Consider the following 111,498-nt stretch of genomic DNA (forward strand, 5'->3'; position numbering starts at 1 on the left):
TTCCACCCGTTGGCTGCAGACGAGGGAGCCAGTGACTTGCATGATTTCCATCAGGCTGCTCCAGAACGTGGCTGCGGAGCAGGTTGGCCAGCATCCGGTTCCCAGTGGTCGATGATCCCCACGATCGTGAGGTCGCTGGGATAGGACTTACTCCCGGCAGCTTCACGGGCGGCGGAACTGCCCACACAGATCACCCAGTCGCCAGGGATGCAGCCCACGGCGTCGACGGCCACCTTCTGGGAACTGCCATCCAGCACCACCTGGAGATGCTTGTGCTCGAATTCAGGGATTCGGTTGGTGGACACCAGGGGCTTGAGCACTTTGCAGATCAGCATCTCAATGGCCTCCGGCTGGTTCCAGCTTGATCGACGACCCGACCGTTTCGGCAGGAACGTGACGATCGCGGTCGCGCACGCTCAGCAACGTGTGCAGAAGACCGCTGCCCACCAGATCGGGATAGCGGTTGCGAATCGCGTCATCTGTCCGCTGGCAGTAGAGCACGGCCCGTTCACGCGCCCCCGGCACACTGCCGTGGTAATCGAAACGAATCACCACCGGGATCGGCAGTCCGCGGGACACGTTCAGTCCCTTGAAGATCTTCACTCCCACGTCAAGATCGGCAGCCCCTTCCTCGACGGTGTCCATGTGGGCGAAGTAAGTGAGATTGCGCAGATGAATCTCCTTGAAACCGATGCCAACACCGATGAAGCGCTCGGCATGGCCCGCATCGGCGTAAGCGCCATCGTGATATGTACGCACAAAATCGATCTGGGAGATGTTGTGCTCGATCAGGCGGGCGATCAGGCGCCCCATCCCCGGATCAACGGCCCCGTCGGGAACCCCGTCGCCGTTGCCTGAGCGGGCGGCCAGCACAAGGGCAAGCACCCGGTCCCGGGCGGCCTCGGCGGAGAGATCCTGGGTGGCGTTGTACACCTCAAGGGCATCCAGCCAGCGCTCCTGATCGGTGTGGCCGTTCACATCGGGCACGTGGACTCGGATGGCGTCTGTGTCGGTGTCCAACCCGATCAGGAGCAGGTCGACGGAGGCCCCGCAGCAGAAGCTGTTCTCCACTGCCTGCTGGAACTCCTGCAGGCGGAGCAGTCCCCCGGCGGCGGCGGCGGCATCGTTGGAGCCATGGGCAGCACACCCCTCGTGCCTGGGATCCCTCGAGCTGAAGTGATACACCACCACCTTCAGGTATCGGGTGGGCTCATGGGCGCCATTAGGCCGGGCTTCCCGGTAGCGCAGATGCTCGGTGCGCACCCAACGGTCGACGGTGTTCTCCACATCGAACATCGCGCCGGCGTGGGGACGGCGGCGGACGGATCCGAAGGGGAGACGGAGGGCATAGGCGATGGCATGGGCCAGACGACCATCCGCGCAGGGGCTCACATCCAGCAGATGAAAGCCGCAGGAGAGCAGAAAGGCATTGAAGGACTCGGCGCTCTCGCTTCCCTCTTGAGCATGGAGTGGATCGTCGCGGAAGAAGCTGGCACTGACCTGCTCATAGGCCTCGTACAGGCACCACGCGAACAGGCTGCGCATGTCGAGTTGGTTGACCCAGGCCGACTCCAGAATCGTGGCGGGCAATGGATGGCCGAGTTCACAGAGGGCATGGCGCTGGGCCTGCTCCACAAAGTCGTCGTCGTGTTGGAGGGCCGAGAGCCTTTTGAGCACCGGCACAATCCGGTCAAACGACTGCTTCACCTCGCTGTCGTAGGCCTGAAGGCGTTCGTTGGCCGCTGCATCGCTGAGCGGATGATGCTTCAGGACCGCAGTGAAGCGGCCTGCTCCCCCCAGCGCTGAGCCGGAAAGCGTGGAGCGGGGAGCGGAACGGCGGGCAGGGGCCGTGGGAGCCAGGGGCCTCTCGGCGGAGCCGTAGCGGCGGGGGCGGGGCAAGGTTCAGTGCTGCGACAGGGAGGAACGTGGAGAGAGACTCAACCTCGGGCACCGCCTGAAACGGTGATCAGTGAGCCCTTGTCGGTGTTGCCGCTGGAGCCGGTGACGCGGCTGACCGGTTGCACCACCTCTTCATTGCGCTTGAGGGGGATGGTGGCCATCGCCGTCATCGGCCCGGTGCGGGTGGGGTTGCGGCGGCGGGCAGATGCTCCCTCGGTGCCGGTGACGCGCTTGCCCCGATCCCAGTCGTCACCGGTGATGTTCAGGCCGGCGGAAATACCTTCCCCTGTGACTCGGCTGGTGGGCCGCAAGTCTTCATCAAGGCTGACTGGCGCACTGGGAACAGGTACCGCAGGCTGGGGGCGGGGTGGCAGCACGGAGGTCTGACGCCGCATCGGGGGCAGCGGCTGCGGCTCGGGGCCGCGCTGGTCGAAACGTGCCTGCTCGGTGCCGGTGACCTTGCCACCGGCCAGATCAAAAGGGCCGGTGATCCTGGCGCTGGTTTCGTAGCGGGTGCCGGTGACGGCGGAGCCGCGCTCCCGCTGTTGATGGGCAGCCCTTGCTGGGGATTGCACGCTGAACTCCTGCCACGGCTGGGGGTCTAGTGGTTGGGGGAAATCGGCTTCGTGACCCTGGGCGGCGCTGCAGGCTTCGTTGTACTGATCAACTCCGACGTACGGGGTGCCGGAGATCGGTTCACAGGCACCCTTGGAGGCCCCGGTCATCACCCCGCCGATGCCCGGCTGCAGGCCGCTCATCCGCGGTCCGGGGGTACCGGCGCGGGCTGGAGTCCGCTGGCGGATGCCGCGCACAGCCGAGGAATCGCACCAGGCGCTGGCTTGCTCAAGACCGGCGTAGGGCGTGCCGGTGACGGCCTTACAGGTTCCGGGCTCATCACCGGTGACCATGGATGAGCGGCCGGTGCTGGTGCCTGAGACGATCAGCTGCTTGTTGGTGAGGCTGAACCCGACCTTGGCCGCTTCGGGCTCAGGGCGAGCGCCGCAAAAATTCTGGTACTGCTGGCTGCCGATGTACTCATCGCCGGTGACACGGCGGCAGCTGCCAGGTTCATCACCGGTGACCTTGTCGCTACGACCCACCAGGGTGCCTGTGATGCCGGTGCCTCTAAGGGTCTGGACACTGGCCACCTTGGGGGGTGCCTGGCCGGGGGTGCTGATCGAATCAGAGCCCACGTACTGAGTGCCGGTGGGCTGGATGCCGGCACCGTGCTCATCACCGGTGACCCGTTCAGAGCGTCCCACCATCACACCGGAGACTGGCCGCCCGGCAACGGTCTGGCTGAGACCCACCTTGCGGGGACTGACGGAGGTGGTGCCGCAGTAGGCCGCCGCCTGATTCGCTGAGATGTACTCGGTGCCGGTGACGGATTTACAGGTGCCGGGTTCATCTCCGGTGACCTTTTCGGAGCGACCCACCTCATTGCCGGTGACCCGGTTGCCGTGGCTGGTGGCCGTGACGCCCACCTTGGCGGGTTGAAGGGGGGAAGGCTCGTTCTGACAGAAGCTGCGGAAGATCTCCGCTCCCATGTATTCGGTCCCGGTGATGGGACGGCAGGTGCTGGCCTCGTTACCGGTCGTCTTCTCTGACCGGTTGGCCTGGGTGCCGGTGACCACCTGACCGCGCAGGGTTTCACTGGCGCTCACCTTCCAGCTTGCGTCCTGGGCACCTTCCAGCTTGTTGGGCCCGCGGCGGGGACCCGTGGGCCTGGTGACTCCTGTGCCGCGGCTGACAGCGCCCGCACCGTTCTTGCTCTTGAGATCGCGGATGCGGTGGGCCAGTTCCCGGCTGCTGATGTCGGGGTTCGACTGACGCACAATGGCGGCGGTGCCGCTGGAGCTGTTGGTTGAGGCCGACTTGCCGCGCTTGGAGAGAGCTTCCCGGCGCGCCATCACAATGGCGCGGCTGGGATTGAACTGGGCGGAGCGCTTCGAAGTCGGCCTGGTGCCGTTGCTGCGGCGATCGCTGAGGGAACTGGCGGGGGTGACGCTCAGGGAGAGGGTTGGCCGAGTGGCTGCGGGAGGCGCGGAGCTCACTGGGGCGGGGGCTGGGGTGGCGACGGCACGCGCGGAGCTGCCATCACGGCTGCGGTCCTTGCTGGTGTCGGCCCGCTTGCCGCGCTTGCTCAAGGCTTCACGCCGTGCCAGCACAAGATCCCTGCTGGGGTTGCTGATGGCGGCACGGTTGAGCTGGCGGGGAGGGCTTGTGGGCCCATGGCTGCTGCTGCTGAAGAGCGGCGGGGTGGGCGCATCAGCTTCGCGGCTGACCGCAGGGGCCACCGGGGTGATCGAGCGGGTGGGACGGACCTCAGCGGCGCTGCGGGTGCGGTTAGCACTGTTGGAATACCGCTTCTCCGCCGTTTTCCCGGCTGTGGAGAGCGCCATCCGGCGCGCAAGGGCCGCTTCGCGACTGGATTGAGATGCCATGTCCGCCCTGTGAAGAAACAACCTGGAAGGAGACAGCTGGACAGAACTTGTGAAGGGAGGACCCAATGCCTGCCGTTCACAAGCCCCTCGCGAGCTGTCGGAAGAATGAATATTGAGGGCAGCAGGTTCCGGGTTTAGGCCGGAACCTGCTGCAGTTGATCAGCGTGCTTCGAAGACCACGAAGCAGGACCCCTGACTCTGGGTGTAGGCGTCGTAGCCGACCAGACGGACGTGATGGTCGGGGTAGGCGCGGTGGCAGGCCTCGAGCTCACTGACGATCACGCCCAGGTCCTTCTCACCGAAGAAAGGCAGTTTCCAGTACGACCAATAGGTCGCCATCGAACGGCTGGGGTGAACGTGCTCGACAAGCGGGCTCCATCCCTGGGCAATGATGTAAGCAATCTGATCGTAGATCTCGTCCTGGGACATCGGCGGGAGGAAGCCGAAGGTCTCCAGGGTGGCGACTGTTTGGTAGTCACCCACGGTGCTCTTGAAGGGCATGGGGATCCTTGTGGGGAATCAGGTGAATGCAGGCAAACCGGATGTGACCGCAGGGAGGGAAAAACTCCCTCCCCGCAGGTCAACAGCCCCGATCAGTTGACGTCAAGTTTGTCGACGGTGTCGAACTCGAACTTGATTTCCTTCCAGGTCTCGAGCGCGATGGCGAGCTCGGGGCTGTGTTTCGCGGCTTCCATGAGGATGTCGCGGCTCTCCTTCTCGATCTCACGACCGGCGTTACGGGCCTTGACGCAGGCTTCGAGGGCCACACGGTTGGCGGCGGCGCCAGCGGCGGAACCCCAGGGGTGACCGTGTGTGCCACCACCGAATTGCAGCACGGAGTCGTCACCGAAGATCGCCACCAGCGCGGGCATGTGCCACACGTGGATGCCGCCGGAGGCCACAGCGAAGACGCCGGGCATGGAGCCCCAATCCTGGTCGAAGAAGTTGCCGCGGCTGCGGTCTTCGGGGACGAAGGATTCACGCAGTTGGTCGATGAAGCCGAGGGTGGTCTGGCGATCACCTTCGAGTTTGCCCACCACGGTGCCGGTGTGCAGCTGGTCGCCACCGGAGAGGCGCAGACACTTGGCCAACACTCGGAAGTGGATGCCGTGCTTGGGGTGACGGTCGATCACCGCGTGCATGGCACGGTGAATGTGCAGCAGCATGCCGTTCTTGCGGCACCACTTCGACAGACCGGTATTGGCCGTGAAGCCACCGGTGATGTAGTCGTGCATGATGATGGGCTGGCCCAGTTCTTTGGCGAACTCGGCACGCTCATACATCTCCTCGGGAGTGGCGGCGGTGCAGTTGAGGTAGTGCCCCTTCTTCTCGCCGGTTTCTTCCTGGGCCAGCTGTACGGCTTCGGCCACGAACTCGAAGCGGTTCTGCCAGCGCTGAAAGGGCTGGGAGTTGATGTTTTCGTCGTCCTTGGTGAAATCGAGACCACCACGGAGGCATTCGTACACCACCCGGCCGTAGTTCTTGCCGGAGAGGCCGAGCTTCGGCTTGATCGTGCAACCCAGCAGCGGACGGCCGTACTTGTTCATCCGGTCGCGCTCGACACAGATTCCGTTCGGCGGGCCGGGGCAGGTCTTGATGAAGGCCATCGGGAAGCGGATGTCTTCCAGACGGAGGTGACGCAGGGCCTTGAAGCCGAATACGTTGCCCACCAGGGAGGTGAGCACGTTGGTGATCGAGCCTTCCTCGAACAGATCGAGCGGGTAGGCGATGAAGGCGTAGAACGACTCCTTGTCACCAGGAACGTCTTCAATTCGATAGCAACGGCCCTTGTAGAAGTCGAGGTCGGTGAGGAGCTCGGACCACACTGTGGACCAGGTGCCGGTTGAGGATTCGGCAGCCACGGCAGCGGCCACTTCTTCCTTGGGAACGCCTTCCTGACCAGTGACCTTGAAACAGGCCAGCAGGTCAGTGTCGAGGGGAACGTAGTCGGGAGTCCAGTATGTGTCCCTGTACTCCTTTACCCCAGCGTCGTACTTCTTGCTCATGGGGAAAATCTCCTTGTAGGTCGGGTGGGAAAGATGAGAGTGCTGCGCTCCATCAGGGGCGCGTCAGACCTCAGTCCTTGGAACCCAGACCGAAGTTGCTGTTCAGGGCCGGCTCGACTTCACGATGGGGGCGGGCGATGATGTGGGCAGCAACGAGGCCGTCACCCACGCGCTCACAGGCATCGGCACCGGCACGCACAGCCGCATTCACGGCCCCGGTCTCACCGCGGACGAGAACGGTCACGTAGCCGCCACCCACGAACTCACGGCCGATCAGACGCACTTCGGCGGCCTTGGTCATGGCGTCGGCCGCTTCGATTGCCGGCACGAGGCCGCGCGTCTCGATCATGCCGAGGGCGATGCCCATGGTTTCATTCGCCATTGCCTACTCCGGAAAAGGGGGGGAGGTTCGCTTAGGACCATGCTCGGCTGCATACCCCCCCGTCAAGCGATTCGGGTGCTTTGAACGATCACGGTGCCTGGGGCGGTTGATAAGCCCTGCTCATGCTCGGACGCTGGCCATTAAGACGTGTAACGAGGAGCCGTTGGCGGACTGCCGGGGACTTGATTTGCTGCTGATCCCGAAGACTTGTCAACAGCTGACGTTTTCAGCGGCCAGGGTGGCTAGTCCGTAATGGATCACCGGTTCTTGCCCATGGCCCTGACGTCCAGCCTCCCACCCGTGCTGCGCGAAAGCGGACAGCGGGAGGTGTTCTGCGGCCTCACCTCGATCGTGTGGCTTCACAGGCGCATGCCCGATGCCTTCTTTCTGGTGGTGGGCTCGCGCACCTGTGCCCACCTGATCCAGTCGGCTGCAGGGGTGATGATCTTTGCGGAACCCCGTTTCGGCACCGCGATCCTTGGAGAGCGCGACCTGGCAGGCCTGGCGGACGCCAATGAGGAACTCGACAGGCTGGTGGGCGATCTGCTGGCCAGGCGGCCCGAGATCCGCACCCTCTTCCTGGTGGGTTCCTGCCCCTCGGAGGTGATCAAGCTTGACCTGGCCAAGGCTGCCGAACGCATCAACACCCGCATGCAGGGGCGGGTGCGGGTGGTGAATTATTCCGGCAGCGGCATCGAAACCACGTTCACCCAGGGGGAGGACGGTGCCCTGACCTCCCTTGTCCCCCTCCTGCCCAGCAGTCCTGAGCCCCAGCTGCTGATTGTCGGCACCCTTGCCGACGGGGTGGAGGAGCGTTTCCTCTCCCTGTTTGCGCGCATGGGCCTCGAGGCGGTTCGCACACTGCCCCCCCGCCAGTCGACCGACCTGCCGCCGGTGGGCCCCGGCACACGCCTGCTGCTGGCCCAGCCCTTTGTGGCCGACACTGTGCGCGCCCTGGAGCGCCGCGGTGCCCAGCGGATCGCTGCCCCCTACCCTCTCGGTGTTGAGGGGAGTTGCGCCTGGATGGCGGCGGCGGCGGCGGCCTTCGGCATCGATCCCGAACGGGTGGCTGCGGTGCTCGACCCCCTGGCCGAGCGGGGTCGGCGTGCCCTGGAACCACTGCGACGCAAACTCGAAGGCAAACGCCTCTTCCTGTTGCCAGATTCCCAGCTGGAAATCCCCCTGGCCCGTTTCCTGCATCGGGAGTGCGGTATGGAGCTGGTGGAGGTGGGCACCCCCTACCTCGACCGCCAGCTGATGGCCGAGGAACTGCCCCTGCTGCCCGAGGGTACCCAGCTCAGTGAAGGCCAGGATGTGGAGAAGCAGCTGGAACGAGTACGTGCCAGCCGCCCCGATCTGGTGGTCTGCGGCATGGGTCTGGCCAATCCACTAGAAGCGGAAGGCTTCGCAACCAAGTGGTCGATCGAGCTGGTCTTCAGCCCGATTCACGGCTGTGACCAGGCCGCTGATCTGGCTGAACTGTTCGCCCGTCCCCTCAATCGCCGGGAGTTGCTGCAATGGAACTGACCCTCTGGACCTACGAAGGCCCCCCCCATGTGGGAGCCATGCGCATCGCCGCCTCGATGGAGGGGGTGCACTACGTGCTGCATGCCCCCCAGGGCGACACCTACGCCGATCTGCTGTTCACGATGATCGAGCGGCGTGATCGCCGACCTCCTGTCACCTACACCACCTTCCAGGCCAGGGATCTGGGCGGTGATACGGCCGAGCTGGTGAAGCGCTCGATCCAGCAGGCGGTGGACCGGTTCAAGCCGGAGGCGCTGCTGGTGGGGGAAAGCTGCACGGCCGAGCTGATCCAGGACCAGCCTGGCTCCCTCGCCTGTGGCATGGATCTGGGGGTGCCGGTGGTAAGCCTGGAGTTGCCCGCGTACTCGAAGAAAGAGAACTGGGGGGCGGCTGAAACCCTTTACCAGCTCTGCCGCGGACTGCTCAAAAGCCAGGTTCCTGCTCCCGGGACGGCCAGGCCCGGGTCCGGGCGCTGGAAGGACGAGAATCGCCGACCTCGGGTCAATCTGCTGGGTCCGAGCCTGCTGGGCTTCCGCTGCCGCGACGATGTGCGTGAACTGCGCGGCCTTCTGGCTGATCACGGCATCGATGTGAATGTGGTGGCTCCCCTGGGAGCCAGGCCGGCCGACCTGATTCGCCTGCCCCAGGCTGACGCCAACCTCTGCCTCTATCCAGAGGTGGCCGGTCCACTGTGCAGCTGGCTGGAGCGCAACTTCGGCACCCCGGTGGTGCGCACCGTTCCGATTGGGATCGGTGCCACGGCCCAGTTCCTTCGCGAGCTATGCACTCTGCTGGAACTGGAGCCGCCGGAACTGCGGGAGGCTGACCAGCGCTCCAGATTGCCCTGGTATTCGAAATCGGTGGATTCCACCTATCTCACCGGCAAGCGGGTGTTCATTTTCGCCGATGCCACCCATGCGATCGCAGCCGCCCGGATTGCCTCGCGGGAGCTGGGCTTCACGGTGGTGGGGCTGGGCAGCTACAGCCGCGAACAGGCCCGTGAGGTGCGGGCCGCCGCCAAGGAACTGGGCCTGGAGGCCCTGATTTCCGACGACTATCTGGAAGTGGAGCAGGCGATGGCTCATGCGGCTCCTGAGCTGGTGCTCGGTACCCAGATGGAGCGCCACAGCGCCAAGCGTCTGGGGATTCCCTGCGCCGTGATCAGTGCCCCGCTGCACGTGCAGGATGTGCCCGCCCGTTATGCCCCCCAGATGGGATGGGAGGGGGCCAATGTCATTTTTGATTCCTGGGTGCACCCCCTGATGATGGGCCTTGAGGAACATCTGATCGGCATGTTCCGCCACGATTTCGAATTTGTTGATGGTCATCTCAGCCATCTCGGGGGTGCTTCCGCCCCCGCTGCCCAGACTATGGCCGCCCCTGTCGACGAGGTTGCTGAAGTGACACCTCTATCAGCCACTCCTGAGGGAGGAGCCCTGCGCTGGACAGCCTCCGGTGAAGCAGAACTCTCCCGTATTCCCTTTTTCGTGCGGGGCAAAGTGCGACGCAACACCGAGGCCTATGCCAACGAACGTGGCGTGGCGGAGATCACGGAGGAAACGCTCTATGAAGCCAAGGCCCATTTCAGCCGCTGAGAGCAGCAACCGTTGATCGCTGAAGCCAGTGCAATCTCCCCACGAATGAGACAGCCTGGCCATCGGTCAAAGATCTAGGTCTTTATACCTATACCGCTCGGCGCAACCTGGGCTGTCCGAGTCTTTGCCGAGAGCCAGGTAGCAGGGATTCACACTGCTTGAGTGAGGATTCCAAGATCCTGATCATCATGATGTTTCGGTTTGAGCCAGACCCGGCATCTGCCTACCTGGCTGCTCTTTGATAAGGGCACTGCCGATGTCGACTCGGCCAAGGAAGTGTTATGACCACCACTCTGCCACCCAAGCAGACAACAGCTCCGGCCAAGGCTGCCGCCAAGAGCCATGAAGACGGCGAGGGCAGCCTCCAGGTCCATCAGGATGCCTCCATGCACATTGAGGAAGGCGCCTTGGTGATTGCCGTCTATGGCAAGGGGGGGATTGGCAAGTCCACTACCTCATCCAACCTTTCGGCGGCGTTCTCCAAGCTGGGCAAGCGGGTGCTTCAGATCGGTTGCGATCCCAAGCACGACAGCACCTTCACCCTGACCAAGAAGATGGTGCCCACGGTGATCGATATCCTCGAGACTGTTGATTTCCACACCGAGGAACTCCGACCCGAAGACTTCGTGTTCGAGGGCTTCAATGGCGTGATGTGCGTGGAATCCGGCGGTCCGCCCGCGGGCACTGGATGCGGTGGCTATGTCACCGGCCAGACAGTGAAGCTGCTCAAGGAGCACCATCTACTCGAGGACACTGATGTGGTGATCTTCGATGTGCTGGGCGATGTGGTCTGCGGGGGGTTTGCCGCGCCGCTGCAGCATGCCGACTACTGCCTGATCGTTACCGCCAATGATTTTGATTCAATCTTTGCGATGAATCGGATCATGCAGGCGATCAATGCCAAGGCCAAGAATTACAAGGTGCGGTTGGGCGGTGTCATCGCCAACCGTTCGGAAGACACCGATCAGATCGACAAGTTCAACGAGCGCACCGGCCTGCGCACCATGGCCCACTTCAAAACCGTGGATGCGATCCGCCGCTCCCGCCTGAAGAAGTGCACAATCTTCGAGATGGAGCCGAGCCCCGAGGTTGAAGCTGTTCAGCAGGAGTATCTCAGCCTGGCGCAGAAGATGCTCAGCGATGTGGAGCCACTTGAGGCCGAATCCCTCAAGGATCGTGATATTTTCGATCTTCTCGGGTTCGACTGATCCTCTGAAAAGCGCCTGAGCCTGGTTCAGATCTCGGCGGCGGCCCGCTCCACCAGGCGGCGGGCCACAGCCTGGACCCCAGTGTGGGCATATGTATCGGTGAAGGCATCCAGGAAGACCGCCAGCTGATCCATACGTCCCTGCCAGGGACCCAAGGTGGTTTCCAGAGCCTGGACGGCTCGCTGACCACTGAGCCCCAGTTGGGAGACGAGTCCGTCAGCCCAGCCGACCCATTGCTCAACGCCCCGTCGCAGGAAGCCCAGGTGGGCCTGATCGTTGCGCCCGGGCATCAAGCCTGCCATCCGCCGGTAGGCGGGGAGCTGACGCAACTGGATTGCACTCGCTTGCCCGAGCAGTCCATCAAGCCGCTGCAGCGCCTGATCTCCCAGCGGCAGCAGACCGTCGAAGGTGACAAGGGCCGCCATGCGCAGTCGTGCCTCCGATCCGTAGTCGGCCAGGGCGGCAGCAAAGTCAGCGAAACTGTCGCCGGGAAGGCCATTCACCTGGGTGAAGGCCAGCAGTTCGGCCGACACCTTCAGTCCCAGGTCCACCGCCTGCAGTGTGTCCCCCGGTGGCGTGAGGTCCGCAATGCGTTTGAGCAGGGGCACGCCGGCGCTCACACCAGCAAGCACGCGTAAGCCAGCCGTGGCGTGCTGGGAGCGGTTCACAGCGTCGTAGACGCTCAGGGCCCGGCCATACCCTTCATGCCGCGCCCGGCTGAGTTGATCAGCCCGGGCTCGCACCTGGGCGATCAAGGCAGCATCGTTGCTGCCGATCACCGACTCGATCAAGGCTTCAGCACTGGTGATGTTGCTCCAGCCACCAGGCACAAGCAGGCTCAGGCCCTGGAGCGAGAGCACAGTGAGACCCCGGCGCGGCAGGCGCTCCAGACGGGAGAGAACAGGGGTGCCCATGACCTCAGGAGCGGGGGAGGGGTGAGGATCCGAGGGCGGCAAGTCCCTGGAGATCAAAGTTTTCAAGGACACCGTGGCGATGGGCGGCATCAAGGGAGCTTCCATGCTCGATCACCTTCACCTGAAAGCGATCTGCCACCAACAGCGCACTTGCATGAGGCCCCTGTTCGACCAACGGCCACCCCTTCAGTCTTTCCTCTGCTTGCTCGAACTTTGCTCGGGCTTCTGGTGCGGTGATCGTGTCGGAGATGGCCAGAAGGGCAATCACCTGGTCGCCCTGTTTAAGACGCGCTTCGCTGAACCCCCGCTTTTCCTGCGACATCGTCACCCGCAATTCGGGATTCGATCGGGGAAAGAGCCGGTTGAAGCGGGAGCCGTTCACCACCTGCTGCAACGGCACATCGGCGACCGTTCCACCGGGCAACCAGTCGGCGAAAGGCAGAAGCAGCACCCCGCCCACCAGCAAGCCAGCGGCCAGCAGCAGAGCGACAACCCAGCGAAGCGGACGGGGCATCACCATCACATTCACCTCAGAGGAGACCGACGAGTTTCATGGACAGATCCCACGTCTTAGCAGCGGTTTCGGGATCGCTGGCCTTCTCCGACAGTTCCTGGATGAACTGTTGACCATTGGCCTTCTGGCGATTGCCCCAGCTCCAGTGCGCACCCGACACGGCGAAGGCCGGATCGGCCACCACCTGAGCCACCCGTTCACCGGCCAGTTCCTGACTCACATAACCGCCGGTGATGTTCTTCTGGAACCAGGGGAAGATGGTTTGGAAGGCCTTCGGGGTGTTTCGAAACAGGGGCGTATCGGCGACGCAGCCGGGGTAGAGCGAGCTGAAGATGATGCCGGTGGAGTCGTGCAGTCGGCGGTGCAGCTCCTGGGTGGTGATCATGTTGCAGAGCTTGCTGTCCTTGTAGGCCTTGCCAGGTTTGAAGACCTTGCCATTGGCCATGCTGATGGGCGCCATGAAGCCCGCCTCGAAGCCCGAAAGGTCGCCCAGGTCGGCGGGGGCCGGGATCGGAATCTTGCCGCCCAGCTCCTTGGAGTTGGCCGTGACGGTTCCCAGAATCACCAGTCGCCGCGAAGGATGGCTTGACTTCTTCAGGTCGTCGAGCAGGGCGTGGATCAGCAGGAAATGCCCGAAATGGTTGGTGGCCATCGAGATCTCGTAGCCCTGGGGCGAACGCTCGGGTTGCTTCAGCCGTGGCTTGTACACGGCGGCGTTGCATACCAGCGCGTCGAGGCTGCGACCGGTGGCGTGGAACGCATCCACGAGACGACGCACACTCTCGAGATCACCCAGATCCACCTGCAGGTGGGTGAGTGAGCTCTCGGGGATCTCCAGGGAATGGGCCGCCGCTCTGGCCTTGGCAAGATCCCGGCAGGCCATCACCACGTGCCAGCCACGCTGGGCCATGGCTTTGGCGGCGTATAGGCCCACCCCGGAGGAAGCTCCGGTGATCATCACAGTTCCGCTCTGGCCACCGCTGCCCGTGCCAGGGCTGGAGGAGGTGGACGGGGTGGGTGAACTGAAAGCAGACGCCATCGGGGCGCGTCGGTTCGGGGGGCCTCAACCTACGGACAAGGCCAGCTGCCAGCGCCGAGTGCGGGGCGAAGTTCAACACAAGGTCACGTTCAACCCAGGAAGCCACGATGCCCCCCGTCGTGATGCTTGCTGCAGAACCTCAAGTTGCTTGAAGTCTGGTTGCCTCAAGCCATGGGGTATCAAGACATGCAGTTTGAACAGGCGCGCAGTCAGAAGCGGTGCAGTTTGCTGATGGGCTGCTTTTGGTCGCTATAGCTCAGCCGAACATCACTGGAACCACGGCCTGGAGAGGCTGTCTCCGCAGAGGATTGAGTCTCAACATCATCAGCACTGGCTTCAACAACTTGGTATGAACAGCTGAATTCAGGGCTGAACCTGGGCCGGCAGTGGCTGGGTGCTGATCAAGGGTCTGCCTGATGGAGCCATGCCAGGCCTGGCTTCGGCTGGTTCATTCCAGACAACCCGCAGTCGGTTGGGAGCGATCCACTGATCCTGTTCGCGGATCAACTGTTGCTCACCAGTGGTGACGAAGAGTTGATCGAAACGCTTCTGAGCCTTCTGTAATTTGGCTTTCTCGATCTGAAGGATTGCACTCAGTTCATCGTGCTGGTTTAACCGCTGCTGGTAGGCAGCAGCTAAATGGACCAGGCTGAGGCCCGCCAAGAGAGTCACACCCAGCTTGACGCTGAGGCCAATGACGCTGCAAAGCAATTCCTGCCGATCGGTCGATCCCTGATGAATTGCAACCACAGTCGCTGCACTGACGGGTTGTGCGGCGGCGGGCCGGGATGCTGGCCGTCGCCCGGATGCCCTCTGACGCCTCGGGGTGGATACGGGCCTGAGCTGCTGCGCGGCGGACAAGGGGGGGAAGGAGAAGATCTTGCCCGCTTCTAGCAGTTCAGGCCAGACCTGCCAAGGGCGAGCCCTCGATTCAGGCCCGGTAAAGGCTGACGCAGAGACGAATCGCCAGAACGCCGGCGTGTGCGGCGACCACCAGAGCGACCAGAACCTCTGCCTGGGTGAGTGTTGTGACCATGGACGACGAAGGGGTACAGGTGTCGCCACCATTGTTCGGCTCCCTTCTGCCCGGTGTCACAGGATGGCATCGTGCTGTCACAGCTCTTGATGGCCCAACCTCCTTCCAGCCTTTCTGTTGCCGCCGAGAGCGTCCGCTCTCTTGATCTTTCGCCGCTGCAACCCTGGGGCGCGTGTGCTCCAGCTGATCTACTCGCCTGTGCTGGAGCTTTGGGCCTCGACTTTGACTGGCCCCTTCAGCCAGGCGATCCACGCGAGCTCTCAGAACTGCCTGAACTGCGCCTGTGGAGCCTGAGGGCCGATGCGCTTCACCCCTGGCTACCGCTTGTTCTCGACCGCAGCAGCGGCCAGCTTTGCCGCCATGTGGCCATGCTTCTGCCCCATCGCTTCAGCCGCCATGAGGGGATCCGTTTTGCACCGGAGAGCCTCGAGCTCTGGATCACCCACCGTTTCTTCCTGCTGGATCACTGGAGCAATGAGCGTGGCCTGAATTGCCGTCAGGGGCTCGCTCAGATGGCTGCGGTGCTGGGTTTCGAGCTCGATCCCAGCTTCTGGGAGTCGATCAGCCGATCAGCAGGCTGAAGGCCCGCCGGCCGCTGTCGAGAGCCAACAGGCCAGTGAGCCCTCGCAGCAGCTGAACCAGGAGGGTCTCTGGAACTCTCTCCAGTCGTGCCGCAGACCAACTTGCCGCCACTGATGCCGATCCCCCCAGGATGAAGGCGATGGCCCCCTGGGCCTTCGCACCGATCAGGAAGGTCACCGACGCCGCCGACGCGGAGCACAACACGGCCAGGGTGCTCAGGCGGATGGATTCACGCACGGGCAATCGCAGGCACCTGATCATGAGGGGAACCATCAGCAGGCCGCCACCCACCCCCAGCAGCCCTCCGGCAAGGCCGGCGACGCTGCCCACCAGTGCCAGAGCCGGCAGCGGCGTCGGTCCTGGAGATGGTTCCGTCTCATAGTCCTGGCGAGGGGAGATCGTCAGAGTCAGGGTCAAGTACATCAGGGTCTGCAGGCCCAGCAGTTGCCAGCCGCTGAGCAGTCCCCCCAGTCGGCTGAACAGCAGCCCGCTCAGGGCGGCACTCAGGCCGATGGTCAGGCCCATCGCAGGCATCACCCGACCCTGGCGCAGATGCACCCAGGTTCCCCCCAGGGTGGTGGGGACGATCGCCAGGGTGCTGGTGGCCAGGGCCTGATGGGGCGCTAGGCCCACCATCAGCAGCATCGGTGAGAACACCAGACCGCCACCGATGCCCAGCAGACCCGAGAGCAGCCCAGCCACCACACCGAGGGGCACCAGCACCAGCAGATCGCTGTGCATGATCGGGATTGATTGGCGGCCGTACGGTGGCACCAGCATCCTCTGCTGATACCCCTTTCCCGTCAAGCTGGCGCTGGATCCCCCCCCTCTGCCTGCGCGGCGACTGGCAGATGGCCATCGACGACTGGTTGCTGGATCAGCTGCCGCTCAAGCCAGGGCAGGGAGTCGTGCGCCTCTACACCTGGAGCACGCCGACTCTGTCGCTCGGCCACCACCAGAAGGCCATCGACCCTGCCTGGAGAACCGCGACACGACAAGGCCGCCTAGCCCTGGTGCGCCGGCCCAGCGGCGGTGGAGCCGTGCTCCATGCCGGCTGCCTCACCTATGCCCTGCTCTGGCCCAATCCTCCCCGCCAGCGCAAGCAGGCTTACGGCCTGGTAGCCGTCTGGCTGGCGCAGGCTTTGGCTCGCCTGGGGCTGGACCTCAGCCCAGGCCAGGACGAGACCACGGCGCCGGCCTCCAACTGTTTCGCCAGCAGCACCGCCGCTGATCTGGTGGGCATCGATCGCCAGAAGCGGGTGGGCAGTGCCCAGCTCTGGCGCAAGCGCCAGTTGCTGCAGCACGGCAGCGTGCTGGTCGACCCTCCGGTTGCCCTGTGGCAGGAGTTGTTCGGGTCGCCCCTTGAGGCTCCAGCCACAGCTCCAGGGCTGTCTGAGGCTGCTTTGGAGCGTGAGCTGCGGCTTGCGGCGATCAGGAATCTGGGGGGAGGACCGCTGCTGGTTGAGCCACTGAGGCCAGCGGAATGGGCGGCAGTCGATCGCCGCCGCCACAGGTTTCGCCTGTCCTGAGGAACGGCCAGAGCATGAGGGTCAACCATCGCCGCTCTCGGCGATCCCCCGCGCCACCTGGGCCAGGGCAAGCCCAAGTGGGTAGGTGCCCTGGCGCCTGGCGGCCTCCAGCAATGGCGGCGGCAGCCGCAGCCCCAGGCGGGCCAGCACCACTTCAGAGAGTTCCGGACGCTCCAGGGTGCCGGATGGCAGGCCAGCCGAACCCAGCACCAGCAGTCGATCGACACCTGGCTCGTCCAGCTGCAGGGCGGCCTGCCAGAGCGGCGCATCGTGCTGGATGCTCGGGAGGGTGTTGAGGGGTTGAATGTGGTCCAGCACCCGCTCCTGATCCCAACGCTGAACAGGCAGATTCTGCAGGGGGTCATCGCCGATCACGCCTTTCCAGCGCCCCCGCTCACAGACGAGAACCCAGTCGGGATTGCCATCGCTGTCATCCCGCCGCATCCGAGAAAGCTCGCGTAGCGGCGCATCGCCCTCCAGGACCCGAAACCGGCGGCGGGAGGCCTCACTGACCTTGAGATCCTTCAGGGCCTTCTGCAGGGCCAGCAGCTGGATCTGGTTTCTGGAAGCGCCCAGCCCGAACCACCCGAGCATGATCAGCCAGAAGGCCCCAAGCCCGCCACCCCGCAGCAGCAGGAGCGTGCCCATGCCCACTGCCATCAGCGAGAGGAAGCGGCCCATGGCGGCAGCCACCTGCACGCCGCGCCGTTGACTGCCAGTCCACTGCCAGACCAGCGCCTTGACGATCAATCCTCCGTCCAGTGGCAAGCCGGGGAGCAGGTTGAACAGGGCCAGTACCAGGTTGAGGGTGCCGAGCTGGCTGACCATTTCACCCAGCAACGGTGAGACATGGGCCACGGCATGGCTGCCACCGAGGAAAAGACCGGCCAGCAGCAGGCTGACCAGGGGGCCGGCTGCAGCCACCTGCAGGGCTGCCATCGCTGTGCTGCATTCCTTCTCGACACTGGCCACCCCGCCTAGCAGGAACAGGGTGATGCTGCGCACTTTCACCCCATGGGCGATCGCCACCAGGGAGTGGCCCAGCTCATGCAGCAGCACAGAAACAAACAACAGCAGCGCTGTTCCCAGTGCCAGCAGCCAGAGGCTGGCACTGGAGGCCTGTCCCGCCAGCTGAATGCCGTATTGCTGCTCAAAGCCCAGGGTGGCTAGCAGCAGGATCACGAACCAACTGGGGTGGACGCGCAGCGGGATGCCGCCGATCTTGAGGAGCTGCCAACCTTCACCCACCTGGTTCCGTCCTGCCGATGCCCAGGCAGATCCTGGGCGGTGTTGATCCGATCCTAGAAAGAGTGCCTCCGACCTTCCTGTGCTGACTCCCCCCCTGTTGAAGATCTGCGGCCTGCGCCAACCGGCCCAGGCCCAGGCGGTGGCCGAGCTGGGGGTGGATGCCGTGGGGGTGATTGCGGTGCCCTCTTCCCCGCGCTGGCTGGCTCCGGATCAGCGACTGTTGCTGTTCCAGGCGATGGCCGCCGGCCGCCCAGACTGCCGAGGGGTGCTGGTGCTGGCGGATCCAGGTGACGAGCTGATCGTGCAGATGGATTCCGCCCATGGCCACCAGGTGCTGCAACTGCATGGGCAGGAGTCCCCCGCTCGCTGCCGGGAATTGGCCGCAAAAACTGGCTGCACGATCTGGAAAGCCCTGCGAGTTCGTAGGCCAGAGGATCTCGATCGGGTGGAGGAGTATCGAGACGCGGTGGAAGCGGTACTGCTGGACGCCTGGGTTCCGGATCAACTGGGAGGCAGCGGCCAGCAGATCCCTACTGCTTGGCTCAAGGGCTTCCAACCATGCCTGCCCTGGTGGTTGGCCGGTGGTGTGGGACCAGCCAACGCGGCTGATTTAATGGCAAATTTCAACCCCTGCGGACTCGATGTATCCAGTGCTGTCGAACGCTCTCCCGGCGAGAAAGATCTCGATCTGGTGCGCGCTTTGGTGCAGCTGGTGAAAGGCGAAGCCTCGGGGAAGAAATGAACTCAGGTGCTGAGCAACGCTTGCTGTTGCTTCACCAGTTCAAAGAATTCCTGTTTGAGACTGGGGTCGTGGCGGAAATCACCCCGTACCACTGAATTGACCATGCTGGTCTGAGGTTCTTTGACCCCACGCCACTTCATGCAGTAGTGCTGGGCTTTGACCAGGATTGCCAAACCCTGGGGCTTGCACAGACGTTCGATTTCATCCGCGAGGATCATCACAGCTTCCTCCTGGATGTGTGGACGGGAAAAGACCCAATCCGCCACCCTGGTGAACTTGGAAAGGCCGATGACCCTATCGCCAGGCTTGATCCCGATCCAGCAGTTGCCCAGGATCGGCACCAGATGGTGGGAGCAGGCCGAGCGGACACTGATCGGCCCAACAGTATAGATCTCGTCAAGATGTTTGACGTTGGGAAAGCTGGCGATCTTCGGTTGTTTGTGGTAACGACCCTTGAAGACCTCGTGGAGGTACATCCTGGCGACGCGCTCGGCAGTTTCCTCAGTGTTGTGATCGTTGTCGATGTCGATAACGAGGCTACGCAGCATCTCCCTGACCTTTCCGGCCACCTCGATCTCGAGCTGGTCGAGTTCGCCCTCGAGCAGATGATCAGAAATGTTGTCGTTGGCGAAGTAGGGGACGCCAGCCTGGTTCAGGCGCTCGCGAATGCGCGCGCTGATAGGTCCTGGTGCCACGTCGGGGGTGATCGAGTTGGAGCGAGTGGTGGAGGGGATGGTGGATGTCATGAAAGACTCAGAAAGCGCCGGAGGCGGGCATGAGGGTCAGGTCCTCCACCACCTGGGACGGAGGCTGCTGGGCAAGGAACAGCAAGGCTTCCGCGGCTTGATCGACATCAAGCATGGCACGGCGATCGAAGGAGCTGTGGACGGTTTTCGTCACCCAAAGAGGGGTGTCAACCGCGCCGAGAGTGAGGGTGGACACGCGAATGCCATGGCTGCGCTCCTCGGCGGCGAGGCAGCGACTGAAAGATTCCAACGCCGCTTTGGTAGTGCAATAGGCCCCCCATTCGGGGAACGCATTCCTGGCAGCATGGCTGCTCACGTTGATGATCAGGCTGGATTCTTGCTGACGTAATCCAGGCAGGACCGCCTGACAGACCTGGAAGACACTGGTGAGGTTGAGTTGAAGCAACCATTGCCATGCGCCCAGGTCCATCGTGGCCAGTTCACCGGTGTATGCGGCTCCGGCATTGTTGATCACCACCGTGGGCAGCAGTCCGCGGCCCAGCAGATCACCCAGGTGGACTGGAAGATTCTCGGAATCGGTGAGATCCGCCGACACCCATTCCACTCGTCGGCCGATGGCCCGTAGCGGGGCTGCGACGCTTTCGAGATCACCGCCGGAGCGTGCCAGGAGCAGAAGATCCCAGCCAGCAGCCGCGAAGCGGCTGGCAGCTGCAGCTCCGATGCCCCTGGAGGCACCGGTGATCAATACGGAAGCCAAGCTGGTCGTGTGTCGAATCGAACCTTAAGGGGTTGCGCCGGATTCCGTGGCCTCTGGATCCAGGATCCGGCCCATGCGCCGGAACTTGGCATAACGCTGCTCCAGCAGGTCGGCTTCGCTGAGCTGACCCAGCTCGTGCAGGCCCTGCACCAGGGCAACACGCAGGGTCTCGGCAGCCTGGAGCGGTGCCCAGTGGTTACCACCGGAGGGTTCGCTCAGCACTGTGTCGACAACCCCCAACTGCAGCAGATCGTCAGCGGTGATGCGCAGGGCGGCGGCGGCGGCCGGGGCCTGGGCCGCATCCCGCCAGAGGATCGAGGCGCAGGCTTCAGGACTGGCCACGGTGTAGACGCTGTGCTCAAACATCAGCAGACGGTCGGCCACACCAATGCCAAGGGCGCCGCCGGAGCCACCTTCACCGATCACTGTGGCGATCACCGGAACCCGGAGGCGGAACATCTCGCGCAGATTCACAGCGATCGCCTCGCCCTGCCCCTGCTCTTCGGCGAGCACGCCGGCATAGGCGCCAGGGGTGTCAATGAAGCAGAGGATCGGCAAGCGGAAGCGATCGGCATGCTCCATCAGGCGCAGAGCCTTGCGGTAACCACCCGGGGAGGCCATGCCGAAGTTTCTGGCCACATTTTCCTTGGTGTCGCGGCCTTTCTGGTGGCCGATCAGGACCACCCCCTGCTCACCGATGCGGCCGATGCCGCCCACCAGGGCCTGGTCATCGGAGCCTCGGCGATCTCCGTGCAGCTCAAACCATTCATCGGTGATCACCTGGATGTAATCCAGGGTGCTCGGCCTCTGGGGGTGGCGAGCCACCTGGATCTTCTGAGCGGGTGTGAGGGACTGAAAGATCTCCACCCGGCGGCGGGCCGCCAGGGTTTCCAGCTGCAGCAGTTGCTGACTGACATCCACTTCCGAATCCCTGGCAAGCTGGCGGATCTGATCAATCTGATCCTCCAGTTCCACCAATGGTTTTTCGAAGTCGAGCAATGGGCGTCGGGCCATGGCGTGGGAAGGGGAATGGCTCTGGTGGAATCAGTGCTGGCTTATGGGGAGCATCGCCAGCTGATGTGTGATGACCGTTCAGACAGCCGCGAGCTGTGGGAGCTGAACCTGATTCAGGCCGATCGAACGGAAACCATGACGAAGGGACGCTGCCCCGATCAGCTCCATGTTCGCCAGGGTGATGTTGTTGCGGCCCCAGCTGAAATTAGTGTGAATACCCTCGAACTCCAGCAGCATGGCTTCTGCGAAACAGGCAAATAGCTGACGCCTGGGGTTTTCCATCTCCGCCATCTCCATCATCTGCCAGCCGATGTCCTGCCAGAACTCAACGATGCCCCCCTTGATGACGTGCACGTTGGCTCCAGCCACCTTGCTGTCGAGATTCTTGGGATAGCCGCCATCGATCATCAGGCAGGGTGACTTGAGGCTGGCCGGATCGATGCTCAGGCTCTGCGGCAGGCTGGCCACCCAAACCACCACATCCGCTTCTGGCAGGGCCTCTTCAAGGCTGAGGATGCGGCCGCCGCCAAGTTCGGTCTGCAGATCAAGCAAAGGCTGGGGTTGGCGTGCCACCAGCAGCAGCTCACCGACACCCGTTTTCTGACTGAGCCAGCGGCAAACGGCACTGCCAATGTCGCCTGTAGCCCCTACCACGACCACCTTGGCGAGGCTCAGGTCGATGCCTAGAGCCGGTGCGTTCGTTTCCACCTGCTGGGCAATAACCCAGGCGGTATGGGTGTTGCCGGTGGTGAAGCGCTCCCACTCCAGAGCGGTGCTTCGGATCTGCTGGTTCTTGAGCAGGTTGAAGTTCTCGAAGATGATCGAGGTGAATCCACCCAGGGCAGTGATGTCAATCCCACTCTTCTGGGCCAGTTCCATCGCGCTGAGCACTTTGCGCCGGGCTGTCTTGAACCGGCTGAGCATCTCAGGCACGAACACCGAATCGATGTAGGCACCCTCGATGGTTTTGCCAGTGAGGCTGGTAACGCTGAAAGTCTCCACAAGCTGAGGTGGAGCAACACACCACAGGTCGAGGTCACCGTCGGCGTATTCGGGAAATCCCAACTCCAGGGCCTTGCTCCGAGCCTGCTCAAGGCTGGTTGAGTGGCCGATCAGACCGAACATGCAGCTGTTGAGGGGGGCGGATGGATGCGGCTGTGGCCGACAACACATCCTGCCATGGCTGAAGTGGCTGGAAGAGCTCCTCGAGAGGCTTCAGCCCAGCAGCGCGGCGGTGGCCATGCGGGCGATCTCCCTTGTGGTGAAGCCGATATCGGTGAGAGCTTCCTGGTAAGAGGTCATGAAGTCGGCCATCAGATCCTCCTGGTCCATCTGCAGCACCGCGGCGTCGCCGGCCACCTGCTCCAGCATCTTGCGCACCAGTGGCAGGTTGACCCTGTTGGCCTGCTCGAGTTCTTCCCGGGAGGACTCGAGGTTGGCCTTCAGCCATTCCTGACCGTAGTTGAGATGAGTGTATTCGTCCTTGACCACACCTTCGGTGATCTTGCGGGCGAAGGGATCTGCAACGGGGATGTAGATGTGGTAGGCCGAGATGGCAAACGCTTCGATCAGGATTGCCTGGATCAGAAGACAGGTGACCACCTTGCCTTCGGCCAGGGCCGCCTGGAAGTTGCCATGCAGGGGTGAGAAGAACTCCTTGGCGAAGTCCATATCGGCAATGACCGACAGATTATTCGCGCAGGCCGTGAATCCCTTCTTGTGCTTGAGCTCCATGCGGGCCAGCCGCCCGAGCTCTTCAGCATGGTCGGGGATCAGGCTGCCGAGCGAAATGTAATTGTCGTGGGCTTCCTGCTCACCTTCGATCACAATTGCGTTGATTCGGCTGTAAGCGTCCTTGTAGATGCTGCTGCTGAAATCAGGCAATCCGAGAGCCTGCTCAGCGCTGGCGCAGAGAGCCGTGGCGGCGGCGGCTGTGGTGGGAGCGGTTGCAGCGATGGTGCTCTCGAGGCTGGACATGGCGTCGCCGGCAAGGGGATCAGTGTCAGCGACTGTAACCAGGCCTGACGGAATCGGTTCAAGGGTGCGGTGGCCAGTCACTGGTGAGCAGATCCTTGAGCAGCGTGACCCAGCCCTCCACAAGGGCTCTGTACAGCGCTTCGCCCAAGGCTGCATCAGCGCCACGGGCATCTCCCACTACCCCGCTGGCAGAGAGATCGGCGGTCAGCCAAGCGGTGGGTACAGCGCCCTCAAGGCTCCAGCCCGCTGGCGGGGCCGGATCGGGTTGACCCTCCCGGGGCCGTTCATGCCCCACCAGTTCCGGGGCCAGATGCAGCATCAGGCTTGTTTCGGCCAGGGCTGCATGCAATCCCTCGCTGCGTTCCGGCTCGGGCAGCAGTGCCGCCACCCCTGGCGGACCGCTCCAGAGGAAGCAAGGCATCACCGCCAGGCGGGGATGGGCAGCCCGCAGCTGCCGCGCCGCCACCTGCAACAGGGCGATCTGGCCGCCATGTGCGTTGAAGAGCACGAGGCGCTGAAACCCCGCCCGGGCCAGGTCGCCCCCGACGGCCATCACCACCTGGAGCATCACCTCCGCTGGCAGGCTGAGAGTGCCGGGGAAGGCTCCATGTTCGGGGGAAAAGCCCAGCTGGAACAGAGGCAGCCGCCAGATCGGCAGCTCAGCCGGCAATTTTTCGAGGACGGCCTGCAGCACCCGTTCGGCAAAGATCGCGTCGGTGCCCAGAGGCAGGTGCGGGCCGTGCTGCTCCACAGCTCCGAACGGCCAGATCACGGTGCTGCCCTGGCGGGCGGCCGCCTCCTGGGCCGCCATCCAACTGAGACCTTCCAGGGCGTGCTTGGCAGGTGCTCCCATCCTCTCCACGGGTCGATCCTTACAGTGTGGTGCTGTCAGATCACCCTGGGCCATGGCTGGATCGCAGCGTCCCGTTCCTCCCGCAGGCCCCCGCGTCAAGCCGGCGCCTTCCTCCCAGGTGGAGCCGCCGTTGCGCAAGCCTCCCCAGCTGATGTACCTCAGCCGCAAGGATGAGGAGGAGGACAAGACACCGCCGGCATCCAGCGAAGAGCAGGCTGGAGTGAAAGCGCCGCAGGGTGCCCCGTCTGCGGCCGCACCCCGGCCGGCTTCAGCTCCCCAGGTCGGAGCAGAGCGCGCCAGCGATGACGACCGCTTCGAGACTGCGAGCCTTGAAGGAATGACCATGGCCGACCTGATGGGGGCGGCTGATGGGCCTTCACGTCAGGCCCGGTCCAACCGCTCTGCCGGAGGTGCCCCCTCAGGCACCACCACCTCCCGGCCGACCCGCACCGTTGATGATTTCGACTTCGATGAGGACGCCTTTCTCGCTGCACTCGACGAGAACGAGCCGGTAGGCGCTACTGGTGATGTGGTCACCGGCACGGTGATCAGCGCTGAAAGCGACGGCGTTTACATCGACATCGGTGGCAAAGCACCGGGCTTCATGCCCAAGGCCGAAGCCGGCCTTGGGGTGATCGGCAATCTCAAGGAACGCTTTCCAAAGGGTCAGCCTGTGGAGGTGCTGGTCACCCGCGAGCAGAACGCCGATGGCATGGTCACGATCAGCGCCCGGGCCCTGGCCCTGCGCCAGAGCTGGGAGAAGTTGAAGCAACTGGAGGCCGCCGGCAAGGTGGTGCAGGTGAAGGTGACCGGCTTCAACCGAGGCGGCGTCACCTGCGACCTGGAGGGACTGAGGGGGTTCATTCCCCGCTCCCAGCTCCAGAACGGCGAGAACCACGAGCAGCTGGTCGGCACCTCTTTTGCCGTGGCCTTCCTGGAGGTGAATGCCGACACCCGCAAGTTGGTGCTCTCGGAGAAGCGGGCTGCCAGTGCCTCATTGCTGGCGGAGCTGGAAGTGGGTCAACTGGTGGACGGTCAGGTGGTGTCGGTCAAGCCGTATGGCATCTTCGTGGATCTCGGTGGGGTCAGTGGTCTGCTGCACCAGTCGTCCATCACTGGCGTTCATCTGCGCGACATCCGGGAGGTCTTCAGCCAGGGGGAGCGGCTCAAGGCACTGGTCACCCAGATCGATCCGTCCCGGGGCCGGATCGCCCTCAACACTGCCTTGCTCGAGACCCAACCCGGCGAGCTGCTCACGGCCAAGGAAACAGTAATGGCCGAGGCTGAGGACCGGGCCAACCGGGCGCGGCTGTTGATGCGTCAACAGGAGCAGGAGGCGGGATGAGTCAGGCCGCCCCTGCAGTGCCCGATGTCCAGCACACCCCCGACTGGGAAGTGGATTTCTTCTCCCGTCCGGTGCTTGATCCTGGCGGTAAGAAGCGCTGGGATCTGCTGATCACGGCCACCCCTGCCAGTGAGGGCAACCAGCCCCGCTTTCGCTGGGTGAAGAACTGTCCGGCCAATACGGTCAACTCGGTGTGGCTCCAGGGCGCGCTCAACGAGGCGCTGGCGGCGGCAGCTGAGCAGGGACTGGGGACCCCGCGGCGGCTGCGCTGCTGGCGGGCCACGATGCGCACCATGGTGCAGCGGGCCGCCGAGTCGATTGGCCTTGAGGTCATTCCAAGTCGGCGCTGTTACGCCCTGTCCGAATGGCTCAGTGAACGGGAACGGGACGTTTATCCCGCCGAGGAGGGGTACATGGCAGGCCCCCTGGCACCGCCGCCCCAGCCGATGCGTTCGCCCCCCCTGCCCCTGCCGGAGGCGGCCAGGGGGGATTCGTGGGCCTGGGCTTCCCTGCCCCTCGGTGCCCTGCGCGAAGCCTCCGAGTGGGAGATCGGCTTCGGAGGGTTGTTTCCCATACCCGCCGATCTTCCCGATGAACTGGTGGTCCCGGGCCTGCGCCTGTTCAGCCGCAGCCGCTCCCTGGCCATCGCCGGCTGGTTCGCAGGCCTTGAGCCTGCCCGTTTAGAGATGGAAGCAAACAACCTGGTGCTCGAAGCGGGCCTGGAAGACCGCTGGAGGCTGGCAGTCCTGGCTGAGCAGGAGGCGAAGGAGGTGGTCGAAGCTTTCACAGCGGCTCGCGAGGCCGCAGCTGGCCTGCAGTTCATCGCCGTGCAGAGCGATGTGGACTCAGGGCGTTTCGATGGTTTCTGGCTCCTGCGCGACATGCCCGACTTCTGAGACCCAACTCCCGTGGCTGAAGCCGTCGACCCCCCTTTCGATCGCCCCGATCGGGGCTTCAACGCTCTGGACGGCTGGACCTGGGTGGGCACCTATGGCGGCTACTTTCTCCAGTGCGACCTGCTGCAGGAGTTCGAGCACGGCTTCTTCACACGCCAGTGGAGCGGGCGCGGCCCCCAGGAGCTGGCGGCCGCCATCAGTGCCGGTGTTTCGGTTCACCGCACCCGCCAGATCCACAGTTCCCGGGTGCTGGCCGCCAGCCAAGCGGCCGCTGAACCCTGGCCGGAAGGCGATGGGCTGGTCAGCGATGGTGGTGGCCAGTCGCTCTGGGCCTGCGGCGCCGACTGCACCCCCGTGCTGATTGCCGATCGGGCCAGGGGCTCGGTGGCGGCCTGTCATGCCGGCTGGCGCGGGGTGGCCACCGGCATCCTGCCAGCAGCGATCGAAACCCTGGAGCGCTCGGGCAGCCAGCGCAGCGATCTGCTGGTGGCCCTGGGGCCTGCCGTGAGTGGTGAGGCCTACCAGGTGGAGTTGGATGTGGCCATGCAGGTGGGCAGCGCCTGCTGCGCCCCTGGTGAGGATCCCGCAGAGGTCCTGGTGGAAGCCGGGGCCCTCAAGCCCGATCCTGCGCCCGGCTCCCCTGGTGATCGCTACCGTCTCGACATCCGCCTGGCCGCCAGGGCCCAGTTGCTCAACGCCGGACTTGGCCCTGAGCAGCTGCGGCTCTGCCCCCTGTGCACGGTGGCGGAGCCGCAGCTGTTTCACTCCTGGCGCCGCGATCAGGTCAAAGCTGTGCAGTGGAGCGGCATCGTCGCCCAGGCCTGAAGCTCGCCTCGATTCGAGTCATGTCTGGTTTGAGCCCTGCACACCCAGCAGGCTGCAGGCCACCGCCTCCGCCACCCGAATGCCATCGATGCCGGCGGAGAGGATGCCACCGGCATAACCGGCACCTTCCCCGGCTGGGTAGAGGCCGCGGGTGTTCAGGCTCTGCAGATCAGGCCCCCTCGGGATCCGCACCGGCGAGGAGGTCCGCGTTTCGACCCCGGTCAGCAGTGCTTCGGCCATGGCGTAGCCGGGAATGCTGCGCTCGAAGGCTGGGATTGCCTCCCGCAGAGCAACGACGGCGAACTCCGGCAGGCAGGCGCTCAGATCAGCGGGGGTGGTGCCCGGGGCGTAGGAGGGCTGGATCGAGCCCGGCGGGCGGCTGACCCCACGGCCTGCCAGAAAATCGTCGAGCCGCTGGACGGGTGCCCGATAGCTGCTGCCGCCGAGGGCAAAAGCCTTCGCTTCCCAGTGACGCTGGAAGGCCACTCCGGCCAGGGGGTCGGCTGGTCCCTCGCCGTAGGGGAGCAGATCTTCCAGCTCCAGTCCGACCACGATGCCGCTGTTGGCATTGCGCTCGTTGCGGGAGTGTTGGCTCATGCCGTTGGTGACCAGGTGGCCCGGCTCAGACGCGGCTGCCACCACCAGCCCGCCGGGGCACATGCAGAAGCTGTAAACGCTGCGGCCATCGCCGAGATGATGGACGAGCTTGTACTCGGCTGCGCCCAGTCGCGGGTGGCCCGCGCAGGGCCCCCAACGGGCCGCATTGATCAGCGCCTGGGGATGCTCGAGGCGCACGCCGATCGAGAAGGGCTTGGGCTCCAGTCGCACCCCGCCTCTGTGCAGGCTGGCAAAGGTGTCGCGGGCGCTGTGGCCCACCGCCAATACCACATGACGGGCCGCGTGACAGGAGCCATCGGCGAGCACAACGCCACAGACCCGTTGTCCGCCTGGGACCGCTTCGGTCTCGAGGCACACCACCTCGCTCTGGAAGCGGATTTCCCCTCCAAGGGCCTCGATGCGGCTGCGCAGTCCGCGTACCACCGTGGCCAGCTTGAAGGTGCCGATGTGGGGGTGGTGCAGCGTGAGAATCTCGGGATTGGCACCGCAGGCCACAAGCTCCAGCAGCACTTTTCGCCCCAGGTGACGGGGGTCGCGCACCTGGCTGTAGAGCTTGCCGTCAGAGAAGGTGCCGGCTCCACCCTCGCCGAATTGCACATTTGAATCAGGGTCGAAGGGCCGCTGGCCCCGCCAGAAGCCGAAGGTGTCGGCCGTGCGTTCCTTGATCGACTTGCCCCGCTCCAGCAGCAGGGGCCGCAGCCCCATCTGGGCAAGCACAAGCGCGGCGAAATAGCCACAGGGTCCTGCCCCGATCACGATCGGGCGCTCGGGCCGCTCTGAGGCCCCTGGCTCCAGGCGAGCCGGGAACCGGTAGGTGGTGTCGGGGGCCGGGCGCAGATGGGGGTCCTTCCGCCAGCGCTGCAGCAGGGCCTTGGGATCGGCCACTTCTAGATCGAGGCTGTAGCTGAAGCGGATGGCGTCCTTGTTGCGGGCATCAACGCTGCGCCTGACCAGCTTCAAAGCCCGAAGGCTCTGGGCTGGGAGCCCAAGCCGCTTCAGCACTGCCTGGCGCAGGTCGTCGTCGGTGTGATCAAGGGGAAGCTTGAGTTCGCTCAGCCGCAGCACGTGCCTGCCTGGTCCCGGGTAGAAATGTTGCTTGACCCTCTATTCCAGCAGCCCGCCCCCACCGGCGCATCAGGGCTGTCAGGCTGGGGCCACGAATCCGTTGGCATCGCGACTGTTGTTTATGGGTCTTGCCCACTGCCCGCTATGTGTTGCCCTGGCCGTGATCAGCCTGGTGCGTGGCGGCGCCCTGGGGGTGCTGCTCTTTCGGCTGTGCGTTGGCGAAAGCCAGTCGCGTTGGCGCCTCAGCGCTGCCTAGGGTCAAGCGCCACATAAGTTCAAGAGTTCTGGCGCCATGGCATTCCAGGCCACCTACTTTGGCGCCAACGGCTGGCTGCTTGATTTCGACGGCTTCCGCATCCTGCTGGATCCCTGGTTGACGGGACCCCTGGAATTTCCTCCCGGCCCTTGGTTCTTCCGGGCCGAGCTCAATCAGGCCTTGCCGGTCCCCGACGGGCTGGATCTGCTGTTGCTGACCCAGGGGCTCCCCGACCACTGCCATCCAGCGACCCTGGCACTGCTGGATCCCAGCCTGCAGGTCGTGGGCTCTGCCGGCGCTGCCACCAAAGCGTCCCAACTGGGCTTCCAGGCGGTCAAGGCCCTCGTTCCCGGGGAAAGGTTTCAGTACGGCGAGCTGACGATCACCGCCAGCTCCGGGGCCCCTGTGCCTCAGGTGGAGAACGGATACCTTCTGCAGCATCCCGCCGGCAGCCTCTATGTGGAACCCCATGGCTTTCTCTCGGCTGACCTCCCGTCCCAGAAGATTGATGCGGTGATCACCCCGGTGCTCGATCTGGGCCTGCCCCTGGTGGGAGCCTTCGTCAAGGGGATGCAGGTGCTGCCCCAGCTTCTTGAGCGCTTCCAGCCCAGGGTCGTCCTGGCCAGCACCAGTGGCGGTGACGTGCGTTACGAGGGCGTCCTGACCCGGATCCTCTGGCAGAAGGGGAGCATGGAGGAAGCAGCCGGGGGATTGGCGGCAGGCTCCCGCTTGATCGATCCAGTGCCTGGTGTGATCTACGACCTGCAGACCGCTCAGGGAAGCATCAGCAGTTCATGCTCCACCATGAAAATGTTGCCGTAGAGATTGGCGAGGATATCTTTGCCGGCCTGAGTCAGCTCTAGATATGGAATGGCATTCTTGATGTAGGGGAACACCTGGCCCCAGTAGAAGGTTGGATAGGCCTTGAGCAGCTGCCCGGGGTTCTCGCAGCCCAGAGCCTTGTTAACTCCCGTTTCCTCGAACTCCCAGAACAGGGCCGGAATCTTGTTGAGGTAACGGGGATCGCTCAGCTGGCCAATCAAATCAGAAGCCCGCACCAGGCCGGGCATGTGGGTGGTGCACTGGTGATCGGTGGAGGCGGGAACCGGAAAGCGGGTGAGTTCGATGTTGCTCTTGATCGTCTCGGCATCGATCAGACTGTGGCCGCCGAAGCGCTCGTCGATGAACAGCTTGCCGCGATCGATGTGATGGGGCGTCAGTGCTGCACAGGTGGCGCCTTCCTTGAGCCTCACCGATTCACCGTTGACGCCTGTGGCGTAGTGGCCATCCTTGTCGTCACGACAGACACCCTTGATGTAACCAATGTCGTGGCAGAGGTGTGAAATTGTGAAATGCAGCCAGTCGTCCGGCGTGATGCCACCTTCTCTCAGATGCTTGCCATAGAGGATATGCTGGCCCACCAGGGTGACCAGGATTGTGTGCTCGACATCGTGGTAGAGGGCATCGCCGGTAGCGATGTTTTCCAGGGCCATCGAAGCCGCCCAGGAAATGATCTCCTCGTATTCACGCTTGAGCGTGCCGTAGGAGGATCGGTAAGTTGCGACCAGACGTTGCTGCACGTCGGCGATCATCAACCGTGTGGCGTTGAACATCGCGGATGGTGACGGACTGCCCGCCTGATTCTTCGCTACAAGCTTGCCACCTTCTCAGCGGCTGTGAAGACTGGATGGCAACCGATCGACCATTCTGGCAGCAGTGCACCAGCTCCCACTGTGACGACCATCCCAGATCCGGCGGCCAGCCCAGAAGCCAGTTCGGTCGCTGCTCACGACCGCTTCGACCTGGTGGTGATCGGGGCCGGATCCGGGGGGCTGGCAGCCGCCAAACGCGCCGCCAGCCATGGGGCCAGAGTTGCCGTGGTCGAGGGTGACCGGGTCGGCGGTACCTGCGTGATCCGCGGTTGCGTGCCCAAGAAGCTGCTGGTCTATGGATCGGCATATCAGCACCTGCTGGCCGATGCGCCCAGCTATGGCTGGAGCGTGGGACCGGCCCAATGCGCTCCCTCCAAACTGCTGGCGGCGGTGCGTGCAGAGGTGGATCGCCTCAATGGTTTGCACATCGGCTTTCTCGAGCGCGCTGGGGTTGAGCTGGTGACGGGCTGGGGGCGCTTTCTCGATGCCCATCACCTTGAAGTGGTTGGCCGCGATGGCAGCTCGGATGGAAGCCGGCGCATCCTCTGCGGAGAACGCCTGCTGATCGCCACGGGGGGGCGCCCGCACCGCCCCTCGATTCCTGGGGCCGAGCTGGGCTGGGTGAGTGATGACATGTTTCTGCTGGAGGGTCTGCCCCAGCGGGTGCTGATCGTGGGCGGCGGCTTCATCGCCTGCGAATTCGCCTGCATCCTGCGCGGTCTTGGGGTGGAGGTGGATCAGTTCGTGCGCGGTGATCACCTGCTGCGGGGCTTCGACCGGGAACTGAGTGCCGCCGTGCACGAGGGCATGGAAGCCGACGGCATCACCATCCATTTCGCCCAGACCCTGACCGCCATCACCGGCAAGCCCGGTGAGCTGATCGCAACCACCTGCCAGGGACGAGCGGAGCCCTGTGGCGGTGTACTGCTGGCCACGGGCCGCCAACCCTTCCTGTCCGGCCTCAATCTGGCGGCGGCGGGAGTGGGGGTGGATGGCGGTCGTATCCCGGTGGATGCGGCTCAATGCACCAATGTACCTCACATCTTCGCGGTTGGGGATGTCACCGACCGCATCAACCTGACTCCGGTGGCGGTGGACGAAGGCCGTGCGTTTGCCGACAGCATCTACGGCGGACGAGCCCGGCAGGTAGACCACGACCTGGTGGCCAGTGCCGTGTTCAGCCAACCGGAGCTGGCCACGGTGGGCTTGAGTGAGGAAGAGGCCATAGCCCGCTTCGGTTCGGATGGGATTCGCCTCTATCGGACCCGCTTTCGCTCCATGGCCCAGGCCCTGCCTCAGCGCGGTCCTCGTTGCCTGCTGAAGCTGGTGGTGGAGGTGGCCTCAGATCGGGTGCTGGGCTGCCACATGGTGGGCGAACACGCGGCAGAGATCATCCAGATGGCGGCGATCGCAATCGGCATGGGGGCTACAAAGGCCGATTTCGATCGCACCATGGCCCTCCATCCCACCGTGGCCGAGGAGTTCGTGACGATGCCCCAGTGAGCAAGGGAGGATGAGAGCGGCCAGAGGGAAATGATCACAAAGCTGTCAGCGGATGGAGACAGCGGCAACATTGATCACATTCTGTGGGTTATTTAGATCGAGAGTCATGCGCTTCGATGGCCTCTCTCGTCCTGCTCATCGACCATGAACGGATCGGCCGTGAAAGCCTGGCCACTCAATTGCTGGAGGCAGGCTTCCTGGTGGCGGAGGCCGAGGATGGTCATCGAGGCCAGGCCATTGCTTTGCAGGCCAACCCGCAGTTGATCGTGATGGATCTGTTGCTGCCGGGAATCGACGGTCTCACGGTTCTACAGCGCCTGCGGCGGGATCAACGCACCAGTCGGACCCCGATCCTGGTGCTCACGGCACTGAGCAGCATTGATGACAAGGTGCGGGGCTTTACTTCCGGTGCTGACGACTACCTGGTCAAGCCCTACGCCCCTGAGGAACTGCTGGCCCGGGTCAAGGCACTGCTTCGGGGGCGAGCCACCACACCCCAGCTGGTGCGGGCACCGGACCTGCTCAGTTACGGCCCGCTCACCCTGGTGCCGGAACGGTACGAAGCCCTCTGGCATCAAACGCCGGTGCGCCTGACTCGCACGGAATTCGAACTGCTGCACTGCCTGCTGCAGCGTCATGGTCAGGTGGTGCCCTGGGCGGTGCTCCTGCGGGAGATCTGGGGCTACGGACCCGAGAACGACGTGGAATGCATCCGCACCCACATCCGCCATCTGCGCGGGAAGCTGGAACGCGACAGCCACAGGCCCACCCACATCAAAACGATCTACGGGATTGGCTACTGCCTGGACCTGCCCCTCGATACGGCCGCGGAGGCGTACGTCGGCATAGGACCCCTGGGACTGGTGGAGGAATCACCCGATCAGCACGGTTTGACCAGCGCGCCAAGCTCCTTGGGCTGGGACCGAGGAAAACGCCGACTGGAGGCCTGAGTAACATTAATCACATCGATCGGTCGTTCTTGGACATCCAGCCTTGGCCAGTGGCGCTTGGATGGATCCAGGATTTTTCCCTTCTCCCTGAATCCTGTGAACGACACTTGCCCCTGGATCGACCCCTGCCTTGAGCGTGTGGCCTGCCCGGTGATGAGCACGGCCAAATCGAGCGGAAAAGGCTGCAAAGCCAAAAAGTGCTCTAACTGGAAAGGCGGTCGCTGCCGCTGTGGCCGCGACTGAACTCCAGCCGTCATTCTCCAGAGGACCTGATCCTCTGGAGAATGACGATTCCTCAGGCAGAAGACGGCTCAGATAGACGATCGATCAGGCTGCGGTGGGTCCAGCAGCTCCGCTCAGGGATTGGTCCAGGATCATCAGTGCGCCGAAGTCGGTGCCGCAGTGACGGACCTGGGCGAGCAGATGGGCAACTTCACTCTCGGCATCCACCTGAGCCTTGATCATGGGGTCAAGAAAGATGGAGCTGCGGTAGTCGCCGCAGCGCTCAGCCAAGCTGTAAAGCTGTTGCAACGATGTCGTGACTTCTGCCTCCATTTCAAAGGCGGATAGCAGCACATCTTCAACATTTGTCCACGTCTGCCTCGGTTGGGAAAGATCAGAGAGCTCAACCGGCTGGGATCTGGCGACCAGGTAATCAACGAACAGACCGGCGTGGGCCCGCTCACCGTCGGATTCAGCCCTGGCATAGGCGGCAAACCCATTCAGTTCTCTTTGGGTAAACCACACGGCTATTGAGAAGTAGGTGTAGCTGGCCATCAATTCCATCTGCAGATGGTTGCACAGCCCCTGGTGCAATTCAGCCTCCATCTCCTGGGCCACCGGACGTCGCGGCAGCAAGGGAACCGTATTCAGGCTCGTGACGCTGGCCGGATTGCTGATCAGCATGGGTTCATTCCAATTGGCCTAGTCTACAAAGGATCCCGAGCTTGCTGCCATCGTCTGCTCGCCTGCAGCCAGAACCAGTAGCCGAACCCTTGAACTCAAGCTCACATAAAGCGTGAATCTGTTCCATTGCATGTCTGAGGACTGGCGCACCCCAGGCAGCATGCCAACAGAACTGGCCTCCCTGACCCGATTGTGCTGGTGCCTTGGGGTGCGGAGTCGTCAGGCCCTCCAGGCCGCCCGAAGTCGCACCAACCCGCAGTTGCGCGCCAGGTTGGAGCACGATTTATTGCATTTCCGTCTGCAGAGCAACACCATCGCTCGCCATGCCGAGACGTTGGTGGAGTTGCTGGATTCACTCCACTGGGAGGTTGCCCTGCTCCGTGAAGTGCTGCTCCGGAATCAGCGTCACTTCGGTGTTTCCACCACCGGCTGATCCCTTGCTGACCCCCCGCTCCGTTGTCTCAAGGATTGACGCAGAGGCTCTCGAGAGGCCGTGAGAGGACTCCCACAGCCATTGTCGTGTGGTCCCGGCGCGCCCTAGACAGGAGAGGTGAGATCAGATGTCATGAGCCCATCCAGCCCGTCGCAGCAGCACCACCAGATCCTGATCGTCGGCGGCGGAGCGGCGGGGATCACGGTGGCCAGCCAGTTGCTTCTCGCCAGGAGAGGTCTTGACGTGGCCATTATTGAGCCCAGCAGCGATCACTACTACCAACCGGGCTGGACCCTGGTCGGCGGAGGGGTGATGACCCAGGAGCAGACCCGCCGTGATGAGGCCGACCTGATTCCCGCTGGTTGCAGCTGGATCCGCGCCGCCGCCGCCAGCTTCGAGCCGGAGGCCAATCAGGTGACCACCACCGATGGGGACACCATCAGCTACGACGCCCTGGTGGTGGCCACCGGCCTGCAGCTGCGCTGGGAGCGGATCAAGGGATTGGAGGAAGCGCTTGGTCGCCAGGGTGTCACCAGCAACTACTCCCGGGAACACCTTCCCTACACCTGGGAGACCATCCGCAACTTTCCGGGCGGTACCGCGATCTTCACCTTTCCGGACACCCCGATCAAATGTGCTGGGGCGCCCCAGAAGATCATGTACATGGCCGATGACATCTTCAAGGCCACCAGTGGCGTGGGGGTCAACACCAAGGTGGTGTTCGCCACCGCCGGACCCGGTATCTTCGGTGTTCCGGTCTATGCCCGGGTGCTGAAGAAGGTGGTGGAGGAGCGGGGTATTCAGGTGCTTCTGCGCCACAACCTCAAGGAGATCAGGGCCGATGAGCAGGTAGCGGTCTTCGAGGTCAGCGATGCTGAGGGGGCCATCTCCAGAGAGGAGATTCCGTTCACGATGATCCACGCGGTGCCGCCGATGTCAGCCCCCGATGTCATCGCCAAGAGCCCGTTGGCCACCAGCGCCCCCGGTGGCTGGGTGGATGTCGACAAATTCAGCACCCAGCACGTCCGTTATCCCAATGTCTTCTCCCTGGGGGATGTGTCGTCGTTGCCCACCTCCAAGACCGCCGGGGCGGTGCGTGGCGAGGCACCGGTGCTCGTGGCCAATCTGCTGGCCCAGCTCGACGCTAAGCCTGTGCAGGCCCGCTACGACGGTTACAGCGTCTGCCCGCTGATCACCGGTTACGACAAGGTCGTGATGGCCGAATTCGACTACGACCTGCAGCCTGTGAGCTCCTTTCTGATCGACCCCACCCGCGAGCGCTGGAGCATGTGGCTGATGAAAACCAAAGGTCTGCCCTGGATTTACTGGAACAGAATGCTCAAGGGTCAGCCGCATGAGAGCCGCTACCTCAAGCCGCTCAAACCACTGATGCAGGCCCTTGGTCTGTCCTACAAGGGCGAACCGTCCGCCAGCTGAGTCAGCTGTTGCGGGCCAGTTCATCGAGCTGGTCCTGCATCTCTGCCACCACCCGCCTGTAGCAGGCCTGCACGTAGGCCCTGTCGCGGCTGGCGGCATGGCCGCTGCGCTCGAACCGGATCGGCCGGCAGACCCGGGTGTGGATCTTGGCCGGCAGTGGCAGGTTGGGCAGTGGCCCTACGGCCAGGCCCCAGGGCAGGCCGAGGTAGAGGGGAAAAACCTCGGGGTCGATGCCGAACAGCCAGGGCAGGCCGCGTTCATGCCAGCGCTGCATCGGTTCGTAGCAGTCCTCCAGGACGATCAGAGTGTCGTGGCTGCCCCAGGAGATCAGCGGCACGATCGGCACGCCGTGACAGAGGGCAAGTCGGATGAAGCCAGTCCGCCCCCTGAACTGAATGGTCTGGCGCAGACGGTGCGGCCGGAAGGCGTCCTGGCCACCACCGGGGAACACCAGCAGGCTGTCGCCTCGTTCCAGCACGGCCATGGCCCCCCGCGGGTAGTAAGGAATCGCCCCGGTGCGGGCCGCCAGTTGCGCCGCCTGGGGAAACACCTGCCACACCTTGGGATGGGCCAGGCCGTAGACCCTCCGCTCCAGACCGATGCGCCGGAACCAGTCGAACATCAGCATCGGCAGGTCAGGGCTGGCCAGCCCGCCGTTGTGGGATCCCACCAGCAGCAATGGTCCTTCGCCAGGTATGTGCTCCCAGCCGCTGGTGCTCACTCGGAAGTAGTGGCGGTAAAGCCATTCCCAGAGCGGCATCAGGCGCTGGATCACCTCTGGATCGCGCTCGGCACCAGGTTCAGGGCCCGCCGTTCGGCCTTCAGTCATGGGTTTGGGTGAGGCCGACGCGTGAGTTGTTTGCCATGAGAGCGTCCATTGATCGTTCTCTGCGCCTGCGCAGCCTGGTTGCCGAGATCCTGGTGCTGACGCTGATCCTGCTGCAGGTGGCGCGACTACCGCTCGACCAGAGCCAGTCCGGCGGCATCAAACACTCCTTCGAACAGCACCGAACTCAGGTACCGCTCCCCTGAGTCAGGCAACACCACAACGATCGTTTTGCCGGCGAAGACATCCTCAGCGGCCAGGCGCAGGGCAGCCACGGTGGCGGCTCCGCAGGAGATGCCCGCCAGGATGCCTTCCTCGCGCATCAGCCGCCTGGCCATGGCCACGGCCTCCTGGTCGCTGACAGCCTCCACTCGATCCACCAGATCCAGATCGAGGTTGTCGGGCACGAAGCCGGCGCCGATCCCCTGGATCTTGTGGGGCCCGGGCTGGGGTGGTTCGCCAGCTTTCGCCTGGGCGATCACCGGGCTGTTCACGGGCTCCACCGCCACCGAGAGCAGCGACTGCCCTCGTGTGGTCTTGAAGTAGCGGCTCACCCCGGTGATGGTGCCTCCCGTACCGACCCCCGCCACCAGCACATCCACCTGGCCGTCGGTGTCGTTCCAGATTTCCGGTCCGGTGGTGTCGTGGTGGATCTGGGGATTGGCAGGGTTGGAAAACTGCTGAAGCAGTACGTATCGCTCGGGATCGGAAGAGGCGATCTCATGGGCCCTTCCCACCGCGCCGGTCATGCCGAGCTTGCCCTCGGTGAGCTCGAGCCTGGCGCCGTAGGCGGTGAGAAGCTTGCGGCGCTCCAGGCTCATTGTTTCCGGCATCGTCAGCGTGAGCGGTATCCCCCGGGAGGCGGCCACGAAGGCCAAAGCGATGCCGGTGTTGCCGCTGGTGGGCTCGATCAGCTCTTTGCCGGGACCGAGCCGTCCTTCCTTTTCGGCCTGCCAGATCATCGCGGCACCGATCCGGCATTTGACCGAATAGGCGGGATTGCGTCCCTCGATCTTGGCGAGCACCGTGGCCCGGCTGTCACCGACCACCCGGTTCAGCTTCACCAGTGGGGTGCGGCCGATGCTCAGGCTGCTGTCAGCGAAAATCGACGCCATCAAGGACACCGGAACTTTGGGAACCCTCGCACCCTCGGGCCGTCAAGATCAATTGCCGGTCTCGGCCTGAACGCTTGAGCGGCGCGAATGCTGCCAGACCTGAAAGGCCAGCAGCAGCACCAGCACCGGAACGATGACCCAGAGGGTGAAGCTGCGCAGCGGTGAGGCCAGGGCCGGAACGGTGAGAGGAAGGATCTGCTCCACCAGATAAAGACCGTAAAGGCCCACCAGTAGAACGCCTTCTCGCCGGGAAATCACCCCCCCGGTCCAGAAGATGGGCAGCAGCGCCAAGGTGGTGGCCACCATGATCGGAAGATCCCGCTGGACCATCGCAGGATCCACGTTCAAACCTCGTGATCCAGAGAGGAAGGCGCACCCCCCCAGGATCACCAGCTGGTTCAGCAGGTTGCTGCCCACCACATTGCCAATAGCGAGATCGGCCTTGCCCTTGAGGGCCGCCATGATCGATGTGACCAGTTCCGGCATCGACGTGCCTGCCGCCACGATCGTGAGGCCGATCAGGGTTTCACTGACTCCAAGGCTGAGCGCAATGGCCGTTGCTCCTTTCACCAGAATCTGGGATCCCCAGACCAGCAGGCCGAGCCCGACAGCCAGCTTCACCAACGCCTGCAGGTAGCCGCCCTCCGCTTCCGAGGAATCGATGTCACCGTCACCGCCGCTGGGACCTTCTTCCCGGGCCGTGCGCATCTCCCAGATGGTGTTGATCACGACCCCGGTCAGCAGAGCCAGGCCTGCCTGCCAGGTGACCCTGCCTGTGGAGGCCATGCCCCACACCGCCATCGACACCGCCAGCAGCACCGGCACGTCGCGGCGGATCAGGCGACTGTGCACCCTCAGCGGCAGGATCACGGCACTGATGCCCAGCACCACCAGCACATTGAAGATATTGCTGCCCACCACGTTGCCCACCGCAATATCGTCTGCGCCCTGCAGCGTGGAGAGAAGGCTCACGAACAGTTCCGGGGCGCTTGTCCCCATCGCCACCACGGTGAGGCCGATCACCAGCTGAGGCACGCCGAGCAGCAGGGCCAGGGCCACCGAGCCCTGGACGAACAGCTCCCCCCCACCGAAGAGCAGGAGGATGCCCACGACCACTTCGATCACACTCAGCAAACCGGGCTCCAGCGGGACCCCGATTCTGCCTTGCGATTGAAAGGGCGCAGCATCAATCTGGGCCTCCTGGCAAGGACGACCTTGAGCTGAACCTCTGAGGGTCGCTGTGGTGTGCGTTGTCACCAAGCTGACGGATTGTCACAACCTGGGCCGATCGCCCCCCTCGCCCAGATCTGGGACGTGGCTCTCTCTTAGTGTCCGACCCAACCATTCCAGAGACTTTGTGGCCATAGCCCGCCCGATGAGCTGGTTGAACCAGATCAGTTCACAACACATCAAAGGGGATGTGTTCGGCGGTCTCACGGCAGCGGTGGTGGCCCTGCCGATGGCCCTGGCCTTCGGTGTGGCCTCCGGTGCCGGGGCGGTGTCGGGCTTATGGGGCGCGGTGCTTGTGGGTCTGTTCGCCGCCCTCTTCGGCGGCACCCCCACCCTGATCTCGGAACCCACCGGTCCGATGACGGTGGTGATGACAGCGGTGATCGCCAGCCTGACCGCGAAGGCGTCCAGTCCCGAACAGGGACTGGCCATGGCCTTCACGGTGGTGATGATGGCCGGGGCGCTCCAGATTCTGTTCGGCTTCCTGAAGCTGGGCCGCTACATCACGATGATGCCCTACACGGTGATTTCGGGCTTCATGTCCGGCATCGGTTTCATCCTGATCATTCTTCAGTTCGGTCCCTTCCTGGGTCAGCCCATCCCCAAGGGGGGCGTGATGGGCACGCTCACAGCTTTGCCCCAGCTCATCAGCGGGGCAAGGCTGCCGGAGGTGATCCTGGCGCTGGTCACGGTGGCCATTATCTGGTTGACACCGGCCCAGGTGAAGCGGTTTGCCCCTCCCCAGCTGGTGGCTCTGGTGGTGGGAACGCTGTTGTCACTCACACTGCTAAATGGCGGCAGCGGCCCTGAGGTGGAAGGGATCCGCCGAATCGGCGAAATTCCGAGTGGATTCCCCCAGCTTGTTGTGCCCCACTTCGAGCCAGAACTTTTGCAGTTGATGGTGGTTGATGCCTTTGTGCTCGGTCTGCTGGGATGCATCGATGCATTGCTCACCGCCGTGGTGGCAGACAGCATCACCCGCACCGAGCACAACTCCGACAAAGAGCTGATCGGCCAGGGTCTGGGCAACATCGTTTCCGGTCTGTTCGGTGGCATTGCCGGTGCCGGCGCCACCATGGGCACCGTGGTGAACATTCAGACGGGAGCAAGATCCGCTCTCTCGGGCATCACCCGTGCCCTGATTCTGATGGTGGTGATTCTGGGGGCATCAGGGCTGGCTGCTTCTATCCCGATGGCTGTGCTGGCTGGCATTGCCTTCAAGGTGGGCATCGACATCATCGACTGGAGTTTCCTGGGCCGCGCCCACCACGTCTCGATGAAGGGGGCTGTGATCATGTACGGAGTGATCCTGCTCACCGTGCTGGTGGATCTGATTGCAGCGGTCGGTGTGGGCATCTTCGTGGCCAACATCCTCACGATTGAGAAGATGAGTACCCTGGAAACCAAGTCAGTGAAGGCGATCAGCACCGCCGACGACGATCTCAACCTGCCCGAGAACGAGAAGGCTCTGCTGGATCAGGGAGGCGGCAAGGTGCTGCTGTTCCAATTGATCGGTCCAATGATCTTCGGTCTGGCCAAGACCATCTCCCGCGAGCACAATGCAATCCAGGACTGTGATTCGATCGTATTTGACCTCAGCGAGGTTTCGCACATGGGGGTCACAGCCTCACTTGCCTTGGAGAATGCCGTCAAGGAGGCTATTGAGAAGAAGCGCAATGTCTATCTGGTGGGGGCTGAAGGTAGCACCCTCAAGCGCCTCAAGAGCATGAAGGTGTATGGCCTGCTGCCACCCGATCATGTGGAGCTGAGCCGGGTAGAAGCCTTGGCCGATGCTGTCAACTCCCTACCCAAGGTCGGTATCGCCTGAAACGCTGTAAGGCCTGACCCCTCACTGGAGTGGGAAGTTGAGGGCTTGAACTTAATGGTCCCATTGAGGGCCTTTACTCAAGGGGAACGGGGAAGGAGGAGTTCGCCGGGCCCCACCCAAACCACTGAATGGATCAGATCTGCGTTTAATGCCAGATCACCCGCAGCAGGACATAGCCATCGCTGATCAACAAAGTTGTTCCAGTCGGTAACACCTAGTTGGGCTTGAGTTGAAAAAATGGACATTGTCCAGAGTTGAGTGGAGGCATCACTGGACATCAGCGTTATGGAGGGACTCATCCAAGGAACCAAAAGACAGCCTGGTTTGCAGAGAGCCAGCCTGTAACAGCTTCTCGTGTGATTGGCAATTGGCGATCGGTGGTTGGCGATCGGTGGTTCGCGGTTAGTGGTTGGGCAAACTTAGAACCGCCTCAATACCTTGGGGAGGCTGATTCAGACAGGATCGACAATTCCCGGGATCAACCCGGATAATCAATCAGTCGATGTTCTGCTGCAATTTCAGATACAAAAAAACCACCGGTGGCACTGGACACCGGTGGCAGGGTGGAGGGACAGCGGATTGGGCCCCTCGGGTGGGACCGTGAATTACGCGCTCAGTGCCCTCGGGATCTGGAGACCCGAACCGGGACCAGCACGGGTTGCATCATGCCTCCACCGCCGTTGTCGTCGTCGGAATTGGTGGTGAGCCAGAAGGCCAGGCCGAACAACGCGAGAACGCTGGAGGCAAGCAGCAGTTCGGCCATCGATCGGGCTCAGAGTCCCCATAACCTAGCCAGAATCCATGGTCTTGCTGTGACCGATGCTGCGATTGGGTCGGTACAACCCGATTGCCCGCCCACAGGGGTGTGTTACTTTGAGTGGTTGCGCTCCATCAGGGCCACTGCCCGCACCAGGGGAGCATCAGAACTGAAGAAGGGCTGGGTGACATTGTTGGTCATCCCTTTGATCCAGGCCCGGGTGGAGGCTTCACCACGCTGGATCATCTGGTCGGCCACCAGTGACTGATTGTAGGGACTCTGGCGATTTCGCAAGCAGAGTTGTCCTTTCAACGCAAGTTTGGCCAGTTCAGCATAGGTGCGGATTGTTGCCGGATTGACCCGTTCTGGGTTCACCACCACCCTCCCCACCCATCAGCAGCAGGGTGCCCCGGATCTGGGCAATGCCGTCGTGACCAAGTCCGATCGCATCCGCTGGAGGGCTCGTGACGGCGTCTCGAACCAGAGCCAGCAGCGGCAACAGGGCAAGGAAACAGATGGGCAGGACGGCAGCAACGAGAAAGAGACAGGTGCTCTTGCCTGGCGTCCTGGCCACGAATGAATGGCTGTGGAAGGCGAGTGCGTACCTACTTCCAGTTGGCCTGTTGCATCAGCTGCACGGCTTCGCGGTTGCGCTGACCGAGCTGCTGGATCGTCACCGGAGTGGACCTGAACGTGCCGAAGCTTCGCAGCGTGGGGTTGTTGCCCCATCCCTTCACGGGATACTCGTTGTTCGCCCTGGCGTATCCCTCGCCCGCGGTGGGGGAGGAGAGGAACTCAAGCAGCTTGCGGGCCCCTTCCGGATTGCGGGACGATCTGGTCACCCCGCCGCCGGTGATATTCACGTGTGTGGGATCGACCCACACCACCTTCACCTTCCGGGCGTTCGCCTTGTCGGTGGCGTTGTCGGAGTTGAGCAAGCGGGCGAGGTAGTAGGTATTGGCCACGGCGGCGCCGCACTCACCCTGGCCCACGGCACGCACCATGGTGGTGTCGGAGGTGAAGAATGGCTGCTTGACGTTGGCGACCATACCCTTCAGCCAGCGCTCGGTGGTGGCTTTGCCCGCCCGCTGCAGTACATCGGCTGTAAGGGACTGGCTGTAGACACTGGCGCGGTCGCGCATGCAGAGCTTGCCCTTCAGCTCCGACCGGGCGAGATCGCCGTAGGTGCGGATCAGATTGGGATTCACCTGCGCGGGATTGACCATCACCGGCCGTGCCCGGCGGGTGAGAGCGAACCAGTGGCCGTTGGGGTCGCGCAGATTGGCCGGCACGTCTCTCCTGAGTGCAGCCGAGTTGATCGGGCGGAACAGATTCAGCTCCTGGGCTCTGACGAGGCGAGCTGCATCCACAGTCACAAGAACGTCGGCGGGGCTGTTGGCACCTTCTCGGCGCAGACGCTCAATCATTTCATCGTCCTTGCCTTCGATGAGATTCACCCGAATACCAGTTTCACGGGTGAACTGCGCGTAAAGCTCCTTGTCGGTGTTGTAGTGGCGGCCCGAGTACACACCGATTTCAGAACCTTTGGAGGCCTGGGCCAATTCTCCGCCAATCTCTATGGCAGCTGCCTGTGGAATGGAATCAGCGGCCGTGATGGAGGCGGTGAGAACGAGCAGACCGGTTACAACCTGCTGGATTGAACGGGAACAGAGGGGCTTTGTCAAGATTGACGGCGGGATGGAACGCCTGGACGACGCCTCAACCGTAGAAATGACCGAGGCTCTGGCCTCGCTTCAATGGAACAAGACTTGGTGATCATTGTGACCTGATCAGATGTGATTTAGGCAAATCCCCGGCCCGGGTCCTTGGCCACGCAGGCCTGAAGCTGGCGGCGCAGGCGCTGGTGATCCAGATTCTTACCGATCAGGACCAGCTGGTTCTTGCGCTCACCATTCCAGTCAGAGTCGTCAATCGAGAAGCGTTTGCCAGCCAGGTGGAACACATGACGTCGCTCGCTTTCGTTGAACCAGAGGATGCCCTTGGCCCTGAACACCTCCGTGGGGAGCTGATTGTCCAGGAAGTTCTGGAATTTGCGCAGAGCGAAGGGTCCGTCGCTGGAAAATGAGAGCGAGGTGAACCCCTCGATGGCGAGATGGTCTGCCGGATGCTCGGAGGAACCCTCTTGATGCTCATGGCCATGATCGTGGCCATGAGCATGGCCGTCATCGTGGTTGCAATGACCATGATCGTGGTCACAGTCGCCGTGGTCGAGATGATCGCCTACCTGGGCTCCAGCGACTGCAGATACGGTCGCGTCGCTACTGGCCACCGCCCGGTCGGACTCGAACAGGCCCACGCTCAGCAGTAATGGCAGGGCCACGTCTCCCTTGACTGAGCGCAGGATGCGGGCATCTGGTTTGAGGTTGCGCAGCAGAGCTTCCAGCTGCTGCAGTTTCGTCTCCGGCACCAGATCACACTTATTGAGCATCAGTATGTCGCCGTAGATAACCTGGGCACGGCCCACTTCGCTTTCAAAACTGCTCGCTTCGAAATTCTCGGCATCGATCAGGGTGATGATCGAATCGAGGCGGGTGCTGTCACGCAGCTCGCTGCCCAGGAAGGTCATCGCCACCGGTAGAGGGTCGGCCAGGCCGGTGGTTTCCACCACAAGATAATCAACGGGCTCGGGGCGCTCGAGAATCCGCTCCACTGCCTCCAGCAGCTCTCCGTTGATCGAGCAGCAAATGCAGCCGTTGCTGAGCTCCACCATGTCTTCACCGGTGGCGATGATCAGGTCGTTGTCGATGCCGATCTCACCGAACTCATTGACCAGAACGGCGGTCTTGAGGCCGCTCTGGTTGCTGAGGATGTGGTTGAGCAGGGTGGTTTTGCCGGCCCCGAGGAAGCCCGTCAGGATCGTCACCGGCAGACTGGTGGGGCTCTGATCCTCCACCACCCCCTTGGTGGGAGAGGACGCGGGACGAGCAGGGGCAGTGCGGGCCATCACGGGCAAGCGGGGGCGACATTCGCCTGATCCGGGCAGTCTGGCGCCAAGGCCGTCGATGGGGCAGGGAATCCAAGGGGCAAAGCACGAGCGTGCCGCGTAACTGGCAAGTCAATAGAGCGAGTTTGGCGCTCCAGTTCCCGGCCAGGCCAGCGGGCACCAGGCTTGGAGTCTTGTCTCCACCGCACTTGCCTCATCGCTGTTACGGAGGCCGGTGTCGGCTCGGTTGCGAAAACCAGAGCCCTGCCTGGCGAACCAAGGCAGCTGTCCCAGCCGGTGACAGCACCATCAGCAAGCAGCATTGCCCGCTGGGCCAGGACCAACGGTTGGGCTCAGAACGAGAAGCTGGTCTTGACCAACCCGCCCAATTGGCTGAATGAGCTGTCGCTGGGGGTGTCCTGGCCGAGGGGACGGCTCAGATAGAACAACGCCGGGGTGATCGAGATGTTGTCGGTGACCTGAAGCTTGTACCACCATTCCCAGACGAAATTGCCGTCATCGGGGCTGTCGCCTCCGGTCAGAGCCGTGGCAAACACCGGCTGACCCACCGCCATGCCCAACGTATTGCCCTTGAGCAGCACATCGGCCCACTCCAGACCCACCATCCACGACTGGCTGGCGCTCAGTGCCCCGCTTCCGGGATCTGAGCCATAGGAGGTGGTGCCATATCCCCAGCCGGCACTGATCGAGGGGATCCAGCCCGATGTTTCAGGCTGCCAGTAGCCGCTGAGTCCGAAGGCATTTGTGCGGCTGGAGGAAGGAGCTTCGAATCCAGCTGTGGCGAACGGTGTGGCCCCTGGGATGGCCACGCCGTTCTGGATGTAGTTGTAGATGGCCGCCACAGCCCATCGATCGCCGGCGTAGGCCAGCTGAGCGGTGCCGGTGCTCTGACTGTTGCCGTTGCCGAGTCCACCACGGCTGGAATCACCCAGGAAGCCGGTGGCGGCCACATAAGCGGCGCTGATACTCCAGCCGTTGCTTTGCCACCACAGGCCTGCGCCGGGTCCGGCGTTCTTGCTGTAGTTGACCGGACTTCCGTTGAGGAAAAAGAGATTCAGAATCGGTTCAGTGACATAGGCACTCGGCCAGATCGCCAGCATGTCCTCCTGCCCGAGCCTGCCGCCGATTGTGGCGGTGAAATTAGTGCTGATCGGGAACTGGTAATAGAGTTTGTCGATCCCGAGGGAGTCGGGGCCCGATGCTTCCTCGAAGGCAATCTCCAGGGTGGAGAGGTTGCCGGTTGGCCCCGCGCCACCGAAGGCACTGGTGCCGAAATTGCCGGCCCGGAGTACCGTCCGCAGAAGATCTTTGCCGGTGAAGCTGGTATCGAGCACCAGCTGCAGGTCGTAGCTGAAGGTGGTGGCGCCAACTTCCCGGCTGGCCTCATCCCGCAGATCGGTGGCACTGCCGCTGAAGGCATTGGCACCCAGCACGAACGTGGCATACCCCGAAAGCTTGGTGGTGGTGGAGAACTGGTTGGCCTCCAGCTCACCGACCTTGGCCTCGAGGTTGTCGACGCGGCCGCGCAGGATGGCGAGCTCCTTCTCGAACTCCTTGAGCAGACGGCGCAGCTCATCGGTCACCTCGTTGATCCGATCGAGGCAGGCGTTGAGCAGAGCGGCTGCTTCCCAGCGGCTCAGCGGCTTCTTGCCGCGGAAGGTGCCATCGGGGTAACCGGCGACGCAGCCGTAGCGCTCGATCAGGTTGGAGAGTGCCTGGTAGGCCCATTCGGTGGGCTGCACGTCGGAGAACTGGGTGATGCTGGTGACCTGGTCCAGGCTGTTCTGACCTGGGCCGGCGGCGTACTGGTTGATGCCGTCCAGGTTCATGGCGATTGCGGAGGCACCGAACGGGGCCACTGGCGCCAGCACGGCAATGGCCGCAGGGGCGATCCGGCGAAGCAGGGAGGGCATCATCGACTTGAAAGCTCTGAAGAAAGAACTGGAAGAAATGGCCTGACAGACAAGCCCCATCTCCAATTAATCTGAGAATGATAATGGCTCTCAGTGTGGTGTGCGGCTGACAAGACCGGTTAGCGCTCTGGCCAGGGCTCTGCTGCGGTGCCCATCTCTTCCCGGCTGGGTCTCAGCTGATCCGCGACCAGGCCCACACCAGGGCCTCGCCGCCCTTGCGGTCACAGGTGCCGCCCCAGCCCTCCACGATCGTGCAGGTGTTGCGCACCAGGGTGGCCATCAGGCTGAGGGGGCCATCAGGCCCTATCGCCAGACCATCGGCGGCCAGGGGCACTGAGGCGATCGGCACGCCGCTGAGCTCGCTGATGCGCTGGAGAGTCTTGGCAGGAGGGCTCTGCTCCGCGAACAAGCGAGGGGTGGAGCCGGCCTGGAGAACGCTGATCACCTGGCGGAATCCCTCCGGCCGCAGGGCATCGCTGGTGCTGGTGGCATCCACCAGGGGCAGCTCCTTCAAGCCGTAGGCCTGAGCCAGGCTGGCAAAGGCGCGGTGGCTGCTGGCCAGAGCGGGCCAGGGCCTGGGGATTGCATCGAACTGCGCCCGGTTCCAGGCATCGAGGCTTTCGAGCTGCACGGCCATGGCCTTTGAACGCCGCTGCATGGCCTCGGAGGCGGTGGGATCGAGGCGGCCGAGCTGGTCGGCGATCACTGCAGCCATGGCCGCCGCCTGGCGTGGGTTGTGCCACACATGGGGGTCGTAGTCACCGTGGTCGTGACCAGCGCCATGGTGGTCTTCAGCGCTGTGGTCGTGGTGGTCTGTGGATTCGCCGCCGCTGACTGGCGTGAGCCTGAGGGGCTGGGGGACGGCCTGCTCGGAAACCGCCACCGCCCCCGGTAGAGCTGAGAGGGCTGGGGTGAGGTCGAAGCCGCTGATCAACAGCAAATCTGCGTCGGTGATCTGGGCCTTCTGGTCGGGTCTGAGCCGGAAGTCGTGAGGATCATCGGTCGATTGCAGCAGACAGCTCACGGCCAGTTCGCCACCGGCCAGCCGCTGGGTGAGATCGCAGAGCACCCCATCGGCGGCCACCACCCGGGGCTGACCTGTGGGCGGGGTCTTGCTGGCTGAGGTTGAGGTGTCCGGGCCCCGGCTGCAGGCCAGCAGGGAGAGTCCAAGGCCGGCGAAGACCAGCAAAAACGCCGGGTTGAGCGGGTGGCGCTGATCGGCGAGCCGGGAACCAGGGAACGGGGCCAAGACTCACCGATGCCAATATTCGACGATAACAGTTCTCATTTCTGATGCGTTCAGCGTTTGCCTTGCGCCGGCCTGATGGCTCCTTCGCGCTCCGGTCATCGGTAGGTTGCGCCAACCCATCCCCCGTGCCAGTGCCGATGGCCCTCGAAGTCCGCCATCTCAGCGTGCGCCGCGGCGAAGGGCTGGCCCTGGAGGACATCAGCTTTCGCCTTGAGCCCGGCACTCTCACGGCTCTGGTGGGACCCAACGGCGCGGGCAAGAGCACCCTGCTTCAAGCGATCGAGGGCCAGATCCCCCTGCTCTCCGGTGAACTGCTGCTTGACGGCGCACCGCTCACCCCCCGACTGGCTCGGCGCCAGCTGGCCCTGATGCCCCAGCGTGGTGAGATTGCCTGGCAGTTCCCGATCAGCGTGCGTGAGCTGGTGGGTCTTGGCCGGCTGGTGGCCGCCCGACCCGGCTGCTGTGCCGTGGAGGCGGCCCTGCAGCGTGTAGGCATCGATGGCCTGGCCTCACGCCGCCTTGATCAGCTCTCCGGCGGTCAGCAGCAACGCGCCCTGCTGGCCCGCCTGCTCGTGCAGCCCGCCTCGGTGTTGCTGCTGGACGAACCCTGCGCCGCAATAGATCCTCCCTCGCGCACCCAGCTGCTGCAGGTGATGGGCCAGTTGCGGGATGCCGGCTTCATCCTGCTGGTGAGCAGTCACGACTGGGGCCACGATCTCGACGCCTACGACCGCGTGCTGGTGATCGACCGCCGGCTTCTGGCCGATGGACCCCCGGCCTCGGTGCGCCATTCCCTTGGCGATTTGCGCCTGGGAAACCATCGCTGCGGCTGAATGGGAGCTTATTCAGTTGTCCTCAGGGGCGGATTGGCGACAACGGGAGCAGCGGCCGAAATACTCCAGGGTGTGGAACAGCAGCTCAAAGCCATGGGCTGCCTCGGGTTGCGGCTGGATGCCATGCATCGGACAGTGATCGAGCGGCAGCGTCAGGCCGCAGGAAACGCAGGTGAGGTGGTGGGTGTCCCGCTCCCTGGGGGCATAGAGGGCCTCACCGCTGGGGAGGTGGCGACAGCGGGCCAGGCCCAGGCGCTGAAGCTGGCGCAGGTGCCGATAGACCGTGGCGAGCCCGATCGGCTGTCCGTTGAGGCGCAGGCGCTGATGCAGGTCCTGGCCGGAGAGCTCTTCGGAGCTCTCTCGCAACATCGCCAGCACGCTTACCTGCTTGGCGTTCAGCTGCTGAGCGGCTGCCTCGGATTCCATCGGTGTCTGCTCGGGCCCCTGGTCGGGATCCTATGCAGACCGGTTCATTCGCTTCGCCCCGCAGCCGCCCGATGAGCCCGACCTGGTGGATGCTTCCCCTGACCCTGGCCCTGCTCAGCGGCCTGCTCTGCCCCCTGGCGGGCACGCTGCTGCTCGTGCAGGGGCGCCTGTTCCAGGCCAATCTGATCTCCCATGCGGTGCTGCCTGGCCTGGCGGTGGCCATGGCGCTGGGCATCGACCCAGGGCTGGGTGGTGTGGTGAGCGGGGTGGCCGGCGCCCTGCTGGCGGAGCGGTTCAGCCGGCCCGGCAGCTCCGGTGGACGCGGCGATGAGGCGGTGCTGAACACCGTGCTGGCCGGATTCCTGGGTCTGGGGGTCCTGTTGATCCCCTTGCTGCGGATCCGGGTGAACCTGGAAGCCGTGCTCTTCGGAGATCTGCTCGCGGCCGGACTGCCGGATCTGCTGCGCACCGGCCTGTCACTGCTGGCGGTGCTGTCATTGCTCAGCTTCCGCTACCGCCAGCTGGTGTTTCTCGGCGTGGACCCCCTGGGCGCAGCCAGTGCCGGGCTGGCGGTGGGGCGCCTGCGCCTGCTGCTCACCCTTGTGACTGCCCTGACAGTGGTCAGCGCCATGACGGCCGTGGGGGTGGTGCTGGTGATCGCCCTGATGGGGGCTCCGGCACTGCTGGCCCTGCAGGGGGCGATCAGCCTGCGCCAGGCCCTGCTGCGGGCGGCGTTGATCGGCGCGCTGCTGGCTGGCGGCGGCTTTCTGCTGTCGATCCAGCCCGCCATCAACCTGCCTCCTGGGCCCCTGATCGGAGTGCTGAGCCTGCTGCTGCTTCCCCTGGTCCTGAGACTGCGGCGCTGAGCAATGTCAAGGCGACTCAACCTGGAGGCAGCCAGCTCACCTGACGCACCGGACCCTTGAGCATGGTCAGCTCAAGGCTGGTGGCATCGATCAGGGCAGCCTGGGGTTCAGCTCGGGAGCTGCCCGGCGCAGGTCCTGGGAGTTGCAGGGGGCGCAGGGCCAGCAACAGCCGATCGGTGGTGGGGTCGTAGCTCAGCCCCGTGCCCGGCTCCAGTTCCCAGCCCACCAGACTCTGCCGTCGTTCGCCCCCATCGCGGCTGAGGGCCAGCACGGTGAGCACGGGCTGCTCGATTCCATCCAGCAGCAGGGCCCAGACCCGATCTCCACCCCTTGAGCAGGCGCTGGCGAGCAGTGCTTCCTGGCCCAGCCAAAGGGTTTTCGGGGCCTGGGCCGGCTCCACCAGCTCCAGGGAGCGGCGGAAGTCGGGCCAGTGGCGGGTGAGCAGAGCCCGGCCCGCCACCGGGCAGAAGCTGCTGAGATCGCGGCTGCCGGGCAGGAGCTGGCGGCGGGCCGGTCGCGGCGGCAGGGTTCTCAGAGCCAGGCCATCGGCCTCGGGCACGATCATGGCTCCTCCCTGGGGCACCAGGGCGATCGGTCCACGGGGGTCCAGCTCCAGACTCCGGCGGCTACCGCCGCGCTCCCACAGCACCACCTCCTCCTGAGGGGGCTCAGGCCCCAGGGCCTGGGCTGCTGCCTGAACCAGCAGATCGCCACTGGCATTGCTGCTCAGGTTGGCAAATACATAAGTGTGGGTACTGAATGGCTGCAACCGCCCCGCCCGGGCTGAGCCAAGGTCGCTGGAGCGCCTGGCCAGGTGGTTTCGCTTCAGCTCGAGTCTCCAGACCTGGTGTTCCCCCTGCTGGTCCCGGCTGACCAGGCCAAGACCCGAACCATCTCCCAGGGCCACGGTCTGAGTGATTGCCGGCCACACGGGCGTCAGCGGTGTCCAGGCCCCAGCGGCTGTGCGCAGACGGACCTGCTCGCCCCCATCCACCGGGACCACGGCCAGAAGGTCGGGGCGGGGATCCCAGAACCAGCGCTGGACGGGAAGGGACAACCCTCGCTGGTCGAGGCCAGCCAGCCGAAGCTCAAGAGGTTGTTCGATGCGAGCCCCAACAGCCGGCAACAGCAGCAGGGGGTTGCCCTCCCCCTGGATCGTGAAGGGAAGCGGCGGTTGCAGCTGGCTGCTTTTGGTGAAGCTGGAAGCCCGCATCGGCCGGCTGAAGCGCAGGCTCAGAGCCGCCGGCCCGGAGCTGGCGCTTGCCTGGCGCAGTTCCAGAAGGCGCGGCGGACGATGCCAGAGAAACTGCTGCTGCAGCAGCGCCACGGCGGCGGCGGCGATCAGCAGCAACCTCAGGCGCTTCTGCCGACGCCACCAGCTCAGGGGCGTCGGCTTCATGGCTCAAGCGGCTGGCGGGGCCGGGGGATCGGCACCACACGGCTGGCCTTGACCGCACTGCGCTGCCGGCCGCCGATGGTTTCGCTCACCATCACCCCCTCCAGCCGCAGCCACTCGTCAGGGCGGGGTCGGGGCTGATCGGGGGGCCAGCGCACCGGCAGCCCAACAGGCACGGCATCCACCAGGCAGCAGCGCACCAGCAGGCGCGCCAGGTGGGGCTCCTCACCTTCGATGGGAAGGACGAAACCGCTGATGCGTACGGGATCACCTGCGTAGAGACGCGGATCCGGCTCGCTGCGCAGCAGGCGCACCCAGTCGGTGAGGCTGCGTTGGGCCGGAGGGAGCACAAAGCTGAGGCCCGGTTCCTCCAGCAGGTTGGCCTGGCGATTGGCGGCCAGATCGGCAAAGGAGGGACGGGGGGGCAGGGCCAGCACGGCCAGGGCAGCGCCGATGCTCAGCAGGGAGGTCCAGCGCCCGCTCGTGCGGCTGGCATCCCGCCAACGGCCGCTCAACTCCACAGCGGCCAGCAGCAGCAGCAGGAGTCCACTGGCCCAGACGAGCGGATGGAACACGGCCCGAAGGAGCAGATCGAGTCGTCCGCTCAGGTAGCTCTGCAGCAGCGCGACGCCCCACAGGCCCAGGGCCAGAGCCTTCAGGGGGCCCGGGGCCAGGCGCCGGAGCGTCAGGGAACGCTGGGGCCTGGATCTCAAAGCAGGATCAGGTTGACCCATTGGCCGATCAGCAACACCACAAGGGACGCCGCCCCCGCTGTGAGCAGGATGGCGCGGGGCCGCAACAGGATGCTGAACAGCCCAACCAGCTTGAGATCCATCACCGGCCCCAGCAGCAGGAAGGCCAGCACAGCACCCGGGGTGACCTGGGCGGCAAATCCCAGGGCAAGAAAGGCATCCACGCTGGAGCACACCGACACCACCAGGCTGAGCAGCATCAGGCTCAGAATCGAAAGAGTGGGAGCACCGCCCACCGCGATCAGCCACTGGCGAGGCACCAGGGTCTGAACCAGGGCGGCGATGGCACAACCCATCACCAACAGCAGGGCCAGCTCCAGAAACTCGGCGCCGCCGTGGGAGAGCACCTGGCCGAGGGGGGGGCGACGGCTCGATCCCGCCACAACTGACGTGGCGCCGCCGGCCGGAGCACCGATCAGGCCACTGCGGCGCTCCAGCAGGGTCACCTCTGCCAAGGGTTGGCTCAGACGCCGTTCCTCCAGCAGAGCCGGCTGCAACAGCTGGCTGTCGGGAAGGAGCCGCAACAGTGTGGCCAGAGCCACGGCGATCAGCACGGCCCCCAGGGGCCGTGCTGCCAGCAGCCAGGGCTGATCAGGAAAGGCGGCCCAGGTGCTGGCCAGGACGATCGGATTGAGCACAGGAGCCGCGAACAGAAACCCGAGGGCGGTGGCGATCGGCGCCCCTTTCACCAGCAGATGACGGGCCATGGGCACGTTGCCGCACTCACAGGCGGGCAGGGCGAAGCCCAGTGCCGCCCCGCTCAGGGGGCCCAGCAGCGGGTGGGCAGGCAGGGCCCGCACCCACTTCCCCCCGGGGCTGATCCAGCGGGCCAGGCTGGAGAGAGCCACCCCGATCAGCAGAAAGGGCATCGCCTCCACCAGTAACGCCTGAAACAGAGCCCAGGTGGTGGCCAGCCGCTCCACACCCATCACGCGAAGGTCGAGGAATCTGTGATCAAGGAGCGAGCGCCACCGCTCCAGCAGCATGTCATCAGCATTCACCAAAAAGTTTGAACTGCCCGGCCTGGAACCAGCTGGTGAAGCTAAGGCTGCGGCTTACTCGCACTCAAAGGGTCTGTGGCCCCACTCGAGAATGCAGAGATCAGTTGCATCAAGGCCCAGCTCAGCGGGAGGGCAGAGCCTTGAGGGCTTCGCCAGATCCCATCACAACAAGTAATTCGCCCTCTTTCAGGACATGGGACGCCGGTGGGTTCACAGTCAGCTGGTTCTCTGGACCGACAGCCAGGACGGTGACGTTGTGATTCTTGCGCAAATTCAGTTCACGCAGAGACTGATTGACAAAGGCCTTTGGCACACGAATTTCCTCGATGCTGTTGCGGTCATCGAGCCGTAGCCGTTCGAGCATGTTCGGACGAACGAGCTCCAGGCCAAGCCGGTGGCCCTGCATTTTTGATGGATAGACCACTCGATCAGCTCCGACGCGCTGGAGCATCTTCATGTGAAGATCACTGGTGGCACGGGAAATCACCTGCTTCACCTTCGTGCCATCGCTATGTTTCGCGATCAAAGTGGCGGTGATGCTCGCTTCGATGGGTTCGCTGATCGCCACAACAACAGTGTCAACCTCCAAGGCCCCTGCTTCACGTAGAGCCTCCTCATCCGTGCAGTCCACAACCCTGGCTTCAATCGATGGGTCGATCAGGCGCATGGAATCGATGGCTCTCTGATTGGCATCGATCGCCAACACCGTTGCACCGTTATGAATGAGCTCGTCACAGACCGCTGATCCAAACCGGCCAATACCGATGACCGCAAAGGTTTCGAACGACGTCGATCCATCGGGGGCCCATTGCCACCACGCATTTTTTGATGTCATCGGTTCACAATTCAGATGAAGACCTCTTCGCGGGGGTAGCCGACCCTGGACTGGGGTCTGCTGCCGTAGAGGGCTGAGAGCAACAGCATGATGCCCAGCCGACCCACGAACATCCCCACCATCAGCACCAACTGACCCCAGCGATTAAGGTTAGCGGTCACTCCCACATCCAGTCCGACGGTGCCGAAGGCCGACATGCAGGTGAACAGCTTCTCAAGGAAGCTGTAGGCCTGGTGGGCAGTGGGTTCTCCTCCCGCCGTTGGTCCAAGTCCAAGCAGCAGAGTCATCAGGATCACGAACAGGCCTGATGCCAGGGCCACGCCCACGGCCTTGAGAACGATGTCCCCGGGAATCTGGTGCCTGCGGATGATCACCTCCTTGCGGTCTTCGAGGGTGGAGCGGGTGGCACCCATCAGAACCGCGAAGGTGGTGGTCTTGATGCCACCGCCGGTACCGCCGGGGCTGGCACCGATGAACATCAGCACGATCATCAGCAGCAGGCCCGCATCGGAGAGCGTCTCGATCGAGAGAGGCACCGTGTTGAAGCCTGCCGTGCGAGTGGTGATCGATTGGAAAATGGTGACCTGCAGCTTGTCCCAGAGAGTGAGGGTATTGATGACTCCATCGGGAGCGAACTGTTCGGTGAACAGCAGTCCCAAGGCCCCGATCACGATCAGCAGCAAGGTGCTGCGCAACACCAGCCGAGTGTGCAGACTCAGTCGGCGGATCCGTTGGAGCCGGAAGCGCTTTTCCCAGAGGTCATTGGTGACGCGCCAGCCAATGCCGCCGGTGACGATCAGACTACCGATGACACCATTGACGACTGGGTTACCTTTGTAGCCAACCAGGTTATCGCTCCAGAGGCCAAAGCCAGCGTTGTTGTAGGCACTGATGCAATGAAACATCGCTGCCCAAAGCCTTTCGCCATGGTTGCTGATGTCGGTGAACCCGAAGATGTAGAGAATAAGTGTGCCGACCCCCATCACGCAGCCGGCGGTGATCAGAATCCGATGAAATGTGGGGCCGATGCCCCCGACGCCGAACTCATCTAGCGCCCGGCCCTTGTCGAGGCGTAGACGCAGGCCGGATCGACCTTGAACGAAACCCTGAAGAAAGGTGGTGATCGCCATCAGGCCGAGCCCGCCGGTGATGATCAGCCCGGCCAGCGTCACCTGCCCAAAGAATGTGAGGTCCTTGCCCACATCAATGATCGACAGACCCGTCACCGTGATCGCCGAGGTCACGGTGAACAAAGCCTGCCAGAGCCCAACATCATCGCTGGAGCAGAGCGGCGAAGCCAGCAGCAGGGTTCCAACAGCAATCACCAGCGCACCTGTGACCACAGTGAACTGGGGCACCGTGAGTCGGTGACGCCACAGCAAGAGGCGGGTCCAAAGGTGATCAGGAGATCTGGACATCACCGCGCCAGGGCCCTTGTCTGCCAACCGATCGCCCACTTCGAACAGTGATTGGGAGATTAGTGGAGAGGCTGGATCCTGCAGTTGGGTGGCTGGAATCTGGAGCCAGAAAGTAGCCTGACCACCCCAGAAGCTTTATTACGCCTTGATCAGCCCTGTCGCCCCTGCCTGGCACAGCCTCGAACCCCAGGCCTGCCTGAGAGAGCTTGATGCCAGCGCCGAGGGCCTGAGCACGGCCCAGAGCGCCGAACGACTGGCCCGACTGGGCCTCAACCGGCTGGAACTGGCGCCAGGCCGCAGCAACCTGCGCATCCTCTGGGACCAGCTCAGCAACGTGATGCTGATCATGCTGCTGGCCGTGGCGGCTGTGTCGGCCGCCATCGCCTTCCAGGCGCAGAAGTTCCCGAAGGATGCGATCGCCATCGTGCTGATCGTCGGGCTGAACGCCCTGCTGGGCTACATCCAGGAAAGCCGCGCCCAGAATGCTTTGCTGGCCCTGCGCCAGATGGCCCAGCCTCTGGTCACGGCGCGGCGTGACGGCCACTGGGAGCGGATTTCGAGCGAACAGTTGGTGCCCGGCGATCTGATCCGCCTGGAAGCGGGCGATCGGGTCCCCGCCGACGCCCGGCTTCTGGAAGTCGCCGAACTGGGCCTGCGCGAGGCGGCTCTCACTGGCGAGGCCGAAGCCGTCTTCAAGAAGGCCGATCTGGTTCTCGATGCCACCACCCCTGTGCTGGAACGGCAGAACTGCGTTTTCCAGGGCACCGAGGTGGTGCGGGGGCGGGGCACAGCCGTGGTGACATCCACAGGCATGGGCACTGAGCTGGGCCAGATCGCCGAGCTGATCAACACCGCCGGGGGCGAAACCACGCCTCTGCAGGAACGGCTCGATGGGCTGGCCAACGTGCTGGTGGTCTCGGCGCTGGTGCTGGTGGCGCTGGTGGTGCTGGGGGGCTGGCTGCTTGGTCAGCCGTTGCTGGGCCTGCTGGAGGTGGCGCTCAGCATGGCGGTGGCGATCGTGCCGGAGGGCCTGCCCGCGGTGATCACCGTGACCCTGGCGATCGGTACCCAGCGCATGGTGCAGCGCGCTGCTCTGATCCGCCGCCTGCCGGCGGTGGAGGCCCTCGGCTCGGTCACGGTGATCTGCACCGACAAGACCGGCACACTCACCTTGAACCGCCAGGTGGTTGAGGAGCTGCGCTGCGGCAATCAATCGATCGCCGTCAGCGGCCAGGGCTACGACCCCCATGGCTCCTTCTCCGCGGCCGAGCTCGCCGCCCCCGAGGGGGCGGCAGCGGGCATCACCCCTGGAGCCAGGGACCTGCTGCTGTCGGCCGGTGTGCTCTGCAGCGACGCCGAGCTCAAGAAGGCAGAGGACGGCAGCTGGGATGTGCTGGGCGATCCCACCGAAGGAGCTCTGGTGGTGGCCGCCGGCAAGGCCAAGCTGGATGGCTTCGCCATGCGCAGCCGCTACGAGCGCACGGCGGAGATTCCCTTCAGCTCCGAGCGCCAGCTGATGGCTGTGTGGGTGCAGGACAGAGACGGCACGCTCCAGGCTCCGCTCGGGGAGGTGGCGGCCGGCTCCAGCACCCTGGCGATCGGCAAAGGTGCTCCCGAGGTGATCATTGGCAGCTGCGACCGCTGGATCTCAGGCTCGGGTGTGACCGCTCTCTCTGATCCTCAGCGTCAATGGTGGTTGGAGCAGGCGCGCACTCTGGCCGCTTCCGGCCTACGGGTGCTTGCGTTCGCATGCGCGCCTCACCATCACAGCCCCGAGCTTGAGCTCGACCATCTGGTGCTGCTGGGGCTGATGGCCCAGCTCGATCCGGCCCGCCCGGAAGTGGCCCAGGCAGTGGCCCGCTGCCGGGAGGCGGGCATCCGGCCGGTGATGATCACCGGCGACCATCCCCTCACCGCCCGCGCCATCGGCCAGGGCATTGGCCTGGTCGATGGAGATGCCGAGGTGGTGCTGGGCCGGGAGCTCGAACAGTTCGACGACATCCGGCTGCAGGAGACCGTCAGCCGCTGCAGCGTCTATGCCCGAGTGCCGCCCGAGCAGAAGCTGCGCATCGTCAAGGCACTGCAGGCCAATGGCCAGGTGGTGGCCATGACCGGTGATGGCGTCAACGACGCCCCGGCGCTGAAGCAGGCCCACATCGGCGTGGCGATGGGCATCACCGGCACGGAGGTGAGCAAAGAAGCCTCCGACATGGTTCTGCTCGATGACAACTTCGCCACGATCGTCAACGCAGTCGAGGAAGGGCGGCTCGTTTACGCGAACATCCGCCGCTTCGTGAAGTACATCCTTGGCAGCAACGTGGGTGAGCTGATCACGATTGCCTCGGCCCCTCTGCTCGGCCTGGTGGGCTCTCCCCTCTCCCCCCTCCAGATCCTCTGGATGAACCTGGTGACCGACGGTGTTCCCGCCCTGGCGCTGGCACTGGAGCCTGGGGAGGAGGGTCTGATGCAACGGCCTCCGGCTGAACCTGGCGAGTCGATCTTCGCGCGCGGGATCGGCAGTTACATCCTGCGCATCGGTGTGGTGTTCGCTGCGATCACGATCGTGCTGATGGTCTATGCCTTCAGGTCTGGGGCTCCTTGGCAGACGATGGTGTTCACCACGCTCTGTCTGGCCCAGATGGGCCATGCCCTTGCCGCTCGCAGCGATCTCCCCTTGGTGCAGGTGAATCCGTTCTCCAACCCCTGGCTGATCGGAGCCGTCGTACTCACCTCTGCCCTGCAGATGGCCCTACTCTACGTGCCTGTCCTATCGAACTTCTTCGAGACGACGCCACTGAGCCTTCAGGATCTGGCCATCTGCATAGGGTTCAGCTTCCTGTTCTTCCTCTATCTGGAGCTGGAGAAGATCTGGCGGCTGTGGCGCCGCCGCGCCCATGCCGATGCCTGAGCTGCTGCTCGGCTCCCTTGTCCCGGCGGGAAGGTTGCAGCAGTGGGCCGAAGCGTTTCTCACGCTGATCGGTGACACGGTCGAGACCAATCCCGCCCAGGGCTATCTGCTGATCGGCCTGGCGCTGCTCCTGGAGAACGTGATCCCGCCGATTCCGTCAGAGCTGGTGATGCCCCTGAGCGGCTTTCTGATTCAGCAGGGCAAGCTCCAGTTCATTCCCGTGGTGGTCGCCGCCTTGATCGGCACCGTGCTCGGGGCCTGGTTCTGGTACGGGATCGGACGCCTGGTGAATGAGCAACGGCTGGAGCATCTGATCGGTCGCCATGGCCGTTTGATCGGCCTCAAGGCTGCTGATCTGGCTCTTAGCCGGCGCTGGTTTGCCCGCCATGGAGCGGCCGTGGTGTTCTGGGGTCGACTGGTTCCTGGTATCAGGCCATTCGTTTCCATACCTGCCGGTATTGAACTGATGCCTCAACGGTCGTTTCTGTTCTGGACTAGTGCCGGAAGCCTGCTCTGGATCCTGGCACTCGTTAATGCTGGCCTCCTGCTGGGGGACAACTACCGCCAGATCCTCGACTGGATTGCGCCCTTGACCAGCCTATTGAGCCGCCTTGTGCTGATGCTCATCGCTTTGGCAACGGTCTGGCTCGGGGTCCGTGCTCTTCAGCGAAGCTCCAGACGCTGAAGTCTCTGCTGAGGCAGTCCGCCCAGAGGAGCTCTGGATCCAATCACTCACCTTCTGACTGCTCCGTCGACGGACGACCGTCATGGTCGCTGAACGTATTGTTGGGGGCGAGCAGGGTTATAAGCCCAGCACTCATCATCATAACGAAAAGCAAGGTGACTGCGATGAGCTTCTTGCCAACTCCTATGTTTTGCGGCACTTCAGCCACAGGTTGACCACAATCCACACAGATAAACTGGCCCTTCCCCGAGCTTGCTTTGGTGATCATGCGGCAGCCACAACGTTGACAGGGCACGACAGATGAATGCACTCACACCCTCAGACTATTGCAGACCTGCCGTGGTATCTGCTGCTTCAACCGCAACCAATAATTGGGATATTCATGGCCTGTCTTCAGCCATCGACGATTCATCACTGGCTCGATGGGTAACCTCATATCACGTTGTGATCCCCTATTCCTGACGTGATCACTTAACGACAGGAGGCGTCACAAGGATCTTGTCAACGCGCTTGCCATCCATATCCATCACCTCGAAGCGATATCCTTGCCAATTGAAATTGTCGGATGCCTTGGGGATACGCTCCAGGGCATGGATCACGAATCCAGCCATGGTGTGGTACTGCCGCTGTTCATCTGAGCCGAGAAGTTTGCTGCCGATCCGATCATCGAAGTCATTGATGTCGAGGCTTCCGTCCACCAGCCAACTGCCATCATCGCGGGTAACGAAGGAGGGCCCCTCTTCGTCTTCCAGCGCGGGCAGGTCCCCGACGATGCCCTCCATCAGATCATTGAGCGTCACGAGACCCTCAACCCCACCGAACTCATCGGTGACCAGGGCGATGTGTATGCCGGTGCGCTTGAACTGCTCCAACACCGTGAGGCACCGGATCGATTCCGCCACATAGAGCGGCGGCTGGCAAAGCGCTTCCAGATCGATGGGGTCATTGCCCAGGTGGGCGTTGAGCAGGCTGCGCACTCGAACGATACCAATGCAGTCGTCCAGACTGCCTCGGCCTACGGGGAAACGGGAGTGGTTCGACTCCTTCACCTCCGTGAGATTCTCCTCCAGGGATGACTCCAGATCCAGCCAACGGATCTCGGTGCGCGGCGTCATCATCGTCTTGATTGTGCGATCCCCCAGCCGCAACACCCGTTGCACCATGTCGTGCTCACTTTCCTCGAAGACACCGGAATCGGCTCCCTGGCGGATCAGGGCCTTGATTTCCTCCTCGGTGATGTCGGGTTCAGCGGAGGGGTCCACGTTCAGGAGCCTCAGCACAGCATCGGTGGAGATGCCGAGCAGGTGCACCGCCGGAGCACTCATTTTGGAGAGCGTGCGCATGGCGGGTGCAATGCGGCAGGCGATCCGCTCCGGATTGGCCAGGGCAATGCGCTTGGGCACCAGCTCGCCGATCACAAGGGAGAGGTAGGTGATCAGGGCCACCACCAGAGTCACAGTCAATCCTTCGCTATATGGCTGCAGCGCCTCGATCCCATCGAAGATGGGTCTGAGCTGCTGCGCCACCGTGGCCCCGGCAACGGCACCACTGAGGATGCCGATAAGGGTGATGCCGATCTGCACCGTCGAGAGGAAATCGTTCGGCGATTCCGCCAGGCGAAGGGCCGCTCGAGCAGGTCGGCTCCCTTTTTCGGCCAGCTGCTGCAGCCGCAGCTTCCGGGCTGAAACGACGGCGATTTCAGAGCCTGAGAAGATCCCGTTGGCGATGATCAGCAACAGGATGAAGAGGATCTCGAACGCCAAGCAGGGATGAAGACCCAATCGGGGTCATCAATCTACCGGGTGGATCAGGTCATGTCCTGGCTGTTGTGGGTTGTAGCCCAGGTGTGGCCAGCTAACAGCTCCACATCCATCATGGCCTGTCCAGGAGGAACCACTCGGGGGATGCCTCATAGCAGGCGGCGTTGCGCTCATTTTCGCGTGCCTCCACCTTCCAGCAGCAGCTGCGGCCGTCGTCGCGGGCGCGCAGGAGCTCATTGGCCCAGCCCCAGACCAGCTCAGCGCTGCTCTCCATCCCCACGTTCTCCATCACGCGCAGATCGAGGGCTCCTTGATCATGCAGCGTGCGCCACTGCTCCAGCAGCGGGTCATCGGCATTCACCAGAAAAGTGTGATCGAACTGCCCGGCCAGTTGGGCCTCCAGCTCCTTTAGGCCTGAGAAGTCGACCACAAAGCCGTTGGCATCCAGCTGGCGGGCGCGGAACCAGCAGGTGAAGCTGCGGCTGTAGCCGTGCACGAAGCGGCAGTGGCCCTGGTGCCGCCACTGGCGGTGGCAGCAGGGGTAACCGCTGAACTGTTTCGAGCAGGTGAACAGGTGCATGGCCGGGATGGGAGAGGATCTCATCAGCCGGACTCCCCTTCCTTGGAGGCATCATTTCAGCCCCCCAGACCGATCGCTGCCGATTCCGCCCCCTGGCTTGATCAGCTGCGCTTCGATGGGGCCGGCCTGATCCCCGCCATCGCTCAGGACTGGCTCGATGGGGCGGTGCTGATGCTGGCCTGGATGAACCGGGAGTCGATCCAGCAGACCCTGAACACTGGGGAGGTGCACTACTGGAGCCGCTCCCGGGCCGAGCTGTGGCACAAGGGCGCCACCAGCGGCCATCTGCAGCGCCTGAAGGGGCTCCGCTACGACTGCGACAGTGATGTGCTGCTGCTGACGGTGGAGCAGGTGGGGAATGTGGCCTGCCACACGGGTACGCGCAGTTGCTTCTTCACCGCGGCTTCCAGCCAGGGGACCACCGAGCCGGGTCCTGCTGATCCACCTGCTGACGCCTGCAGCGAACTGGCCCGGCAGATCCAGGACCGCCGCGATCAGCCAGTGGAGGGGAGCTACACCAATCGCCTGCTGGAAGGGGGTGACAACCAGATCCTCAAGAAGATCGGCGAGGAGAGCGTCGAGTTCGTGATGGCCTGCAAGGACGACGAGCCCGATGGAATCGCGGGAGAAGCGGCCGATCTGATCTTTCATCTCCAGGTGGCCCTGGCCCACCACGGGGTCGACTGGCGCCGGGTGCTGGAGGTGCTCGCCGCCCGACGCGGCGCTCCGCGCCGGAGCCAAGGGCACGAATAGGGTCGGAGGAACCGAGCCTGTCCCCCTTGCCTGCTTCGCCCGAGGATCCTGCCGCTAACTGTGGAGGCCGCCCACCTCTACTCGCCACCGGTGTGGCCCCACTGGGAATCATCTCGATCGGGATCGTCCCCATGGGCGTTGTGGCCATTGGCGTGGTGCCGATGGGGGTGATCAGCGTCGGAGCCGTCTCGATGGGTCTGGTGTCGGCTGCGGTGGTGAACATGGGTGTGCTCACCGCAGGAGTGACCACCATGGGCGTGTGGTGGGCCGGCCTCGCGGGCCATGGGCTGGTGCGGCTGAACAAACCGGCGTCGCCGCCGATCTCCTTGCCGGTGGACCCTGCCAGGGATCCTGTCCACCAACATCACCAGAACATGCCCTAAGGCGGTTGCCCGAAGCGGCTGGGCTGCTGGTACAGCCAGCGCACGGTGGCCCGGTCGCGGGCAGTGAGGCTGAGCACTGGCCGGGCACCGGGCACTGCCGCCATGGCATCGGCAGGCTCGTCGCTGTGGCCCCAGAGCCCGATGGCGTGGCCAAGCTCGTGCAGTGCGGTTGCTTGCAGGGCTTCAAGGCGCTGATCGGGGCTTAGCAGAACGACAACGCGGGGCTCCAGGCGCCAGGCAGCCTGGCGCTGCACCTCCAGCACCTCCAGCAGGGCCCGGCCATGGCTGGCACGGCGGCGGCCCTGGGCATCAAGGAGCGGCGGACGGCGCCGCTGGACCAGGATGTGGGCCTGGTCGGGATTGCTCACCATCACCAGGGGGAGTTCAGAGCCCCAGCTGGCCAGGGCGCCAGTGACGGCCTGCTGCCAGCGTTGTTCGAAACGGGAGCCGGGGGCGGACTCCCCAAGAGGCTGAACCCACACGCACCAGCGATGAAGCCGAGGCCAGCCCCAGGGGGTGGCCTCAAGCATGTGGCGGTAGTCGAGGCCGCTGGGGTCTGCAGCTGAAGCCGCGTCAAGAGCCGCTGGGGAAGACGGTCTGGCGGGGGGGCGGCTGTCGTTGGCCACCGGGCAGATCTGCTGACTCTCAGGTCCTGCACCGGCTGGAGCTGCTCCAGCAAATGGAACTGCCAGGAAGATCCCGATCAGGCTCAGAACAAGCCCTTCTCGATGACACCTGGAAGAAAGGACGGCAGGCACGCAGCAGCCTCAGCCCGGCAAGCCAACGCCTCGGGCCATCAGTGTGGCCAGCAGAGGAATGGTGGCGAAGCCAACGAGCTCGATGTTGAGAATCCAGCCCAGACGGCTGGCCAGGCCCTGGCTGACCTTGGGCAGCTCTCCCTTGCGCAGAGGCAGGGCCCAGAGGATGTAGGTGACAGTGGGGTAGAGCGATAGGGCCCCCACCGAGAGGTATACCCCAACCTTCCACCAGAACAGGGGATTCTCGGTGTAGAAGCTGCTGCCCTGGCCGTAATGCAGCACCCGCAGGATGCCGCTGAGCAACACCAGCAGGGCAGCGATCCCGTAAACGATGTCGGTGATCACCATCGTGATGGCCACCGAACGATCCGGATCCGGTCGGATCAGGCGGCGCTCCAGGACCAGGGCCCCGAAGCAGACCATGAAGCTGAGGTAATGGACATAGGCCACGGCCGCACTGGGCAGCACACCGGTGGGCAGTACCAGAGCGGCGGGCAGATGAACCAGTGCTGACATGGCCAGGGCTGTGCTCGGTTGACGCCATGACGGTAGCGAGACAGGGGAAGCACTGAGCCACCAGCCGAGCTGATGGATTCAATGGGAAGTCCCGGAACCAGAATCTGAATGAATTCCGAATACCGAAGCAAGTTGGAAGTTGGAAGCCTTTATGATGATTTTGAGAGAATTGAATTTTCGCTCTATATTCAATAAAGTTTCGAGGAAGGTCATGGCCAGTTCGTTGAGTGCCTTTCTTGGAGAGATCGGACGCCATCAACTGCTCACCCCATCCCAGGAGCTCACACTCGGGCGCAAGGTACAGGCGATGATTGCACTCAACGAACGTTGTGCTGAAGCAGGCGGCAGCGGCAAAGCCTGTGATTACAGCGATGTGGAGCGTCGCACCATCCGCACGGGTGAACGGGCCAAGGATCTGATGATCACAGCGAATCTGCGCCTGGTGGTGAACCTGGCCAAGCGTTATCAGGGCAAGGGACTGGATCTGCTGGACCTTATCCAGGAAGGAAGCCTGGGGCTGGTGCGAGCCGTCGAGAAGTACGACCCCACCCGGGGACATCGCTTCAGCACCTACGCCTACTGGTGGATCCGCCAGGGTCTGAACCGTGCGCTTTCCACCCAGAGCCGCACGATCCGCATTCCGGTGAATGTCAACGAAAAGCTCACCAAATTGCGCGCCGCCAAGGCACGGCTGCTGCAGGCCAATGGCCTTTCTGCCTCGCCAAGGGAGCTGGCCACAAGCATGAATCTTCCGCTCACGGAGGTGGAAGACCTGCTGGGCTGCGAATTGCGCAGTGTCACGGTCAGCCTGCAAGGAGTGGTCAAATCAAAGTCGGATCCCACCGAGCTGGTGGATGTGCTGGCAAGCGATGAAATGCCACCGATGGAGCGGGCCGAACTGGCCGAGCGCAGCGCCTCGGTGTGGCGATTGCTCGACGGCTCGAATCTCACCCCACGCGAACGCACAGTGGTGATTCTGCGCTTCGGACTTGATGGCAGCCATGAGTGGCGCACCCTGGCCGAGGTGGCCCGCCAGTTGGGCTGCAGCCGGGAGTATTGCCGCCAGGTGGTGCAGCGTGCCTTGCGCAAACTGCGTAAGGCAGGTGTCCAGAGCGGCCTCGTGGAAGCGGGCTAGGTCTGGATCACCGTCCTAAATCGGCCTGAAACCGTCCTTGCCTGGTCAGACTCGCCTGATGATGATGACCATGTCAATTGCTCCCAGAGCGAGCCATGGCTCCAATCGACGCCAGCCCCTCAGATGCCTCCGATGGGTCCTCTTTCCAGGGGGACTCAGACGGGGCTGACCGGACCACCGTCGATACGGAAGTGCTGGAGAGCACAGTCGTCGATGAAGGGCTTCTGCAGCGGCTGTTGCGCAGAGCGGGCCGTGCCATCGCCTTGCCCGCTCTGGAATGTCTGGAACTGCTGCTGGATGGCAGCACCCCGAACCAGGTGCGGCTGACGATGCTCGCAGCCCTCACCTATCTGCTGCTGCCCTTCGATCTAATCCCCGATTTCATCCCAGCTGCCGGCTTCAGCGATGATCTGGTGGCGCTCACGGCACTCCTGGGCCTTACAGGGCGCCATCTCACTCCAGACATTCGCACCAGGGCCCGGCGCAAGCTGGACCGCTGGTTCCCCCCCGGCCGTTGATGCCAGACCACAGCAGCTCACCAGCCAGCACGGCATCGGCCAGTGATGCATCCCTGAGCAGCGACCAGTTGGAAGATCTCCAGTCCTTCCTCAAAGACTGGTTACGCCATCAGGGGCGTACCCAGGCCGATCTGCGCAGGGCACTGCGTGCTGAGTCGATCCGGATGCCGGTCCTGCTGGAGGCACTCCAGCATCTCCATGCTCAAGGCGGTCTCAGCGCCCTGGCGGACCGCCTCTGTGGCATCGAGGAGCTCTGGCAGCGGGAGGAGGGAGAGCCTGGCCATGGGATCGCCGACGAAGATGACCCCCTCGGTCAATTGGATCTTCTGCTTGAGGAGATCCGACAGGACAGGCGGAACTAGCCGCTGGAAGGCAGAGTGTCAGTAGCCACGCTGCTCTCCATGGCACCCATCCCAACCAAGTCTCTGGCGAGCCCAGGGCCAATGCCACCGTTTGCTGCCCCACTGGCTACGGCGGTCGTGGCCCTGATATTGCTCGCCCCCTCTGGTCTGCGGGCCCAGAGCCTGCGCTATAACCTCGGCCCCGGCAGCAACGTGGGTGAGCCGACCCAGGTTGAGTCCACCGATTGCGTCACCGATCCCAAGGATGGATCGGTCACTTGCAAAACCAAGCTCAAGAACCCTCCAGGGGACACCCCAGCTCGACCCCAGTTCGAGCCCTTCAACAATTGATGGCCAGATTCTCCGGCCTGTTTGATGACAAGACGTTCCTTGCGCTTGTCGATCGTTTTGAGCGCCAACTGGCCAAGGCGCTCTCAGTTCTGCTCTGCGTGGTGCTGATCGCCGCCACCACCCAGCTGATCATTCAGGTGTGGCAGGAGTTTTTCAACCCCGACACCGGCTGGCTGGGAAACGATCTGATCCGGATCCTCGGTGATGTGCTCACCGTGCTGATCGCCCTCGAGGTGCTGCAGAACGTCACGGCCTACCTGCGCCACCATGTGGTCCAGATCGAGCTGGTGCTGCTCACCGCCCTCACCGCCGTGGCGCGGAAGGTGATCGTGCTCCCCCCCGGCGCGGAGGACAAACCACTTCTGCTGCTGGGCTTGGGGATCACGGTGGTGAGTCTGTCAGCGGGCTACTGGCTGGTGCGCTCCTCCACCCTGATGGAGGAGGCGTCCAGAAGAAGGCGAGCCAGAGTGTTCCGGGATCCGGATCAGTAGCCACCACCCGGTGACGGCGCCCGGGCGTGATCAGGAGGCTGTCACCCACGGCCAGATCCCGCGCTTCGGCCTCATCCTCGAAGCGGAGCCTGGCGCTGCCGCGAAGCAGAAGCACCCATTCGGCCTCCGGCTGGTCGTACCACTGGCCGGGGGCTGTGCAGTGGGCACAGGAGTGAATCCGCTCCAGTCGCAGGCCGGGGCTTTCCAGCAGCAGATCCAGCCGTTCCTGCCCCGCCGGCGGACAGGGGCTCTGGAGCAGGTTGTCCGCTCCAGCGCCCCCCCCGGGAGCGGGGTCCTGTTCTCCCCAGCGCTTGCCGATCTCAAAGCCCTGCTGCCTGGCCAGGGCCACCACCTCGTGATGGCTTGAGCAGGCCGCAAGGTCGTCCCGCAGCTTGGGCCTGGCTTCACTCAAGGCCACGAAGGCGTTGAGCTGGCGCACTTTCTCGAGAAAGGCCTGCAGTTGCTCCTCGGCCATGACGAAATGCTCAGTCCTGGAGCAGATCCTTGACCATACGGAAGCGGCGAAAGGGAACCGAGGTGATCGTGAGTTCCTCGATCCAGTCGACGCTCCAGCCTTCCCGCTCGAACAGGGGGCGCGAGAGGAAGCTGGCTTCGGTGCGCAGCCGCTGGCTGCCGTAGCCACGGGCCAGGGCCTCCAGGGCCCGCAGCAAGCTGGTGGCACGGCCCTGGCGACTGGCCCTTCCGCGGCAGTAGAGCAGGGAAATGCGATCGAGGGGCTCCAGCACCGCGAATGCCTCGATCACCTCACCTGCGCCGGAGCAGCTGGCCAGGCCCAAACCCTTCGCCAGGATCTCCTCGAACGGTGAGCTCTCCTGCACCACATCCGCCCAGGCCCTGACCTGCTCCGGGGTGTAGAGCTGCGGGGCCTGGCTGAGCACCGCGTCACGATATACCTCGCGCACCTCTTCGAGGTCCTGGGGAACGAGCGGTCGCAGGCTGTGCATCGGCTAGCCCCTGGCTGGTTGCTGGGACGGTATCGGGGCGGCCCACCCATTGAGACAACTTTGTTGCGGCCCCCTGGGTGTGGCCCAGAGCCGTCCAACCTGCTGCATAGCGTGGATCCAGGTTCAGCGTTTGGCCTTGCCCCAACGGCGAGCGCCGGAGATCCCCCATGGCCGACTCACGTCCACTCAGCATCGGTGAACTGGAGGCGGGCTTTTCGGCCTACTGCCAGGCCCTGAGACGGCTTGTGGCCGACGGACACAGCATCGAGCGCATCGAGCGCACTCTCTGCTGGCATAACCTCAGCGCCCTGCACAGCTCACTGCCCCAGCGCTACCGCTCACCGGAGGATCTCTACCGTCGCTACCTGCGGGCCCGTGCGGCTGAAAGCACGCCAGAGTGACCGTCTTGGCAAGGAGCGAGAGCGGGTGTCTTTGATCCAACCCTCATCGCCCAGCCATCCGACCCGGCGCCGGTGGCTGGTGATTCTGGCGTTGTTCGGTTTGCTGCTGCTGGTCTGGTGGCCCCGGCCGGTGTGGGGTGACTCCCTGGCTACTCCTGACATGGCCTCAGGCGAAAGCCTGTTCGAGAACCATTGCGCCGGATGCCACATCAACGGTGGCAACATCCTGCGCCGCGGCAAGACCCTCAAACTCCAGGCCCTGGAGCGCAACGGCATCACAGGCCCGGAAGCCATCGCCGCCATCGCCTCAGCTGGCCTGGGTCAGATGTCGGGTTATGGGGAGGTGCTGGGGCCAGGTGGATCTGAGGCGGTGGCTGGATGGGTGTGGCAACAGGCTCAGCGGAACTGGAGCTGAACGACCGCGCCATCCCCAGCCACCAACGCCAGAAGTCCCTGAAGACTCCTAGAACGCCTGAATCCAGGGGTAGACCTCCACGCTGGTCCAGATCCCCTGGCGCCAGTAGACATCCCCCTTCACCAATGATTCAACCCGCTCCTGGCTGTCGGCTTCATAGATGCCGAACACTCGGGTGGTGCACGCAGTGGGCCCGAGGGTGATCAGCACCCCCTCCTCCTTCTGCAGCCGCAGTCCGGCCAGATGTTCCTCCCGATAGGGTCCTCGCCGCTCGAGCACGTCGTCGCTGTAGGTGCCCCAGAGGACGAATCTGGCCATCGTTTGCTCCTGTAGAGGTGCTTCTGGTGTGAGGGTTAGGAATGCCCTTGGGCCTCAGCTGTTCACGCCCCGTCCCAGGAGCAGGTCGCGGGCGCCGTTGACCAGCTGCATGGTGTCGTGCTGGCCGCCGCGGTCGGGGTGATGCTCAGCAGCGGCAAGCTTCCAGGCGCGGGTCACATCGCCGGCGGTGATCCGGCCGCAGCGAGGGAGGTGCAGTCGCTGGCGAGCGACGATGGCATCGAGATCGGGATGCTTGCCCAAGGGCCCCCAGTCGGCCTTGCTCAGGCAAGGGTTCCGTTTCTTGCCACCCTTGCCCTGGCCTCTGGCCTTGCCGGTGCTGGCTCCCGGCGCCCTGGTTGGGCCGAACCCCTGGCGCGCGCGGCCGCTCGAGCGATTGGTCTCGGCCTCGAATGGGCTCGACTCCTGCTCAGTGGGTCGGGTGCGAGCCAGGGGTGAGACAGGCTCGCGCAGGGTCTGGGGCATCACCGTCACCAATCGTGCCTCCAGCCTGCTCCATCACCAACCGCTGGCCGACAAAGGGTTACGTGTTCGTCTACATACAGAGATGACTAAAAGACGACTGGCTGTCAAGCTGATGAAATACACCGTTACGTTGGCTCAGGTTCCGGCTCTACCCATGGCCGCCGTCACACTTCCGATTGACAGCCTGCAGCCTCGAGGCGCTGGGGCCCAGACAGTCCAGAGAATGCTCCGCTTCCCATGACCCTTCACCAAGGACAGATGGTCAGGCTTACCAACAGCCCCGATCACACCTATCAGGTGCTCAACATCGACGCCGACGCCAGCACCTGCTGGGTGCGCCGCTGGCCCCTCCTGCGCCATGGTTCACGGCCATTTGCCCTTCCCCTCGATCAGCTCCAGCAGCTCGACACCGCCAGCACCTGAGCGTTCCGATTATTCCGTGCCTGACCTCCATTCCAAGGAGACCCGTTGTGATTCCCATCCGCTTCCTGATCTGCTCCCGCCTCATGGGCGGCACCACCCGCCTGCTCCTGCTTGGAGCGCTCACGGCCACCCTCGGCGAGCTGTTGGTTCACACGGGCCTCTGATCGCTGCGCTGCTTCAATCCAGACAGCCGTGAACGAGGATATGAACCTGGCTGATGCGCCGCTCACTCAGCCTCTGGAGCTGCTCAGCCTGCCAAGTCGCCCCAGCCTCGAGAGCCGCCTGCGCGCCATGGGGGTCAAACCAGGCAGCCACCTGATGGTGATACGCCGGGGACGCCCCGGAGGCATCCTGCACTTACGCATGGGTCTGCTCGATTTCATGCTGCGCCGAGCAGACGCCGCCCAGATGGAAGCGCTGCCGCTCAGCTGAAACCAAGGCGAACTCCTCCCTGATACAGGAGAAAAGCCATCAGCCAGGCCAGGCTGAACGACCACAGCAGCGACAGTGCCACGAAGCGGCCGCTGCGACTTTCCCTCAGCTGCACCGCCACCGTTGAGAGGCAGGGGGTGTACAGCAGGGTGAACATCATGAAACTCAAAGCCTGCAGCGGCCGGATCGCTCCCACCACCACGCTGGCCAGCGCACTCTCGCGGGTGGCATAGATCACCGCCATCGCCCCCAGCAGAATTTCCTTGGCGATGAAGCCGAAGATCAGGGAGATCGTCAACTCCGGGTTCATGCCGATTGGACCAAGCAGCGGTTGCACTGCCCGTCCGATCTGACCTGCCAACGACTGGCCGGAGAGGTGATCCACTTCGGGAGGAAGGTTGTTGAGCAGCCAGATGGCGATCACTCCGAGAATGATGAAGCGGCGGGTGGTGAAGAAGAAGGTCACCATTTCGCGCCAGGCGCGGCTGAGCACCGTGCCAAGACTGGGAACTCGATAAGGTGGCAACTCCAAAACGAACCCCCCCTCACTGGGGAACACCTGTTTGAACAGAAGGGCGGTCAGCACCGCGGCAGCGAAGCTGACCACGTAAAAACCGAAGATCACCGTTCCAGCTGCCCACCAGGGCCTTGGGAAAAAGGCGCCGGCCATAAATACGAACACTGTCAACCGGGCCTGGCAGAGCGAAAACGGAATCATCAGCATCGCCAGCCAACGCTGGGGCCTGTCCCGAATCACGCGGGTGCCCATGATCGCCGGCACGTTGCATCCGAACCCCATGATCTGCAGCACGAAGCTGCGGCCATCGAGGCCCAGCCAATGCATCACCCCATCCATCAGGAATGCCGAGCGGGCCAGATAACCCGAATCTTCAATCAAACCAATCATCATATAAAAAATAAAGATGATCGGCATGAAGCTGATCACCGTGGTGGCGCCCATCCACACCCCTTCGCTGAGCAACCGGCTGAGAAATTCTGGGACGGCCAGGCTCTGCAGGGTCGGTTGCAACAGCCGGGCCTCCAGGCCGTCGAACAGCATCAGGAGCCGGTCTTGAATCGGTTCACCCACTGCATAGATCAGCTGGAAAATCACCAGCATCACCACAAAGAAACTCAGCTGTCCCAGCAGCGGGTGTAACAGCAGCCGATCAAGTCGGTCCCGCTGGGGATCCGGATACGGTCGGTCGTGGCCTTCGATGCAGCTCGCCACCAGGCGGGCCCGGTGCGCCTCCAGCTCCGCCTCTGGCAGCAGTCGGGCAGGCCCTGGCTGGAGCCGGGCAAACCCGTGGATACGTTCCAGCAGCATTTCGAGGCCCTCCCCCTGGCGGGCGCTGATCACCAGCACCGGCAGACCCAGTTCAGCCTCCAGGCGCTGGTGGTCGATTCGCACCCCGAAGCGCTGGGCTTCATCGCCCATATTCAGCGCCAGGATCAGGGGCAGGCCGGTGGCCTGGAGCTCCAGGGCCAGCCTCAACTGGGTGTCGGCATGGCTGGCATTGAGCACCACCACGGCCAGATCCGGGCAGTTGACGCTGAGAAACCGACGCACGATCTCCTCGTCCTCACTGCTTCCGCTCAGGTCGTGGATGCCGGGAAGATCGACCAGGTCATAGGGACGGCCGTCGGCGTCGGCAGGCAGGGAACCCCGCAGAAGTTCCACCGTGAGGCCTGGCCAGTTGGCCACATGGGCATGGCCGCCAGTGAGCCTGTTGTACAGCGTCGACTTGCCGGTGTTGGGCAGGCCCAGCAGGGCCACCTGCACCGCCGCGGCGGTGCTCATGGCTGGGGCTCGGACTCCTCAGCAGCCATCCGGCGGAACACCAGCAGCCGGTTGTTGGCAGGCATCGACACATCATCAATGGCCTGCAGTCCGCAGTCAGCGGCAAGGGCGGTGAGCTCCAGGGCATCGCGCACGCCCATGGCGGGATCGAGGCTGCGCAAGTGCTGATCAAAAGCGGCGTTGCTCGGGCTGGTGTGACGGCCGCCCTCGTGGAAGGGGCCGTAAAGCAGCAGCAGGCCTGAGCAGCGCAGCACCCGGGCACTGCCCTCCAGCAATCTCGGAACGGCACTCCAGGGCATGATGTGGGCTGTGTTGGCGCTGAAGACCGCATCGAACGGCCCATCTGGCCAGAGCGGCTGGAGCACGTCGAGTTCGACGGGAGGCAGCAACCAACCCAGGTGAGCGTTGGTCTGGCCCTCGAGTTGGCAGCGGCGGCGCAGATCGCTCAGGTTGATGGTCCTGTCGCTGGGTTGCCACACCACCCGCAGATGGCGGCAGACATGCACAGCGTGCTGGCCCGTGCCGGAACCCACCTCGAGCACCCGGTTGCCTTCAGCCAACCACTGGCTGAGAGCCGCCAGGATTGGTTCCTTGTTGCGTTCGCAGGCCTCCGAGAAGGGCAGGGGAACATTTGATTCCTCAGGTGCCATGGCCGGCCTCAGGTGTCGAGGGCCTGGCGCAGGCCGGCGACGAATGCCGCGGCGGCCTCGGCTGGATCGGTGCCCTCCTGATGAGCCGCGGCCATCACCTTCACCAGAGCGCTGCCCACGATGGCGCCTTCGGCGCCCCAGTCACGCACCTGCCTGGCTTGCTCGGGACCCGAAATTCCGAAACCCACCGCCACGGGTCTGGGGCCCAGGTCCTTGAGCTGTTGCACCAGATCGCCCACCCGGTTCTCCAGGCTCGTGCGCACCCCGGTCACTCCCGTCACGCTCACCAGGTAAGTGAAACCGCGACTGGCCTGAGTGATTCTCGCCATCCGCTCTGCCGGGGTGGTGGGAGCCACCAGAAGCACCAGATCGAGGCCGTGGCCAGCGGCAATGGGCGAGAGGCGCTCCGCCTCCTCCAGGGGCAGGTCGGGTACCACCAGCCCGGCAGCACCGGCAGCGGCAGCTTCACGGCAGAAGTTCTCGAGGCCTCGGTTCAGCAGCGGGTTGGTGTAGGTGAAGAGCACCACGGGCAGCGTCAGTTCACCCTTCAAGCTGGCGAGCATCTCCAGCACAGCCGTGGGGGTGGTGCCGGCGGCGAGGGCCCGGCTAGCGGCGGCCTGGATCACCGGGCCGTCCGCCAGCGGATCGCTGTAGGGGATGCCCAGCTCGATCAGATCGCTTCCCTCAGCCTCAAGGGCCAGAAGAGTGTTGCGGGTGGTGGCCAGGTCAGGATCCCCCGCCATCAGAAAAGGCATCAGGGCGCATCGCCCCTGCTGTCTGAGGCTGGCGAATCGCCGCTGGATCGGTGTGCTGGCAAGGGTGGTGGAAGCAGCACTCATCGGGGCCGTGGAGCGGAGGCGGTCAGGCTCCGAGCCTATGGGGTCAGGCTGCGGCGTCGTCCTGCCACTGACCGATCTCCCGCAGCAGCTTCTCCTGCTCCCCAGGGCTGAGGGCATCGAATTCTTTCTGCAATTCCTCAGTGGTGAGGGCATCAAAGGCTGCGCGGTACCGGCGCCGCTGCTCCATGAAACTCATCCTTCCGGTGACCACCCGCAGCAGGTAGGTGCCCGTCCAGCCCAAAACAATCACGATCAGCAGGGCCTCAGCGGCGATGCCGGCCGAAAAGCCCTCGAATCCCGCTGCCTTGAAGCCCGCATAGCCGAGCCCGCCGGCCAGGAACACGCCCAGCCCGATCAGAAGTGCCTGACCACGGTTCATTCTCCCTGACCCGCCATGCGCAGATTCAGAAAGGGGGCGAACAGGATCAGGCCGGGAAAGAACAGAAATACCAGGCCGTAGACCGCCGTCCGCTCGATCTTGCCCATCACTGTCCAGCGCTTGTGCATCCAGGCGTAGAGAGCCAGGGGCACCGCCACCAGATAGGCACCAGCCAGAACCGCATAGGCGCCCAGCACCAACAGAGTGTCAGGGGAGACCATCCCGAGGGTCATCGTCATCGAACTGAGCAACCCGGGCAGTGGCACGACCGTGAAGTAAAGGTGACGCAAATCTAGGATCCAGAGGTCGGGGGCATGGCGAAATTGGTAGACGCAGCGGATTTAAAATCCGCAGACGGCGACGTTGTGGGGGTTCAAGTCCCCCTGCCCCCATCGCCTCAGCGCCTTCTGGCCTGGGCCCCTGCCGGCCTTGCATTCAGCTCCGCTGGGCGCCCAGACCGGCGGCTGCATGTTACGGGGCGGATTGGGTCTGCTCCCCAGCGGCTATCTGGGGGGGGTTGAGCCCCCTTGGCTCAGGGTGCTGGCAGGGCGGCTGGCTTGGCGGCTGGCTTGGCGGCTGGCTTGGCGGGGCCGGGGCTGGTGGCCTTCGGTTGGCTGGCAGCGCCGGGCTGGGCCGGGGCTTCGCTGGCGGTGCTGGGCAGCGGCCTGGCATTGGCGCAAAGGTTGGCCACCATCTGATCTTCGCCGCCTGTGGCCGCCGATTCGTTCAGGCTCAACGGCAGCCGCCATGACTCCCACTGGGCATCGGCCACCTGTCGGCTGATGCGCAGGCTGGGGCAGAAGACAGCCACATTGCCGGTGATCGGCGGGTCTCCGCAGCGGAAGTTGGTGGTACGAACCCCTTTTGCGCTCAAGCGCCAGGCGGTCCAGTCGTACTGGCAGGCCCCGAAACTGCGCCAGCGGGGGGCCTTGAGCTTGCGGATCTTCTCAAGCAGCTCCTTTTCCCTCGCGGTGGGTGCATCAGCTGGCTCAGCAGCGGCCCCCTTGGCCGGCGTGGCCACAGCTGGCGCCTCCGCGGACTCTGCCTCTGGGGGAACGTCCTGCTGGGCCAGGGCATGACCACTGGCCAGGTGAGGGAGGGTAAGCAGCACGAAAAACACGGCGCCGAACCAGGAGGCCGCCCTGAGAGGGTGCAGCGACACCGGAAACCTGCTGGATGCTGTCAGTTTCATCCGTCGGGGGCTGAGGTTGGCACCCGTAAGCCTGTAGCAGGGCGGGCAAACTGACAAGCAGGTTGTATGGAGCAGGCTATTTAGGAGCTTTCTTCTGCATATGCTCACGCCGCAGCAATGTAAAGAGATAATCGGGAGCCTTGTACATGCTCGGCAGGCAATTGTGGAGCGTCTCCAGGCGGCTCCAGCACACTGTCCGTTGAATTTCCTGAGAAGTTCTCTCCTCCATGATCAACATTTTCATGGCTTTGCAATAGAGGTGATAGTTCGCCTCAAGCTCGCCGACCGTCAGGGAGGCTGCTTCAGTCATGGCCATTCAGAACCGGTTTTTCAGGGGGATTGGATCGCTTGGATCCTGGACGGGACACTGGGTCGATCAGAACATCCATGGGCTGAGATCGATCCGGCATTCAGCAGCTCACGGATGCAAACCACCATAAACCTTTGCTGGGGCTGCGCGCTCACCGGCATCTCGCATAGCGCCGATGAAGCCCCCATAGGGGGGCGGCCTACAGTGACAGAGGTGCGACTAGAGCTTGGCCGCACAAGCAGCCAATTGTTGAAAGATATCGTCACCGGAGTTAGCCACTATCAGCTCCATTCCTGAGGGGAAATACCTAGGGATGCAGGGTTCCAGCTTCTTCGCCAGACTTGAAACCCTGATCTGCACAGCATGGAATTGAGCGATGAGCGCTGCGTGCCATGCCGCGATGGCGCCCCGACTCTCACCAGCGAGGAGCTCGACGACCTCCTGCCCAGCCTGGGCGGCTGGCGGGTTGTCGACCACCACCATCTCCACAAGGTCTGGTCATTTCCCGATTTCCAATCGGCACTCGACTGGCTCAACCGGGCCGGGGCGGTCTGTGAGGCGGCTGGTCACCACGCCGATTTCTGTCTGGGCTGGGGCCGCGTGGAGGCTGCGATCCACACCCACAAGGTGGATGGCCTCACCCGAGCGGATGCGGTTCTGGCTGCCAAGCTCGATGCCATCGGCGAAAAGCCGATCAAACCCTACGGGGGCTATGCCGCTGCCTCGCTGCCTTCGGGCTCTGGGTCGGAGACCTTGAGCTCAATGATGTAGCTGAGCTGGGAGCCAACGTCGGTGCCCCGGTAGGTGCCGGTGGTGGGAGCGGCCATCAGGTGGTCGGGCGAAGCCGCCAGAGCCACATGGCCATCAGCCACCGCCAGCCCCAGACTGGGGTCGTAGCCGCGCCAGCCACCGCCCGGCAGGTACACCTCGGCCCATGCGTGGAGTTCATGCTCGCTCACCTCCGGAGGGTGATGCATGGAGTAGCCGCTCACAAACCGTGCTGCCAGACCCTGGCTGCGGCAGGCTGTCACGTAAAGCATGGCCGTGTCGCGGCAGGCTCCGCAGCGGCTGGAAAGGGTGTCCTCCGGGCTGAGTGGCTCACCATCCAAGCGGCCGATGTGGTGAAAACCGTGGTGAATGTCGTCAGCCAGCCGCATCAAAAAATCCGGGGTGGAATGCTCCACCTCAGCCGAAATTGCCGCTGCCCAGGAAGCCACAGGTGTGGAGCCAGGTTCGCTGGCCCCTGAAGTGGTGGAGAGGCTCGGAGCCAGGGAGACCGCTTCAGCGGCGGGATAGGAAGCCGGGAGTCGTTGGGCCTGGGGGTGGGTGAGGATCCAGTCGAACGGATTGCAACGCAGGGTCTCCACCACCGAGTGCACCTGAAGGTGAAGATGCTCTCGCTTGTCGCTGAACCAGAGCACCCGGGCGTCGGTGCCATCGGGTTCGAGGATCAGGCTGTGACCTGCCGGGGCCTCGGTCACTGTCAGCTCATGGGAGATCAACCGCTGGGTCACGTCCTGGCGTGGACTGAGCCGCACGATCATCGGCTCGAGAAAAACCGGCCGCTCATAGCTGAACCGAATGGAATGGCGGATCTCGAACAGCATGCCGATGGTTGCGTGGGCTGAAGGATTCCACGCCTCTGAGACCGTTGCCAGCCAGAGGCGGGGTACTGCTGTCCGGATCAGCGCCGGCCGAGCAAATCCTCCCAGCTGGGAGGAGCTTGGTGCTGGGAGCCTGCTGACTTGAGGCTCTTACGTTTGGAGTTGGCCTGGTTCAGGCTCTGGGAGGAGAAATGTCTGATAGAGCGGTCAGCGGAAAACAGTCCCGCTGGAGAAAGGTTGATGGTCATGGGGAAACAGGTGTGATCTGGTCATGGTTTCGGCACCGGTCCTCACCCGCAGATCCTGTTGGGACCGTCGTGGCGGATGGCTCTGGGAACCTGATGGCCGCCCCGGGAAGCAAAGGGGCTGGCGCGTTGCTGGATCAGGCTCTGTGCGAGCTGCGCGGCTCGCCGGCTTCAGCCTGACTTAGACACCATAACCCCATAAGGCCGTCACCCGGCTGCACGCTTGCATGCAGTCATGAACTGAGCACGGAGACGATCTGGTCTCGGCCATTGGTCTTGGCCAGCTCCAGGGCTCGCTCGGCCCGCTGCACCAGGTCGCCGAAGCTGGTGTCGTCGTGGGCGAGCGCCGACACTCCGCCGCTGATGCTCAGGTGGTAGCCGGAGCGGGTGAACACACCGCTCATTCGGCTGACGGCGTCGCGAATCCGCTCGGCCAGCTGAAGAGCAGCATCGCTGTTCTGGCCGATCAGCAGGATCACGAATTCCTCATCACCAAGGCGGGCGATGAAATCCTGCTCACGCAGAAAACCCTTGCAAAGGCGGCTGAAATCGAGCAACACCTGGTCTCCAGCTGGATGCCCCCAGCGGTTGTTGATCTGGCGAAAGTTATCAATGTCGAGGCAGATCAGGGCCATGGGGTCAGCGGCGCTGCGAGCCTGCTCCATCTCCCGTTGCCCCACGCTGAACAGGGCGCCGCGGTTGGAGAGCCCCGTAACGGGGCAGAGGCTGGAGTCGTGGCGCCATTCGATTTCGCGCATCACCACGTCGGCCAGCATTCGCAACTGCTGCTGCTGCTCCGGGCTGAACTCCCTCGGTTTCTGATCGATCACGCAGAGTGTGCCGAGGTTGTGGCCGTCTTTGGTTCGCAGGGGGGCCCCGGCGTAGAAGCGGATGCCAGGCGGGGAAAGCACGAAGGGGTTGCTGCTGAAACGTTCGTCCTGGAGGGCATCGGGCACGACCATCACCTCATTGCCGGCAATGGTGTGCGCGCAGAAGGCCACTTCCCGCGGGGTCTCGCTGACCTCCAGCCCTTCGCGGGAGAGGAACCACTGCCGGTCGTGATCCACCAGGGAGATCAGGGCGATGGGCATGTCGAAGATGGTGCTCGCCAGTTTGACGATCCGATCGAAGTGCTGATCGCCGTCATGATCAAGCAATTGATGGCGTTGCAGCTCCCTCAGGCGCAGGCCTTCATCAGCTGGAACCGGGTAGGAGCGGGCCAACCCATCGCTTGCTGTCTGGTTCACGTCGTCTCCCTGCAGTCCTGGTTTCAATGTAGGCAGAGCCGATCCGCCGGGTAGGCCCGGGCCAGGAGGGATACGGCTTCAGGGTGAGGTGCTGGATACAGCCGGCTCAAGCCGGATCAGGGCTCCATCGCCGGCTCCGTCGGTGAGCACGTGCAGGTGGCCGTCGGGACCTTCACCCACATCCCTCACCCGATCCCCCACCGGCAGAATGGTTTGAGTCAGCACCTCCCCGGACGGGCTGAGCTGGATGCGGCGCACATCACCAGAAACGAGTCCGCCGGCAAACAGGTTGCCCTTCCACGATTTGACCGCCCGGCCGCTGCCCACCGCCAGACCCGAGGGGGCGATGGCCTGCATCCAGACCAGCCGAGGGTCCACAAGGCCTGGAGCGCTCCTTAGCGACGTGATCTCAGGACCGGAGTACTCACGACTGTGGGTCACCGTTGGCCAGCCGTAATTCCCCGCCGCAACGACCAGATTCAGCTCATCCCCGCCTCTGGCGCCGTGCTCACTCGCCCAGATCCGCCGATGCAGCGGGTCGTAGGCGAGCCCCTGAATGTTGCGGTGCCCCAGGCTCCAGACGGCCGGATCGGCGCCGGGATCCGATCGGAAGGGATTGTCGGCTGGGATGGTGCCATCGTCGTTCAGCCGCAGAATTTTGCCCAGGCCGCTGCCCCGGTTCTGGGCCTGAAGCCGGATCGCCTTGCCCTCCAGTTCAATGGGCGGATTGCCCCCGTCTCCCACCGAAACGAGCAAGGTGCCATCTGGAAGCCAGAGCAGGCGAGAGCCAAAGTGCTGACCGCCGGTCTTGGCTGGTGTCACCGCATGAAGCAGGGTCAGCTCCTCGAGGCGGTGATCGACCAGGCGAGCCCGGGCCACCCGGGTCTGATTCGCCTGGGCATTTCCCGCCGCATAGGTGAAGTACACGAGCTGATTGCTGGCAAAGCGAGGATGCACAGCCACATCCAGCAGGCCTCCCTGACCCAGGACCAGCAGTGGCGGAAGTCCGGCGATCGGCCTGGGGTCGAGCACTCCCTGGCGCACCAGGCGCATCCGCCCTGGCCGTTCCGTGATCAGCAGGTCGCCATTGGGCAGCCAGGCCATGCCCCAGGGGTGCTCCAGACCACTCACCAGCACCGTGCGGCGCAGCTCGGACTCCGTGGGCGTGGCCTCCGGCTTTGCCCAGGAGCAGCCCGGGGCGACACCCAGGACCAACACGGCCAGCAGCACAAGCCTCGTTAAGATCACTTCAGGCCATTGCGTGGGCTTGAGGTCAGTCACTGGCATGGCCCAGGCGATTCCGATCACGGCAGCAATTCTGATTCTGTTCGTCCTGGCCCATGGGCTGGGGGCATCTCTGGCGCTCCTGGATCCAGCTGGCTTCGAGAGCTATGCAACGGCATTGCATCACGCTCCATGGCTGCCGCCCCTGGAGCTCACCCTGGCCCTGGCGGGCCTTGTCCACCTGGCCCTCACCCTGCTGCGTGTGATCACGAACCGCCGAGCCCGGGGCACGGCGCCCTACGCCCAGTGGCGCAGCCGGCGTCTTCAACCTCTGACGTCCCTGGCTGGTCGTACGGCTCCGTTCAGCGGTGCGCTGCTGCTGCTTTTCCTGGCCGTGCACCTGGGCCAGCTGCGCTGGCCCAGGCCGGGGGATGGCCTGGAGCGGCAGACCCTTCTGCTGGCGCTGGCCTCTCCCTGGGCCCTGGGGCTCTACGTCCTGGCGGGCGTGGCCCTTGGTCTCCATCTTCTTCACGGTGCCGAAAGTCTGGCCCGCAGTCTGGGCTGGTTGGATGAGACCAACGCCCCAGGGCTGCGCCTGGCCGGCCGTACCCTGGCGGCCCTGATCGGTGGTGGCTTCGCCCTGCTGCCCCTGGCACTGCGGGCCACAGGCGCTCTGGCAAGGGCTGGGTTCTGATGCGGCTCGATCCTCTGCTGCCACCGGGCCCGGTGGCTGACGCCTGGAGCCGGTGCCGTCAGGATTTAAAGCTGATTGCTCCCGCCAATCGGCGCCATTTCAGGCTGCTGGTGGTGGGCAGTGGCCTGGCGGGCTCATCCGCCGCCGCCAGCCTTGCTGAACAGGGCTATCAGGTGAGACTGATCACCTACCACGACAGCCCCAGAAGGGCCCATTCGGTGGCGGCCCAGGGGGGCATCAACGCAGCCCGCAACTATCAGAACGACGGCGACAGCGTTGAGCGGCTGTTCCGCGACACCGTACGGGGCGGTGATTTCAGGGCGCGCGAGGCCGGCTGTCACCGACTGGCTGAGATCAGCGGAACGATCATCGACCAGTGCGTGGCCCTGGGGGTGCCCTTCGCCCGTGAGTACGGCGGAACCCTCTCCAACCGCAGCTTCGGTGGCTCCCAGGTGAGCCGTACGTTTTATGCCCGCGGTCAGACGGGCCAGCAGCTGCTCTACGCCGTGGTCCAGGCTCTGATGCGGCAGGTGGAGGCTGGCCGGGTGGAGCTCTGCCCCCAGCGGGATCTGCTCGATCTGATCACCTTCGAGGGCGTGGCCCGCGGCGCCATCTGCCGCCACCGGCTCAGCGGTGCCCTCGAGACCCACACGGCCCATGCGGTGCTGCTGGCCAGCGGCGGCTACAGCAACGTGTTCCATCGCTCCACCAACGCTGTGCGCTCCAACGCCAGCGCCCTCTGGCGCGCCCATCGCCGCGGCGCCCTGATGGCGAACCCCTGCTTCACCCAGATTCACCCCACCTGCATTCCCAGCGGCGATCCCGACCAGAGCAAGCTCACCTTGATGAGCGAAAGCCTGCGCAACGACGGGAGGGTCTGGCTGCCGCGGCAGCCGGGTGATCAGCGTCGCCCCGATCAGGTGCCGGAGGCTGAGCGCGATTACTTCCTCGAGCGGCTCTACCCCAGCTACGGCAACATGGTTCCCCGTGATGTGGCCTCCAGGCGCGCCCGCGAACTCTGTGGGGCCGGCCATGGGGTGGGGCCGGCAGGCCGCTCGATCTATCTGGATTTCAACGAGGCGATCGAGCGCGAGGGACGCGCTGTGATTGAAGCCCGCTACGGCAATCTCTTCTCGATGTACGAGCGCATCACCGGAGCCGACCCCTACCGGGAGCCGATGCGCATCTATCCAGCTCCTCACTACACGATGGGTGGCCTGTGGGTGGATTACCACCTGATGAGCACGATCCCGGGCCTGTTCGTGCTGGGGGAGGCGAACTTCTCCGAGCACGGCGCCAACCGGCTCGGTGCCAGCGCCCTGATGCAGGGCCTGGCCGATGGGTTGTTCATTGCCCCGGCCACCGTTCCGGCCTGGCTGGCCGAGCATCAGCACCCCGTGATCGACCCCGACCACCCCGTCTGCCGCGCGGCCTTGGAGGGCGTGCGGCAGCGCATCACCCGACTGCGGTCCAGCGGCGGCGCCCAGCCGGCGGAGGGGCTGCGGCGTCAACTGGGTGCCCTGCTGATCGAGAGCTGCGGCATCAGCCGCTCGGCCGCTGGTCTGCGCTCGGGGCTTGCGGAGGTGGCAGCCCTGCGGGCAAGCTTCGATCAGGACCTGCTGCTCCCGGATCCCGGCACATCCCTGGATCCAGAGCTGGAGAAGGCCCTGCAGCTGGAGGATTACCTCGAGCTGGCTGACCTGATGCTGCGCGATGCCCTGGCACGAGAGGAGTCGTGCGGGGCCCATTTCCGCGAGGAGCACCAGAGCGAGAGCGGCGAGGCCCTGCGTCGCGACGCCGAGTTCAGCCACATCGCGGCCTGGGAATGGCGAGCTGATGGAAAACCCATCCGCCACCAGGAACCGCTGCACTTCACTCAGATCAGCCCCACGGCTCGCAGTTACCGATGAGCGGTCCTTCCAGCCTCAGCCTCACCCTTCGAATCTGGCGTCAGCGCCAGGACGAGCCCAGGGGACGCTTCGTCGACCATCTCCTCACGGACCTGAGTCCGGCTCTCTCCCTGCTGGAGGCCCTTGATCGCCTCAACCAGCAGCTGCTGCTGGCGGGCGAGCGGCCGGTGTACTTCGATCACGACTGCCGTGAGGGCATCTGCGGGTCCTGCGGATTCATGATCAATGGCCAGGCCCAAGGGCCCCGGAGCGGCACGACTGTCTGCCAGCTCTACCTGCGCGACTTCAGCGATGGCCAGGTTCTCACTCTCGAGCCGTGGCGCGCTCGGGCCTTCCCCCTGATCCAGGATCTGGCGGTCGATCGCTCCTCCCTCGATCGACTGCTGATGGCCGGGGGCTATGTGTCGGTGAACATCGGCAGCGCCCCTGAGGCCAATGTTCTGCCAGTCGGCCTGGATCTGGCTTCCCAGGCCTTCGATGCCGCCAGCTGCATCGGCTGTGGAGCCTGCGTGGCAGCCTGCCCCAATGCGTCGGCCAGCCTGTTCGTGGCGGCCAAGCTGGCCCATCTCGAGCTCCTGCCCCAGGGCCAGCCGGAAGCTCCCCGGCGCTCCAGACGGATGCGCCAACAGATGGAGGCGGAGGGCTTCGGAGCCTGCGGCAACCAGCTGGAGTGTTCGGCGGTCTGCCCGAAGGAGATTCCCTCCAGCCTGATCAGCCGCATGAACCGCAAGACCAGCGATTGAGCAGCGGCGGGTGAACTGCCCTGTCCGGCTGGGTATGGGGACGCTCAGACGGGCCTGATCGCCCCGCGGGCAGCCGCCGCGATCGCACGCTCTCCGGCCCTGGGCAGCGCCAGATAGCTGGCGCCGGCCCGTTGTGCCAGTTCGCGGCCCAGACCCGAGGCGATGTAAGGATTCTCGGTGTCAATCACCAGCATCTCCAGGCCGAGGCGGCGGATCGCCGCCGCGATCGTCAGCAGTTCATCCTTCAGGCCCGCACCCGCATCGGAAGGGGCTCCCTGCCGCTCTTCCCGCAGGGAACGGGCCAGGGGCACGTTGGCCTTGCCGTCGCTGATGAGCACCAGCACCACCTCGCCGATGTCCTTTGAGCGACGTGCGTTCAGAGCCAGCCGCACGGCCAGTGTCAGGCCATGCGCCAGTGGCGAGCCGCCGCCGCAGGGCAGCCGCTCCAGCCGACGCGACGCCGCCGTGATCGAACGGGTGGGCGGCAGCAGCACCTCGGCACGATCGCCGCGGAACACGATCAGGGCGATCTGGTCACGGCAGCGGTAGGCCTCGCTGAGCAGTTCCAGCACCGCTCCTTTGGCGGCCTCCATCCGGTTGAGGGCCATCGAGCCGGAGGCGTCGACCACGAAGACGATCAAGGCACCCGCCTTGCGGGCGAGGCGCTTCACCCGCAGGTCGTCTTCGCTGATGAAAACGTGGTGGCGCTGGCTGCGGGGATGGCTGCGGCGGCGGGCCTTCTGATGCGGCGCGGCTGCCCTGAGTGTGGCGTCGATCGCGACCCTCAGAATCGGGCCATGGGGCAGCACCGGCTTCACGTAACGGCCCCGCTCCTGCGAAAGAATCACACCCCGCCCGCCGGCCTTGCCATGGCGGCGACGGGCCCGCTGCGTGAAGGCCAGCAGGGCTGGATCGAGCAGGATTCCCTCGGGGCTGAACACGAACTCCTCAGGTATGGCAGCTGCTTCCGGTGGTGGACGGTCCCGCTGCTCATCCGGTTCGGCTTCCCCCTCCAGCGGCGGTTCGGAGGGGGGCTCAGGCGTGCGATGCGGGGGGTTGTCCTGCGGGGGCACTTCTGGCTCCACCGCTGCCGCCCTGGGAACGATCACGAGTTCCACCGCGCGGTGTAGATCCTCGGCGGACACGGCCGCCCGCCCCGCCAGGGCCGCATGGGCCAGAGCCGCCCGCACGGCGAACAGATCGGCGCGCTGGCCCTCCACGCGCGCCCGGATCGCTTCGTTCACCAGATAGCGGACCTGATCGGGCTGGATCCGCAATCTTGGCAGCCGCGTACGCGCATCCGCCACACGGCGGCGCAGCACCTCCAGCCCGGCCACGTAGGGAGCCCAGAAGCGCACAGGGTCGTCCTGATGCGCCAGCACCCGTGCCACCGCCTCCACACGCTCCTGCAGCGTCAGCTCGGCATCGGCCGAGAGCACGATCGCGAATCGGTCCACCAGATGGGGCCGCAGCTCTCCCTCGTCCGGGTTGTAGGTGGCGATCAGCAGAGGCCTGCAGGGGTGCTGGAAGCTGATCCCCTCTCGCTCCACCCGATTGGTGCCGTCGGCCAGAACCGTGAGCAGCAGGTTGCCGATATGGGGCTCCAGCAGGTTGATCTCATCGACGTAGAGCACGCCCCGGTGCGAGGCGGCCAGCAGACCCGGCTGGAGCACCGGGGCACCGCAGCGGATCGAGCGGCTCACGTCCACCGAGCCCAGCAGCCGGTCCTCGCTCACTCCAAGGGGCACCTGAACGAAGGGGCTGGGGATCCAGCGGCTCGGCAGAGCGCGACTGCTGCGCTCCCTTCGCCCCCGGGTGTCGTCGTCCCACTCCCAAGGCCTGTCCGGATCGGCGTTGCAGCAGGAGCTGCGGATCACGCGGATCGGCGGAAGCAGGCTCTGGAGCGCACGGGCCAGAACCGATTTCCCCGTGCCCCTCCGACCGGCGATCACCACACCCCCGAGTCCGGGGTCAACGGCCAGCAGCAGCAACGCCGTCTGGATCGGCTGCTGCCCCACCACCGCGTTGAACGGGAAGCCGCCGGCGGCCGGCGCCGGACTGGAGGATTGCACTAGGCCGCCACGCCTTCGAGTTCGGCGTCGGTGAGGTCGTAGAGGTTGCGCAGCTGGACCAGCTTTTCGGGAGTGGCCGTCCAGATGCCGCGGGCGTTGGCCTCCAGCATGCGGCCCACGAGATTGCGGAAGGCCTCTGGATTCGCTTCCCGCAGCCGCCGGGCCATCTCCGGATCAAAGGCGTAGGTGTCAGCCGCTTGGTCGTACACCCAGGCGTCGCAGAAGTCGGCGGTGCCGGCCCAGCCGATCAGGGCCGTCATCCTCTGGGAGATCTCGTAGGCGCCGCCTGCACCCATCGCTGCCATCGCCTCGGCCCACTTCGGGTTGACCAGCTTGGTGCGGTACTCCATCCGCAGCAGCTCTTCCAGATCGCGGGGGGTGATGTCCTTCGAGAAGCTCTCAACGAAACTGGCCGTCACCTTGGCGCCCCGCTGCTGCTCGGCGGCCTGCTTCAGCGCTCCTGTGTTGGCGTAGTACTCCTGGATGTCGGTGAGGCCGAATTCCACAGAGTCGATCTGCTGCACCACACGCTCAGTGCTGCCCAGCAGCGTGCGCAGCACCTCGGGGCGGGCTTCGCCCCGGTCGCCCCGGCCGTAGCTGTAGCTGTTGCGCTCCCGCCAGGTGGATCCGAGTTCCTCGCCGCTGTCCCAGTTGGAATCGGTGACCCGCTCGTTCACAAGCGACCCGAAATCCCCGGCCGGGTTTGAGAACAGTCGCGCCGTGGGGTTCTCGATCCCCTGCGCTTCGAGGGCGCGGGCATGGCGGCGGATGAAGTTATCGCTCTCGGACTCCTCGGCGGCGGCAGCGCGCCGGAAGAGGTCATCGAGCAGCTCGACGATGTTCACGAAGCTGTCGCGGAAGATCCCGGAGAGGTTCACCAGCACGTCCACGCGGGGATGGCCCAGCTCCTGCAGCGGCCGCAGCGCGTAGCGCACGATCCTGCCCGTGCCTTCCTTCACCGGCTCGGCCCCCACCAGCTCCAGCAGGATGCCGAGCGATTCGCCGCGGGTCTTGATGGCATCGAGGCCCCAGAGCATCACGGCCACTGTTTCGGGCCATGTCCCGTTCTCCTGGCGGTGCTGCTCGAGGATGCGCAACGCAATCGCCTTGCCGCGCGCGACGGCAGCGGGCGAGGGCATGCGGTAGGGGTCGAGGGCATGAATGTTGCGGCCCGTGGGCAGCACGCCTGGGCCGTCGCGGAGCAGATCGCCGCCGGGTGCCGGCGGAATGTATTCACCATTGAGGCCGCGCAGCAGGTTGGTGAGTTCCTCCGTGCTGCGCGCCAGCAGGTGGCTGATCAGCAGCGCCTCCTCCACCCGAGGCCGCAGGACGTCGAGGCGGCCGGGTGCGAGCCGATCGATCAAGGCGGCAGCCTGGGCGCTGCGCTCCGCCTCCCCGCTCGCGGCCTTCTCCAGGCTGATCGCGCTCACCAGTTCAGGCTCCAGGTCGTCGCCGAAGTAGGCCTTGAGATACCCCTCCAGCTCCTCGGGGTCTGGCGCCTGGCCGAGCACATGCAGGCCGCTGGAGAACAGACGGTTCTCAAGCAGCTGGAGGTACTCGCTCAGCCGCACCAGGTAGGCGGTGAACGACTCGGCGGCGGCTGGCCCGGCCGTGAGCACCTCGCCGGGCGGGCAGTCGGCATCGAGTCCGGTGTCGAACACCTTCTTGGTGATCGCCTCGCACAGCGCAGCGTTCCGCTCCGGATCCTCCCGGTACTCGCTGATCAGATCACGCAGCAACACGAGTTCGCGGTAGAGCCCGGCTCGGCCGTAAGGGGGCACGTTGTGGGAAATCAGCACGCCATAGCCGCGCCGCCTGGCGAGCATCGATTCAGATGGATTATTGGCGGCATAGATATAAAGATTCGGCAGGTCGCCCATCAGGATGTCGGGCCAGGAATAGCCCGTGTTCCCGAGTGGGCAGCCGGGCAGCCACTCCACCGTGCCGTGCATGCCGAAATGCACCACTGCATCGGCGCGGAACTCGTTCTGCAGCCATTTGTAAAAGGCGGCGTACTCCGGATGGGGCGTCAGATCCCGCTCGTACATCAGCCGCATCGGATCACCGGCCACCCCGAGCGGCGGCTGCACTCCGATCCAGACGTTGCCCAGCCTCACGCCACCAAGCAGGAAGCGATCGCCGATCGTGCGGATGCCGCTGCCGCCCAGCGACCGCCACTGCGCCTCGATCCTGCGGGTATCGAAATCGCCCAGCCAGTCCCGCAGGGTGTCGGTACGCACGGTGGCGATCGGCGCCTCGTCGAGCGAAACGCCCTCGGGCACACGGCCGATCCAGGCCTGGTCGGCCTCCCGCACCCGCTGCAGCAGCACCTCGGGGTCGTCGGGGAGCTCCCCCACGTCGTAACCCTCGGCCTCGAGCGCCCGCAGCAGCCGCAGCAGCGACTGGGGCACCTGCAGCAGCGCCGCCGTGCCGGTGGCGCCGTAACCCGGCGGGAAGCCGTAGAGCACGATGGCGATCCGCCGCTGCGCCGGGGGCTTGCTGCGCAGCGCGATCCAGTGGGTGAGCCGCCCCGTGAGCCGCTTGAGCCGCTCGGGGATCAGGTGGATGCGGTCCCCCACCAGGCCGCCGAGCGGCACCGGGTCGATGGCGCCATCCAGTTCGGGCAGGGCGTAGAGAACCACGCTCTGCAGGCCGCCGATGCCCTGTCGCGTCCAGGAGTGGATGTCCTGGATCAGCAGCGGCGCCGAAACCACATATGGGACGTTCTTGGCGCGCAGGATCCGCTGAGCCACCTCTTCGCGGCGTCCGGCCTCCATCGAGCCGGCCGGACCGCCCACCAGAGGAAAACCGATCGTCGAGACGATTGCGTCCACCACCACGGCCTCCCGGCCGGACGTCCCGGCGGCGATCTCGGCCGGGCTGGTCATCCAGTCGCGGACGGCCATGTGACCCTCCACTCCGTTGATGAACACCGGCAGGGGCAGCAGCCGCGCCTGCTCGAAGCTGCGGATCAACTGCGGGATGTAGGGCTGTGCGGTGATCACGTGCTTGCGGTACAGCAGCACGCCCACCACCGGCCAGCCAGCACTGCCGGGCCGGCTTTGGTGGAACCAGTACAGATAGGCGCGGGGAGAGGTGAAGAAACCGTCGTGGTCCGGGTGCAGCAGGCCGAGATCGGGGGTTTCACACGGCGGTGGCACGGGCCCCACGTCCAGGCCGAGGCATTCCCGCGCCAGCAGCAGGAACAGGGCCGACACGTTCTCGGAGCCGCCGGCGTTCCAGTAGCCGTAGATGATCAACCAGCGACGCAGGTCCTGGGCCCGGCGCAACGGGATGAAGCGCAGCAGCTTGGGACCCACCTTGAGAAACCCGATGTAGCCAGCGAGCCTGTCTTCCTCGCGTCCGCTGCTGAACTTGGCCAGGAGCGCCCGCACCGGCTTCGGCATGCCGCTTGACGAGCCGCCCATCTCGAAACGTCCCAGCCGGGTGAGCGCCATCAGCTCCAGCGCCGATTCGAACACCAGGCGGGTGGGGATCGCTGCGATGCGTGGCCGCAGCCATTCCACCTGGTCGTAGTCGAAGATCAGGCTGGCAAACAGAACCTGTGCGCCCCGGAGCGCCGCTTCCACCTCGGCTGGCCGGCCTGCCAGATCCCGATCGCTGAAATTACGGATCTCCAGTGCCGGACACCGGCCCATCGCCGCCTCTGCTGCCTGGCGATAGAGGCCGGCGTTGAACGACTCGAACCCGGCGATCAGAACAATTCGGTGTGATGCCATCGGCATGGGTCCTTGTTCAGCCAGGTCCCCCCGTGCTGGGACGAATTGCGGGGGGCGTGCCGATCATGGGGCGGAACTGGCGTGGATTGAGCCTACGGATCTCCGTGCAGTGTCCGGTGGTCCGTTTTCCGGCCAGGGTCGAGCTGGCCGAGCTGAACTTCTGTCTAACCAGGAGCCGGTGATCGAGCCTCCGCTCAGACTGCCGCCAGGGCTTGGGTGATCACCTCGAACCTGGTCAGGTCGTGGGGGCCGAAGGAATGGAGGAACGGCACATCGCCGGCATCGCGGCCGCGACCGATCAGCACCCGGCCGATCCGCGGGGTGTTGTAGCGGGCATCGAAGACGTGCCAGCCCCCCTCCAGATAGGCTTCGAACCAGGCGGAGAAATCGATCGGTTCCGGCCCGCGCGGCACCCCCGTGTATCCCACATAGCCGGTGCAGTAACGCGCCGGGATATTCAGGCTGCGGCAGAAGGCGATCGCCAGATGGGCGAAGTCGCGGCAGACACCCTGCCCCTCCTCCAGCACCTCGAGCGCGGTCTTGGTGGGGCGGGCCTGGCCCATGTCGAAGTGAATGCGGGAGTGCACCGAGTCGCAGATCGCCTGCACCTGCGGCCAGCCCGCAGGGATCTCGCCGAACAGGTCCCAGGCCGTCTGATCCAGCCGGTCGGTCTCGCAGTAACGACTGGGGCGCAGGAACTGATAAGTCTCCGGAGGCAGGACCTCAACGGGCACCGCGCTGAGATGGGGGAGCACCGGATCGGGCTGGGCGCTGCACTCCACCAGTGCCCGCAGGCGGAGCTGGGTGTCGCCTGCCGATGCCACCAGGCGGCAGCACCGGTTGCCGAAGCCATCCACGAACTCCGTCACAGGAACGGCAGGCTTCGAGATCAGCTGATCGTCGCTCACCAGATCACCCCGGCGGCTGGTGTGGGGCTGCACCATCAGCAGCAGGGGTGTGGGCTGCAGACAGGCCACCGTCAGATCGCAGCCGACCGTGATCCTCATTGCACTGGGGGGATACGACCCGGTCTTAAATCTGCAGGGAGTCTGGCGATGGCCCCACGGTTGCGCGAGCCGATGTCAGGAGATGCGGCCCCAGACTTTCCGGTGCGGGGCCGATCGAGAAGTCCGATGGGAATTTCTGGGGATCTTGCGGCCGCCTTGCTCATCCAGTGCCTCTGCAGACTGCCTGTAAGTTCTCAGAAAACAGTTGAAAACTCAGGCAGCAAGACCTCAGGCAGCAGCCTGAACGATTGAACTGGACTTCTCAATCAGCTGGCATTAAACGGGAAAGGCAATATCCCACGCTGCCCCTGGTGCTGGACGTCCGTTGAGTGGGGTGTTCTACTCAACCATCTCCAAGGCCTGCCACCACCACCGCCAGATGCAGCTGCACCCCAGACAGTGCACCGTTTCTGGCCTCACACCGCCGAGCACCAGTCAGGAACCCCCATCAGCACTTGGTCACCGAACGCCATCGACGCAACGGGCCAACGGTTGAGCGGCCGGGGGGTGGCCTGCACTGCCATGCTGGCCCAGGGGCAGGCGCCATGAGCTTTTTCGTCAAACTCACCGAAGCGATGGCCAGCCGCCAGTCGCTGCTGATCACCGGCTTGGATCCCAATCCGGAGATGCTGCAGACCTGGACGCGCCACAACGCCGGCAGCGGTTCCTTTCTGGCCCAGGCCCGCCGCTGGATCAAGGCGGTGATCGAGGCCACCTCCGACAACGTCTGCGCCTACAAACCGAGCCTGGGCTTCTACCAGGCCCTGGGGCCGATCGGCCTGGAGTTGCTGCGCGAGGTGCGCGAACTGGTGCCGCCGGAGCTGCCCCTGATCCTCGATGCCAAGCACGGCGATCTCAACAGCTCCTCGGCCCTGGCCCACTACATCTTCCGCGACCTCGGCGTGGATGCGGTCACCCTCTCCCCTCTGGCGGGACAGGACATCGCCGCCCCCTTCCTGCTCTACCCGGACCGGGCGGTGGTGCTCACCTGTCACAGCTCGAATCCCGGCGCCCGGGTGGTGCAGCACCATCCCAACGAGGACGACCCGCTCTTCATCACGATCGTGCGCGAAACCCAGCTCTGGGGCACCCCGGAGCACCTGTTGCTGGAGGTGGGAACCAGCGATCCGGCCATTCTGGCGCGAGTGCGGCGGGAAGCACCAGAGCGTTTTCTGATCCTGCGCAGCCTCTGGGGCGAGGAAGAGCGGCTGGAAGCGTTGCTTCAGGCGGGTCTCAACGCTTCCGCCGATGGATTGCTGCTGCCCCTGCCCCAGCACCTGCTGGTGGAGGAGGGAATGGCGGCGGGTACCCAGGCCCTGCGAGAGCAGATCGCGACGATGCGAGCCAACTGGGATGGAGGAACGGCCGATCGCTGCGAGCTCTGGTTGCCCGCTCCCAGGGCAGCGGCGGCGGCAAACAGCCTGCTCGACGCCAAGAACCTTGAGCTGCAACGGCTGGAGGAACAGGACCTCGATGAGCAGCGGCTCGATGAGCTGCTGGTGGATCTGTTCGACATCGGCTGCCTGCTCTTCGGTGAATACGTGCAGGCTTCAGGTGCAGTGTTCAATTACTACATCGATCTGCGCCGGATCATCTCCGATCCGAATCTGTTTCACCGGGTACTGCATGCCTATGCGCAGCCACTGGCCCGTCTTCAGTTCGATCGAATCGCCGGTATTCCCTATGGATCACTGCCGACGGCCACGGGGCTGTCGCTGCAGCTGCATGTGCCCTTGATCTATCCGCGCAAGGAGGTCAAGGCCCATGGGGCCCGGCGCCTGATCGAGGGGGATTTCGAGGAGGGCGAAACCGTCGTCGTCGTCGATGACATCCTGATCACAGGCGGCAGCGTGCTGGAGGGCATCGCCAAATTGGAGTCGTCAGGGTTGAAGGTTCGCGATGTGGTGGTGTTCATCGACCACGGGGGTCAGGCTGTCTCTCGTCTGGCCACTGAGGGCTATGCCTGCCACGCAGTGGTCGGGATTGAGCGGATCACCGCTGCGCTGCGCGCCGCTGGGCGTCTCAGCCAGGATCAGGCCGACCTGCTGGCTGAGCACACCACGGCAGCCCCGGCTCCTGCCAGACGGGCCAAGGTCTGAGAGCACCACCACAATCACCTGCCACTGATCAGCTGATGCTCCACTCACCAACGTTATTGCACATTCTGGCAGCTGCTCCCTCGGATCAGGCGAATGCCCTGGACCTCCCGATCCAGGCTCAGCTGTTGTTCATCGGGATTCTGTTTCTTGGAACCCTGGCCATCAGCCGCTTCTCTCCAAAGATCGGCATACCCGCCATCCTAGGAGTGCTGCTGCTGGGCCTGTCGATCAACGTAAGCAGCCTCGACATCACCCATGCCCAGGCGGCAAACTTTCAGATGCTGGGACTGGCACTACTGTTGTTCTATGCCGGGCTGAAGACTGATCTGGCGGCTATTCGAGGATTCTTCGAATACGGAATCATGCTCGCCGTTGGTGGTGTAGTGATTTCATCATTGCTGTTGGGTGGGTTTATCTGGATGGTGGGTTCTCCCTACGCCAGCGCCATCAGCATGGGGCGCGTTGAAGCCATTCCTCTGGGTGCGGCGATGCTGGTCGCCGCCTGCCTCGGCTCCACCGACGCGGGAGCCACCTTGAGCGTGTTGCGATCGGTGCGGCGCAAGGTTCCCATGCGACTTCAGCACCTGCTGGAGTTTGAATCCTCAGTGAATGATCCCTCTGCTCTGCTTTTCTATGGGCTGGTGGTGGGCGTCTTTGTCAGTGCCGGTGCTGCCGCCGGATCCTCCAGCCTTGAAAGCACGGTGCTCACCCAGGTCAAGATCTTTCTTCAGCAGATCGGCATCGGCCTGATGGTGGGCTTTATGTTCGGTTATATGGCTCGCTTCGTGATTAATTATCTGGTGGAAGATCGCTCCCAGCTGCTGGTCGTGGCTGTCTCGATCGCATTTGTGGTCTACGGCGTGACAACACTGTTTGGGGGTTCAGGATTCATCGCCATCTATGTGAACGGACTGTTTCTCACCAATACCATCTATCGTTCGCCCGAGATCAATCACATCACTATCCAGGAGGTCCTTCTCCCCTTCAACACAATGACGGAGATCGCGATCTTCCTGGTCTTCGGTCTTCTGGTCTATCCCCCCGACCTGATCGATGCACTGCCGATCGGCATTCTTGCGGCTTTGGGTCTGATGCTGGTGGCACGGCCTATCAGTGTGCTGATTTTTCAGCCGTTCTCACCCTTCAGCATCAAGGAATCGTTATTGGTGTCGTGGTGCGGTCTGCGCGGCGCTGTTCCCCTCGCCCTCGCCCACGATCTCAGCCTGGCTATCCCCAGAATCCGGGGCATCGATCAATCGATCGTCGCAGAACTAAGCCATAACGTCCAGAGCATCATCTTCATCGTTGTGGTGATCAATCTTTTCATCCAGGGCATCAGCCTGCCCTATCTGGCCCGTTTCCTCGGGCTGGTACCTGCCTCCTCGGCCAGACCCGAGCTGATCTCCTAGCGGGATGGAGACCTGATCTGCCAGGACATGGTTTCGCCGGCCTGAAACGGCACCAGCGGCTGGGGCGAATCTCCCTCCCCCCCCAGTTCCAGCATCAGGGGAACCTCCAGGGGCTGGCGCACCAGTTCGATCGTGCCCCCGTTGAGCGGCAGACCATAGAAGCTGGGCCCGAACACCGAAGCGAAATCTTCCAGCCGCTCCAGGACACCCTCCTGCTCAAACACCTGTGCATAACTCTCGAGCGCATGGGGCGCATTGAAGATGCCGGCGCAACCGCAGGCGGATTCCTTGGCGCTGCGCGAATGTGGGGCTGAATCGGTACCCAGGAAAAACTTCGGGTTGCCGGAGGTGGCGGCCCCCCGCAGGGCGATCCGGTGCAGTTCTCGCTTGGCCACCGGCAGGCAGTAGGCGTCAGGACGCAGTCCGCCCAGGAACATGGCGTTGCGGTTGATCTGCAGGTGGTGAGGGGTGATCGTGGCGGCCAGGGTTGGCGGTCCTCCCTCAACGAAGGCCACGGCCTCGGCGGTGGTGATGTGCTCGAAGACCACCTTCAGACCCTGGTGACGTTCCAGCAGGGGCTGAAGGTGGCGCTCGATGAACACCGCTTCTCGATCGAACACATCCACTTCGGGGTCAGTCACCTCCCCGTGGATGAGCAGAGGCATGCCGATCCGCTCCATGGTCTCCAGCACAGGCGCAATGCGGGCCGGATCGCTCACCCCGGACTCGGCGTTGGTGGTGGCCCGGGCCGGATAGAGCTTGGCAGCTGTGAAGACCCCGTCCGTGAAGCCGCGCTCCAGCTCACCGGAATCGATTGTGTCGGTCAGGTAAGCCGTCATCAGGGGCTCGAATTCGTCGCTTTCAGCCGCCGCCGCCAGGATGCGCTCGCGGTAGGAGGCTGCGGCCGCTGCCGTGGTGATCGGTGGCAGCAGGTTGGGCATCACGATCGCCCGACGGAACACACGGGCCGTACTCGGGACCACGGCCCGCAACATCGCCCCATCGCGCAGGTGCACATGCCAGTCGTCTGGTCGGCGGATCAACAGTCGGTCAGGAAGGGCCGCCATGGAGCCGGTGCCGCGCGCAGACCTCCCATTCTCCGCCGCTGCGGTCGGCTCTGCTCAGAGGTAGATCTCTTCGTGCTGGTAGGCGATGCGTGACGTGGGGTGCGTACCGAAGATCGCGGAAAGCAGCAACAGGATGCCGATCCGGCCCACGAACATTCCCACCATCAGCACCAGCTGGCCCCAGCGGTTCAGCTCTGCGGTGACCCCCACATCAAGGCCCACAGTGGCGAAGGCGGAGATGCAGGTGAACAACTTCTCCAGAAAGGAGAACGACTGGCCGTCGCTGCCGACGGCACGATCAAGAACCAGCACCAGGGCCATCAGCAGTACGAACAGCAAGGAGGCCAGGGTCACCCCCACTGCCCGCAGCACCACCTTGTCGGAGATGGCCCGGCGTCGGATCACCACGGTGTCCTCACCCCTGAGGGTGGAGCGGGTGGCCGCCACCAGGCTGGCGAAGGTGGTGGTCTTGATGCCACCGCCAGTGCCCCCGGGACTGGCGCCGATGAACATCAGCGTCATGATCAGCAGCAGACCTGCTTCAGAGATTGCATCCACCGAAAGGGGCACGGTGTTGAAGCCGGCGGTACGGGTGCTCACCGACTGAAAGATCACCACCTGCAGCTGCTGCCACCAGGTCAGGGTCGGGAGTCCACTGGAGCGGGTGAAGTGCTCGGTGAACAGCAACCCCGCCGCACCGATCACGATCAGGCCGATCGTGCAGCGCAACACCAGACGGGTGTGCAGGCTGAAACTGCGAATCAGCCGCACCTTGAAGCGTTTCTGCCACAGGTCGTTCGTGACCCTGTAGCCGATCCCTCCCGTGACGATCATCACCATGATCACCAGGTTCACGACCGGATTGGCCCTGTAGCCCATCAGGCTGTCGCTCCAGAGCCCGAAGCCGGCGTTGTTGTAGGCGCTGATGCAGTGGAAGAGAGCGGCCCAGAGCCTCTCGCGCGGCACGGCGATGTCACGAAAGCCGACGGTGAAGAGCACGAGAGTGCCCATGCCGATCACCCAGGCTGCGGTGATCAGGATCGAGTGAAACGTGTTGCCGATGCCGCCCACGCCGAACTCGTCCATGGCCCGGCCGCGATCAAGCCGGCGCCTCAGGCGCGAGCCCCGTTGCACAAAGCCCTGCAGAAAGGTGGTGATGGCCATCAACCCCAGGCCACCGGTGAGGATAAGTAGGGCCAGCAGCACCTGCCCGGGGAAGGTGAGATCCTTGCCCACATCCACCACCGACAGCCCTGTCACGGTGATGGCGGAAATCACCGTGAACAGGGCCTCCCACAGCCCGACGCTATCGCTGGAGAAGACGGGCTGGGCCATCAGAACCGTGCCCACTGCGATCACCAGAAGGCCGGTGAGCACGGTGAACTGGGGAACAGTCAGGCGTGAGCGTCGTTGCTGGAAGCGTTCCAGCAGCTCGCGGATGGGATTTGGGCTCGTGCTGGTGGATGGACTGAAGGGGGAACTGGCGCTGCCTGGCACCCATCGATTCCGCAGAGAGCCCATTATCAGCCCGGGTTAGCGGCATGTCCGTGGCAGAGCTGGCAAACTGCGCCCACTGCTTTGCTTCCGGTTGATGCAACCCTCGCCCCGCTGGCTCCTCACCCTGCCCTTGCTGTTGGCCTTCACCCTCAGTGGTTGCGCCGACGAAAGTGGCAGCGGAGGCGGTGTTCAGAGCATCAAGCTCTCCACCATCCGAGGTCGCGACAAGCTGGTCTGCGGCGTGGACGGGAAGCTGCCAGGCTTCAGCTTCCTCGGCCCCGATGGCACCTACAGCGGACTCGATGCAGACACCTGCCGCGCTGTGGCGGCGGCTGTGCTGGGTGACCCAGCCAAGGTGGAGTACCGCGACCTCAACTCCAGTGAGCGCTTCGCGGCCCTGGCCAGCGGTGAGGTGGACATGCTGGCCCGCAACACCACCATGACCCTGAGTCGCGATTCGGCCGGAGGCAACGGCATTTCGTTCGGTCCCACCACCTTTTATGACGGTCAGGGGGTGATGGTGCCTGTGGCCAGCGGGGCCCAGACCCTCAAGGATCTCGACGGCAAACCGATCTGCGTGGAGAGCGGCACCACCACCGAACTCAACCTGGCCGATCGCATGCGGGAGCAGGGCATCGCCTACACCCCGCTCAAGTTCCAGACCGGCGATCAGACCTACGCGGCTTACCTGGGCGGCCGTTGCGTCGCCGTCACCAGCGACCGCTCCCAGCTGGCAGCCAAGCGCAGCAGCTTCCCCAAACCCGATGAGCACATCCTTCTGCCGGAGGTGATGAGCAAGGAGCCCCTCACCCCCGCCAGCGTCAATGGCGACCCAGCCTGGGCCGATGCCATGCGCTGGGCCGTGTTCGCCCTTTTCCAGGCTGAGGAGCTGGGCATCACCAAGGCCAATGTGGCAGCCAAGGTGGCGGAGGCCAAGGCCAACAAGAACCTGGCCGACCTGCGTCGCTTCCTGGGGGTGGAGGGTGATTTCGGCAAGCAACTGGGTCTGCCGGCCGACTTCGTTCCCAAGACGATCGCAGCGGTTGGCAACTACGGCGAAATCTTTGAGCGCAACGTGGGCAGCGGCTCCCCGCTCAAGCTCGAGCGGGCCGAGAACCGCCTCTGGAACCAGGGTGGTCTGATCTATTCGCCGCCCTTCCGTTGAGCGCCACCCTCGAGCGAATCCCCTGGTGGCGTGACCGCCGGGTAGTGCCCTGGATCGTTCAGGCGGTGGTGGGCCTGGCACTGCTCCTGGTGATCACCCTGCTGGTCGGCAACCTGGTGCGCAACCTCACTGCCGCCGGGCTGTTGCTGAGCTGGCGCTGGCTGGGCCAGCCGGCCAGCTTCGATGTGGCCGAGAGCCTGATCCCGTTTGATGCCTCGATGCCCTACTGGCGGGCCCTGCTGGTGGGATTGGTCAACAGTCTGCGAGTGATTCTGGTGGGACTGGTGGGGGCCACCCTGCTGGGTACGGCCATGGGTATGGCCTCCTTCAGCGGCAATGGCCTGCTGCGGCGGCTGGCCCGGGTGTACGTGGAGTTGATCCGCAACATCCCCTTGCTGCTGCAGCTGTTGTTCTGGTATTTCGTGGTGTTCCTGGCCCTCCCCAACGGCACCGCCGCCTTTCAGCTGCCCGGCATCGTGCTCTCGAAGTCGGGGCTGTATCTGGCCTGGTTCGCCCAGGGCCTCAGCTGGCAAGGCCCGGAGCTGGTCAATGGGGTATGGCAGGCACCACTGCGCCTTTCGGTGGAGTTCACAGCCCTGCTCACCGGCCTGATCACCTACACCGGCGCGTTCGTGGCCGAGGTGGTGCGGGGCGGCATCGCCTCTGTGCCGAAGGGCCAGTGGGAGGCGGCCACCTCACTGGGCCTGCACTGGAGCGCCAGCATGCGCTCTGTGGTGCTGCCCCAGGCCCTGCGGGTGATCGTGCCGGGTCTGAACAGCCAGTACATCTCCCTGGCCAAGAACTCCTCCCTGGCGGTGGCCGTGGGGTATGTGGATCTGTACTCCGTGTCGGAGACCACCCTCAACCAGACCGGACGGGCCCTGGAGGTGTTTCTGCTGCTTCTGGGCTCGTACCTGATCATCGATCTGCTGATCTCCGCTGTGATGAACGGCGTGAATCAGCTGGTGCAGATCCGGGAGCGCTGAGTCGATGACCTCCATCCAACCCGGACCGGAGTCCGGAACCAACCAACCCCTGCGCCCTGCCAGGCCGGCACCGGAGTCGGTTCAGCCCAGCTGGGCAGGTGCCCTGCGCCAGGAACTGTTCGCCAGCCGCACCGATGGCCTGGTTTCGGTGCTGCTGATCCTGGTGATCCTGGCTGCAGCGCTGGGGCTGCTGCGCTGGGCGCTCGCTCAGGCCCAGTGGGCCGTGATCCAGGCCAACACCAGCCTGTTCGCCATCGGGCGCTACCCCATCCAGCAGCAGTGGCGCCTCTGGCTGCTGGTTGTGCTGGTGGCAGGCCTCAGCGGCGTGAGCTGGGGCTTGCTGCGGGCTTTTCCGCGGGCTGATCGCAGCGGCGAGATCTGGCCATTCAACGACCGGCTGGCGGTGGTGCTGCTTGGTTTCCTGGCTGCCTGGCTGCCGGCGGCCCTGGCGCTGGGTCTTCCCCTGCAACTGCGCTGGTGGGTGATCACTGCCCTGCTGGTGACCATGCGCTGCCTGGCTGGCTCCTGGGGGCGGAGCTTGCCTTCGCGGCTGGTGAGACTGGTGCCCCTGAGCTGGCCGTTGCTCTACCTGTTCGGCATGGTGCTGATCGCCGGCGGACTGGGCATTCCCCGGGTGCCGCCGTCTGAGTGGGGCGGGCTGCTGCTCACCTTGCTGATGGCCAGCTTCGCGATCCTGCTCAGCTTTCCGATCGGCGTGGTGGTGGCCCTGGGGCGCCGCAGCAGCCTGCCGTTGCTGCGCTGGAGCTCGGTGCTCTACATCGAGTTCATCCGCGGAGCCCCGCTGATCACCCTGCTATTCCTTGGCCAGAACATCCTGGGCTACATGCTCCCCGGCGGCTGGGCTCCGGACCGGGTCTGGCGGGCCGCCTGGGTGCTCACTTTATTCTGCGGCGCTTACCTGGCCGAGGCGGTGCGCGCCGGCCTCACTGCCGTTCCCCCCGGCCAGCTGGAAGCGGCCCGTTCTCTGGGCCTCTCGATGCCCCTGGCCCTGCAGCGGGTGGTGCTGCCCCAGGCCCTGCGCATTGCCCTGCCGGCCGCCGTGGGGCAGTTCATCTCCCTGCTGCAGGACACCACCCTGCTGTCGCTGATCGGCTTGCTCGATCTGCTCGGCACCGCCCGAACCGTGATGGCCAATCCCGAGTTTCTGGGCAAGAACGCCGAGGTGTATCTCACCCTGGCTGTGCTGTTCTGGTGCTGTTGCGCAGCCCTCGGGCTGGGCAGCCGGGCCCTGGAGCGCCGCCTCGATCCCACCCATTCCCCCGTCTGAGCCATGCCGTCCACCCAGCCGATGATCGAGGCCCGTGGGGTGCAGAAGTGGTACCCCAATGGCTTCCACGCCCTGCGCGGCGTCGATCTGAGCGTGTCGAAGGGGGAAGTGGTGGTGATCATGGGGCCATCGGGCTCCGGCAAGAGCACCTTCATCCGTACCTTCAACGCCCTTGAGGAATTCCAGGAAGGTTCCATCAGCGTTGATGGGATCGCCCTCTCCAACGACCTGCGCAACATCGATGCGATCCGCTGCGACACCGGCATGGTGTTTCAGCAGTTCAACCTCTTCCCCCACCTCACCGTGCTGGAGAACCTCAGCCTGGCCCCGGTGGTGGTGCGCAAGCGGCGGCGAACTGAGGTGGAAACCCAGGCGATGGCCCTGCTGGAGCGTGTCGGCATTGCCGAGCAGGCCAGCAAGTACCCAGGCCAGCTTTCGGGCGGCCAGCAGCAGCGGGTGGCGATTGCCCGCTCCCTCTGCATGGAACCGAGGATCCTGCTCTTCGATGAACCCACCAGTGCCCTGGATCCGGAGATGGTGGGCGAGGTGCTGGAGGTGATGCGCGGCCTGGCCGCCGACGGCATGACCATGGTGGTGGTGACCCATGAAATGGGCTTCGCCCGCGAAGTGGCCCACCGGGTGGTGCTGATGTCGGAAGGCCAGATCGTCGAGGAGGCCGCTCCTGAAGCGTTCTTCACCAACCCCCAGCACGAGCGCAGCCGCCAGTTCCTGGCCCAGATTCTCTGAGGGTCCGGAGGCCTGGAGTACTTCCGAAGGCCGCAGGTTCACTTGGCCCTGATTCCGGGCTGGACTCTCAATGAACGCCAGATGTCTCGAGGTCGTCGAGGAAGCGCTGCACCACCTGCCCCACAGCTTCTCCGTTCTGGTCCACACGGGCATTCAGGTCCTGCATGGTCTGGGCGTTGAGTTTTCCCTCAAGACTGCCAATGGCGCGGCCGATCTCCGGGTGACGCCGCAGGCTGGCGCCATTGACCACGGGCACAGCCTCATAGGGCGGAAAGTAGTGGCGGTCGTCCACCAGGGCCGTCAGCTTGAGACTGGGGATCAGGCCATTGGTGGAATCTCCTGCGATCAGATCCACCTGGGCATCAGCCAGAGCGCGGTAAACCAGGCCCAGGTCCATCGAGACCGGGCGCGTTGCAAAATGCAGGCCGTAGCTGCTGGCCAGGCCCTTATAACCATCGGGCCTGTTCAGGAATTCATAGCCGAATCCAGCTCTCCAGCCGGGAGTGTGGACGGCCGCCTGAGAGATCGTGGTCAGCTTGAGGCGCCGGGCTGTCTCCTGACGCACCAGCACCGCGAACGTATTCTCAAAACCCAGTGATGGGAACACCTCCAGATCAAAGCGGTCCCGGTAGAGCCGGCGGGTCCGCTCCCACACAGTCCTCGCCTCATGCAAGGGCGGTTGCTGCAGGATCGTCATCCAGGCGGTGCCTGTGTATTCCACGTATGCGGCGATGCGCCCGCTGCGGACAGCCTCCTGGCAGATCGCCGTTCCCCCCAGGCTGAACTGCCTGTCCACCTGCAGGTTGCTGTGGCGCTCGATCTGCTGAGCGAGCAACTCCCCCAGCAGGATCTGCTCGGTGAAACTCTTGGATCCGATCGTGATACGCCCGGCAGCTGCAGGGCCGACGGAGAAGGGTCCAAACCCAAGGAAGGTGGCTGCCGCCAGAGCGACCAAAACACCCCCCAGGCCGGCAGTCAGCCAGGAGCGGCGACGTCCCCATGCCCATGGCCTCAGGGGCCAGCGCCTTGGCGTGCGTCCCTGCAACAGGCCGATGGCAGTGTCGGCGGCCAGGGCCAGCAGCGCAGCTGGAATCGCCCCCGCCAGGATCAGGCCATTGTTCACCGTGGCCAGCCCGCGGAAGATGAACACTCCGAGCCCGCCTCCACCGATTGCGGCGGCGATCGTGGCGACCCCCACGCTGATCACCGTGGCCACCCGGATCCCGGCCACAATCACCGGCAGGGCGAGGGGCAGCTCCACGTGGCGCAGCACTTCTCCCTTGCTGAGGCCCAGAGCCTGGCCGGCTTCCCGCAGCCCCTGGGGTACACCGGCCAGGCCCGTCACGATGGAGCGCAGCAGGGGCAGGAGCGCGTAGAGCACCAGCGCCACCACAGCCGGCACCGGCCCGATGCCCCCCAGAACGGGCACCGTGATCAGCAGACCGAAGATCGCCAGGCTGGGGATGGTCTGGATCATTCCCGCCAGGGCCAGCACCGGGCCTGACCAGCGGGGGCGAGACTGAATCCAGAGCCCGGCCGGCAGGCTGATGGCCAGGGCCACAGCCATGGCCAGGCCCACCAGCACCAGATGTTCGCCGGTGCGTTGCAGGATCTCGGCGATCAGATCCCTGCCGGGGGCGGCCATGGGTAAGAACGCTGCGGGCGATTCTTCAGCTTCGCAGGGGTGTGGTGAGAGCCCCACTGGCCCGGATCCAGTCCCTGCCGAAAACCGTCATCCGAATCAGCTCCAAGAGGCCGCAGGGCTGAATTCTGTCTCGACAGCTACAGAGAAGAGCCGCCCTGACCCGCATTGTTCGCTTGAATGCCCGTGCGGCTGGGTGTTCCCCACCGTGCTTCCATCACTTCAAATTCTCATCCCACTGTCTTTCATCATGAAAAAGGTTGAAGCCATCATTCGCCCAGTCAAGCTCGACGATGTCAAAACGGCTCTCGTCGATGCGGGCATCATCGGCATGACCATCACGGACTGCCGTGGCTTCGGCCGCCAGAAGGGTCAGGTGGAGCGTTACCGCGGCACCGAATTCACCGTGGAGTTCATCAACAAGGTGAAAGTTGAGGTCGTGGTCGACGACGACAAGGTAGATGCTGCCATCGAAGCGATTGCGGGTCCTTCCCGCACCGGCGAAATCGGAGATGGCAAGATCTTCGTGACGAATGTGGAGAAAGCCGTGCGCATCCGCACCTCGGAAACGGGCACCATCGCCCTCTGAGCAGCCACCGGTCCCTCGCGCTCCGGGGCGCCAGACCATTACGGTCATTGACGTCACTTCGGCGTTGGCGCCCCCTGTGCCCAGCCTTGATCTGTTTGGCCCTGCCCCCCACCTGAGCGCCGCTGCGCTGTTTGGTCAGTCATCACTCTTCGGGTTCGGCATTGCCTTCAGCCCGTTGCACATTGCTGTGGTGGTGCTGCTTCTCCTGGGAGAATCCCCGCTGAGGCGTGCCTTGGCCTTCGTGAGTGGTTGGGCCAGTGCCAATGGACTGGCGATCGTGGCCCTGATGGTGGTGGGCGACAACCTGGGCCTTGCTCTCAACCACGGAGAACGGGGCCAGGTGATCATCGATCTGGTCGGCGCGGCCGTGTTGATGGGTCTTGGCCTCTATCAACTGACTCCGGCCGCTGCAATCGGCGAGCAGGGCATGGCGATGCGTCTGATCAGTCAGCTGCCTGATTTCAGCACACCGATGCTCGCCTTGATTGGCGCGGCCAGCGCCCTGCTGACTCCAGAGAATCTGGTCTTCTATCTCAAGGAAGCCGGCTTGCTGTTGATCAATCAGCCGGGGGTCAGCACCGACCTGGAACTCACCGGTGTGTTCGTGGCGGTGGCCAGCTCATTGTTGCTGCTGCCTCCACTGGCCTGGATCGCCACAGGAGGCGGCATCCGTGTCCCCCTCAGCCGACTTGAGGGTTGGATGGAGGACCACGGCGAGTGGCTGGTCGGTGTTTTGGCCCTGTTGATCAGTGCCTATCTGATCTGGGAGGGCCTGCATGGACTCTGGTTGATGCAGGGAGCAGTACCCCTTTGAAAAGGAGATCTCAGCCAGGCAGCATCACCCGGTTGATCACATGCACGATGCCGTTATCGCAGACCACATCAGCGGCATTCACGCTGGCATTTTTCACTTCGAATGGATCGGCACGGCGGATCGGCAGCGGCGCTCCTTCCAGGGTGGTCCATTCCGGTTGGCCGAGCAGCTGCTCACGGGTGTACTGACCCGAGAGCACGTGATACTTGAGGATCCGTGCCAGTTGAGGTGGATTCTGCACCAGGGTCTGAACGGTGCCGGGCGGCAAGGCGGCAAAGGCTTCGTCCACCGGGGCGAACACGGTGAACGGCCCCGGGCTGGCCAGGGCTTCAAGCAACCCTCCCGCCTCAACGGCAGCCAGCAGGGTCTGAAAACAGCCGGCCGCACGGGCGGTGTCGAGAATGTCAGGCACGGTGGTGGTTGACAGAGAAACGATGAATCAACTCAGCGGTAGTCCTGGGTCTGCACATCGCGCAGACGTGCTTCAGGCCTCAGGAAGCGATCCATCTGGCTTTCGAAGAAGCGGCGGTTGGCGAGAAGATGCTCCGGATCGGGATCATCCAGGGGATAGAACAGCGCCGCCCTCAGGGCCTGGATCACCGCTGAGGTCACGTTGTACATCGAGCGCTGAAAGGTGATGCCCAGCTGAATCAGCTGATCTTCCTCGCCGCGACGGTGTTTGAGGTAGATCTCCTTGAGATAGGAGGGCAGGAAATGCACCATGTCCTGCATCAGCAGGGTGGGTGGAATACCGGCAGACCCCACAGGAAACACATCGGCATAGAGGATGCCGTAGTGAAAGTCGGCCTGCTGATCCGGCACCTGTCCCGCCTGGGCATTATACGACTTGGTGCCACGAAATGGCGCGGTGCGGTAGAAGACAGCCTCCACATAGGGCAAGGCAGCTTCGTAGAGCCAGGTGAAGCCTTCTGATTTGGGGATGATCTCCAGACACTCTCCAGCAATGTAGACATGATGATAAATCGGACGTCCCGCCACGGCAAAGATGCCGTTCACCAGGAAGTTCATGGCATCAGGTACCCCTGCAAAACCCCCTTCGTCGTAGATATCACTCATCTCGAAAAAGACCGGTGCCATCACCTCCCAGAACAGGCCGAGATTGGCGTAGTAACTGAGCTTGCGCACCTGCTCCAGAAACATCTCTGGAAACAGCTTGTGCAGACCCATCATCAGGGGATTGCCCTTGAAATAGGCCTTGATCGCCAGATCGGCATTGGCCTTGTAGGTGTCGCTCTCCAGGTAGTCGTAGAAGCGCCCGCCCATGCCTTGGTGCCAGAACATGGCATCCATGCAGGCCTCCGCAAACTCCATGTTGATGCGGTCGTGCCAGAGGTGATGGAGCAGCTTGGGCATCCGCCGCGTTTCACCTTTCTCCATGAACTCCAGCAGCTCGGGGTGCGCTCCGGCCTCGCCCCGCCAGATGCGCAGGTCGGCGCTCTCTCCGGCATAGGAATTGGGGAGATCGAGGTACTCCTGGCTGGGAAAGTACTTGAACGCCGGCAGGGGATTGAGGAACACACGCTCGGCGATGTACAGGAGATCCCGCCAGTAGAAGTCCATCGGCACGGCGTAGGCCTTGTAGATGCCGATGATCTGGGTGAGGTTTTCCGGGGTGTCAGGAAGCATCGAACCACCCGCTTCAAGCCTTTCCACCACTTCGGCGAAGGGGTGGGTGGACGGGGGGAGCAGCGTGGGCCTGGAGGTGAGCACCGTCATGAGGGGAGCTCCTGAAGGAGTGAGGTGGCAGGGAGGGACGCGATCAGGGGGTGGTGCAGAGCCAGGGGTGTGGTGACGGATTCACTCCAGCCCAGGGTGAGCGGCGGCCAGAGGCCACCCACCAACACCAGAGTGGAGAGGGCCAGGGCAGGTAGCCGCTCGGACCAGGTGGTGGCGGGATAGAAGGCCTTGGCGTTGTCAAGCTTGCCGAAGCCCACCCTGTTGAACAGGCGAATCGCATACACCGCCGTGAGTCCGGAGGCGAAGAGGCAGCCGAGGGTGGGCAAGGGGAACACGGTCCAGCTGCCCTGGAAGACAACCAGTTCCGCCACGAAGCCCACCATGCCGGGCAGACCTGCGGCGGCCATCAGGGCCAGCAGGAACATCCCCAGGGTGAAGGGCAGTCCCCGCAGGGGGTTGAGCAGGCCGGAGAGTTCGGCGATCTCGGCGGTGCCTGTCTTGGCTTCGATCAGACCAACCACACAGAACAGCAGCGAGGAAATCAGGCCGTGCGCCAGCAGCTGGGCGACGGCTCCCTGAAGGCTCAAGGGGGTGGCGGCCGCCATGGCCAGCAGCAGCAGACCCATGTGGCCGAGCGAGCTGTAGGCCACCAACCGGCGCATGTCGGTCTGGGCGATGGCGTTGAGGGCTCCATACACAGCACCGGCGGTGCCCGCCACAGCGATCAGAGGCGACCAGGCCTCCCAGGTGTCACCCATGAAGCCCACCCCGAAGCGCAGCAGGCCGTAGGCCCCGAGCTTCGAGACGGCTCCGGCCAGCAGCATCGCCACCGGTGAGGAGGATTCGCTGTAAGCCAGGGGCTGCCAACCATGCAGGGGCACCGCCGGCAGCTTCAAGCCAAAGGCCAGGATCAGCAGCCCCAGGATCCAGACCTTGGAGCCCTGGGGCAGCACCGCTGTTGCCAGGTCGTCGTAGGCGAGGCTGAACCCATTGGTATTGAGCAGGCCGAGAGCCAGCACCGCCGCCAACAGGGCCACACCCGATGCGGCGCCATACAGCAGATAGCGAATGGCGGCCTCGCGGCTGCGCTCATGGCCCCAGATCGCGATCAGCAAGGTGGTGGGAATCAGGATCAGCTCGAAGGCCAGCACGAAGAGCAGGCCGTTGCGGGCGAGCAGGGCTCCCTGAAGCCCGAGGTTGGTGGCCATCACCAGAGAGAAGAACAGCCGCTCCCTCGGAATCCCCAGGCTGGTGGCGGCGACGGCCATCAGAGTCAGCAGGGAGGTGAGGCCCACCAGGGGAAGCGAAAGGCCATCCTGGCCAAGATGAAAGTCGAGGCCCAGCTGGGGCAGCCACGCCACCCTCAGCTCGCTGGCGGGCTGCATCACCATCCTGACCAGCAGCAGCAGTTGCAGACCAGGGATCAGCAGGGCGAGACGTCGGGGCAAGGGCCCAGCTGGAGCGAGGATCATCGCCAGCGCAGCCGCCAGCGGAAGCAACAGGAGCAGAAGCAACATCGGAGTTGACGGCTGGGGAGTCGGGCGTCAGAAATGAAGTGGGGAGGGTGCCAGGGCCAGCTGACGCACGAGGAACCAGCCCCCCATCAGCAGGACGCCCACGAGCACGGTGAGTGCATAGCCCTGCACCCGGCCTGAGGTGCTGTAGCTGAGCCGGCGAGCCCCTTCCATGGTCAGACCGCCGCTGCTGTCGCTGAAGCCATCCACCAGACGGCGATCCACCCAGCGACTGGCCGCTGCCAGCACCACCACCAGACCCACCACGGTGCGGCGGTAAAAAGTTTCTGTGTGCAGATCGGCCGCCAGCCAGTGCTGCAGGCCGTCGAGGGGATGGGGTAGCTGCTGCCAGGTGAGGGCTCCCCCCAGCAGGGTGGAGGCCAGCAGGGGCAGGGCCATGGGGCTCCAGTTGATGGCGCCGAACTCGGTGGGGGCCAGCAGCACAGGCAGATGCAGCACCAGTCCCGCTCCAACCATGGTGGGGAGCACCATCAGCCAGAGCACTTCGGCCGAGCGGATCGTGAACACCGAGGGGGTTCCTCCCCAGATCCGCCGGAAAATGCGAACCAGTCCGGCGCTGATCAGGGCGTTAGTGAGCAGCAGAACCGCCAGCAGAGCGGCTGGAGCAGGGCCGTGTAACAGGGAACCGGCCAGTTGATTCAAGGCTCCGAAGCCGGCCAGGGGAGGCAGGGCCACAAGGCCGGCCGCACCGACGAGAAAGGCCAGGCCCGTGAGCGGCCGCCTTGACCAGAGGCCCCCCAGCTGGGTGAGGTCCTGGCTGACATTGCTGTTGATCACCGTGCCCACCGCCATCAGCAGCAGAGCCATCGGCAGGGGATAGATCAGCAGCATGTGCCAGGCCGCATCCACGGCCCCGCAACCCACGGCCATGAACAACAGGCCGAACCAGCTGCTCACCAGAAACGAAAGGGCCCGCTTGATGTCGACCTGGGCCAGGGCGATCAGGGCACCCACCAGGGCCGTGGTGCCGCCCACCACCACCAGAAAGGCCTGGGCTGTGGGACTGATGGCCAGCAGGGGTTGAAGACGAAGCAGGACCCAGGCGCCACCCGCCACCACCACCGAACTGCGCAGGATCGTGGAGGGCAGAGGACCCTCCATGGCCTCATCCAGCCAGAGGTGGAGGGGAATCTGAGCGCATTTGCCCATCGGTCCGGCCACCAGGGCAATCAGGATCAGGGTGAGGGCCGGGGAAGGTTCAGCCTCTGCGGCCCTCACGGCCAGGTCGTTGAAGTTCCAGCTGCCCGCCAGCGGCAGCAGGGCGATCACACCTGCGAGCAGCACGAGGTCGCCCACCCTTTTGGTGAGGAAGGCATCCCGGGCCCCCTTGACCACCAACGACTGGTTGTACCAGGTGCCGACGATCAGGTAGGTCCCCAGGGTGAGCAGCTCCAGGACGACATAGGAGAAGAAGAGTGAATCGGTGAGAACCAGGGCGCAAAGGCCTGCTTCGAAAAGATTCAGCGAACCAAAAAAGCGAGGCCAGCCCCAATCCATTTCGAGGTAGCCAATCGCATAGACCTGGGCGAGGAGATGAACGCCACAGATGATCGTGATGGCGATCAATACACTGCGATCGATCGTGGCGTCAAAGTTGATCGTGAGCCCAGCGGTTGACAGCCAGGTCCAGCTGAAGCTGAGCGAACGACCAGAACACCCCATCCAGGCCAGCAGGCCATGGCCGAAGGCCAAGGCATTCATCAGCAGGTTGAGATACCCAGCAGGCCTCGGGCCGCTCTGGCTGATCAGGCCAGGGGACCAGAGGAAGGAGAGCAAACCGCCGAGCAACGGATAGAGCGGAATCATCCAGGCCGTCTCGAAGAAGGGGACGGTCATCGCTTTGTGCGGTGCGCGGGAGATTCGCAGAACCTTAAGGGCTTGCCGTGGGCTGCGTGGGCGGCAATGAAGTTGCGTTGCCTATGGCTCGGTTAAGAGTTGTTGATCGGCTCCAGTCCCCACCAGAGCGTCCGACTCAGGACCCGTCCCGGCTGATTCCAACCAGCTGCTGCTTCAGCTTGCCGCCGCCAGTTCGGCCTCGATCGCCGCGATCGCCAGACGGGTGGCGATCACCGCATCGGGATTGAGGCTGATCGAATCGATGCCTTCCTTCACGAGAAAGCGGGCAAATTCTGGGTAGTCGCTGGGGGCCTGGCCGCAGAGGCCGATCGGACGACCGCAGCGGTGGGCGGTGTGGATGGCGAGGCGGATCATCTCCTCCACGATCGGATGACGTTCATCGAACAGGTCCGCCACCAGAGAGGAGTCGCGGTCGATGCCGAGAGTGAGCTGAGTGAGGTCGTTGGTGCCGATCGAGAACCCATCGAAATACTCCGAAAAGGCTTCAGCGCCGATCACGTTGCTGGGCAGCTCGCACATCACATACACCTTGAGATCGTCCTTGCCGCGCACCAGGCCGTGGCGTGCCATCTCCTTGAGCACCCGCTCACCCTCCTCCGGGGTACGGCAGAAGGGCACCATCGGAATGGTGTTGCGCAGTCCCATCTGGCGGCGAACCCTCAGCAGGGCGCGGCATTCAAGGCCGAAAGCGGCCCGGAATGCCGGGGAGGTGTACCGAGCAGCTCCCCTCCAGCCGATCATCGGATTGGCTTCGCTGGGCTCGAAGGCCTGGCCACCGAGCAGGCGGGCGTATTCGTTGCTCTTGAAGTCGGAAAAGCGCAACACCACCGGTCTGGGATGAAAGGCCGCCGCAATCCGCGCCATGCCCTGGGCGAGCCGGTCCACGTAGTACTCAGTGGGATCGTCGTAGCCGGCAGTCAGGTTGGCGATGGCCTCGCGCTCCGCTGGATCGCTCACACGCTCGGGCTGCAGCAAAGCCATCGGGTGAACCCGGATGTGGTTGGCGATGATGAACTCCAACCGGGCCAGACCGACACCATCACAGGGGATGGCCGCGAAGCGAAAGGCCTTCTCCGGGTTGCCCACATTCATCAGGATGCGGGTGCGCGTGGGGGGCAGCTGCTCCAGCTTCTGCTCCTCCTTCTCGTAGCGCAGCAGTCCCCGGTAGACCATGCCGTCCTCCCCTTCGGCACAGCTGATCGTGATCGCTTCACCATCCTGGATGCGCTCGGTGGCGTCACCACAGCCCACCACGGCGGTGATGCCCATCTCCCGGGCAATGATTGCGGCGTGGCAGGTGCGCCCCCCCTGGTTGGTGATCACCCCCCGGGCCTTCTTCAGGATCGGTTCCCAGTCGGGATCTGTGCGCTCGGTCACCAGCAGATCACCCACTTCGAAGCGGTCGATGCCACTGGGGTTGAGGATCACCCGGGCGCGGCCACTGCTGATCGAGGCGCCGATGGCGCGTCCGTGGGTGATCAGCTCCGCCTGATGGGGCTTGAGATGCCAGCGGCAGAGCACCGATCCCGAGCGTCTGGATTCGACCGTTTCAGGACGTGCCTGAAGAATGAACAGCTCACCGCTTTCCCCATCGCGGGCCCACTCGATGTCCATCGGTGTGGCCGTCCCATGGTGAGCGCTGTAGTGGTCCTCGATCAGGCAGGCCCAGCGGCCCAGGGTGAGGGCCTCTTCATCACTGATGGCATAACGGCCGCGCTCCGTGGGCGGCACAGGTTCGTTGCGTACCGTGCCGCCTTCGCCATACACCATGCGGATCGCCTTGCTGCCCAGGCGCTTGCTCACGATGGCGGCATAGCCCTCACGCAGGGTGGGCTTGAACAGCAGGATTTCATCGGGATTCACGGCTCCCTGAACCACGTTCTCGCCCAGGCCATAGGCCGCATTGAGCAGCACGGCGTTGCGGAAGCCGGTTTCGGTGTCAATGGTGAACATCACTCCAGCGGCGCCCAGATCGGAGCGCACCATCCGCTGCACACCGATCGAGAGGGCCACCTCCAGGTGATCGAAGCCATTGATCTGGCGGTAAGAGATGGCCCGATCGGTGAACAGGGAGCTGTAGCAGCGCAGGCAGGCAGCGAGCAGATCCTCCTCTCCGCGCACGTTCAGGTAGGTCTCCTGCTGGCCGGCAAAGCTGGCATCGGGCAGATCCTCCGCCGTGGCACTGGAGCGCACCGCCACCGGCCCGGCTCCCAGTCCGGCGTAGGCCGCCGCCACGGCATCGCCGAGCTCCGGCGGCAGGGCCGCCCCTAGGATCAGCTCCCGTGCGCGCTGGCCGGCCTGCTGCAGAGCTGTGAGATCGCCGCTGTCGAGGTTCCCCAGGATGGCCCTCAGGGGGGCCTCCAGGTCATTGCGCCTGAGGAACAGACGGTAGGCGGCTGCGGTGGTGGCGAAGCCACCAGGCACCTTCACTCCCTGGCTGGCCAGCTCCCGGATCATTTCCCCCAGAGAAGCGTTCTTGCCGCCCACTTCAGCGATCGCGTCGATGCCCACCTCCTCAAAGGGCCGCAGCAGGGGTGCTTCGCTCAGGGGAGACAGGAGGGTGGCCTGGTTGGGGTCCATGGCGATCGGCTCGCACAGAAACTGACGTTAGGAACGGCTGGCCCCCGGGTCGGCCTTCAGCGGCGTCAGCCGCAGCTCGCCGGCCGGAGGAGTGCCGGGCGCGAGATCAAGGCGGCTGGCGGCCCCGCGCAGGGCCACCGGCTTGCCGGCCATGCGGGCTTTGAGGGCGTCGCAGAGATCGAGGGGTTTGGCCTTGGAATCCAGCCAATCCAGCGTCCAGGTCTTTGACGTCTGCCCCGCGTGGGAAGAGACCGCCACCAGCTGGCCCGTATCGAAGCCGGCGGCCTCCACCAGCCCAGGGGTGTAGCCATGGCGTTGCTTGAAGGCCAGCTCGAAACGGTCCCAGCCCGGCCCGCGGCTGAGCGAGTCGACCCCCAGCTGAGCCAGGGGCAAGGGTTCACGCACAGGGAACGGCCAGACCAGGGTCAGGTTCTCCGGAAGGTCGAGTTCGGCTACAGCCCGGGCGAGGGGGCTGCCGGGGGTTGTCATCACCACGAGGGAGGAAGGGGTGTACCAGCCCACGTCATCGCGCAGCTGGGCCAGCACCTTGGCGTTGGGATCCACGATTGCCTCGGGGTCGTTGGTGGGTCCCACGGTCCAGCCTCCGCTGCCTTGGATCGTCTCCACGAAGCGATCGGCCAGGGCCGCCTGCTCCGCTCCTCCGTCATGAATGACCATCACCTTGCCCTTGTTGTCCTCCAGCAGGCCCCTGGCCAGGCGGTCGGCCTCGAGGCTGCGGGACGGCAGCACTGGCCAGATTCTGTCGGCGCCAACCTGGCTGGGCAGCCGTTGCAGGGAGTAGCCCCGTTGCAATGGCAGCAGCACGTTCACTTCCCGGCTCTGGGCCAGCCGTCCGAAGGACAGCAGATTGACCGCAGGGGGAGCGATCAACAGCTCAGGCATCGGCACACCGAGCAACAGAGCTTCCGGATCCTGCTCCGGCGGAAGCCAGCCCAGTCCCAGGCTGGGGGGTCGGAGGCCAC

The 111,498-nt window shown here is 64.3% G+C and carries 113 protein-coding genes and 1 tRNA gene (2 of these 114 cut by a window edge); 45 read left to right on the top strand and 69 right to left on the bottom strand.

Annotated features, from left to right (window positions below; translation table 11 throughout):
• From KBY77_RS00250 to KBY77_RS00280, 7 genes are all read right to left on the bottom strand, one after another.
• Nucleotides 1-51, bottom strand: partial view of a carboxysome peptide B gene (locus tag KBY77_RS00250; protein ID WP_094554446.1) — the 5' portion only. Its footprint begins 201 nt before the window's first position; only the first 51 of its 252 coding nucleotides appear in the window; it begins with the start codon at nt 49-51; the stop codon falls past the left edge of the window.
• On the bottom strand, nt 51-335 hold the full coding sequence (locus KBY77_RS00255; RefSeq protein WP_255101627.1) for a carboxysome peptide A: 285 nt from the start codon (nt 333-335) through the stop codon (nt 51-53). Before KBY77_RS00255 ends, KBY77_RS00250 begins: the two co-directional genes overlap by 1 nt.
• Nucleotide 336: 1 nt before the next feature.
• Complete coding sequence (locus KBY77_RS00260) at nt 337-1,899, bottom strand: carboxysome shell carbonic anhydrase (RefSeq protein WP_255101628.1); 1,563 nt, start codon at nt 1,897-1,899, stop codon at nt 337-339.
• A 38-nt stretch (nt 1,900-1,937) separates the two neighbouring features.
• A complete protein-coding gene (locus KBY77_RS00265; RefSeq protein ID WP_255101629.1) occupies nt 1,938-4,343 on the bottom strand; it encodes a CsoS2 family carboxysome shell protein in 2,406 nt (801 codons plus the stop codon).
• A gap of 159 nt (nt 4,344-4,502) precedes the next feature.
• Nucleotides 4,503-4,844 (bottom strand): ribulose bisphosphate carboxylase small subunit, encoded by a 342-nt coding sequence (locus KBY77_RS00270; RefSeq protein WP_094513225.1) that lies wholly within the window; start codon nt 4,842-4,844, stop codon nt 4,503-4,505.
• Nucleotides 4,845-4,936: 92 nt separating this feature from the next.
• Nucleotides 4,937-6,349 carry a form I ribulose bisphosphate carboxylase large subunit gene (locus KBY77_RS00275; protein ID WP_094554451.1) on the bottom strand — a complete coding sequence of 471 codons (1,413 nt, stop codon included), beginning with the start codon at nt 6,347-6,349 and terminating at the stop codon, nt 4,937-4,939.
• Nucleotides 6,350-6,419: 70 nt separating this feature from the next.
• Nucleotides 6,420-6,731: a BMC domain-containing protein gene (locus KBY77_RS00280; protein ID WP_035828781.1), complete on the bottom strand. Its 312-nt coding sequence runs from the start codon at nt 6,729-6,731 to the stop codon at nt 6,420-6,422.
• 273 nt (nt 6,732-7,004) lie between these two features.
• Here KBY77_RS00280 and KBY77_RS00285 point away from each other — a divergent pair, with 273 nt between their 5' ends.
• The 3 genes from KBY77_RS00285 (at nt 7,005) to bchL (ending at nt 11,061) form a co-directional block, all read left to right on the top strand.
• Nucleotides 7,005-8,258, top strand: coding sequence for a ferredoxin:protochlorophyllide reductase (ATP-dependent) subunit N (locus KBY77_RS00285; protein ID WP_255101630.1), 1,254 nt, complete (start codon nt 7,005-7,007; stop codon nt 8,256-8,258).
• Nucleotides 8,249-9,853, top strand: a complete 1,605-nt coding sequence (locus KBY77_RS00290; RefSeq protein WP_255101631.1) for a ferredoxin:protochlorophyllide reductase (ATP-dependent) subunit B — start codon at nt 8,249-8,251, stop codon at nt 9,851-9,853. Before KBY77_RS00285 ends, KBY77_RS00290 begins: the two co-directional genes overlap by 10 nt.
• A 281-nt stretch (nt 9,854-10,134) precedes the next feature.
• The gene (gene bchL, locus KBY77_RS00295; protein WP_255101632.1) at nt 10,135-11,061 is read left to right on the top strand and encodes a ferredoxin:protochlorophyllide reductase (ATP-dependent) iron-sulfur ATP-binding protein; all 927 of its coding nucleotides are present in this window, start codon (nt 10,135-10,137) and stop codon (nt 11,059-11,061) included.
• Between the two features lie 26 nt (nt 11,062-11,087).
• On the opposite strand, the gene KBY77_RS00300 is transcribed toward bchL, so the two are convergent.
• The 5 genes from KBY77_RS00300 to psaM form a co-directional block, all read right to left on the bottom strand.
• Entirely contained in the window at nt 11,088-11,975 is an 888-nt protein-coding gene (locus tag KBY77_RS00300) for a hypothetical protein (protein ID WP_255101633.1), read from the bottom strand.
• 4 nt (nt 11,976-11,979) lie between these two features.
• A complete protein-coding gene (locus KBY77_RS00305; protein WP_255101634.1) occupies nt 11,980-12,489 on the bottom strand; it encodes a hypothetical protein in 510 nt (169 codons plus the stop codon).
• A 16-nt stretch (nt 12,490-12,505) separates the two neighbouring features.
• Complete coding sequence (locus KBY77_RS00310) at nt 12,506-13,447, bottom strand: protochlorophyllide reductase (RefSeq protein ID WP_255102038.1); 942 nt, start codon at nt 13,445-13,447, stop codon at nt 12,506-12,508.
• Between the two features lie 444 nt (nt 13,448-13,891).
• Nucleotides 13,892-14,200, bottom strand: coding sequence for a hypothetical protein (locus tag KBY77_RS00315; protein WP_255101635.1), 309 nt, complete (start codon nt 14,198-14,200; stop codon nt 13,892-13,894).
• A 259-nt stretch (nt 14,201-14,459) separates the two neighbouring features.
• Nucleotides 14,460-14,564, bottom strand: a complete 105-nt coding sequence (gene psaM / locus KBY77_RS00320) for a photosystem I reaction center subunit XII (RefSeq protein ID WP_255101636.1) — start codon at nt 14,562-14,564, stop codon at nt 14,460-14,462.
• An 89-nt stretch (nt 14,565-14,653) separates the two neighbouring features.
• Here psaM and KBY77_RS00325 point away from each other — a divergent pair, with 89 nt between their 5' ends.
• Nucleotides 14,654-15,145: a CRR6 family NdhI maturation factor gene (locus KBY77_RS00325; RefSeq protein ID WP_255101637.1), complete on the top strand. Its 492-nt coding sequence runs from the start codon at nt 14,654-14,656 to the stop codon at nt 15,143-15,145.
• Here KBY77_RS00325 and KBY77_RS00330 read toward each other — a convergent pair.
• Complete coding sequence (locus tag KBY77_RS00330; protein ID WP_255101638.1) at nt 15,126-15,926, bottom strand: sulfite exporter TauE/SafE family protein; 801 nt, start codon at nt 15,924-15,926, stop codon at nt 15,126-15,128. The two genes, KBY77_RS00325 and KBY77_RS00330, sit on opposite strands and share 20 nt — an antisense overlap.
• On the opposite strand from KBY77_RS00330, the gene KBY77_RS00335 reads away from it, so the two are divergent.
• Nucleotides 15,914-16,675: a lipoyl protein ligase domain-containing protein gene (locus tag KBY77_RS00335; RefSeq protein ID WP_255101639.1), complete on the top strand. Its 762-nt coding sequence runs from the start codon at nt 15,914-15,916 to the stop codon at nt 16,673-16,675. The two genes, KBY77_RS00330 and KBY77_RS00335, sit on opposite strands and share 13 nt — an antisense overlap.
• Nucleotides 16,676-16,696: 21 nt before the next feature.
• On the opposite strand, the gene KBY77_RS00340 is transcribed toward KBY77_RS00335, so the two are convergent.
• Nucleotides 16,697-17,923, bottom strand: a complete 1,227-nt coding sequence (locus tag KBY77_RS00340) for a site-2 protease family protein (protein WP_255101640.1) — start codon at nt 17,921-17,923, stop codon at nt 16,697-16,699.
• Nucleotides 17,924-18,002: 79 nt separating this feature from the next.
• Between KBY77_RS00340 and KBY77_RS00345 the strand changes: the two genes are divergently transcribed.
• Nucleotides 18,003-18,665, top strand: a complete 663-nt coding sequence (locus KBY77_RS00345) for a phosphoribosylanthranilate isomerase (RefSeq protein ID WP_255101641.1) — start codon at nt 18,003-18,005, stop codon at nt 18,663-18,665.
• Between the two features lie 2 nt (nt 18,666-18,667).
• On the opposite strand, the gene folE is transcribed toward KBY77_RS00345, so the two are convergent.
• From folE to KBY77_RS00375, 6 genes are all read right to left on the bottom strand, one after another.
• Nucleotides 18,668-19,411, bottom strand: coding sequence for a GTP cyclohydrolase I (gene folE / locus KBY77_RS00350; protein ID WP_255101642.1), 744 nt, complete (start codon nt 19,409-19,411; stop codon nt 18,668-18,670).
• Between the two features lie 7 nt (nt 19,412-19,418).
• Entirely contained in the window at nt 19,419-20,129 is a 711-nt protein-coding gene (locus KBY77_RS00355; protein WP_255101643.1) for an SDR family oxidoreductase, read from the bottom strand.
• Between the two features lie 24 nt (nt 20,130-20,153).
• Nucleotides 20,154-21,143, bottom strand: a complete 990-nt coding sequence (locus KBY77_RS00360) for an acetyl-CoA carboxylase carboxyltransferase subunit alpha (protein WP_255101644.1) — start codon at nt 21,141-21,143, stop codon at nt 20,154-20,156.
• Nucleotides 21,144-21,221: 78 nt separating this feature from the next.
• A complete protein-coding gene (locus KBY77_RS00365) occupies nt 21,222-22,268 on the bottom strand; it encodes a long-chain acyl-[acyl-carrier-protein] reductase (protein ID WP_255101645.1) in 1,047 nt (348 codons plus the stop codon).
• A gap of 90 nt (nt 22,269-22,358) precedes the next feature.
• Nucleotides 22,359-23,120 carry an aldehyde oxygenase (deformylating) gene (locus KBY77_RS00370; protein WP_255101646.1) on the bottom strand — a complete coding sequence of 254 codons (762 nt, stop codon included), beginning with the start codon at nt 23,118-23,120 and terminating at the stop codon, nt 22,359-22,361.
• A 58-nt stretch (nt 23,121-23,178) separates the two neighbouring features.
• Nucleotides 23,179-23,973, bottom strand: coding sequence for a creatininase family protein (locus tag KBY77_RS00375; RefSeq protein ID WP_255101647.1), 795 nt, complete (start codon nt 23,971-23,973; stop codon nt 23,179-23,181).
• Nucleotides 23,974-24,025: 52 nt separating this feature from the next.
• Here KBY77_RS00375 and KBY77_RS00380 point away from each other — a divergent pair, with 52 nt between their 5' ends.
• From KBY77_RS00380 to pgeF, 3 genes are read left to right on the top strand one after another with little or no spacing between them, the layout of a single operon-like run.
• Complete coding sequence (locus KBY77_RS00380; RefSeq protein WP_255101648.1) at nt 24,026-25,318, top strand: S1 RNA-binding domain-containing protein; 1,293 nt, start codon at nt 24,026-24,028, stop codon at nt 25,316-25,318.
• On the top strand, nt 25,315-26,214 hold the full coding sequence (locus tag KBY77_RS00385; RefSeq protein WP_255101649.1) for a Tab2/Atab2 family RNA-binding protein: 900 nt from the start codon (nt 25,315-25,317) through the stop codon (nt 26,212-26,214). The genes KBY77_RS00380 and KBY77_RS00385 overlap by 4 nt, the downstream gene beginning before the upstream one ends.
• 12 nt (nt 26,215-26,226) lie before the next feature.
• Nucleotides 26,227-27,039, top strand: a complete 813-nt coding sequence (gene pgeF, locus KBY77_RS00390) for a peptidoglycan editing factor PgeF (protein WP_255101650.1) — start codon at nt 26,227-26,229, stop codon at nt 27,037-27,039.
• Between the two features lie 18 nt (nt 27,040-27,057).
• Here pgeF and KBY77_RS00395 read toward each other — a convergent pair whose 3' ends face one another.
• Nucleotides 27,058-28,722, bottom strand: coding sequence for an NAD(P)/FAD-dependent oxidoreductase (locus KBY77_RS00395; RefSeq protein WP_255101651.1), 1,665 nt, complete (start codon nt 28,720-28,722; stop codon nt 27,058-27,060).
• A 115-nt stretch (nt 28,723-28,837) separates the two neighbouring features.
• Here KBY77_RS00395 and KBY77_RS00400 point away from each other — a divergent pair, with 115 nt between their 5' ends.
• Nucleotides 28,838-28,978: a hypothetical protein gene (locus KBY77_RS00400; protein WP_255102074.1), complete on the top strand. Its 141-nt coding sequence runs from the start codon at nt 28,838-28,840 to the stop codon at nt 28,976-28,978.
• A 36-nt stretch (nt 28,979-29,014) separates the two neighbouring features.
• Nucleotides 29,015-29,800, top strand: a complete 786-nt coding sequence (locus KBY77_RS00405; protein ID WP_255101652.1) for an MBL fold metallo-hydrolase — start codon at nt 29,015-29,017, stop codon at nt 29,798-29,800.
• On the opposite strand, the gene KBY77_RS00410 is transcribed toward KBY77_RS00405, so the two are convergent.
• Nucleotides 29,752-30,591, bottom strand: a complete 840-nt coding sequence (locus KBY77_RS00410; protein ID WP_255101653.1) for an Npun_R2479 family HD domain-containing metalloprotein — start codon at nt 30,589-30,591, stop codon at nt 29,752-29,754. The genes KBY77_RS00405 and KBY77_RS00410 overlap by 49 nt on opposite strands.
• Nucleotides 30,592-30,720: 129 nt before the next feature.
• On the opposite strand from KBY77_RS00410, the gene gorA reads away from it, so the two are divergent.
• On the top strand, nt 30,721-32,133 hold the full coding sequence (gene gorA / locus KBY77_RS00415) for a glutathione-disulfide reductase (protein WP_255102039.1): 1,413 nt from the start codon (nt 30,721-30,723) through the stop codon (nt 32,131-32,133).
• A 116-nt stretch (nt 32,134-32,249) separates the two neighbouring features.
• On the top strand, nt 32,250-33,083 hold the full coding sequence (locus tag KBY77_RS00420) for a response regulator transcription factor (protein WP_255101654.1): 834 nt from the start codon (nt 32,250-32,252) through the stop codon (nt 33,081-33,083).
• A gap of 327 nt (nt 33,084-33,410) precedes the next feature.
• On the opposite strand, the gene KBY77_RS00425 is transcribed toward KBY77_RS00420, so the two are convergent.
• Nucleotides 33,411-33,989 (bottom strand): ferritin, encoded by a 579-nt coding sequence (locus KBY77_RS00425; RefSeq protein ID WP_255101655.1) that lies wholly within the window; start codon nt 33,987-33,989, stop codon nt 33,411-33,413.
• A 130-nt stretch (nt 33,990-34,119) separates the two neighbouring features.
• Between KBY77_RS00425 and KBY77_RS00430 the strand changes: the two genes are divergently transcribed.
• Both KBY77_RS00430 and KBY77_RS00435 read left to right on the top strand, forming a co-directional pair.
• Nucleotides 34,120-34,422: a hypothetical protein gene (locus KBY77_RS00430; RefSeq protein WP_255101656.1), complete on the top strand. Its 303-nt coding sequence runs from the start codon at nt 34,120-34,122 to the stop codon at nt 34,420-34,422.
• A 132-nt stretch (nt 34,423-34,554) separates the two neighbouring features.
• Nucleotides 34,555-35,859 carry an FAD/NAD(P)-binding oxidoreductase gene (locus tag KBY77_RS00435; protein WP_255101657.1) on the top strand — a complete coding sequence of 435 codons (1,305 nt, stop codon included), beginning with the start codon at nt 34,555-34,557 and terminating at the stop codon, nt 35,857-35,859.
• Between the two features lies 1 nt (nt 35,860).
• Here KBY77_RS00435 and KBY77_RS00440 read toward each other — a convergent pair whose 3' ends face one another.
• From KBY77_RS00440 to KBY77_RS00450, 3 genes are all read right to left on the bottom strand, one after another.
• Nucleotides 35,861-36,688 carry a lysophospholipid acyltransferase family protein gene (locus KBY77_RS00440; protein ID WP_255101658.1) on the bottom strand — a complete coding sequence of 276 codons (828 nt, stop codon included), beginning with the start codon at nt 36,686-36,688 and terminating at the stop codon, nt 35,861-35,863.
• 125 nt (nt 36,689-36,813) lie between these two features.
• Nucleotides 36,814-37,800: a cysteine synthase A gene (cysK, locus tag KBY77_RS00445; RefSeq protein WP_255101659.1), complete on the bottom strand. Its 987-nt coding sequence runs from the start codon at nt 37,798-37,800 to the stop codon at nt 36,814-36,816.
• Between the two features lie 48 nt (nt 37,801-37,848).
• Entirely contained in the window at nt 37,849-38,934 is a 1,086-nt protein-coding gene (locus tag KBY77_RS00450) for a calcium/sodium antiporter (protein ID WP_255101660.1), read from the bottom strand.
• Between the two features lie 241 nt (nt 38,935-39,175).
• On the opposite strand from KBY77_RS00450, the gene KBY77_RS00455 reads away from it, so the two are divergent.
• Entirely contained in the window at nt 39,176-40,858 is a 1,683-nt protein-coding gene (locus tag KBY77_RS00455) for a SulP family inorganic anion transporter (protein WP_255101661.1), read from the top strand.
• A gap of 613 nt (nt 40,859-41,471) precedes the next feature.
• On the opposite strand, the gene KBY77_RS00460 is transcribed toward KBY77_RS00455, so the two are convergent.
• Complete coding sequence (locus KBY77_RS00460) at nt 41,472-41,621, bottom strand: hypothetical protein (protein WP_255101662.1); 150 nt, start codon at nt 41,619-41,621, stop codon at nt 41,472-41,474.
• A gap of 105 nt (nt 41,622-41,726) precedes the next feature.
• Nucleotides 41,727-41,996: a hypothetical protein gene (locus KBY77_RS00465; RefSeq protein WP_315856446.1), complete on the bottom strand. Its 270-nt coding sequence runs from the start codon at nt 41,994-41,996 to the stop codon at nt 41,727-41,729.
• A 49-nt stretch (nt 41,997-42,045) separates the two neighbouring features.
• Between KBY77_RS00465 and KBY77_RS00470 the strand changes: the two genes are divergently transcribed.
• Nucleotides 42,046-42,195 carry a hypothetical protein gene (locus KBY77_RS00470; RefSeq protein WP_255101663.1) on the top strand — a complete coding sequence of 50 codons (150 nt, stop codon included), beginning with the start codon at nt 42,046-42,048 and terminating at the stop codon, nt 42,193-42,195.
• Between the two features lie 25 nt (nt 42,196-42,220).
• On the opposite strand, the gene KBY77_RS00475 is transcribed toward KBY77_RS00470, so the two are convergent.
• The 4 genes from KBY77_RS00475 to KBY77_RS00490 all read right to left on the bottom strand — a co-directional run bounded on the left by KBY77_RS00475 (nt 42,221) and on the right by KBY77_RS00490 (nt 47,742).
• Entirely contained in the window at nt 42,221-43,177 is a 957-nt protein-coding gene (locus KBY77_RS00475) for an extracellular solute-binding protein (protein WP_255101664.1), read from the bottom strand.
• Nucleotides 43,178-43,416: 239 nt separating this feature from the next.
• Nucleotides 43,417-44,580, bottom strand: coding sequence for a GTP-binding protein (locus KBY77_RS00480; RefSeq protein ID WP_255101665.1), 1,164 nt, complete (start codon nt 44,578-44,580; stop codon nt 43,417-43,419).
• A gap of 332 nt (nt 44,581-44,912) precedes the next feature.
• A complete protein-coding gene (locus tag KBY77_RS00485) occupies nt 44,913-46,493 on the bottom strand; it encodes an iron uptake porin (protein ID WP_255101666.1) in 1,581 nt (526 codons plus the stop codon).
• A 172-nt stretch (nt 46,494-46,665) separates the two neighbouring features.
• On the bottom strand, nt 46,666-47,742 hold the full coding sequence (locus KBY77_RS00490) for a metal ABC transporter substrate-binding protein (RefSeq protein WP_255101667.1): 1,077 nt from the start codon (nt 47,740-47,742) through the stop codon (nt 46,666-46,668).
• A 137-nt stretch (nt 47,743-47,879) separates the two neighbouring features.
• Between KBY77_RS00490 and KBY77_RS00495 the strand changes: the two genes are divergently transcribed.
• Nucleotides 47,880-48,575, top strand: coding sequence for a metal ABC transporter ATP-binding protein (locus KBY77_RS00495; protein ID WP_255101668.1), 696 nt, complete (start codon nt 47,880-47,882; stop codon nt 48,573-48,575).
• Nucleotides 48,576-48,587: 12 nt separating this feature from the next.
• Here KBY77_RS00495 and KBY77_RS00500 read toward each other — a convergent pair whose 3' ends face one another.
• On the bottom strand, nt 48,588-49,001 hold the full coding sequence (locus KBY77_RS00500; protein WP_255101669.1) for a transcriptional repressor: 414 nt from the start codon (nt 48,999-49,001) through the stop codon (nt 48,588-48,590).
• Between the two features lie 71 nt (nt 49,002-49,072).
• Here KBY77_RS00500 and KBY77_RS00505 point away from each other — a divergent pair, with 71 nt between their 5' ends.
• On the top strand, nt 49,073-49,867 hold the full coding sequence (locus KBY77_RS00505) for a metal ABC transporter permease (protein WP_255101670.1): 795 nt from the start codon (nt 49,073-49,075) through the stop codon (nt 49,865-49,867).
• Between the two features lie 16 nt (nt 49,868-49,883).
• Here KBY77_RS00505 and KBY77_RS00510 read toward each other — a convergent pair whose 3' ends face one another.
• The 5 genes from KBY77_RS00510 to KBY77_RS00530 all read right to left on the bottom strand — a co-directional run bounded on the left by KBY77_RS00510 (nt 49,884) and on the right by KBY77_RS00530 (nt 55,269).
• On the bottom strand, nt 49,884-51,266 hold the full coding sequence (locus KBY77_RS00510; RefSeq protein ID WP_255101671.1) for a hypothetical protein: 1,383 nt from the start codon (nt 51,264-51,266) through the stop codon (nt 49,884-49,886).
• Complete coding sequence (locus KBY77_RS00515) at nt 51,263-51,976, bottom strand: TIGR03943 family putative permease subunit (protein WP_255101672.1); 714 nt, start codon at nt 51,974-51,976, stop codon at nt 51,263-51,265. The genes KBY77_RS00510 and KBY77_RS00515 overlap by 4 nt, the downstream gene beginning before the upstream one ends.
• Complete coding sequence (locus KBY77_RS00520) at nt 51,973-52,944, bottom strand: permease (protein ID WP_255102040.1); 972 nt, start codon at nt 52,942-52,944, stop codon at nt 51,973-51,975. Before KBY77_RS00520 ends, KBY77_RS00515 begins: the two co-directional genes overlap by 4 nt.
• Nucleotides 52,945-53,137: 193 nt before the next feature.
• The gene (locus KBY77_RS00525) at nt 53,138-53,851 is read right to left on the bottom strand and encodes a TrkA family potassium uptake protein (RefSeq protein WP_255101673.1); all 714 of its coding nucleotides are present in this window, start codon (nt 53,849-53,851) and stop codon (nt 53,138-53,140) included.
• A gap of 11 nt (nt 53,852-53,862) precedes the next feature.
• Nucleotides 53,863-55,269, bottom strand: a complete 1,407-nt coding sequence (locus tag KBY77_RS00530; protein WP_255101674.1) for a TrkH family potassium uptake protein — start codon at nt 55,267-55,269, stop codon at nt 53,863-53,865.
• A gap of 145 nt (nt 55,270-55,414) precedes the next feature.
• On the opposite strand from KBY77_RS00530, the gene KBY77_RS00535 reads away from it, so the two are divergent.
• Entirely contained in the window at nt 55,415-58,177 is a 2,763-nt protein-coding gene (locus KBY77_RS00535) for a cation-transporting P-type ATPase (RefSeq protein ID WP_255101675.1), read from the top strand.
• A complete protein-coding gene (locus KBY77_RS00540) occupies nt 58,164-58,862 on the top strand; it encodes a DedA family protein (RefSeq protein ID WP_255101676.1) in 699 nt (232 codons plus the stop codon). The genes KBY77_RS00535 and KBY77_RS00540 overlap by 14 nt, the downstream gene beginning before the upstream one ends.
• A 43-nt stretch (nt 58,863-58,905) precedes the next feature.
• Here the strand turns inward: KBY77_RS00540 and KBY77_RS00545 are convergent, their stop codons facing one another.
• From KBY77_RS00545 to KBY77_RS00555, 3 genes are all read right to left on the bottom strand, one after another.
• Nucleotides 58,906-59,130, bottom strand: a complete 225-nt coding sequence (locus KBY77_RS00545) for a hypothetical protein (RefSeq protein WP_255101677.1) — start codon at nt 59,128-59,130, stop codon at nt 58,906-58,908.
• 199 nt (nt 59,131-59,329) lie between these two features.
• Nucleotides 59,330-60,625, bottom strand: a complete 1,296-nt coding sequence (locus KBY77_RS00550; protein WP_255101678.1) for a hemolysin family protein — start codon at nt 60,623-60,625, stop codon at nt 59,330-59,332.
• Nucleotides 60,626-60,734: 109 nt separating this feature from the next.
• A complete protein-coding gene (locus KBY77_RS00555) occupies nt 60,735-61,226 on the bottom strand; it encodes a 6-carboxytetrahydropterin synthase (RefSeq protein ID WP_255101679.1) in 492 nt (163 codons plus the stop codon).
• Between the two features lie 48 nt (nt 61,227-61,274).
• On the opposite strand from KBY77_RS00555, the gene hisIE reads away from it, so the two are divergent.
• Complete coding sequence (gene hisIE / locus KBY77_RS00560) at nt 61,275-61,955, top strand: bifunctional phosphoribosyl-AMP cyclohydrolase/phosphoribosyl-ATP diphosphatase HisIE (RefSeq protein ID WP_255102041.1); 681 nt, start codon at nt 61,275-61,277, stop codon at nt 61,953-61,955.
• A 131-nt stretch (nt 61,956-62,086) separates the two neighbouring features.
• Nucleotides 62,087-62,338 (top strand): hypothetical protein, encoded by a 252-nt coding sequence (locus KBY77_RS16715; protein ID WP_399211918.1) that lies wholly within the window; start codon nt 62,087-62,089, stop codon nt 62,336-62,338.
• Here the strand turns inward: KBY77_RS16715 and KBY77_RS00570 are convergent.
• Both KBY77_RS00570 and KBY77_RS00575 read right to left on the bottom strand, forming a co-directional pair.
• Entirely contained in the window at nt 62,335-62,964 is a 630-nt protein-coding gene (locus KBY77_RS00570) for a matrixin family metalloprotease (protein WP_255101680.1), read from the bottom strand. The genes KBY77_RS16715 and KBY77_RS00570 overlap by 4 nt on opposite strands.
• A gap of 141 nt (nt 62,965-63,105) precedes the next feature.
• Complete coding sequence (locus tag KBY77_RS00575; protein ID WP_255101681.1) at nt 63,106-63,612, bottom strand: DUF2214 family protein; 507 nt, start codon at nt 63,610-63,612, stop codon at nt 63,106-63,108.
• Nucleotides 63,613-63,823: 211 nt separating this feature from the next.
• Between KBY77_RS00575 and KBY77_RS00580 the strand changes: the two genes are divergently transcribed.
• The 5 genes from KBY77_RS00580 to KBY77_RS00600 all read left to right on the top strand — a co-directional run bounded on the left by KBY77_RS00580 (nt 63,824) and on the right by KBY77_RS00600 (nt 66,448).
• Complete coding sequence (locus KBY77_RS00580; protein WP_255093173.1) at nt 63,824-64,747, top strand: sigma-70 family RNA polymerase sigma factor; 924 nt, start codon at nt 63,824-63,826, stop codon at nt 64,745-64,747.
• Nucleotides 64,748-64,842: 95 nt separating this feature from the next.
• On the top strand, nt 64,843-65,265 hold the full coding sequence (locus KBY77_RS00585; RefSeq protein ID WP_255101682.1) for a YkvA family protein: 423 nt from the start codon (nt 64,843-64,845) through the stop codon (nt 65,263-65,265).
• Nucleotides 65,265-65,627 (top strand): hypothetical protein, encoded by a 363-nt coding sequence (locus tag KBY77_RS00590; protein ID WP_255101683.1) that lies wholly within the window; start codon nt 65,265-65,267, stop codon nt 65,625-65,627. Before KBY77_RS00585 ends, KBY77_RS00590 begins: the two co-directional genes overlap by 1 nt.
• Before the next feature lie 81 nt (nt 65,628-65,708).
• Nucleotides 65,709-65,957, top strand: a complete 249-nt coding sequence (locus KBY77_RS00595) for a hypothetical protein (protein ID WP_255101684.1) — start codon at nt 65,709-65,711, stop codon at nt 65,955-65,957.
• Nucleotides 65,957-66,448 (top strand): phosphate-starvation-inducible PsiE family protein, encoded by a 492-nt coding sequence (locus KBY77_RS00600; protein ID WP_255101685.1) that lies wholly within the window; start codon nt 65,957-65,959, stop codon nt 66,446-66,448. Before KBY77_RS00595 ends, KBY77_RS00600 begins: the two co-directional genes overlap by 1 nt.
• On the opposite strand, the gene KBY77_RS00605 is transcribed toward KBY77_RS00600, so the two are convergent.
• Nucleotides 66,339-66,923, bottom strand: coding sequence for a Nif11 domain/cupin domain-containing protein (locus tag KBY77_RS00605; protein WP_255101686.1), 585 nt, complete (start codon nt 66,921-66,923; stop codon nt 66,339-66,341). The two genes, KBY77_RS00600 and KBY77_RS00605, sit on opposite strands and share 110 nt — an antisense overlap.
• A 10-nt stretch (nt 66,924-66,933) precedes the next feature.
• A complete protein-coding gene (locus KBY77_RS00610) occupies nt 66,934-67,413 on the bottom strand; it encodes a GNAT family N-acetyltransferase (RefSeq protein WP_255101687.1) in 480 nt (159 codons plus the stop codon).
• A 167-nt stretch (nt 67,414-67,580) separates the two neighbouring features.
• Between KBY77_RS00610 and KBY77_RS00615 the strand changes: the two genes are divergently transcribed.
• Together KBY77_RS00615 and KBY77_RS00620 are read left to right on the top strand one after the other, a co-directional pair.
• Entirely contained in the window at nt 67,581-67,814 is a 234-nt protein-coding gene (locus KBY77_RS00615) for a DUF3136 domain-containing protein (protein WP_255101688.1), read from the top strand.
• 25 nt (nt 67,815-67,839) lie between these two features.
• Entirely contained in the window at nt 67,840-68,229 is a 390-nt protein-coding gene (locus tag KBY77_RS00620; protein ID WP_399212069.1) for a c-type cytochrome, read from the top strand.
• A gap of 48 nt (nt 68,230-68,277) precedes the next feature.
• On the opposite strand, the gene KBY77_RS00625 is transcribed toward KBY77_RS00620, so the two are convergent.
• Together KBY77_RS00625 and KBY77_RS00630 are read right to left on the bottom strand one after the other, a co-directional pair.
• Nucleotides 68,278-68,547, bottom strand: a complete 270-nt coding sequence (locus KBY77_RS00625; protein WP_255101689.1) for a YciI family protein — start codon at nt 68,545-68,547, stop codon at nt 68,278-68,280.
• A 54-nt stretch (nt 68,548-68,601) separates the two neighbouring features.
• Nucleotides 68,602-69,039, bottom strand: coding sequence for a molecular chaperone DnaJ (locus KBY77_RS00630; protein WP_255101690.1), 438 nt, complete (start codon nt 69,037-69,039; stop codon nt 68,602-68,604).
• Between the two features lie 228 nt (nt 69,040-69,267).
• Here KBY77_RS00630 and KBY77_RS00635 point away from each other — a divergent pair, with 228 nt between their 5' ends.
• The gene (locus KBY77_RS00635; RefSeq protein WP_255101691.1) at nt 69,268-69,453 is read left to right on the top strand and encodes a hypothetical protein; all 186 of its coding nucleotides are present in this window, start codon (nt 69,268-69,270) and stop codon (nt 69,451-69,453) included.
• Between the two features lie 192 nt (nt 69,454-69,645).
• Nucleotides 69,646-69,885 (top strand): FeoA family protein, encoded by a 240-nt coding sequence (locus tag KBY77_RS00640; RefSeq protein ID WP_255101692.1) that lies wholly within the window; start codon nt 69,646-69,648, stop codon nt 69,883-69,885.
• Here KBY77_RS00640 and feoB read toward each other — a convergent pair.
• Genes feoB through KBY77_RS00665 form a run of 5 tightly spaced genes read right to left on the bottom strand, consistent with a single transcriptional unit; the run spans nt 69,878 to nt 73,787 of the window.
• Nucleotides 69,878-71,686, bottom strand: coding sequence for a ferrous iron transport protein B (gene feoB, locus KBY77_RS00645; protein ID WP_255101693.1), 1,809 nt, complete (start codon nt 71,684-71,686; stop codon nt 69,878-69,880). The two genes, KBY77_RS00640 and feoB, sit on opposite strands and share 8 nt — an antisense overlap.
• Nucleotides 71,683-72,336: a DUF938 domain-containing protein gene (locus KBY77_RS00650; protein WP_255101694.1), complete on the bottom strand. Its 654-nt coding sequence runs from the start codon at nt 72,334-72,336 to the stop codon at nt 71,683-71,685. The genes feoB and KBY77_RS00650 overlap by 4 nt, the downstream gene beginning before the upstream one ends.
• An 8-nt stretch (nt 72,337-72,344) precedes the next feature.
• On the bottom strand, nt 72,345-73,175 hold the full coding sequence (gene trpA, locus KBY77_RS00655) for a tryptophan synthase subunit alpha (protein ID WP_255101695.1): 831 nt from the start codon (nt 73,173-73,175) through the stop codon (nt 72,345-72,347).
• A gap of 43 nt (nt 73,176-73,218) precedes the next feature.
• On the bottom strand, nt 73,219-73,554 hold the full coding sequence (locus KBY77_RS00660; RefSeq protein ID WP_255101696.1) for a DUF3007 family protein: 336 nt from the start codon (nt 73,552-73,554) through the stop codon (nt 73,219-73,221).
• A complete protein-coding gene (locus KBY77_RS00665; RefSeq protein ID WP_255102043.1) occupies nt 73,551-73,787 on the bottom strand; it encodes an NAD(P)H-quinone oxidoreductase subunit L in 237 nt (78 codons plus the stop codon). The genes KBY77_RS00660 and KBY77_RS00665 overlap by 4 nt, the downstream gene beginning before the upstream one ends.
• Before the next feature lie 75 nt (nt 73,788-73,862).
• Between KBY77_RS00665 and KBY77_RS00670 the strand changes: the two genes are divergently transcribed.
• A tRNA-Leu gene (locus tag KBY77_RS00670) sits at nt 73,863-73,946 on the top strand.
• Nucleotides 73,947-74,086: 140 nt separating this feature from the next.
• Here KBY77_RS00670 and KBY77_RS00675 read toward each other — a convergent pair.
• Together KBY77_RS00675 and KBY77_RS00680 are read right to left on the bottom strand one after the other, a co-directional pair.
• On the bottom strand, nt 74,087-74,716 hold the full coding sequence (locus KBY77_RS00675; RefSeq protein WP_255101697.1) for a hypothetical protein: 630 nt from the start codon (nt 74,714-74,716) through the stop codon (nt 74,087-74,089).
• Nucleotides 74,717-74,822: 106 nt separating this feature from the next.
• Complete coding sequence (locus KBY77_RS00680) at nt 74,823-75,062, bottom strand: DUF3136 domain-containing protein (RefSeq protein ID WP_094554503.1); 240 nt, start codon at nt 75,060-75,062, stop codon at nt 74,823-74,825.
• A gap of 357 nt (nt 75,063-75,419) precedes the next feature.
• On the opposite strand from KBY77_RS00680, the gene KBY77_RS00685 reads away from it, so the two are divergent.
• Nucleotides 75,420-75,827: a 4a-hydroxytetrahydrobiopterin dehydratase gene (locus tag KBY77_RS00685; RefSeq protein WP_255101698.1), complete on the top strand. Its 408-nt coding sequence runs from the start codon at nt 75,420-75,422 to the stop codon at nt 75,825-75,827.
• On the opposite strand, the gene KBY77_RS00690 is transcribed toward KBY77_RS00685, so the two are convergent.
• From KBY77_RS00690 to KBY77_RS00700, 3 genes are all read right to left on the bottom strand, one after another.
• Nucleotides 75,767-76,663: a transglutaminase family protein gene (locus KBY77_RS00690; protein ID WP_255101699.1), complete on the bottom strand. Its 897-nt coding sequence runs from the start codon at nt 76,661-76,663 to the stop codon at nt 75,767-75,769. The two genes, KBY77_RS00685 and KBY77_RS00690, sit on opposite strands and share 61 nt — an antisense overlap.
• Before the next feature lie 475 nt (nt 76,664-77,138).
• Nucleotides 77,139-78,152 carry a sensor domain-containing diguanylate cyclase gene (locus KBY77_RS00695; RefSeq protein ID WP_255101700.1) on the bottom strand — a complete coding sequence of 338 codons (1,014 nt, stop codon included), beginning with the start codon at nt 78,150-78,152 and terminating at the stop codon, nt 77,139-77,141.
• Nucleotides 78,153-78,230: 78 nt separating this feature from the next.
• Nucleotides 78,231-79,439 carry a PQQ-dependent sugar dehydrogenase gene (locus tag KBY77_RS00700; RefSeq protein ID WP_255101701.1) on the bottom strand — a complete coding sequence of 403 codons (1,209 nt, stop codon included), beginning with the start codon at nt 79,437-79,439 and terminating at the stop codon, nt 78,231-78,233.
• Here KBY77_RS00700 and KBY77_RS00705 point away from each other — a divergent pair.
• Genes KBY77_RS00705 through KBY77_RS00715 form a run of 3 tightly spaced genes read left to right on the top strand, consistent with a single transcriptional unit; the run spans nt 79,420 to nt 82,723 of the window.
• Complete coding sequence (locus KBY77_RS00705; RefSeq protein ID WP_255101702.1) at nt 79,420-80,070, top strand: succinate dehydrogenase cytochrome b subunit; 651 nt, start codon at nt 79,420-79,422, stop codon at nt 80,068-80,070. The genes KBY77_RS00700 and KBY77_RS00705 overlap by 20 nt on opposite strands.
• Nucleotides 80,070-81,980 (top strand): fumarate reductase/succinate dehydrogenase flavoprotein subunit, encoded by a 1,911-nt coding sequence (locus KBY77_RS00710; RefSeq protein WP_255101703.1) that lies wholly within the window; start codon nt 80,070-80,072, stop codon nt 81,978-81,980. The genes KBY77_RS00705 and KBY77_RS00710 overlap by 1 nt, the downstream gene beginning before the upstream one ends.
• Nucleotides 81,977-82,723 (top strand): succinate dehydrogenase/fumarate reductase iron-sulfur subunit, encoded by a 747-nt coding sequence (locus KBY77_RS00715; RefSeq protein ID WP_255101704.1) that lies wholly within the window; start codon nt 81,977-81,979, stop codon nt 82,721-82,723. Before KBY77_RS00710 ends, KBY77_RS00715 begins: the two co-directional genes overlap by 4 nt.
• Before the next feature lie 44 nt (nt 82,724-82,767).
• Here KBY77_RS00715 and bchD read toward each other — a convergent pair whose 3' ends face one another.
• The 3 genes from bchD to KBY77_RS00730 all read right to left on the bottom strand — a co-directional run bounded on the left by bchD (nt 82,768) and on the right by KBY77_RS00730 (nt 89,542).
• Nucleotides 82,768-84,795 carry a magnesium chelatase ATPase subunit D gene (bchD, locus tag KBY77_RS00720; protein ID WP_255101705.1) on the bottom strand — a complete coding sequence of 676 codons (2,028 nt, stop codon included), beginning with the start codon at nt 84,793-84,795 and terminating at the stop codon, nt 82,768-82,770.
• Nucleotides 84,795-88,541 (bottom strand): magnesium chelatase subunit H, encoded by a 3,747-nt coding sequence (gene bchH / locus KBY77_RS00725; RefSeq protein WP_255101706.1) that lies wholly within the window; start codon nt 88,539-88,541, stop codon nt 84,795-84,797. Before bchH ends, bchD begins: the two co-directional genes overlap by 1 nt.
• Nucleotides 88,542-88,729: 188 nt before the next feature.
• Nucleotides 88,730-89,542: a transglutaminase family protein gene (locus KBY77_RS00730; protein ID WP_255101707.1), complete on the bottom strand. Its 813-nt coding sequence runs from the start codon at nt 89,540-89,542 to the stop codon at nt 88,730-88,732.
• A gap of 545 nt (nt 89,543-90,087) precedes the next feature.
• Between KBY77_RS00730 and KBY77_RS00735 the strand changes: the two genes are divergently transcribed.
• Together KBY77_RS00735 and KBY77_RS00740 are read left to right on the top strand one after the other, a co-directional pair.
• Nucleotides 90,088-91,641 (top strand): bifunctional orotidine-5'-phosphate decarboxylase/orotate phosphoribosyltransferase, encoded by a 1,554-nt coding sequence (locus tag KBY77_RS00735; RefSeq protein ID WP_255101708.1) that lies wholly within the window; start codon nt 90,088-90,090, stop codon nt 91,639-91,641.
• 35 nt (nt 91,642-91,676) lie between these two features.
• A complete protein-coding gene (locus KBY77_RS00740; protein ID WP_255101709.1) occupies nt 91,677-93,050 on the top strand; it encodes a cation:proton antiporter in 1,374 nt (457 codons plus the stop codon).
• On the opposite strand, the gene pyrC is transcribed toward KBY77_RS00740, so the two are convergent.
• Both pyrC and KBY77_RS00750 read right to left on the bottom strand, forming a co-directional pair.
• A complete protein-coding gene (pyrC, locus tag KBY77_RS00745; protein ID WP_255101710.1) occupies nt 93,047-94,117 on the bottom strand; it encodes a dihydroorotase in 1,071 nt (356 codons plus the stop codon). The two genes, KBY77_RS00740 and pyrC, sit on opposite strands and share 4 nt — an antisense overlap.
• Before the next feature lie 54 nt (nt 94,118-94,171).
• Nucleotides 94,172-95,614, bottom strand: a complete 1,443-nt coding sequence (locus KBY77_RS00750; RefSeq protein ID WP_255101711.1) for a potassium transporter TrkG — start codon at nt 95,612-95,614, stop codon at nt 94,172-94,174.
• Nucleotides 95,615-95,708: 94 nt separating this feature from the next.
• Here KBY77_RS00750 and KBY77_RS00755 point away from each other — a divergent pair, with 94 nt between their 5' ends.
• From KBY77_RS00755 to KBY77_RS00770, 4 genes are read left to right on the top strand one after another with little or no spacing between them, the layout of a single operon-like run.
• On the top strand, nt 95,709-96,779 hold the full coding sequence (locus KBY77_RS00755) for an amino acid ABC transporter substrate-binding protein (RefSeq protein WP_255101712.1): 1,071 nt from the start codon (nt 95,709-95,711) through the stop codon (nt 96,777-96,779).
• Entirely contained in the window at nt 96,776-97,765 is a 990-nt protein-coding gene (locus KBY77_RS00760; RefSeq protein WP_255101713.1) for an ABC transporter permease subunit, read from the top strand. The genes KBY77_RS00755 and KBY77_RS00760 overlap by 4 nt, the downstream gene beginning before the upstream one ends.
• 4 nt (nt 97,766-97,769) lie before the next feature.
• Complete coding sequence (locus KBY77_RS00765) at nt 97,770-99,053, top strand: amino acid ABC transporter permease (RefSeq protein ID WP_255101714.1); 1,284 nt, start codon at nt 97,770-97,772, stop codon at nt 99,051-99,053.
• 3 nt (nt 99,054-99,056) lie between these two features.
• Nucleotides 99,057-99,800: an amino acid ABC transporter ATP-binding protein gene (locus KBY77_RS00770; protein ID WP_315856447.1), complete on the top strand. Its 744-nt coding sequence runs from the start codon at nt 99,057-99,059 to the stop codon at nt 99,798-99,800.
• 67 nt (nt 99,801-99,867) lie between these two features.
• Here KBY77_RS00770 and KBY77_RS00775 read toward each other — a convergent pair whose 3' ends face one another.
• Entirely contained in the window at nt 99,868-101,445 is a 1,578-nt protein-coding gene (locus KBY77_RS00775; RefSeq protein ID WP_255101715.1) for a glycine betaine ABC transporter substrate-binding protein, read from the bottom strand.
• A gap of 247 nt (nt 101,446-101,692) precedes the next feature.
• Between KBY77_RS00775 and KBY77_RS00780 the strand changes: the two genes are divergently transcribed.
• On the top strand, nt 101,693-102,031 hold the full coding sequence (locus tag KBY77_RS00780) for a P-II family nitrogen regulator (protein WP_255093281.1): 339 nt from the start codon (nt 101,693-101,695) through the stop codon (nt 102,029-102,031).
• A gap of 76 nt (nt 102,032-102,107) precedes the next feature.
• Complete coding sequence (locus tag KBY77_RS00785; protein ID WP_255101716.1) at nt 102,108-102,845, top strand: GAP family protein; 738 nt, start codon at nt 102,108-102,110, stop codon at nt 102,843-102,845.
• Nucleotides 102,846-102,855: 10 nt separating this feature from the next.
• Here the strand turns inward: KBY77_RS00785 and KBY77_RS00790 are convergent, their stop codons facing one another.
• From KBY77_RS00790 to KBY77_RS00815, 6 genes are all read right to left on the bottom strand, one after another.
• Nucleotides 102,856-103,257 (bottom strand): fasciclin domain-containing protein, encoded by a 402-nt coding sequence (locus tag KBY77_RS00790; RefSeq protein WP_255101717.1) that lies wholly within the window; start codon nt 103,255-103,257, stop codon nt 102,856-102,858.
• A 32-nt stretch (nt 103,258-103,289) separates the two neighbouring features.
• Nucleotides 103,290-104,582, bottom strand: coding sequence for a CO2 hydration protein (locus KBY77_RS00795; protein ID WP_255101718.1), 1,293 nt, complete (start codon nt 104,580-104,582; stop codon nt 103,290-103,292).
• The gene (locus KBY77_RS00800; protein ID WP_255101719.1) at nt 104,579-106,060 is read right to left on the bottom strand and encodes an NADH-quinone oxidoreductase subunit M; all 1,482 of its coding nucleotides are present in this window, start codon (nt 106,058-106,060) and stop codon (nt 104,579-104,581) included. Before KBY77_RS00800 ends, KBY77_RS00795 begins: the two co-directional genes overlap by 4 nt.
• A 27-nt stretch (nt 106,061-106,087) precedes the next feature.
• Nucleotides 106,088-107,914, bottom strand: a complete 1,827-nt coding sequence (locus KBY77_RS00805) for an NAD(P)H-quinone oxidoreductase subunit F (protein ID WP_255101720.1) — start codon at nt 107,912-107,914, stop codon at nt 106,088-106,090.
• Between the two features lie 174 nt (nt 107,915-108,088).
• Nucleotides 108,089-110,515 carry a phosphoenolpyruvate synthase gene (ppsA, locus tag KBY77_RS00810; protein ID WP_255101721.1) on the bottom strand — a complete coding sequence of 809 codons (2,427 nt, stop codon included), beginning with the start codon at nt 110,513-110,515 and terminating at the stop codon, nt 108,089-108,091.
• Between the two features lie 27 nt (nt 110,516-110,542).
• Nucleotides 110,543-111,498: the 3' portion of a histidine kinase gene (locus KBY77_RS00815; RefSeq protein WP_255101722.1), read on the bottom strand. The gene runs 238 nt beyond the window's last position; the window shows 956 of its 1,194 coding nt (coding positions 239-1,194); its start codon lies beyond the right edge, outside the window; its stop codon occupies nt 110,543-110,545.

Origin of the sequence: Synechococcus sp. Cruz-7E5, from assembly GCF_024345995.1 — a bacterium.
In the GTDB taxonomy this organism is placed as follows: domain Bacteria; phylum Cyanobacteriota; class Cyanobacteriia; order PCC-6307; family Cyanobiaceae; genus Regnicoccus_A.

Bases quoted from the DNA above. Each gene is read 5' to 3' on its own strand.
- KBY77_RS00255 (WP_255101627.1), bottom strand. From the start codon at position 335: ATGCTGATCTGCAAAGTGCTCAAGCCCCTGGTGTCCACCAACCGAATC.
- KBY77_RS00265 (WP_255101629.1), bottom strand. From the start codon at position 4,343: ATGGCATCTCAATCCAGTCGCGAAGCGGCCCTTGCGCGCCGGATGGCG.
- KBY77_RS00270 (WP_094513225.1), bottom strand. From the start codon at position 4,844: ATGCCCTTCAAGAGCACCGTGGGTGACTACCAAACAGTCGCCACCCTG.
- KBY77_RS00275 (WP_094554451.1), bottom strand. From the start codon at position 6,349: ATGAGCAAGAAGTACGACGCTGGGGTAAAGGAGTACAGGGACACATAC.
- KBY77_RS00280 (WP_035828781.1), bottom strand. From the start codon at position 6,731: ATGGCGAATGAAACCATGGGCATCGCCCTCGGCATGATCGAGACGCGC.
- KBY77_RS00285 (WP_255101630.1), top strand. From the start codon at position 7,005: ATGGCCCTGACGTCCAGCCTCCCACCCGTGCTGCGCGAAAGCGGACAG.
- KBY77_RS00290 (WP_255101631.1), top strand. From the start codon at position 8,249: ATGGAACTGACCCTCTGGACCTACGAAGGCCCCCCCCATGTGGGAGCC.
- bchL (WP_255101632.1), top strand. From the start codon at position 10,135: ATGACCACCACTCTGCCACCCAAGCAGACAACAGCTCCGGCCAAGGCT.
- KBY77_RS00300 (WP_255101633.1), bottom strand. From the start codon at position 11,975: ATGGGCACCCCTGTTCTCTCCCGTCTGGAGCGCCTGCCGCGCCGGGGT.
- KBY77_RS00305 (WP_255101634.1), bottom strand. From the start codon at position 12,489: ATGCCCCGTCCGCTTCGCTGGGTTGTCGCTCTGCTGCTGGCCGCTGGC.
- KBY77_RS00310 (WP_255102038.1), bottom strand. From the start codon at position 13,447: ATGATCACCGGAGCTTCCTCCGGGGTGGGCCTATACGCCGCCAAAGCC.
- psaM (WP_255101636.1), bottom strand. From the start codon at position 14,564: ATGGTCACAACACTCACCCAGGCAGAGGTTCTGGTCGCTCTGGTGGTC.
- KBY77_RS00325 (WP_255101637.1), top strand. From the start codon at position 14,654: ATGGCCCAACCTCCTTCCAGCCTTTCTGTTGCCGCCGAGAGCGTCCGC.
- KBY77_RS00330 (WP_255101638.1), bottom strand. From the start codon at position 15,926: ATGCTGGTGCCACCGTACGGCCGCCAATCAATCCCGATCATGCACAGC.
- folE (WP_255101642.1), bottom strand. From the start codon at position 19,411: ATGACATCCACCATCCCCTCCACCACTCGCTCCAACTCGATCACCCCC.
- KBY77_RS00360 (WP_255101644.1), bottom strand. From the start codon at position 21,143: ATGGCCCGACGCCCATTGCTCGACTTCGAAAAACCATTGGTGGAACTG.
- KBY77_RS00365 (WP_255101645.1), bottom strand. From the start codon at position 22,268: ATGTTCGGTCTGATCGGCCACTCAACCAGCCTTGAGCAGGCTCGGAGC.
- KBY77_RS00370 (WP_255101646.1), bottom strand. From the start codon at position 23,120: ATGTCCAGCCTCGAGAGCACCATCGCTGCAACCGCTCCCACCACAGCC.
- KBY77_RS00375 (WP_255101647.1), bottom strand. From the start codon at position 23,973: ATGGGAGCACCTGCCAAGCACGCCCTGGAAGGTCTCAGTTGGATGGCG.
- KBY77_RS00380 (WP_255101648.1), top strand. From the start codon at position 24,026: ATGGCTGGATCGCAGCGTCCCGTTCCTCCCGCAGGCCCCCGCGTCAAG.
- KBY77_RS00385 (WP_255101649.1), top strand. From the start codon at position 25,315: ATGAGTCAGGCCGCCCCTGCAGTGCCCGATGTCCAGCACACCCCCGAC.
- KBY77_RS00405 (WP_255101652.1), top strand. From the start codon at position 29,015: ATGGCATTCCAGGCCACCTACTTTGGCGCCAACGGCTGGCTGCTTGAT.
- KBY77_RS00410 (WP_255101653.1), bottom strand. From the start codon at position 30,591: ATGTTCAACGCCACACGGTTGATGATCGCCGACGTGCAGCAACGTCTG.
- KBY77_RS00420 (WP_255101654.1), top strand. From the start codon at position 32,250: ATGGCCTCTCTCGTCCTGCTCATCGACCATGAACGGATCGGCCGTGAA.
- KBY77_RS00425 (WP_255101655.1), bottom strand. From the start codon at position 33,989: ATGCTGATCAGCAATCCGGCCAGCGTCACGAGCCTGAATACGGTTCCC.
- KBY77_RS00430 (WP_255101656.1), top strand. From the start codon at position 34,120: ATGTCTGAGGACTGGCGCACCCCAGGCAGCATGCCAACAGAACTGGCC.
- KBY77_RS00435 (WP_255101657.1), top strand. From the start codon at position 34,555: ATGAGCCCATCCAGCCCGTCGCAGCAGCACCACCAGATCCTGATCGTC.
- KBY77_RS00440 (WP_255101658.1), bottom strand. From the start codon at position 36,688: ATGACTGAAGGCCGAACGGCGGGCCCTGAACCTGGTGCCGAGCGCGAT.
- cysK (WP_255101659.1), bottom strand. From the start codon at position 37,800: ATGGCGTCGATTTTCGCTGACAGCAGCCTGAGCATCGGCCGCACCCCA.
- KBY77_RS00455 (WP_255101661.1), top strand. From the start codon at position 39,176: ATGAGCTGGTTGAACCAGATCAGTTCACAACACATCAAAGGGGATGTG.
- KBY77_RS00460 (WP_255101662.1), bottom strand. From the start codon at position 41,621: ATGGCCGAACTGCTGCTTGCCTCCAGCGTTCTCGCGTTGTTCGGCCTG.
- KBY77_RS00480 (WP_255101665.1), bottom strand. From the start codon at position 44,580: ATGGCCCGCACTGCCCCTGCTCGTCCCGCGTCCTCTCCCACCAAGGGG.
- KBY77_RS00485 (WP_255101666.1), bottom strand. From the start codon at position 46,493: ATGCCCTCCCTGCTTCGCCGGATCGCCCCTGCGGCCATTGCCGTGCTG.
- KBY77_RS00495 (WP_255101668.1), top strand. From the start codon at position 47,880: ATGGCCCTCGAAGTCCGCCATCTCAGCGTGCGCCGCGGCGAAGGGCTG.
- KBY77_RS00500 (WP_255101669.1), bottom strand. From the start codon at position 49,001: ATGGAATCCGAGGCAGCCGCTCAGCAGCTGAACGCCAAGCAGGTAAGC.
- KBY77_RS00505 (WP_255101670.1), top strand. From the start codon at position 49,073: ATGAGCCCGACCTGGTGGATGCTTCCCCTGACCCTGGCCCTGCTCAGC.
- KBY77_RS00510 (WP_255101671.1), bottom strand. From the start codon at position 51,266: ATGAAGCCGACGCCCCTGAGCTGGTGGCGTCGGCAGAAGCGCCTGAGG.
- KBY77_RS00520 (WP_255102040.1), bottom strand. From the start codon at position 52,944: ATGGGTGTGGAGCGGCTGGCCACCACCTGGGCTCTGTTTCAGGCGTTA.
- KBY77_RS00525 (WP_255101673.1), bottom strand. From the start codon at position 53,851: ATGACATCAAAAAATGCGTGGTGGCAATGGGCCCCCGATGGATCGACG.
- KBY77_RS00530 (WP_255101674.1), bottom strand. From the start codon at position 55,269: ATGTCCAGATCTCCTGATCACCTTTGGACCCGCCTCTTGCTGTGGCGT.
- KBY77_RS00540 (WP_255101676.1), top strand. From the start codon at position 58,164: ATGCCGATGCCTGAGCTGCTGCTCGGCTCCCTTGTCCCGGCGGGAAGG.
- KBY77_RS00545 (WP_255101677.1), bottom strand. From the start codon at position 59,130: ATGATCACCAAAGCAAGCTCGGGGAAGGGCCAGTTTATCTGTGTGGAT.
- KBY77_RS00555 (WP_255101679.1), bottom strand. From the start codon at position 61,226: ATGAGATCCTCTCCCATCCCGGCCATGCACCTGTTCACCTGCTCGAAA.
- KBY77_RS16715 (WP_399211918.1), top strand. From the start codon at position 62,087: ATGGGCGTTGTGGCCATTGGCGTGGTGCCGATGGGGGTGATCAGCGTC.
- KBY77_RS00575 (WP_255101681.1), bottom strand. From the start codon at position 63,612: ATGTCAGCACTGGTTCATCTGCCCGCCGCTCTGGTACTGCCCACCGGT.
- KBY77_RS00580 (WP_255093173.1), top strand. From the start codon at position 63,824: ATGGCCAGTTCGTTGAGTGCCTTTCTTGGAGAGATCGGACGCCATCAA.
- KBY77_RS00585 (WP_255101682.1), top strand. From the start codon at position 64,843: ATGGCTCCAATCGACGCCAGCCCCTCAGATGCCTCCGATGGGTCCTCT.
- KBY77_RS00590 (WP_255101683.1), top strand. From the start codon at position 65,265: ATGCCAGACCACAGCAGCTCACCAGCCAGCACGGCATCGGCCAGTGAT.
- KBY77_RS00595 (WP_255101684.1), top strand. From the start codon at position 65,709: ATGCCACCGTTTGCTGCCCCACTGGCTACGGCGGTCGTGGCCCTGATA.
- KBY77_RS00600 (WP_255101685.1), top strand. From the start codon at position 65,957: ATGGCCAGATTCTCCGGCCTGTTTGATGACAAGACGTTCCTTGCGCTT.
- KBY77_RS00605 (WP_255101686.1), bottom strand. From the start codon at position 66,923: ATGGCCGAGGAGCAACTGCAGGCCTTTCTCGAGAAAGTGCGCCAGCTC.
- KBY77_RS00610 (WP_255101687.1), bottom strand. From the start codon at position 67,413: ATGCACAGCCTGCGACCGCTCGTTCCCCAGGACCTCGAAGAGGTGCGC.
- KBY77_RS00615 (WP_255101688.1), top strand. From the start codon at position 67,581: ATGGCCGACTCACGTCCACTCAGCATCGGTGAACTGGAGGCGGGCTTT.
- KBY77_RS00625 (WP_255101689.1), bottom strand. From the start codon at position 68,547: ATGGCCAGATTCGTCCTCTGGGGCACCTACAGCGACGACGTGCTCGAG.
- KBY77_RS00635 (WP_255101691.1), top strand. From the start codon at position 69,268: ATGACCCTTCACCAAGGACAGATGGTCAGGCTTACCAACAGCCCCGAT.
- feoB (WP_255101693.1), bottom strand. From the start codon at position 71,686: ATGAGCACCGCCGCGGCGGTGCAGGTGGCCCTGCTGGGCCTGCCCAAC.
- KBY77_RS00650 (WP_255101694.1), bottom strand. From the start codon at position 72,336: ATGGCACCTGAGGAATCAAATGTTCCCCTGCCCTTCTCGGAGGCCTGC.
- trpA (WP_255101695.1), bottom strand. From the start codon at position 73,175: ATGAGTGCTGCTTCCACCACCCTTGCCAGCACACCGATCCAGCGGCGA.
- KBY77_RS00660 (WP_255101696.1), bottom strand. From the start codon at position 73,554: ATGAACCGTGGTCAGGCACTTCTGATCGGGCTGGGCGTGTTCCTGGCC.
- KBY77_RS00665 (WP_255102043.1), bottom strand. From the start codon at position 73,787: ATGACCCTCGGGATGGTCTCCCCTGACACTCTGTTGGTGCTGGGCGCC.
- KBY77_RS00680 (WP_094554503.1), bottom strand. From the start codon at position 75,062: ATGGCCATGACTGAAGCAGCCTCCCTGACGGTCGGCGAGCTTGAGGCG.
- KBY77_RS00685 (WP_255101698.1), top strand. From the start codon at position 75,420: ATGGAATTGAGCGATGAGCGCTGCGTGCCATGCCGCGATGGCGCCCCG.
- KBY77_RS00690 (WP_255101699.1), bottom strand. From the start codon at position 76,663: ATGCTGTTCGAGATCCGCCATTCCATTCGGTTCAGCTATGAGCGGCCG.
- KBY77_RS00700 (WP_255101701.1), bottom strand. From the start codon at position 79,439: ATGCCAGTGACTGACCTCAAGCCCACGCAATGGCCTGAAGTGATCTTA.
- KBY77_RS00710 (WP_255101703.1), top strand. From the start codon at position 80,070: ATGCGGCTCGATCCTCTGCTGCCACCGGGCCCGGTGGCTGACGCCTGG.
- KBY77_RS00715 (WP_255101704.1), top strand. From the start codon at position 81,977: ATGAGCGGTCCTTCCAGCCTCAGCCTCACCCTTCGAATCTGGCGTCAG.
- bchH (WP_255101706.1), bottom strand. From the start codon at position 88,541: ATGCCGATGGCATCACACCGAATTGTTCTGATCGCCGGGTTCGAGTCG.
- KBY77_RS00730 (WP_255101707.1), bottom strand. From the start codon at position 89,542: ATGAGGATCACGGTCGGCTGCGATCTGACGGTGGCCTGTCTGCAGCCC.
- KBY77_RS00735 (WP_255101708.1), top strand. From the start codon at position 90,088: ATGAGCTTTTTCGTCAAACTCACCGAAGCGATGGCCAGCCGCCAGTCG.
- KBY77_RS00740 (WP_255101709.1), top strand. From the start codon at position 91,677: ATGCTCCACTCACCAACGTTATTGCACATTCTGGCAGCTGCTCCCTCG.
- pyrC (WP_255101710.1), bottom strand. From the start codon at position 94,117: ATGGCGGCCCTTCCTGACCGACTGTTGATCCGCCGACCAGACGACTGG.
- KBY77_RS00755 (WP_255101712.1), top strand. From the start codon at position 95,709: ATGCAACCCTCGCCCCGCTGGCTCCTCACCCTGCCCTTGCTGTTGGCC.
- KBY77_RS00765 (WP_255101714.1), top strand. From the start codon at position 97,770: ATGACCTCCATCCAACCCGGACCGGAGTCCGGAACCAACCAACCCCTG.
- KBY77_RS00770 (WP_315856447.1), top strand. From the start codon at position 99,057: ATGCCGTCCACCCAGCCGATGATCGAGGCCCGTGGGGTGCAGAAGTGG.
- KBY77_RS00775 (WP_255101715.1), bottom strand. From the start codon at position 101,445: ATGGCCGCCCCCGGCAGGGATCTGATCGCCGAGATCCTGCAACGCACC.
- KBY77_RS00780 (WP_255093281.1), top strand. From the start codon at position 101,693: ATGAAAAAGGTTGAAGCCATCATTCGCCCAGTCAAGCTCGACGATGTC.
- KBY77_RS00795 (WP_255101718.1), bottom strand. From the start codon at position 104,582: ATGACGGTGCTCACCTCCAGGCCCACGCTGCTCCCCCCGTCCACCCAC.
- KBY77_RS00800 (WP_255101719.1), bottom strand. From the start codon at position 106,060: ATGTTGCTTCTGCTCCTGTTGCTTCCGCTGGCGGCTGCGCTGGCGATG.
- KBY77_RS00805 (WP_255101720.1), bottom strand. From the start codon at position 107,914: ATGACCGTCCCCTTCTTCGAGACGGCCTGGATGATTCCGCTCTATCCG.
- ppsA (WP_255101721.1), bottom strand. From the start codon at position 110,515: ATGGACCCCAACCAGGCCACCCTCCTGTCTCCCCTGAGCGAAGCACCC.